The organism is Amycolatopsis melonis (assembly GCF_040064235.1).
GTDB lineage: Bacteria > Actinomycetota > Actinomycetes > Mycobacteriales > Pseudonocardiaceae > Amycolatopsis > Amycolatopsis melonis.
Genome location: NZ_JBDZYD010000002.1, coordinates 519,571 through 633,255, shown reverse-complemented (window position 1 = coordinate 633,255; position 113,685 = coordinate 519,571). Strand labels below are relative to the sequence as shown.

Here is a 113,685-nt window from a genome sequence, read left to right as displayed (position 1 = left end):
GGAGGGCAACGAGTTCTGCGTGTCGGCGGGCGAGCACTGAGCTAGGAGGCGCGGCCTCCGGCCGGGACCGGCCGGAGGGCGTCCGCGTCCGGCGGCACGAGGTCGTCCGGCACGGCGGGCCCGGGTGCGCCGGGCCGCAGCAGACGGCGTGGCAGCAGGGCGAAGGCGGCGAGGACGAGGAACCCGACGATCACGTAGCTCTCCCCGAGGACGTGCGTCCACCAGGGCGCGCCCGGCCTGGCCGGGAACCACACGGGCAGCGGGAACACGGCCATCGCCCCGGCCACCACCAGGGCAGGCACGGCCAGGCGCGGAGCGCGTCCCACGCCCACGACCGCGGCCATCAGGAACGGCGCCAGCCACACCCAGTGGTGCGTCCACGACATCGGCGAGCAGAGGGTGCCGAGCGCGGCCGTCGCCAGCCAGGCGAGGACGTCCTGGCGGGCTCGCCGGAACCGGACGACGGCCACCACGGCGAGCCCCGCGGCGGCGACGGCCAGCACCAGCCAGAGCAGCGACGTGCCGGCCGGCAGGCCCAGGCGCGCGACGAAGCCGCGCAGGGACTGGTTGTCCGGCAGCGCGACGTTGCCGACGCGGCCCGGCTCCCACACCGCGTGGGTCCAGTAGAACGCCGAGTCCCGCGGCGCAATCAGCCAGGCCAGGCCGGTGCAGGCGGCGAAGCCGGCGACGGCGACGAGCGCCGGGCGGACCTGCCTGCCGAGCAGGAAGAACACGACGAAGACGAGCGGGGTCAGCTTGATGCCGGCGGCGAGGCCGACGAGCAGGCCGCGAGGCCACCGCGGGTTGCGATGCAGGCAGTCGACGGCGACCAGCCACAGCAGGAACACGTTCACCTGCCCCCAGTAGAGGGTGCCGATGAGCGGGACGAGTTCCAGCGCGCAGACGGTGCCGACGGCGGCGATCAGCGGCCGGTACGGCAGCGCGGGCCGGAGCCGGGCCAGGACGAGCAGAAGGATGTGGAACATCGCCGCCGCCGTGCCCGCGGTGAACAGGAACGCGCCCAGCGGATACCAGGCGAGCACCAGCCCGAGCGGCAGCAGCGAAAACGGCGGGTAGGTGTAGTAGCCGCCGTGGGCCCCGCCGTACAGCAGGGTGTGGTAGAGGTCCTTGCCCTCCAGCCAGGCGACGACGCCGGCGCGGTAGATCCGGGTGTCGGAAAGCGCGGCGAGACCCGAATCGACGGACAACCCGATCCGGATCGCCATTCCGGCGGCCAGTGCGACCAGCAGCCACGGCGCGGCACGGACGAACAAACGGTTTTCGAACGCGGTCACAGGCCCTCCCGACCAACCGCCGGCATTTCGGCGTGCGGCATCGTGGAAGCCACACGCTCGGCATATCGCCCGACCCGGCCGTCCCGTATCACCTTTTCGGATTTCGACGGGATAATCGGAAATAGCGTGGCGGTTTTCCGGAATTCGTGCCGGGCAGTGCACCGGCCACCCGGATTCGCGGCCTGCGCGACCGGCCTGCCGGGCAGCGGGTAGAAAGGCGGCATGAGCGCTCGCGTACTGCTGCCCTGGACCGACATCGAGGTGCCGGAAGGGCTGGAAGCCGCGTACTACGACGGCGTCGGATCCCCACCTGGCGACCTCGGCGAGGTCGAGTTCTACGTGCTGCCCTACGACCGCGGGCCCGAGCCGCCGAAGCTCATCCGGGAGCTGCCGTCCCTGCGCGTCGTCCAGTCGCTGTCGGCCGGGGTCGAGACGATCGTGCCGCTGCTGCCGGAGGGTGTCCAGCTGGCGAACGGGCGTGGCCTGCACGACCTGAGCGTCGCTGAGCACGCGATGGCGCTGATCCACGCGGCACAACGTGACCTGCCGCGCTGGTTCGCGCAGCAGACGCGGGGCGAGTGGGTGCGCGAGCACACGCGCTCACTCGCCGACAGCCGCGTGCTCCTGGTCGGATACGGCTCGATCGGACAGGCCATCGAGCGTCAGCTCGTGGCCGCCGAGGCGGTGGTGACGAGGGTGGCGAGCCGTCCCCGCCCGGACGAGGGCGTGCACGGCGTCGGCGAGCTGCCCGCCCTGCTGCCGGAGGCCGACATCGTGGTCCTGGTCCTGCCGGACACGCCCGCAACACGCGGCCTCCTCGGCGCGGAAGAGCTGGCGGCGCTTCCCGACGACGCGCTGGTGGTGAACGTCGGCCGCGGCACGGCGATCGACACGGAGGCACTGCTCGCCCAGACCCGCACCGGACGGCTGCGTGCGGGCCTCGACGTGACCGACCCCGAGCCCCTCCCGGCGGATCATCCACTGTGGACGGTCCCGGGGGTGGTCATCACCCCGCACGTCGCGGGCGGGTCGGCGTCGTTCTACCCCCGCGCGAAGAAGCTGGCGGCGGAACAGCTGCGGCGGTACGCGAAGGGTGAGGAGCTGCTCAACCTCGTGGAACGCTGACCGGCGGCGGTCAGGACAGCACGTAGACGTGCCATTCGTCGTCGACGCGGTACCCGCACCGCTCGTAGACACCCAGCGCGCGGTGCGCGTTGTCGACGTCGACGTTCAGGGCCGACCGGTCGAACCCGGCCGCCTTCGCGGCGAGCAGCGTGTGCCCGAGCAGCCCGGCCGCCACCCCACGGCCACGCAGCGCCGCGCGCGTCCCCACCCACGTCGCGTTGTGCTCGCGGACGCCCGTCGCCTCGGCCTCGGAGGCGTAGAAGTGGCTGAGCACGAACGCCATGACCTTGTCGCCGTCCAGGACGAGGAACGACAGGTCCGGCCGGAAGTCCTTCGAGCCGGTGACCAGGTGTCGCCAGGCCTCCGGCTGGTAGACCGTGCTGCCCCAGTGACCGGCGAAGGTGTCGTTGCGCGCGTCGAGCGCCGCGAGGTCGTACTCGAAGTCGAACGGCACCGCTTCGAAGCCGTCCGGCAGCGGCGGCTGCGGCGGCAGGTCGGCGAGGCCGACGCGCATGTTCACCATCGTGCGCCGGTGCGTGTACCCCGCGCCGGCGAGCACCCCGGCCATCCAGCGCTCGTTCTGGTGGAGTCCATGATGCAGTTCACTCGGCGCGCCTGGGAAGGCACGTTCGTGTACTTCGCGGCTCGTCCGCGCGAACCACCCGGTCAGGTGAGCGCCGACGGCGTCGTCGCGGTACGCGGGATCCACGACGGACTGGATCCGGAGCATGTGCACGGGGTTGGCGGCATCACGCCGCCGGATCAGGCCGTAGCCGACGAGCCGGTCACCCGCCCAGGCGCCGACGGTGGCGCGGGCCAGGTCGACGTTGGGTGCTCGGAGCTCTTCGCGGAGGTCGTCCTCACTGAAGTGGTCACCCGTCCGGTCGACTTCCTCGGCTGCCGCGTACAGCCGGGTGAGGGCCGGGACGTCGTCGAGGGTCAGCGGGCGCCAGGTCAGGTCCATCCCGCGAGGCTAGGGCGGGCGGCAGCGGTCCCGCACCCCGATTTACGCTCGGGGCGTGCTGGTGCTCCTCCCCCCTTCCGAAACCAAGGCCGACGGCGGCCGCGGCGGCCCGCTGAACCTCGACGCGCTGTCGTTCCCCGAGCTGAACCCGACGCGCGCGAAGCTCGTGGACGCGCTGGCCGAACTGGCCGCGGACGTCCCGGCCAGCATCGCGGCCCTGGGCATCACCGAGCGGCAGGCCGGGGAGGTCACGCGCAACGCGCAGCTGTGGACGTCACCGACGATGCCGGCTCTGCGCCGCTACACCGGCGTCCTGTACGACGCGCTCGACGTGAAGAGCTTCACGAAGGCGGGCCTGGAGAAGGCACACCGACGCCTGGCGGTGACGTCGTCGCTGTTCGGCGTGGTTTCGGCCACCGACCCGATCCCGGCGTACCGGCTCTCGGGCGGGAACTCGCTGCCTTCGCTGGGGACCGTCCGCGGAATGTGGAAACCGGTCCTCGAGCCGGTGCTGCAGGCGGTCGAGGGCCTGGTCGTGGACCTGCGCTCGGGCACGTACTCGGCATTCGCCAAGCTGCGCCCGGACGCGGTGACGGTCCGCGTGGTGACCGAGAACGCCCGCGGCGAGCGCGTGACGGTCAGCCACTTCAACAAGGCCTACAAGGGCCGCCTGGCCCACGTCCTGGCGGCCACCCGCGCGGAGCCGTCCACAGTGGACCAGCTGGTGAAGGTGATCACGAAGGCGGGCCTGGTGGTCGACCGCACGGGCGAGCACGCACTGGAGCTGGTCACCGAGGGCTGACGGCCCGCTCGAAGAGAGCACCGGAGCTGCCGCCCTCGACGACCCGCACGAGCCGGAAGCCCTGACGCCGGTAGTAGGAGTGCAGCCGGGTGTTCGAGGTCCAGGCATCCAGCCGCAGCGCCCGCTTTCCCCGCCGCGCGGCTTCGCGAGCAGCCTCGTCGAGCACCCAGGCACCAACGCCAAGCCCGGCAAGGCGCCGGTCGACCGCAAGGTGGCTGACGTAGAGCGCGCAGGAGGGATCGTCCCCGGCCGCCCACAGGGATGGGGCGACGTCGCCGAGGGTCATGGTGGCGATCGGAGTCACCACGTCACCCGCGCGCGGGAGCGCATCCTCGCCAAGGGACCCGGCGGCGACCGGAGCCCCCGCCTCACCCGGCACTCCTGAGTTCCGCGGCATCTCCGCGACCCGCAGCGCCCCGGTCGCCAGCCCCGGACGCAGCTCCTCCGCCCGCCACGGCGAACCTGCCCACTGGTCGGTCCCCTGCCGCCCGAGCCAGGCCGCCGCCCCGTCGAGGATCGCCAGGAGCGCCGCCAGGTCGGCCTCTGTCGCCCGGCGCAGCCGGAGACCATCCGGCAAGTCAGCCTTCCCCGCCGCCCCGCGCAGCCGGAGACCATCCGGCAAGCCAGCCTCCTCCATCGCCCGGCGCAGCCGGAGACCATCCGGCAGGTCGGACTCCTCTGTCACCCGGCGTGGGCGGGATCCGCTCAAAACCGGTCCGGGGCGAACGGGCTCAGGTCGAAGCCCGGGTCCTCGCCCAGCGCCAGCGCCGCCACCAGCTTGCCCGCGAACGGCGCGTTCGTCAGCCCGCCCGCGCCGAAGCCCGTCGACACTGCCAGGCCCGGCCGCAGCAGGCCCAGCACCGGCAGGCCGTCCGGCGTTCCGGGGCGGAAGCCGACCCGTGTCTCCGCGAGCGTTGCGTCCGCCAGGCCCGGTGCCACAGTCAGTGCGTTGTCCAGCACCTCGCGCTGTCCCGCCGCCGTGACACGGTAGTCGAAGCCCGCGTCCGCTTCACGGGTCGCGCCCGCCACCACCCGGCCCCCGGCGAACGCCAGCAGGTAGTGACTGCTGTGCGGCAGGACCACCGGCCACGCCGACGTGTCCGTGTCCGACAGGTCGAAGTGGCTGATCTGACCACGGTGCGGCGTCACCGGCAGGTCGATTCCCAGTGGCGCCAGCAGTTCGCGGCTCCATGCGCCCGCCGCAACCACCACGCTGTCGGCTTCCAGCGGACCTTCCGGGCTCGCGACCGTGCCATCGGCACGGAACGCAACCTCCCCTTCGACGAACTGTGCGCCCCGGCGCTCGGCGTCGGACAGCAGCGCGCGGCGCAGCACGTGTCCGTCGACCCGTCCCGCGCCCGCTAGGTGCACCGCGCCGAGCCCGGGCGCCAGTGCCGGGAACAGCTCGCGGGCCTGGGCGGGGTCGAGCCGGCGGACCTCGCCGATCTCGGGCGCGTCCGCGGCCCGCTTCGTCAGCCGCTCCTGGGCTTCCGCCAGCTCGGTCTCGTCGGCCGAGACGATCATCCCGCCGACGACCTCGAAGGACGAGCCCTCCAGCTCCGCCGCGAATTCCCGGTAGTAACGACCGGCGGCCGATGCGAGCGGGTACAGCGCGTCGTTCCAGCGTGACGTCCACGGGCTGACGATCCCGGCGCCTGCCTCGGTCGCCGTCCCCGGGCGGGCCGCGTCCGCCACGATCACCTCCGCGCCGCGGGCCGCCAGGTGCCACGCCGTCGCCGCGCCGCCGATTCCGCTGCCGATCACGAGCACTCGCATGGTTCCCACCCTGCCCGATCGTGCCGCGCCCGGGCCAACGGCATTACGCCTCACGCCGGCCCGGTCGGTCGTATGCTGCGCGCCATGCCGAGCCGTGCCGAGCGGTATTTCGCCCATCTCGACACCTTGACCGGGGCCGACCCCCGGCTGCAGCCCATCCCGTCCACGCACGACGGGCTCGACGACGTCATCGCGTTCGTCTACGCCGACGAGCCCGAACCGCGGTACGTGACCGGCGCGACCTACGGTTTGTCCCTGGCCGACCACCCCGAGTGGCACGGCGTCAAACCGGAGCTGTGGATCAGCGTCCGGTCCGATGACCCGACGTGGGCGCTGGCCATCGGCTATCTCGCCGAGCAGTTGCGGGGCACCTGCCCGTTCGTCTACGGCGACACGATCGACTTCGGGCAGCCGATCGCGCCCGACTCCGCCATGACGGCCTTCGCCGTGTCGGCGCCGGCAGGCCTCGACGCGTACCAGTACACGCTGATCGACGTCGGCGGCGCCCCGATCAGCATCGCCGGCTGCTACCCCGTGCACGACACCGAGCGGAAGTACATCCGTGACCACGGCATCGACGCGTTCTGGCAGCTGGACTGGGACCTCTACGACGTCCACCGCGCGCCGGTGGTCTGAACCTCAGAGCCGGGTGCCGTTCACCGTCAGCCCGACCTCGACGTTGCCGCGCACGGCGTTCGAGTACGGGCAGACCTGGTGCGCGGTCCTGGCCAGTCCGGCCGCCTGCTCACCGGTGACCGACGGCAGGGTGATCCGCAACTCGACCCCGAGCTTGAAGCGGCCGCCGTCGATCGGCAGCAGCGACACCGACGAGGCGATCTCCGCGTCGTCCGCCTTGAGCTTCGCCCGCTGACCGGCGAGCGCGAGCGTCGTGCCGAAGCAGGCCGCATAACCGATCGCGAAGAGCTGCTCGGGGTTGGCGCCCTCGCCGTCGCCACCCAGCTCCTTCGGTTGCCGCAGATCCAGCTCCAGCCGTCCGTCGGCGGTCCGGCCGCGACCGCTCCGCCCGCCGGCGACGTGGGCCTCTGCCGTGTACAGCGCCTGAGTCATCCGTGGTCCTCTCGTTGTCGACTACCTGAATTAGAACTTGGCACTTCAAAAACAGGAAGTCAATGAGATACGGTGCCCGACGACAGCGAGGAGGAAACCCGATGCCCACGTTCGTTCTCGTCCACGGCGCCTGGCACGGCCCGTGGGCCTGGGACCGGCTGGTCCCGCTGCTGCACGCCGCCGGGGCACGGACACTGACCCCGGAGCTAGGCTCGGCCGCAGGCCACGGACTCCACGACGACGCCGGAATCGTCGCCGCCGCCCTCGACAGCGTGGCCGGTGACGAGGTCGTGCTGATCGGCCACAGCTACGCCGGCCTGGTGGTCCGGGAGGCGGCCGACCTGCGGCCCAGCGCCGTCCGCCACGTCGTCCTCATGGACGGCTGGGCGGGCGCCGACGGCACCAGCCTGCTCGACCTCGCTCCCGGCCCGTTCGGGCAGGCCATGCACGCCGCAGCCGCGGACAGCGGGCTGGTCCCCGCCCCACCGCCGTCCGCCTTCGGTGTCGAAAGCACCGGAGACGCGGCCTGGCTGGCACAGCGCCTGCGCCCCCAGCCCCTGCGCACGCTGACCGAGGCCACCCGCCTGAGCGGAGCCGTGGACGAAATACCCGGCACGGCCGTCTGCTGCCGTCCGCAGGCCTATCCGTTCGAGGCGTTCGCCGCCACGGCCGGCTATCGGACGATCACCGTGGACTGCCCACACGACGGGGTGCTCACCCATCCCGCACTCGTCGCCCGCGTCCTGCTGGGAGTTCGAGAACAGGAAGCGCGAAGTCTAAAATGATGAAGTGGAGCAGCGAACGTACAACCAGTACTGCGCGACCGCGCGCACACTCGACCTGGTCGGCGAGCGCTGGACGTTGCTGCTGATCCGCGAGCTGCTGACCGGCCCCAAGCGCTTCGGTGACCTGCAGGCCGCCCTGCGCGGCCTCGGCACCGGGCTGCTGGCCGCCCGGCTGAAGAAGCTCGAAAGCGACGGCCTCACGCACAAGATCACGCTGCCGCCACCGGCCCGGACGCCCGCGTACGCCCTCACCGAAGCCGGCGAGGAGCTCGGCCCGGCCGTCCTGGCGCTGGCGCGCTGGGGCATGAAGTGGGCGATGGGCGAACGCCGCGCCACCGAGACGTTCCACCCCGGCTGGGCCGTGCTCGGCCTGCGAGCGTGCTTCGACGCCGAAGCCGCGGCCGGGCTGCGCGCGGTGTACGAGTTCCGCATCGACGACGAGGTCTTCCATGCCCGCGTGCACGACGGGACGATCGAAACCGTGCACGGCCCGGCACAGCATCCCGACGCGACCATCTCGATCGACGAGGCGACGTTCGTGCGGGTGACCGCACGGGAGCTGAGCCTCGCCGAGGCCATCGAGACCGGTGCCGCGTCGGCGTCCGGCGACAAGACTGTGCTGCGCGCGCTCAACCGCCTGTTCCGCCTGCCGCCGCCGCGCGAACGCTGACCCGGGATCAGCTGCGGTACGCAGCCGCAGCGAGCTGCACGAACGACCGGATCAGCGGGCCGGTGCCCGTCCAGGCGACCACCACCGGGCTCGGCGCCAGGTCGGCGAGCGGCACCACAGCCAGGTCGCCCGGCGGCCGATGTCCGAGGGGCATCAGCCCGACCGTGCCGTTCCAGAGCACGGCCTGCAGGCATTCCTGGACGGCGCGCACCACCGGGCCTTCGCGCGGCTCGCCGCCGTGCCAGTACGCCTGCCACACCGGATCGGTGCCGTCCGGGAAGCGGAACCAGCGTCGTCCGGCCAGGTCCGCGAGCGTGAGGCGGGCACGACCGGCCAGCGGGTCGTCGGCGCGCAGCACTGCACCCACCGGGTCGGCACGCAGGCGGTGGACCGTCAGGCCGGTCTCGTCGAACGGCCCGCGGGTCAGCGCGACGTCGACCAGCCCGGCCCGCAGTCCGCAGGTCGGGTCGGTGAGGTCTGTGTCGCGGACGCGCACTTCGACGCCCGGGTGCTTCCGGCGGTACGCATCGGCGAGGCGTGCCGCGCCCGGGTCGGCGCTGTCTCCGAGGATGCCGACGGTGAGCGTGGACGCACCTGCCGCCGCGGCCACGCGCACGCGCGCCTGGTCGGCATGGTCGAGCAGCGCCCGCGCCTCGGCCAGCAACGTCACCCCGGCCGGGGTGAGCGTGACGCCCGCGGCGGAGCGGACCAGCAGGACTGCTCCGACGTCGGCTTCCAGCTGCTTGATCGCCCGGCTCAGCGGTGGCTGGCTCATGTGCAGCCGCGTGGCGGCGCGGCCGAAGTGGAGTTCCTCGGCGACCGCGACGAAGTACCGCAGCGTGCGCAGCTCCATGACCGGCGACGATATTCGCCCGGTATCGGCGCCACCGAACCGGTCTTGGACACCTTGGCGCGGACGGCTGTGGAATCGGGCCATGACCGTACTGACCGATCCCGCCGTGCAGGTCTCCGGAGCCCGCGAAATCGCGCCCGATCTGCTGGTGATCCCCAACAACCGGGTCGACCTCGTGCCGAACATCGGCGTCGTCGGCGGCACCGACGCCGTCCTGGTCGTCGACACCGGGCTCGGCACCGTCAACGCGGAGCAGGTGCTCGCGTTCGCGACCGAGGTGGCGAAGGGCCGCCGTCTCTACCTGACGACGACGCACTTCCACCCCGAGCACGCGTTCGGCGCGCAGGTGTTCACCGGCGAGGCCACCTACCTGGTCAACCGCGACCAGGCGGCCGACCTCGCCGCCAAGGGGCCGGGCTATCTGGCGATGTTCCGCGGCCTCGGCGAGGTGATCGCCCGTCGTCTCGACGGTGTCCGGCTGCCTGCGCCCGACGTCGTCTACGACGGCGAGTACGTCCTCGACCTCGGCGGCCGGCTCGTCCGGCTGCGTCCCACCGGCCGCGGCCACACGCGCGGCGACCAGGTGGTCGAGGTGCCGGACGCCGGCGTGCTGTTCACCGGCGACCTGGCCGAGACCGGGCAGTTCGCCATCTTCCCGTGGTTCCCGCCGCACGACACCGACGTCTCGGGCGTCGGCTGGCTCACGGTGCTGGACCGCCTGGCCGCCGCCGGGCACCGGGTGGTCGTTCCCGGGCACGGAGAGGTCGGTGGCCGGGCGGTGCTCACCGACGTCCGGGCCTACCTGCGGGAACTGCGGGACGAGACCTGGCGCCGCCGGGACTCGGCGATGGGCGTGGACGAAATCACCGCCGAGGTCCGGTCGCTGCTCGTGGAGCGCCACCCGGAATGGGCCGGACGGGAGTGGATCGAGCCAGGCGTCGCGTGTCTGTGCACCGAACACGACGCCTGACCCGGATCACCCCGAGCCCAGGACGGCCATGGCCGCGTTGTGGCCGGGAATGCCGCTGACACCACCTCCTCTCACGGCTCCCGCGCCACAGAGCAGGACACGTTCGTGTGCCGTCTCCACGCCCCAGCGGCCGGCCTGGGCCGGGTCCCTGGCGAACGGCCAGGCAAGGTCCCGGTGGAAGATGTGCCCCGCCGGCAGACCCAGCTCGGCCTCCAGGTCCAGCGGAGTTTTGGCTTCCACACAGGGTTTTCCGTCCGGTGCGGACAGCAGGCAGCCCTCGATCGGCTCGGCCAGCACGCTGTTCAGCGAAGCCAGCGTCGCGCGCAACGCCGCTTCTCGCGCCTCTTCGTTGCGCCCCTGGAAGAGACGTGCCGGCATGTGCAGGCCGAACAGGGTGAGCGTGTGCGTGCCGGCCGAGCGTTCGGCCGGGCCGAGGATCGACGGATCCGTCAACGAGTGACAGTAGATTTCGCAGGGCGGCAGCGTGGGGATCCTGCCCGCCGCCGCCTCGCGGTACGCCGTCTCCAGTTGCGTGAAACTCTCGTTGACGTGGAAGGTGCCACCGAACGCCTCAGCCGGGTCGACGTCCGGGTCGCGCAGCCTCGGCAGCCGCTTGAGCACCATGTTCACTTTCAGCTGTGCACCTTCCGGGTGTTCCGCCGGTTCTTCGCCCAGCAGCCTCGCGAGCGTCGCCGGCGCGACGTTCGCCAGGACGTGCCCGCCCCGGACGGCGAGTTCGGTGTCGTCACGCCGATACCGCACCTCGCCGTCCGGGTCGACCGAGAGCACTTCCGCACCGGTCATCAGGCGCGCGCCCGCCGCGGCTGCCGTCGCCGCGAGCGAGCGGGTGACCGCGCCCATGCCGCCAACCGGGACGTCCCAGTCGCCGGTGCCGTTGCCGATCACGTGGTAGAGCAGGCACCGGTTCTGCCGCAGGTCCTCGCCGTCCGCCGGGGCGAACGTGCCGATCAGCGCATCGGTGAGCACCACGCCGCGCACCGTGTCGTGGCCGAACCACGACCTGAGCGTTTCGCCGATCGGCCGTTCGAACAGCAGGGACCACGCCTCGGCATCGCCGACGCGCTCGCGGAAGTCCACTTCGGACAGCAGTGGCTCGGTGAGCGTCCCGGACACGCGCCCGGCGACGCGTCCGGTCAGCTCGTAGAACCGCTGCCAGGCCGAGAAATCCGAAGTGGACCCGGTGACCGCCCGGAACGACGACGCCGTCCGGACGGCGTCGTCGGTGTCGACAAGCAGACCGGAGCCGCCCGACGGGGTGTAGGACGACATCCGGCGCCGCCGCAGCTCCACGTCGAGGCCGAGATCGGCCACGATCTTCTTCGGCAGCAGGCTGACCAGATACGAGTAGCGGGAAAGCCGGACGTCCACGCCCTCGAACGCACGGAACGAGACGGCGGCGCCACCGATCTCGTCCCGCCGTTCGAGCACGAGCACCGACCGGCCCGCCCGCGCCAGGTACGCGGCCGCCACCAGGCCGTTGTGCCCGCCGCCGACGATCACCACGTCGTAGCTGTTCATCCGCCGCCCTTCCTCGTTCGGCCTGCCCGTTCATCGTGACCACGGCGGCAGGGCGAATTCAAGGAAACGTCGCGAACGGTCCTTTCGCGCTATTCGCTTGCGCTGCGCGGGATGGGTCCGGCAAGCTGGGCGCGGCCGGCAGGGTGCCGGTGGTGCGAGAACGGGAGGTGCCTGACGTGATGACTGTCCGGGCCCTTTCGCGCCCTCGCCCACCCGCCCCCCGACGCTGACCACGCGCCCGGTGGGGCACCCCTGCCAAGGAGAACCCACCAGTGCGCCAGCACGACTTCGAAGACCTGTTCAGCGACAACTCGTCCCGCCGCGGACCGCGGTACGACGAGGACGCCTACCGGACGGCCCCGCGCCGCCGTGGGCGCCACGACGACGAAACCCGGCCGAACCGCCGTGCGCGGTTCGACGACGAACCCGAACCCGCCCGCCGTGGCCGGCTGACCGAAGGCGAACGCGTCCGCCTCGCGAAACTGCGCGACGACGCCTACACCGAAAACCAGCTGCCCGACGGCGCCGACCGCTGGTCCACCTGGGACGACGCCGAACACGGCCCGCTGCCCCGGCCGGACTGGGTGGTCACCGAGCTCGCCGCGGTCGACACCGACCTCGGCGTGCTCAAGACCGGCAAGGAGGCCGACGTCCACCTGCTGCGGCGCGGCGTGCCCGGCACCCCCGGCACGCTGCTCGCCGCGAAGCGCTACCGCAGCGACGAGCACAAGCTGTTCCACCGCGACGCGGGCTACCTCGAGGGGCGGCGGATGCGCCGTTCCCGCGAGATGCGCGCGATCGAGCACCGCACGGCGTTCGGCCGCAACCTTATCGCCGAACAGTGGGCGGTCGCGGAGTTCGCCGCGCTGAGTCGTTTGTGGACACTCGGCGCGCCGGTGCCGTACCCCGTGCAGCGCAACGGGACCGAGCTGCTGCTCGAGTTCCTCGGTGAGGACGACGGGACCGCCGCGCCCCGGCTGGCCCAGGTCCGTCCGGACCCGGACGAGCTGAAGGACCTGTGGTTCCAGGCCACCGCGGCACTGGAGCTGCTCGCCTCCGAGGGGCTCGCGCACGGCGACCTCTCGGCGTACAACCTGCTCGTGCATCGAGGCAGGCTGATGGTGATCGACCTGCCCCAGGTCGTCGACGTCGTCGCCAACCCCGGCGGCGTCGAGTTCCTGGCGCGGGACGTGCGCAACCTGGCCGGCTGGTTCCACGGCCGCGGCCTCGGTGAGTACGTCACCAGCACCGACGAGCTGCTGGCGGAGCTGGTCTCCGCCGCCGGGCTCACGTAGGAACGGCGCGGCGTCGCGGGTGTGGCACACGCCACGCCTGCGACGCCGCCCACAACCGGTGACCTCGATGCGAAGTCCCGACTCCACCTCGGGTACAGTATGTACAGACCGCAACCGGCGGCGTGGATGAGTTGGTGTCCGTCGCCTCCAAAGCCAACCGAATGGCTCGCGGTGATCCGTAACCCCCAAGCGGCGCGCAGTGTCGGCATGCGAAAGACACGGTGTGCCGGGTCCGTCCCTGTGAACGCCCATCGCACACCATCTTGCCCTGCCTGCGCGCGGGCAGCCCGGGCCTCCTTGTGACGAACCGCGTCCGAGAGGCATCTGTGACAGTCACGTTCAACTCCGGCCACTCCTCGACGTCCGCTCGCGCGGGCCGTCCCGACCGCAAGCCGCGCACCCGCCCGGCCGGCGGGGACATGCTGCGCGACGACGCGGTCGAGACCGTGGTCACCAAGACGTTCGCCCAGCTGGGCCTGCCGGAGCCGCTGCTCCGCGCGCTCGCCGAGGCGGGCATCGACAAGCCCTTCCCGATCCAGTCCGCGACCATCCCGGACGCGCTGGCGGGCCGGGACGTGCTGGGCCGCGCCCAGACCGGCTCCGGCAAGACGCTCGCCTTCGGCCTGGCCATGCTGGCCCGGCTCGACGGCGGCAAGGCCCGCCCGAAGCGCCCCCGCGCGCTGATCCTCGTCCCGACCCGCGAGCTGGCCATGCAGGTCGCCGACTCGCTCACCCCGCTGGCCAAGGCACTCGGCCTGTGGTGCCGCACCGCCGTCGGCGGCATGGCCTTCACCCGGCAGGCGGACGCGCTGTCCCGCGGCGTCGACCTGCTGATCGCCACGCCGGGCCGGCTGTCGGACCACGTCCGCCAGGGCACCGCGCACCTCGGCGACTGCAACTTCGTCGCCCTCGACGAGGCCGACCAGATGGCGGACATGGGCTTCATGCCGCAGGTCCGCGAGATCCTCGACCTGACCCCGCCGGGCGGCCAGCGACTGCTGTTCTCCGCGACGCTCGACGGTGACGTGAACCGGCTGGTCAAGCAGTACCTGACCGACCCGGTGACGCACTCGGTCGCGCCGTCGACCGCGAGCGTCACGACCATGGACCACCACGTGCTCCAGGTCTCGCACCAGGATAAGCAGGACATCATCACGCAGATCGGTGCCCGCGAGGGCCGCACGATCATGTTCGTGCGCACCAAGCACCACGTCGACCGTCTCACCGAGCGGCTGCGCGAGCAGGGCGTGCACGCGGCGGCGCTGCACGGCGGCAAGACGCAGGGACAGCGCAACCGCGTCCTCGCCGACTTCAAGGAAGGCCACACCCCGGTGCTGGTCGCCACGGACGTCGCGGCGCGCGGCATCCACGTCGACGACATCTCGCTGGTGCTGCACGTCGACCCGGCGGCCGACCACAAGGACTACCTGCACCGCGCCGGCCGCACGGCCCGCGCCGGGGCGTCCGGTGTCGTCGTCACGCTGGCGACGAACGACCAGCGCCGGATGGTCCGCCGGCTGACCGACCGCGCCGGCGTGCGCGCCGAGTCGACCACGGTCCGCCCGGGCGACGCCGAGCTGTCCCGCATCACCGGTGCCCGCGAGCCCAGCGGCGAGCCGGTCGTCGAGCGGCGGCGCGAGAACCCGCGTCGCGGCGGCGGCTTCCGCGGTGACCGTGGCTTCGGCGGCTCCGGCCGCGGCGGCGAGCGTGGCGGCTACGGCCGTGGCGGCGACCGCGGCTACGGCGACCGTGAGCGCGGCGGCGACCGGGGTGGTGACCGTGGCGGCTACGGCCAGGGCTCCCGCGAGGGCCGTCCCGGCGGCTTCGGCGGCCGCGGCCGTCAGCCCCGCTCGGGCAACGGCGGTGGCTACGGCCGCCCGAGCCGTGGCCCGCGTCGCGGCTACGACAGCTGAGTTTCCCTTCGGAAGCCCCCGGACCGCCGGTCCGGGGGCTTCCGGCGTTTCCGGGCCCGCTTCACGGTGGCGCGAGCCGCGGATGCGAGACTGCGGGACGTGACTACGCCGCCGACGCCCCTGCCCGATGAGGTTTTCGACTGGCTCGACGCCGAGGCGGAGAAGCGGGCGAACGCCGGGCTCGTGCGGCAGCTGCGGCCGCGTCCCGCCCAGGCCGACGAGCTGGATCTGGCCGGCAACGACTACCTCGGGCTGGCCCGCGACAAGCGCGTCGCCGGGGCCGCGGCGGCCGCCGCCCTGCGCTGGGGCGCCGGGGCGACCGGATCCCGGCTGGTCACCGGATCGACCGAGCTGCACACCGAGCTGGAAATGGAGCTCGCCCGGTTCTGCGGCGCGCAGGCGGCGCTCGTGTTCTCCTCCGGCTTCACCGCCAACCTCGGCGCAGTGACGGCGCTGTCGGGTGCCGAGTCGGCGATCGTCACCGACAAGTACATCCACGCTTCGCTGATCGAGGGTTGCCGCCTGTCGCGGGCCGACGTCGCCGCGGTCGCGCACTCGACGCCGTCGGCGATCAAGCACGCGCTGGCGACCCGCCGCAAGCCGCGGGCGCTGGTGGTGACCGACTCGGTGTTCTCGGTCGACGGCGACCTGGCCCCACTCGGCGAGCTGGCCGGAATCTGCCGTGAGCACGGCGCGGCCCTGGTCGTCGACGACGCCCACGGCTTCGGCGTGCTGGGCGAGGGCGGTCGCGGCGCGGTCCACGCGGCCGGGCTCGCGGGCGCACCCGACGTCGTCACGACGTTGACGCTGTCGAAGTCGCTCGGTGCGCAGGGCGGGGCGGTACTGGGACCGCGTCGCGTCATCAAGCACCTGGTGGACACGGCTCGCAGCTTCATCTTCGACACCGCGCTGGCGCCCGCGAGCGCCGCGGCCGCCTTGGCGGCGTTGCACGCGTTGAAAGAAGAGCCGGGGCTGGCGGAGAAGGTGCTGGAGAACGCGGGCAATCTCGCGATGTCGCTGAAGGCGGCCGGGCTGAAGGCGAGCCTGCCGGACGCCGCGGTGATCTCGGTTCAGGCGCCGTCCGCGGAGACGGCCGTCGCGTGGGCCGCGGCGTGTGCGGAGCAGGGCATCCGCGTCGGGTGCTTCCGGCCGCCGTCGGTGCCGGACGGCATCTCCCGGCTGCGGCTGACGGCGCGCGCCGACCTCACGGAGGCCGACGTGGATCGCGCGGTGAAGGTGATCACCGCGACGGCTCCGCGGGGTGCGATCGCCTGAGCCTTACCCGGCCGGACGACCCGCGTACTCCGGCGGACGGCATGCGTGCCGGGATGGACGACTCGGGCACCCGCGCGTGATCCGAGACGGGACTCGCGTGATCGGACGCGGATCTCGCGTCATCGGGGACGTGACTCGCGTGATTGGGCGCGGGACTCGCGTGATTGGGCGCGGATCTCGCGTGATCCCGGGAGGCATCGCGTGTGATTCGCGAGGCATCACGTGTGACTGGCAGGGCATCACACGTGACTGGGGAGGCATCACGCGTGACTGGAGGGGCATCACGCGGGCTGGCGGGGGTTACGGGCGGCGGCGCATGCGGATGTGGGGGATTCCGTCGTCGTCGGTGTACTCCTCGCCCTCGGGGACGAAGCCGTAGCGGGCGTAGAAGCCCTGGACGTATGTCTGGGCGTCGAGGACGTACTCGCCCGGGATCGTCAGGGCCGCCTCCATCAGGCGGGCCGCCAGGCCCTGGCCGCGGGCGGAGGCCGCCGTCACCACTCGGCCGATGCGACGGATGCCGTCCGGGGCGAGCAGGACGCGCAGGTAGGCCGCGACTCCTCCTTCACCTTCGAACCACAGGTGGCGGGTGTCCGGGCGGAGGTCGCGGCCGTCGATCTCCGGGTATGCGGCCTTCTGTTCCACCACGAACACGTCCACGCGCAGGCGGAGGATGTCGTGCAGCTGGGCGGCCGTCAGCTCGGGGCCGGTCGCGTCGTGCAGGGTCGGCATGGTCCCCTGCTTACCACGGCTCAGGGAAACAGCGTGCGCGTCCTGGCCTGGGACTTGATGTCGTCCGCGTACGCCGACACCCGCGTGTACACGCCCGGCTTGCCCGCCTTGCCGCAGCCGTCGCCGAAGGACACGATCCCGATCAGCGTGTCGCCCACGACGAGGGGGCCGCCGGAGTCGCCCTGGCAAGCGTCGATGCCGCCTTCGCGGTAGCCCGCGCACACCATCGTCTTCTGGTCGTAGACGCTGTAGTCGGACCGGCATTCGCTGTCCGAGACCACCGGGACCTCGGCGCTGCGCAGGTAGTCGGAACGGGCGCCGCCGTCGGCGATGCGGCCCCAGCCGAGCACGGTCGCCTGGGTGCCCTGGGCGTACAGCCCCGCGTCACCGCTGTCGGGCAGCTTCGCCGGACGGTAGTCGAGCTGGCCGCGGACGGTCAGGACCGCGACGTCGTCGCCCTGCGTCGGGTCGCTGTAGCCCTGGCTGATCCAGACCTTCGACACACCAAGGACCTGGCCGTCTTCGGTGCGCTTGTCCTCCCGGCCGGCGACCACGCGGACGTCCTGCTTCGCCACCGCCTTCGCGCAGTGCGCCGCCGTCGCGACCGCCGTGGAGCTGACGATCACCGCGCCGCAGAACTGGTTGCCGCCCGCGTCGGTCAGGAAGACCGCGTACGGGTGGTCGGCGAGCGACGCCTGGTTGCCGCCGACGATCCGCGCCTGGTTGCCGGATCCGGGTTCCGCCGACGCCGTGCCCACCACGACCGGGACGGCCACCGCGGCGACCGCGAGGAGCACGCCACTCGCGAGCAGCAGGGATCGGCGGGACTTCACGGACATGGGTCTCCCCTTTTCGACGCAGCAGAAAGCAGAGCACTCGGCACCCGGGCGACTCCGGTGCGTGAACGAGTGGCGCTGAATACCCTAATCCGAGTGGGCCCGAAACGGTGTCACTGGAACGGGTGGACTCCGCGTTCACCGAACGCTTCTGCCAAGCTGGCCGGATGCGGCGGACAGCGGCGGCAGCGTGGTGGGCGGTCGCCGTCCTTGTCCTGACCTCGTGTTCTCCGGAAGCACCGGGGGTGACTCAGCCTGCGTCTTCGGCTCCCGCGCCGACGACGACCGTCCGGACGACGCCCACGGCGGCCTGGCCGGCTCCGTCGACCGTGCCGAGCGCGCCTGCCGTCACCTGGCAGGTGGGGGCCCGTCCGCTCCCCCGCCGCCCGGACGGCTTCGGCGAGGTCGAGCCGACGCCACCCGAACTGGTGAACCGGGCACTTCCGACCAAAGACTTGCTGCCGCCGCCCGCCGGCGGGCGGTATGCTTGGACCATAAACACAGTGCCCGCCGACGTCTTGGCGCGCAGCACTTGGCAGCCTGCGTGCCCGGTCAAGGTCACGGACCTGCGGTATCTGACGATGTCGTTCTGGGGCTTCGACGGCCGCCCGCACACCGGCGAGATGCTGGTCAACGCGTCCGGCGCCGCGGGGATCAGCCGGGTGTTCGGGCAGCTCTTCGCCGCCCGCTTCCCGATCGAAGAGATGCGGGTGACCAGCCCGGCCGAGCTCACCGCGCCGCCGACCGGCGACGGCAACTCGACCAGCGCGTTCGTCTGCCGCCCGGCGCGTGGGCAGACGACCTGGTCCGCGCACGCGTATGGGCTCGCGGTGGACGTCAACCCGTTCTGCAATCCCTATACGCAGGGCGATCTCGTGCTGCCCGAGCTGGCTTCGGCCTACGTCGACCGCTCGCGCGTGCGGCCCGGCATGGTGCTGGCCGGCGACGCGACCGTGCGCGCGTTCGCGGCGATCGGGTGGAGCTGGGGCGGGTCCTGGCACAGCCCGACCGATCGCATGCACTTCACCGCGACCGGCCACTGACCACCGAACACGACGTCGGGCACACGAGGGAACATCGGCCACGCGGCCCCGGTTGGCTAGGGTGAAGCGACCGGACGACCCCGCGGAGGATGCAGTGCCCCACTACGACCTGGTGATCGTCGGGACGGGATCGGGGAACTCGATCCTCGGCCCGGACTTCGCCGGCATGAAGACGGCGATCGTGGAGAAGGGCACCTTCGGCGGGACTTGCCTGAACGTCGGCTGCATTCCGACGAAGATGTTCGTGTACGCCGCTGACGTCGCGTACACGCCTTCGCACAGCGCGCGCTACGGCGTCGACGAAGAGCTGAAGGGCGTGCGCTGGCGCGACATCCGCGACCGCATCTTCGGCCGGATCGACCCGATCGCCGAAGGCGGCGCCGAATACCGCCGCAGCCACGAGGACAACGCGAACGTCGACGTCTACGAAGGCACCGCGCGCTTCACCGGGCACAAAGAGCTGCGCGTCAGCTTCGCCGACGGACGGCCCGAGGAGGTGCTGACCGCCGACAAGTTCGTGCTCGCCGCGGGCGGGCGTCCGGTCATCCCGGAGATCCCCGGCCTCGACACCGTCGAGTACCACACGTCCGACACGGTGATGCGGCTCGACGAGCTGCCCGGGCGGATCGTCATCCTCGGCGGCGGGTACATCGCGGCCGAGTTCGCGCACGTCTTCGCGTCCTTCGGCGTCGAGGTCACGCTGGTCAACCGGTCCGGGCGGCTGCTGCGGTCCGAGGACGAAGAGGTCAGCGCACGCTTCACCGAGCTGGCCACCGAACGCTTCGACGTCCGCCTCGACCGCAAGACCGTCCGCGCACGCAAGACCGGCACCGGCGTCGCGCTGGACCTCGAAGGGCCGCAGGGCGCCGAGACCGTCGAGGGCGACCTGCTGCTGATCGCCACCGGCCGCCGCCCGAACTCCGACCTGCTCGACGTCGCCGCCACCGGAGTGACCACAATGGACAGTGGGCACGTCGTGGTCGACGACCGGCAGCAGACCGTGGTCGAGGGCATCTACGCACTGGGCGACCTTTCGTCGCCGCACGAGCTGAAGCACGTCGCGAACCACGAAGCCCGCGTGGTGCAGCACAACCTGCTGCACCCGGACGAGCCGGTCACCGCCGACCACCGGTTCGTGCCGCACGCGGTGTTCACCCACCCGCAGGTCGCCTCCGTCGGGCTCACCGAGCAGAAGGCGCGCGAGCTGGGTGTGTCCTATGTGGTCTCGAAGCAGGAGTACGCGGGCATCGCCTACGGCTGGGCGATGGAGGACACCACGGGCTTCGCGAAACTGCTGGCCGATCCGGCGACCGGGCAGCTGCTCGGCGCCCACATCATCGGGCCGCAGGCGTCGTCGGTGATCCAGCCGCTCATCCAGGCGATGAGCTTCGGCCTCGACGCGCGCAGCATGGCGCGCGGCCAGTACTGGATCCACCCGGCGATGCCGGAGCTGATCGAGAACGCGCTGCTGAACCTGCCGCTGGACTGACGCGGGGTCAGACGAACCGCGGGCGGCCGGCCAGCGCGCCGAACACGATCTGGACCGCGAGCAGGCCGAGGAGCATGCCCAGCGGGAGGGTCCAGCCACCCGCGAGGTCGTGCAGCAGGCCGAACAGGAACGGGCCGAGTGCGGCGAACAGATAGCCGAAGCCCTGGGCCATCCCGGACAGGCGGGCGGTGTCCGCGCCGGTACGGGCGCGCAACGCGATCACCGTCAGGGCCAGGGAGAACACGCTCATCCCGAGCCCGACCAGGATGCTCCACAGCAGCGGTGACCACGCCGGGGCCAGCATCAGCCCCGTCGTGCCCGCGACGCCGAACGCGCCGAGCGTCACCGTCCACAGGCCCTGGCCACCGCGGCTGCGCGCGGCCATCGGGGCGATGAACAGGCTGATCGGCACGGCGATCAGCGAGACGAGACCGAAGAGCAGCCCGGCCCGGTCGCGGGACACGCCCGCGTCCATCAGCACCTGCGGGAACCAACCCATCGCCGCGTAGGCGTAGAACGCCTGGAGGCCGAAGAACGCCGTCACGATCCAGGCCAGCCGGTTGCGCAGCAGCGACCGGCCGCCCCGGGCGGCGTCGTCGTGCCGCGGTGCCCGGCCGGTGCCGCGGGCTGCGAGAATCCACGCCAGCAGCGCGACGACGGCCAGCACCGCCCAGCTGCCGAGCGCCGGCCGCCAGCCGCCGAACGCGTCGCCGAGCTGCGGGGTCACCGCCGACCCGAGGGCGCCGCCGCCCTGCAGGGCCGCGGTGTAGACGCCGGTCAGCACGCCGATGCGGGCCGGGAAGGAGTCCTTGATGACGACCGGGATGAGCACGTTGATCAGGGCGATCCCGGCGGTCGCCACTAGGGTCCCGCCGAGCACCACGGCCGGGCCGTCGAGCACGCGCAGCACGAGCCCGGCCGCGAGCGCGCCGAGGGCGAGCGCGATGGCGGCACCCAGGCCCGCGCGGCGGGCGAGCAGCGGCGCGGCCAGCCCCGCACCGGCGAAGCAGAGCGTCGGCAACGTCGTCAGCACGCCCGCCCAGACGCCGGAGGTGCCCAGGTCCGCGCGCATCTCGGCGAGCATCGGGCCGACGCCGGTGATGGCCGGGCGCAGGTTGAGGGCGATGAGCACGACCGCGACCGCGAGCAACGCCCCGGCGGCGACCACCCCGGGCGTCCGCGTCTCCAGGGAGCCGTCCAGTTCGGGTTCACGGTGTTCGACGCGCATGCCCGCTACTATCGCATACGTAGGATGATTGGATGAAGGGATAACCCTGTGCCTCTGGCCACGACCCGGCGGGCCGGCCTCGTCGACCAGGTCATCGAGCAGCTGCGGACCGCGGTCACGCAGGGCGAATGGCCCATCGGCGAGCGCATCCCGACCGAGGCGGAACTCGTCGAGCAGCTCGGCGTCGGGCGCAACACCGTCCGCGAAGCCGTGCGCGCGCTCGCGCACACGGGACTGCTGGAGGTCCGGCAGGGCGACGGCACCTACGTCCGTGCCACCAGTGAGGTCTCCGGTGCGATCCGCCGGCTCTGCGGGTCGGAGCTGCGCGAGGTCCTGCAGGTCCGGCGCACGCTGGAGGTCGAAGGCGCCCGGCTGGCCGCCGCCTCGCGCACCGAGGAGGAGGTCGCCGAGCTGCGGGCGCTGCTCGCGCGCCGGGAGGCCGACCTGCGTGACGGACGCTGGGAGGACTTCGCGCGCACGGACGCCGAGTTCCACCTGACGGTCGTGCGTGCCGGGCACAACGGGCTGCTCACCGAGCTGTACCGCGGGCTGACCGAGGTCATCACGGCCAGCGTCGCGGCGACGTCCAGCATCACGCCTGGCGTGGACTTCGTGCCGGAGATCGGCCACGAAGGCCTGGCCGACGCCATCGCCGACGGTGATCCCGACCGGGCGGCCGCCGAAGCGTGCGGCTTCCTGGACGAGCTGCTGGAGCGCATCGAGCGCGCCTGATGTGGCGCCACTCTGACCCCTAAGGGTGCCATTTCAGGGTTGTCGTGGTGCCACAATGGCGCCATAGTTGTGCCATGGACCTGACGCCCTTCGTGGACGAACTCCGCCGGGAACTCTCGGTCGCCGCCGAGGCAGCGGGCGAGGATGCCGTCGCCCTCGCCGAGCGGCTCACCGCGCCGCTCGATGCGGCGATGCGGCTGATCCTGCTCGACGCGCTCTCCACCGCCGCCGACGAGATCACCCGCGACCTGGCACCCGGCTCGGTCGAGGTGCGTCTGCGTCGGCGGGATGCCGAATTCGCCGTCACGCTGCCCGCCGCGGCCGAGCCGGCGTCCCAGCCCGCGCCGCCCCCGCCGCCCGAGGCCGACGACGGGGCCGTCTCCCGGATCAACCTGCGGCTGCCCGAGCAGCTCAAGCAGCGGGTCGAAGAGGCCGCGAACCAAGACAAGCTGTCGATCAACGCCTGGCTCGTCCGGGCCGCGAACGCCGCGCTGGGCTCCGGCCGCAGCCGGTCCGAGCATCGGCGGTCCGTCTTCGGTGAGAAGTACACCGGCTGGGTCCAGTAACTCTTTCTCTCTCTTTCCTTCACGTCTCCGACCTGCGGAGACGCCATCCGAGCACCCCAGGAGGGCGCAGCCATGCCCGTTTTCCCGACCCCCGAGCCGATCACCGCCGCGATCGACGTCAGCGTCGCCGACGTCCGGATCGTCGCCGGGGACCGCGCCGAAACCACCGTCGAGGTCGCGCCGGCCGACCCGGCCGACACCGAGGACGTCAAGGCCGCCGCCCGCACCCGCGTCGAGTTCTCCGACGGCGAGCTGCTGGTCAAGGGCCCGAAGTACACGACGAAGCTGTTCGGCAAGGGCGGCGCACTGCATGTCACGGTCGAGCTGCCTGCCGGCTCGCGGATCCGGGCCACCGCCGCGATGGGCGACTTCCACATCGGGGGCCGCATCGGCGACAGCCGCATCAAGACGTCGGTCGGCAACATCCACCTCGACGAGGCCGCCCGGCTCGAAGCGAACACCGCCACCGGTGACGTCTTCGCCGAACGCGCCACCGGCCACGCCGAGATCGGCACCGGCTCCGGCGACCTGCGGATCCGCGAGATCGACGGCACCGCCGTGCTGAAGAACTCCAACGGCGAGACCCGCGTCGGCGAGGTGACCGGCGATCTGCGCGTGAACACCGCCAACGGCGACATCCTCGTCGACCGGGCGCACGCCGGCGTGCACGCCAAGACCGCGGCCGGCGACATCCGGCTCGGCGAGGTCATCCGCGACCGGGTCGTCCTCGAGACGGCCGTCGGCGAGATCGAGGTCGGCATCCGCGAAGGCAGTGCCGCCTGGCTCGAGCTCAACTCCCTCACCGGTTCGGTGCGCAACACGCTCACGCCGTCCGACGGGCCGGGCGGCACCACCGAGACGGTCGAGGTCAAAGCCCACACCTACACCGGCGACATCGTCATCCGCCGGGCCTGAAACTCCACACGGAAAAGGGGAAATCCGATGCCGGACGCCATCGTGGCCGAAGGGCTCGTCAAGAAATACGGGAGCGTCACCGCGCTCGACGGGATGGACCTGCGTGTCCCGGAAGGCACCGTGCTCGGGGTGCTCGGGCCGAACGGGGCCGGGAAGACCACCACGGTCCAGATCCTCACGACGCTGCAGAAGCCGGATGCGGGCCGCGCGACGGTCGCCGGGTTCGACGTCGTGCGGGACGCGCACGAGCTGCGGTCGCACATCGGCGCGTCGGGCCAGTACGCCGCCGTCGACCAGGAGCTGACCGGGGCGGAGAACCTCGAGATGGTCGGGCGGCTGTACCACCTGGGCACCAGGCGGGCCAAGGCCCGCGGCCGGGAACTGCTGGCCCGGTTCAGCCTGGAGGAGGCCGCCGACCGCCCGGTGAAGGGCTACTCCGGCGGCATGCGGCGCCGGCTCGACCTGGCCGGTGCGCTCGTGGCCAACCCGCCGGTGCTGTTCCTCGACGAGCCCACGACCGGGCTCGACCCGCGGGCCCGCACCGAGCTGTGGGACGTCATCACCGAGCTGGTCAAGGGCGGCACGACGCTGCTGCTGACCACGCAGTACCTGGAGGAGGCCGACCGGCTGGCCGACAGCATCGCCGTCGTCGATCACGGGCGCGTGATCGCCCGCGGCACCGCCGACGAGCTGAAGGACCTGGTCGGCGGGGAGCGGATCGAGCTGACCGTCGGCACGCACGCCGACGTCGGTGTCGCCCAGCGGGCACTGGCCCGGCTGGCCAGCGGCGAGCCGCAGGCCGAGGCGTTCCGGCTCACCGTGCCCGTGACCCACGGCGCGAAAGCGCTTACCGAAGCGCTGGCGCTGCTCGCCGCGGAAGGCGTCGACGTCCGCGACGTTGGCGTCCGCCGTCCCACCCTCGACGACGTTTTCCTCACCCTCACCGGCCACGAGACGGCCGAGCCCGCGAAGGAGGCCGTGTGATGAACGCGGTGCAGATGGCCGTGAACGACGGCGTGACCGTCGCCAAGCGCAACTCGATCAAGATCGTCCGGTCGCTGGACCTGCTCGGGTCCATCGTGTTCATGCCGGTGATGTTCGTGCTGCTGTTCGGCTACGTGTTCGGCAGCGTGATCGACATTCCCGGGATGTCCTACCGCGAGTTCATGCTGCCGGGGATCTTCACCCTCGCGGTGGCGATGGGCAGCATCGTCACCGGGTACGGGCTCACCGACGACCTGCAGAAGGGCATCATCGACCGGTTCCGCTCGCTGCCGATGTCCCCCGCCGCGGTGCTCATCGGCCGCACCACGGCGGATCTGATCCTCAACGTGACCAGCCTGCTCATCATGGGCCTCGTCGGCCTGCTGGTCGGCTGGCGCATCCACACCGGCGTCTTCGAGGCACTCGGCGGCGTGCTCCTGCTGCTCGCCTTCGCCTACGCGCTGTCGTGGGTGATGGGGACGCTCGGCCTGGCGGTGCGCAAGCCCGAGGTGTTCAACAACGTCTCCAGCGTGGCGATCTTCCCGCTCACGTTCCTGGCCAACACGTTCGTCGACAGCGCACGGCTGCCCACGCCGCTGCGGGTGATCGCCGACTGGAACCCGGTTTCGGCGATCACCCAGGCCGCGCGGGAGCTGTTCGGCAACACGAGCGCGGCGATGCCGGTGCACGACGTCTGGCCGATGCAGCACGCCGTGCTCGCCTCGGTGCTGTGGATCGCGCTGCTGCTGGTGATCTTCGTGCCGCTGTCGGTGCGCTGCTACAAGAAGGCCACCAGCCACTGACTCAGGGCAGCGTGAGGATCTCGCTGCCGTCGGCCGTCACCACGAGGGTGTGCTCGAACTGGGCCGTCCACTTCTTGTCCTTCGTGGTGACGGTCCAGTCGTCGTCCCAGATGTCGTAGTCGATGGTGCCCAGGGTGATCATCGGCTCGATCGTGAAGGTCATGCCCTCCTCGATGATCGTGTCGACGGAGGGCTCTTCGTAGTGCAGGACCGTCGGCGGCGTGTGGAACGCCGGGCCGACGCCGTGGCCGGTGAAGTCGCGGACCACGCCATAGCCGAAGCGCTTGGCGTAGGACTCGATGACCCGGCCGATGACGTTCAGCTGCCGGCCGGGGCGGACCGCCTTGATCGCCCGCATCGTCGCCTCGCGGGTGCGCTCCACCAGCAGGCGGGCCTCCTCCGAGACGTCGCCTGCCAGGAAGGTCGCGTTCGTGTCGCCGTGGACGCCGCCGATGTAGGCGGTGACGTCGATGTTGCAGATGTCGCCGTCCTCGATCACCGTCGAGTCCGGGATGCCGTGGCAGATGACCTCGTTCAGCGAGGTGCAGCACGACTTCGGGAAGCGGCGGTAGCCCAGCGTCGAGGGGTAGGCGTGGTGGTCGAGCAGGAACTCGTGGATCACCTTGTCGATGTCGTCCGTGGTGGCGCCCGGCTTGACCGCCTTGCCGCCCTCCTCCAGCGCCTGGGCCGCGATCTTCCCGGCCACGCGCATCTTCTCGATCACCTCGGGCGTGCGCACGCCGTTGCCGGTGTCCCGTTTCGGTGCCGGCTTGTCCACGTACTCGGGACGGGCGATGGAGCTGGGGACGGCGCGGCGCGGCGTCTGGACGCCGGGAACGAGCGGGGCACGAACGGACATGCCCCCCACCTTACGACGGCGTCCTCAGCCGAGCCCCGCCAGGAACCGGTGCGCGGCCTGCACCGCCGGTTTCGACGACCCGGCCTCGGTCAGCAGCACCGCGAACGCCAGGTCGCCGCGGTAGCCGACGAACCAGCCGTGCGCGCGGGAGCCGTCGCCGAACTGGGCGGTGCCGGTCTTGCCCGCGACGTCGGGAATGTCGCGCAGGCCGGTCGCGGTGCCCGCCGTGACGACCTCGCGCATCATCCCGCGCAGGGCGTCGAGGACCTCCGGCGACGGCGGGTCGCCGACGTTCTTCGTGGTCGCCGGCATGCCCTTGACGATCGACGGCGTCGGCACCTTCCCGGCCTGCACGGTGGCCGCGGCCAGCGCCATGCCGAACGGGCTGACCACCACCGTGCCCTGGCCGAAGCCGTTTTCCGCGCGCTGGACGGCGGAGTCGCTGGCCGGGACGTCGCCGGTGACCGTGGTCAGGCCCGGGACCACGAAGTCGGCGCCGATGCCGAAGGAGCGGGCGGTGTCGGTGAGCGCGGAACCCGGGAGGCCGGCGGCGAGCCGGGCAAAGGTCGTGTTGCAGGACCGCGCGAACGCCGTCTTCAGCGGCACGCGCCCGAGGTCGAACCGGCCTTCGTTCGGCACGACGCGGTTCTCGACGGTCGTGGTGCCGGGGCAGTCGACCGGGCTGCCGGCGTCGACGTCGCCGCCCGCCATGGCCGCCGCCGCGGTGATGATCTTGAACGTCGAGCCGGGCGGGTAGCGGCCGGACAACGCGAGCGAGCCTTCTTCGTCGGCGGCGTCGTTCTGCGCCACGGCCAGGACGTCGCCGGTCGACGGCTGGATCGCGACCAGCGCGGCGGAGGAGGGCTCGGTGGCGAGGGCCTTCTCGGCGGCGGCCTGGATCCGGGAGCTGAGTGTGCTGGTCACCGCGGGCGCCGGGCGCGGCGGCTCGGCCTTCAGCTCGGAGACCTCGCCGCCGGTGACGTCGCGGGTGACGATCCGCCAGCCCGCCGCGCCGGCCAGCTGCTGCTCGACCAGCGCGCGGATGCCCGGCAGCACCTGCCTGCCGGAGCCGCGGGTCACCGGCAGCAACCGTTCCTGGCTGGCGAACCGGACACCGGGCAGGTCGTAGATCACCGGCTTGACCCGCTGGTAGTCCCCGGCGCGCAGGGTGATCACGGGATAGGCGTCGCCGGGCTTGGTCTTGTTCATCCCGTCCAGCACCGCGCGGCCGGTGACCGACGGCTCGTAGCGGTGCAGTGCCTTGGCGAGCGTCCCGGCCACCGAGCTGCGGTCGCCGGCCTTCTCCGGGTCGACGACCACGCCGATGACCGTCTGCGGGCGCAGCAGCGGCACGCCGTCGCGGTCGAGCACCGGCGCGGTCTCGGGCAGCTGGGGCAGCACGCCGAGGGTCTGGCCGACGGCCAGCTGCGGGTGCACGACCGTCGGCTGCCAGTGCACCTGCCAGCCGTTCTCGGCCGCGCGCAGCTGGGCGTCGGCGCGGTAGGACCAGGTGCGATCGTGCGGCAGGTGCCAGGTCAGCCGGTAGCCGGCCGTGACGACGTCGCCGTCCGGCTGCTTGACCTCCTCCTCGTCGATGTCGACCGACTCCGGGTCGAGCACCCCGCGGACCTGCGTCAGGACGGTCTTCGCGGCTTCGGGCGAGTCGGTGTTCGCCGCCGCGGCGGCGACGTCCCCGGACGCGAGGGCGTCGAGGAAGGCGGAGAGGGCGTCCTCGGGACCGTCGCCCGAGCACCCGGCCGTGGTCGCGGCGGCGAGCAGCAGCACCGCGAGCGCACTGCGACGTCGACGTGCACTCATGGCCGGATGATGCCTGGTCACGGCGGTGCCGCGGCCACGCAACACCGTCACGGAAGAGTGGTTAGAACAGCACTGTCGCGTACTGGCCGACCTGCTTGAAGCCGATCTTGCGGTAGGCGGCGAGGGCCGGGGTGTTGAAGGCGTTGACGTAGAGGCTCGCCGTGCGGCCCAGCCCGCGGACGAGGCGGTTCACGACCGCGGCCGTGCCGGCGGTGCCGAGCCCGTCGCCGCGGCGGTCCGGGTGCACCCAGACCCCCTGGATCTGCCCGACGCTCGCCGACATCGCGCCGATCTCGGCCTTGAACACGACCTCGCCGTTTTCGAAGCGGGCGAAGGCGCGCCCGGCCCCGATCAGCTCGGTGACGCGGGCGCGGTAGCTGGCGCCGCCGTCCCCGCTGCGCGGGTCGACGCCGACCTCCTCGATGAACATCGCGACGGCCGCGGGCAGGTACCGCTCCAGCTCGTCCGGCCGCACCGGGCGGACCAGCGGGTCGGCGGGGATCAGCGGCAGCGTGTCCAGGGCCATGAGCGGCTGGTCGTCGCGGATCTCGCGGGCGGGACCCCACTCGTCCTCCAGCTCGGCCCACAGCCCGAGCACCTGCTCGGCCGGGCCGACCAGCGACGAGCACGTGCGCTGACGGCGCAGCGCGCGGTCGGCGAAGGACCGCAGGGCGGGAGCGTTGCCGCGTAGGGGGATGAGGTTGGGCCCGGAAAAGCACAGCCCTTGGAGCCGTCCGGCCCGGACCGGACGGCTGTCGGCAGCCCAGAGTTCGCCGCCGAGCCGCCACGGGTCGAGACCGGCAGCCTCGACCCGGGCGCTGACCATGCAGCTGCCCACCGGGTCGGCGGCGAGCGCGGCACGGACCGCCGGATAGTCCCGATCATCGAGCAGCCGTGCACCTGCAAGCCGCAACACGGCCTCCAGGGTGCCAGATTCCGCGGGTAAACGGAACGCGAGCCCGTCGACACGGTGAGATGGCGGCCAGGACGTGATCCGGTCAGGGGGCGCCGCGGTAGGTGCCGATCGTCCAGGAGTTGCCCTCGGGGTCGCGGAGGCTGAAGGTGTGCGAGCCGTAGTCGGTGTCCGTCAGCTCCGCCGTGACCTCCGCACCCGCGGACTTCACGCGCTCGTGGATCTCGTCCACCTTGTCCGACACCACGTACACCGCGGACGCGCCCGGCTTCATCGCGTCGTGGACGCCGTCCGGCCCGCGGACGCTGCCCAGCATCACCGCGCCGCCCTCCGGCCAGCGCAGCTCCGCGTGCGCGATCAGGTCGCCCTCGGGCACCACCAGGGCTTCGGTGAAGCCCAGGACGTCGACGAGGAAGCGGATCGCCGCCGGGGCGTCGTCGTACCGCAGGGCAGGCCACACGTTCGGTTCAGGAGTCATGCCGGCGAGTCTGGCCCGGCCGCCACCTCCTGGTCTTGGAGGAACGGGAGCTCCTCGGCCATCCACCGCCCCGGCGTGCAGCCCGCCAGCGCCCGCCACTCGTTGGTCAGGTGCGCCTGGTCGTAGAAGCCGCACTCCACCGCCAGCGCCGCCAGGTCGGTGTGACCGCGGCGCAGCAGCCGCGTCGCCCGCTCGAACCGCAGCACCCGCGCCGCCTGCTTCGGCGCCAGCCCCAGCTCCGCGCGGAACCGCTCGCCCAGGTGACGGCGGCTCCAGCCGACCTCCCGCGCGAGGTCGGCGACGCGCACCCGCCCGTCGGCGCCGCGCAGCAGGCGCCACGCCCGTCCCAGCTCGGGTGGCGGCGCCACCGGCTCGACGGCCCGGGCCGCGAGGACGTCGTCCAGCAGCGCGAACCGGTCGTCCCAGCCCGGCAGCTCGCGCAGCCTGTCCGGCAGCGAACCGAGCCCGAATTCGGCGAGGCTCACCACCTCGCCGCTCAGCTCGGCCGCGGTGACGCCGAACAGCGTGCGCACGCCCAGCGGGTCGAGCTCCAGCTGCAGCCCCTCCTGCACGCGGTCCTGCCGGATCAGCACCGCGCGCGTGTGCAGCCCGCCGACCAGCCCCGGCAGGCTGTGCCCGGCCATCCGCACCGGCCCGGCCAGGCTGATGACGAGCGTCACATGCCGTGAGGGCAGGCCGCGGTGCACGGCCAGCGTCACGTCGTCCTGCGCGTAGCCCACATAGCGCGTGACCAGCGGCCGCACCACGGGGTGCGGTGCGCGGACGGCCCAGGTCACGGTCACGAATGCCAGCGTAACCGTCACCACCGACAGTTCCGGGTCTGCTAACACGGGAGGCGTCCCCACCGTGGAAGGAACCCCGAATGACGATCCAGGAGCAGGCGCAGCAGCTGGAGCTGCTCGCCGACCAGGTGCCGACCGGCATCGCGCTCGCCACCAAGAGCGACCTCGAAGACCTGCAGGCCCAGGTGCTCGGCCTGCTCGGGGAGACGTCCACCGCGACCGCGATCCAGGGCGCCATCCAGCTGGCCGCCCAGCAGATCGACGAGGTGGCGGCCGCGCTGGAGAACGTCCGCCTGCAGATCCGCGACGCCGCCCAGCACCACCTGCAGGGCTGAAGACGCGCCGAAGCCCTCCTCACCGGATCCGGCGGATCCGGCGGGGAGGGCTTCGGCGGAGGAACTCAGCCCGCGGTGACGACGGGGCTGCCCTCCCCCATCGACTCGCCCGCCTCTTCGGCGATGCGCATGGCCTCTTCGATGAGCGTCTCGACGATCGCGTGCTCGGGCACGGTCTTGATGACCTCGCCCTTGACGAAGATCTGGCCCTTGCCGTTGCCCGACGCCACGCCGAGGTCGGCCTCGCGGGCCTCGCCCGGGCCGTTGACGACGCAGCCCATCACCGCGACGCGCAGCGGGATCTCCATGCCCTCCAGCCCGGCGGTGACCTGCTCGGCGAGCGTGTAGACGTCCACCTGCGCGCGCCCGCACGACGGGCAGGACACGATCTCCAGCTTGCGCGGCCGCAGGTTCAGCGACTGCAGGATCTGGATGCCGACCTTGACCTCTTCGACCGGCGGCGCGGACAGCGAGACGCGGATCGTGTCGCCGATGCCCTGGCGCAGCAGCGCGCCGAAGGCCACGGCCGACTTGATCGTGCCCTGGAACGCCGGCCCGGCCTCGGTGACGCCCAGATGCAGCGGGTAGTCGCACTGCTCGGCGAGGATCTCGTACGCCCGCACCATGACCACCGGGTCGTTGTGCTTCACGGAGATCTTGATGTCGTGGAAGTCGTGCTCGGCGAACAGCGACGCCTCCCACAGCGCCGACTCGGCCAGCGCCTCCGGCGTCGCCTTGCCGTACTTGTCCATGATCCGCTTGTCGAGCGAACCGGCGTTGACGCCGATCCGGATCGGCGTGCCGTGGTCCTTCGCCGCCTGGGCGATTTCCTTGACCTGGTCGTCGAACTTGCGGATGTTGCCGGGGTTGACGCGCACCGCCGCGCAGCCCGCCTCGATCGCCGCGAAGACGTACTTGGGCTGGAAGTGGATGTCGGCGATCACCGGGATCTGCGACTTCTTCGCGATCGCCGGCAGCGCCTCGGCGTCGTCGGCCGACGGGCACGCGACGCGCACGATGTCGCAGCCCGCCGCGGTCAGCTCGGCGATCTGCTGCAGGGTCGCGTTGACGTCGGAGGTGAGCGTCGTCGTCATCGACTGGACGGAGATCGGGAAGTCGCTGCCGACGCCGACCGAGCCCACCTGGAGCTGGCGGGTCTTGCGGCGCTCGGACAGGACGGGCGGGGGCAGGGCGGGCATACCGAGTGCGACGGTCACGGCTTCCAGGGTACCTACCCCGACCGGGCCACCTTCACCATGTCAACCGTCACGGTGAGCAGCATTACGGCCTGTGCGAGCCGCCACGGAGGGGCCGGAACCCCTCCGTGGCGGGGCGCTACTGCAGCCGGATCGGGTTGACGATGTCGGCCGTCACCGTGAGTAGGGTCACCGCGCCGCCGATGAGCACCAGCACCATCGTGATCCCGGACAGCTTCGTGTAGTCGACCGGACCGCCTGCCGCCTTGCCGCGCAGGCCGCGGATCCAGTCGCGGACGCGCTCGTACCAGACCACCGCGATGTGCCCGCCGTCGAGCGGGAGCAGCGGCAGCAGGTTGAACACGCCGATGAAGAAGTTCAGGCTGGCCAGCAGGAAGAAGAACAGCACCCAGACGCCCTGCTCGACGGCCTCGCCGCCGATCCGGCTCGCGCCGACGACGCTGACCGGGGTGTTCGGGTCGCGCTCACCGCCGAAGATCGCGCTGACCACCGCGGGGATGCGCTCGGGGAACTCGACCAGCCGCTGCGCGGTCTCGGCGAACATCGTGCCGGTGAAGCTGAACGTCGCGCCGACGGCGGCGACCGGGCCGTACTGCGTGGTCATGGCCGGGCGCTGCGGCGAGGCGCCGATCATGCCGACCTCCTTGACGCCGGCGCTGGTCCAGCGCTGCACCTTCGGCACGTCGACGGTGAGGTCGAGCGTCTGGCCGCCGCGCTGCACCCGGAAGGCCGTCGGGCCGCTGGTGGCCTGCACCGCGGCGAGCATCTCCGTCCAGGTCGCGACCGGCTTGCCGCCGACCGAGAGGACCTTGTCCCCCGCCCGCAGGCCGGCCGCCTCCGCGGGGCGGGGCGCACCCGGCGGGCAGCTGGTGTCCTGGGCCTGCGCCTCGGTCGTCGCCGGCCGCGCGCAGGACGTCGAGGCCAGCACCGGCGAGGTGTCGACGGGACCCAGGTTGGGCAGGCCCATGGTCACGGCCATCAGGTAGAGCACCACGAAGCCGAGGATGAAGTGGGTGATCGACCCGGCCGACATCACGACCGTGCGCTTCCAGGTCTTGAACCGCCACATCGCGCGCGGCGCCTCGTCCGGGGTGACCTCGTCGAGCGCGGTCATGCCGGCGATGTCGCAGAACCCGCCGAGCGGGATCCACTTGAGACCGTATTCGGTCTCGCCGCGGCGCCAGGAGAACACCGTGGGCCCGAAGCCCACGAAGTACCGGCGGACCTTCATGCCGAACGCCTTCGCGGTGAGCATGTGGCCGGCCTCGTGCAGTGCGACGGAGACGCAGATCCCCAGCGCGAAGAGCACCACACCGATGATGTAGGCGAGCACCCGCTACTTCCCCTCGATGATCGAACCGGCCCGGGCGCGAGCCCAGCGCTCGGCCGCGAGAACGTCCTCGACGTCGCGTGGTTCGCGACGCCATTCGTCGGCGGCTCCCACCACCTCGGAAACAGTGTCCACTATCGACGTGAAGCTGGTGTTCTGCGCGAGGAAAGCAGCCACCAGCTCCTCGTTGGCGGCGTTGTAGACCGCGGGCAGGCAGCCGCCGGCGGTGCCGCAGTGCCGGGCCAGCTCGACGGCCGGGAAGGCGTCGTCGTCGAGCGGCTCGAAGGTCCAGGTGGCGGCGGTGTCCCAGGTGCAGGCGGGCGCGGCGCCCGGGACCCGGTCGGGCCAGTGCAGCGCGAGCGCGATGGGCAGCCGCATGTCGGGCGGGCTGGCCTGGGCGATCGTCGAGCCGTCGGCGAAGGTCACCATCGAGTGCACGATCGACTGCGGGTGCACGGTGACGTCGATCTTTTCGGGCGCGATGCCGAAGAGGAGGGCGGCCTCGATCAGCTCCAGGCCCTTGTTGACCAGGGTGGCGGAGTTGATCGTGATGAGCGGGCCCATGGACCACGTCGGGTGCGCCATGGCCTGCTCGACGGTGACCCCGGCGAGTTCGGCGCGCTTGCGGCCGCGGAACGGGCCGCCGGAGGCGGTGAGCACGAGCCGGGCGACCTCGCTTTCCTTCCCGGCCCGCAACGCCTGCGCGATGGCGGAGTGCTCGGAGTCGACGGGCACGAGCTGCCCGGGCTTCGCGGCGGCGAGCACCAGCGGGCCCCCGGCGATGAGCGACTCCTTGTTGGCCAGGGCGAGGGTGGCGCCGGTGGCGAGCGCCCTGAGCGTCGGCTCGAGGCCGCGGGAGCCCGGGAGGGCGTTCAGGACGGTGTCGACGGGGACGGCGTCGATCAGTTCGGTGACGGCGTCGGAGCCGGCGAAGAGCCGCGGGAGCTTGAACTCGCCCTGGGCGTAGCCGCGCTTCTGGGCTTCGGCGTACAGCGCGAGCTGCACGTCTTCGGCGGCCGTGGCCTTGGTCACGGCGACGGCCTCGACGCCGTGGGCGAGCGCCTGCGCGGCCAGCGCGGCCGGATCGGCCCCGCCGGCGGCGATCCCGGCGACCCGGAAGAGGTGCGGGTTGCGCGCGGCGACGTCGAGGGCCTGCACGCCGATGGACCCGGTCGAGCCGAGCACGAGAACGCTTCGCGAGGTAGTCATCGCCGGTCATTGTCGCGCGGGGCGTCTCCGGGGCGCACCCGGAGGTCGGGGCGCGGTCGTCGCTGCGCGGGCGCACCCGGAGGTCGGGGCGCGGTCATCGCTGCGCGGAGTCCTGGAGGCGTGGGCCGAGCGCTGTCGTCACCACGCGGGGCGTGTCCGGGGCGCACCCGGAGGTGTGGGATCATCGGCGGGTCCGAGGTTCACGGGGTTTGAGGAGTTCATCGTGGCAGGCAAGGCGGTCGAGAAGAGGCGGCCCGAGGTCGACCCGCGCGACGAGCCGTCCGCGGCCTGGGGCTGGCACGGCTCGTTCCCGAAGGCCACCCGCATCGCCGGCTGGGTCAGCGCGATCATCCTGCTGGTGATGATCAAGGGCAACCACGAGAACAACACCGAGAACGTCTGGCTGGTCGGCCTGTCGGCGTTCCTGGTCCTGCTGCTCGTCCTCGACATCCGCAAGCAGCGCACGGCCTGGCGCAAGTAGTTCGTCATTCGCTAACGTCCCCGGCATGAAGCTGCGCTGGGGTCTGGCCGTGGTCGCTGTCCTGGGTTCGCTGCTGGTTCCCGCGGCCCCCGCCTCGGCCTCGGCGCCGGTGGTCCGGTGCACGTTCACGCCGACCCCGGACAACCCCGCGGCCCGGCCGGTGGTGCGCCCGCTGCCGTTCGCGTCGACTCGCGGGACGGTGGACGTGACGTTCCGGTTCAACTACGGACCCGTGACGGTGCGGCTGAACCGCGCCGGGGCGGCGCCCTGCGCGGTGCACAACATGGTTTCGCTGATCGCCCAGCGGTTCTACGACCGGTCGCAGTGCTGGCGGCTGACGAATTCCGCTCGTCTCGGCGTTCTGCAGTGCGGGGACATCTACGAGGTCGAGAAGGGCGGCCCGGGGTACCGGTTCGACGACGAGGTGACCGGGTCCGAGACGTATCCGCGCGGGACCGTCGCCATGGGGAACCAAGGGCCCGGGACGAACGGGTCGGAGTTCTTCATCGTGCACTCGTTCGCGAACATCTCGCCGAAGTATTCCGTGCTGGGGACGGTGGTCCGGGGGATGTCGGCATTGGACCGGATGGTTGCGGACGGGATCATCCCCACCGATCCGAACGGGCCGCTGGACGGGGCTCCCGCCAAGCCGGTGAAGATCCAGCGGGCATCAGTCAGCTGGTAGGTCACTCGTCCTCGGCGGTCGCCAGCCGCGAAAGACGCAGCAATCCACCAGGGTCGCGCTTTCCCGAGCGAGCCAGCATGAGAACCAGCCTCGCTGGATCAACCTGCCGGCTCGGCAGCCTGCGCGATTCATCGACAACTTCCCCGCCATATACGGTCGCCGCGGCAGCAACCACAATCAATGAAAGAAGCTCATCGAAAGACTCACCACGCCGACCCATCGCCGCCGAAAGCGTCCACCTTCCTGGAATCTCCGCCAACTCCGGCCCCATGATGTCCACCTGAGCAAACACCGAAACCCCCCAGGTAAGACGCCACAATTCACCAATCTTTTCAGGGACAACGATGCGATCGTCGACACCAAGGACCAACTTCATCAGCAATGATGAAGTGCGCGAAACCACAAGCACATCCGGCCGCGAAACGCACCAAGCTTCGTATTCAAGAGACATTTATCATCCTGGAAAAACGACCCATCCATTAGCTGTATTCACGTAAATTTGATCGATTGTACCTTGACGCGGCAGCCAGGCGAGGATGTTGTCGTGAGTCCAAAGGAAGTCGCCTGTGGCATCGACCGTGATGCGGTTACGTTGCGACGCCAGCGTAACTCCGGACCATCCGGTCGCGATCTTCTGGCTGATCCCCCCGTTCTCCCCAGCTTGTGGCCAGCCGTCGCTGGCGGATGACGTCGCCGTTGTCCAGGATCGAGTACATCCGACCATCGGGGCCGGCCAGCGTCCTGCCGCTCCACGTGTTCCCAATCGTCGTCCGACCTGTCCAGGAGGTGGCGCCGGTCTCGGGTTCGTTGTGGCGGTCGAGGTCGAGGTGAGTGTCCGGGAGGGTGTAGAACACGCCCGCGCCGGCCCGGCAGGTGATCGCGTCGGCCGCGGCGGCCACGTTCACACCGGTCGCGCTCACCGCACCAGTGAGCGCGACGGTGAAAGCGCAGCCGAAGACTGCAGATCTCCGGGCGGAGGATCTCAGGCGCATGGATTTCCCCTCATGTCAAAGAAGTGTCGAACAGCACAGATCGATCCGCCCAGAACTGCGTTGACGAGGTCGTTACCCGTTCTTTGACAGTTGCACCATTCGGCCTACTTCTTACGGCGGGAAACGGCACAAACGGCGACGGGCCGGGTGCCACCAACGTGGTGACGCCCGGCCCGACGTCCGGGTCAGCGCTCACGCGAAGGCGACACCAGTTCGCCCGGCCCGCCACCCGACTCGCCCGCGACCGCGGCCAGTTCCTCGCCCACCGATTCGACGCTGCGGGCGTCCTTCGTCAGCAGCGAGGCCACCGCGCCGATCACGCACACCACGATCGCGAAGCCGAACGCCACCGCCAGGCCCGACTGGAACGGGCCCGAGATCAGGTTAGGGAAGAAGCTGCGGCCCGTCAGGAAGGACGCCTGGTCGGGCGGCAACGCCGACAGCTGGCCGCCCAGGAGCTGCTGGATCGGGTTGTAGCCCAGGAATGCCGCGAACAGCACCGCCACCGCCGGCAGGTTCGCGATCTGGGATGCCGAGGCCGCCGGGACGCCGTGGGCGATCAGGCCCTGGCTCATCGTCGAGGGCAGGCTTGCCGACAGGCCCGCGATGATCAGGCTGAAGAAGAAGCCGATCGACAGGACCATCGCCGCGTTCTGGAACGTCGTCATCATGCCCGCGCCGGAGCCGCGGGCGTCCGCCGGGAGGCTGTTCATCACCTCCGCGCGGTTGGGGGAGGCGAACATGCCCATGCCGATTCCGTTGAGCAGCAGGATCGCCGCGAACGCCCAGTACGCGAAGTTCACCGGCAGCAGGATCAGCAGCAGGAACGTCACCGCCGTGATGAACAGGCCGCCCGAGGCCAGCAGGCGGCTGCCGATGCGGTCGGACAGCATGCCCGAGGCCGGCGCCGACACCAGGAAGCCGACCGTCATCGGGAGCATGTAGATGCCCGCCCACAGCGGGGTCTGCTCGAACGTGTAGCCGTGCTGCGGGAGCCAGATGCCCTGCAGCCAGATGATCAGGATGAACTGCAGGCCGCCGCGGCCGAGGGACGCCGTCAGGTTCGCGATGTTGCCCCACGTGAACGAGCGGATCCGGAACAGCGACAGGCGGAACAGCGGGTTGTCGACCTTCGACTCGATCACCACGAACGCGGCCAGCACGGCCAGGCCGCCGATCAGGCACGTCAGTACGAACGGGCTGCCCCAGCCGGTCGGGGACGAGCCGTACGGCTGGATGCCGTAGGTGATGCCGATCAGCACCGCGATGAGGCCCACCGCGAAGGTGATGTTGCCCCACCAGTCCATCTTCGCGTGCTTGCGGACGCCGGTGTCGTGCAGCTTCAGGTACGCCCAGACCGTGCCGATCACGCCGAACGGCACCGACACCAGGAAGATCAGGTTCCAGTCGACCGGGGCGAGCACCCCGCCGACGACCAGGCCGAGGAACGAGCCCGCGATGGCCGCCACGCCGTTCATGCCCAGCGCCAGCCCGCGCTGGTTGGCCGGGAAGGCGTCGGTGAGGATCGCCGAGGAGTTCGCCATCAGGAACGCGCCGCCGACGCCCTGCACGATCCGCCAGCCGATCAGCCACAACGCGGCCGCGTCGCCGTCGAACCACGTGATGGCCAGCATGATCGAGGAAACGGTGAAGACGGCGAAGCCGAGGTTGTACATTCTCGCGCGGCCGTACATGTCGCCGAGCCTGCCGAAACTCACCACCAGCACCGCGGTGACCACGAGGAAGCCCATGATCATCCACAGCAGGTAGCTGGTGTTGGCCGGTTCCAGGGGGTTGATGCCGATGCCCTTGAAGATGTCCGGCAGCGCGATCAGCACGATCGAGGAGTTGATCGTGGCGATCAGCATGCCCAGCGTCGTGTTGGACAGCGCGATCCACTTGTACCGCGGCCCCAGTTCCGCGGTCGAATACGTCCGGCGTTCAGCCACTGTGCAACCCTTCTGCTCGCCAGTCCCTTAGCAAGGCTAAGCAACTTGCTTGCGGATGGCAACCAATGTTCCGGATTGCTTCGGAGAGCGTGATCACAGTCGCTTGACTGTCCTTTGTGGAGTCTTTACTCCGGGGCCCGGGCTCAGGATTCCGGCGGCGACGGCGGCCAGCTCGGTCTCCCGGCGATCCGGACACCTGCCGGGTGGGCCGGGTGCGCTGAAGGGCACCTTCCTGTCATCCGGTGGCTTCAGGCCGGAGTGAACGCGCCGTTCGCGAGAGATCGGGCCTGTGGACAACCCGGCTGCGGGACGCCGGAATTGTCGGTGCCCGCTGGTAACGTTGAAATCGGGGGTCCCCCTCGCGGCCCGGGGGGCGGGAAAGGCCGGGTCAGCGCAGCAGTTTCCCCAGTACGGCGACCCCTTCGGCGATCTCCGTCGCCGTTCTCGCCGCGTAGCCCAGCACCAGGCCCGGGCGGCCCGGGAGCTGGCGGTGCCAGGACAGCGGCTGGACCTTCACGCCCTCCGCCAGTGCGGCCGCCGCCAGCTCCACGTCGTCGACCTCTCCGTCGAACGTGATCGTCAGGTGGAGGCCCGCCGCCGCTCCGTGGACCACCGCCGTCGGCACCCACGCCGACAGGGCGCGGATCATTGCGTCGCGACGGCGGCGATGCCTGGTCCGGACGACTCGGAGCTGGCGCTCCAGCTCGCCGTTCTCCATCAGGCGGGCCAGGACCAGCTGGGCCAGTACCGCGTTGCCGAGGTCGGCGAAGCGCTTGGCCGCCACCAGCTCGTCGCGGAACCGCGGTGGCGCCAGCAGCCAGCCGACGCGCAACGCCGGTGCCAGCAGCTTGGACACGCTGCCCATGTAACACACTTCCGGGAGCATCGAGCGCACCGCGGGCACTGGTGCGCGGTCGTAGCGGTGCTCCGCGTCGTAGTCGTCCTCCAGGACGATGCCGCCGCCCGCCACCCAGCGCATCAGGTCGCGGCGGCGCCCGCCGCCCAGGACCACGCCCGTCGGGAACTGGTGGGCCGGGGTCAGCAGCACCGCCGGTGCCCGCAGTGCAGCGATCTGCGCGCCGTCGTCGTCCACCGGGACCGGCGGCGTCGCCAGGCCGCAGTGGTGCAGGTGCTGGCGGGCACCCAGCGAACCCGGGTCCTCCACCGCGATCTCGGTGACGCCGTGCTGCCGCAGCACCTCCCCCAGCAGCGTCAGCGCCTGCGCGACCCCGGCCACCACGATGATCTCGCCCGGATCCACGCGGATCCCGCGGCTACGGGCCAGCCGGCGTGACACCGCCAGCCGCATCGCCGGCGCCCCGCGCGGGTCGCCGTAGCCGAACTGGGACGGCTCCAGCTCGGCGAGCACCGCGCGTTCGGCCCGCAGCCAGGCCGCGCGCGGGAACGCCGTCAGGTCCGGCACCCCCGGCGTCAGGTCGATCCGGGCCGGGGACGCGCGGATCTCGTCGAAGACCTCAAGCCCTGGTGCCCGGGTGATCACCGCCGACGACGGCCGGGCGGGCGCGGGCTCCGGCGCCGAGACGGGCGCCGCGACCACGACCGTGCCCGCCCGGCCGCGGCCTGCCGCGTGGCCGTCGTCGATCAGCCGCCGGTAGGCCTCGGTCACCACGCCCCGCGACACGCGCAGCTCGGCGGCCAGCACCCGGGACGCGGGCAGCCTGCCGCCGACCGGGAGCCTGCCGTCGGCGATCGCGGCGCGCAGCTGCCCGGCCAGCCAGTCCGCCCGTCCGCCCGGGGGCGCCGCACGGACGTCCAGCTGGAGGAAATCCGACCCTATGGCCCCCTCCGGCGGCGCTGCTTCGGCTCTGTCCATCGGGCCATTGTCGCAGCACGCCGGTCCCGGACGCGGGCCGCGCCGGGCGCGGACTCCCCGGCGTAGCAGGCCAGCGCGCGGTCCCAGTGCTCGCGCGCGGCCCCGGCGTCACCGAGTCCACTGTGGACCTCGCCGAGCCCGTAGTGGGCCCGGCCCTGTTCGGGGCCGCAGCCGGTTTCCTTGGCCACGGCCAGTGCTTCGCGGTGGTACCGCAGCGCGTCCGCGGGAGCGCCGCGGGCGGCGGCGAGCGCGCCCAGGCTGTTGAGCACACGGGATTCCACGCCCCGGTCGCCGCATTCGCGGGCCAGGCCCAGCGCTTCGCCGAGGTGCCGGGCCGCTTCCGCGAATCTCCCCTGTGCCAGCCGGACGTCGCCGAGGTGCTTGAGCGCGACGCTGCGGTTGGTCGGGCTTCCGGTTTCCCGCGCGATTTCCAGCGCCCGTTCGAGGTGTTCCGCGGCTTCGGCGTACCGCCCGCGCGCGTGCTCGACGTCGCCGAGGATGCCCAGCGCGTAGCCCTCGCTCACCCGCACGCCCATCGCGCGGAAGTGCGCCAGGCCTTCGGCCAGGCACTGCGCGGCCTCGTCGTGCCGTCCCTGCGCCGACAGCGCGTCGCCCAGGTTCACCAGCGCGTAGCCCTCGCTGGTGCGGTCGGCGGTTTCGCGAGCCAGCGCCAGCGCCTCCTGCAGGTACCCGGCCGCTTCGCGGTAGCGGCCGATGCCGCGGCAGGAGCAGCCGAGCACGACCAGGACCAGGCCCTCGCTCGTGCGGTCGCCGGATTTCCGGGCCACCGCAAGGGCTTCGGTCGAGTAGGCGATCGCCTCGGCGAACCGGCCCAGCGCCCGGCAGACCAGGCCGAGGGTGTTGAGGACGTGGATCCCGGTCCGGCGGTCGCCGGTCTCGCGGACGAGGACCAGCGCTTCTTCCAGGTACCGCAACGCTTCCCGCGACCGGCCAACGCGCCAGTGGCCCAGCGCGATCAGCGTCAGCGGCTCGGCCTCGGCCGCCCGGTCGCCCGCGTCGTGGGCCAGCGCCGACGCGTGCGTGTGCAGCACCAGCGCCTCTTCGTGGTAGCCGCCGACGTCGAGGTAGTGCCACAGGATCCCGGACAGCAGCCGCAGGTGGTCCGGCCAGCCGTGCCGGGCCGCGTGCGCGGCGACGGCCAGGAGGTTGCGGCGTTCGGCTTCCAGCCACGCCGACGCGTCGGCCACCTTGACCTCCGGCTCCGGCACGCGGGGACGCAGGTGGCGCTCCTGCGGGAGGACGACGTCCATCGCCTGCGCGGCCGAAGAGACGTAGAAGTCGAAGAGCCGCCGCTGCGCCGCGTGACTCTCGCCCGGGTCGGCGGCGGCCAGCTCGGCGGCGTAGACACGCAGCAGGTCGTGCAGCTGGACGCGGTCGCCGCCGGTCTGCTGGGCGAGGTGGACACGCACCAGCGCGCCGGTCAGCCGGTCCGCCTCCGGCAGCGGGACACCGGCGAGCGCGGCGATCGCGGCGGGCGTCAGGTCGCGGCCGGGATGCAGGCCGCAGAGCCGGAACACGCGCGCGGCGCCGGGCGCCAGATGGTGGTAGGACCACGAGAACACGGCACGGACGGCGGTCAGCGGGTCGCCGCCGCCGTCGAGCAGGTCCAGGCGCCGTCGTTCGTCGGCCAGCTCGGCCGCCAGCGCGGCCAGCCGCTCCCCCGGACGGCTCAGCGCCAGCTCGGCGACCAGCCGCAGCGCCAGCGGCAGCCGGGCCGCGTACCCGATCAACGCGCCGGTGGCATCGGGCTCGGCGTCGGCGCGCGGGCCGAGCAGCGTCCGCAGCAGGTCGCGGGCTTCGTCCTCGGTCAGCAGGTCGACGGCGATCCGGCGGGCGCCGTGCCGGGCGACCAGCCCCGGCAGCGCGTCCCGGCTGGTCACCAGCACCACGCAGGACGGCGAGCCGGGCAGCAGCGGGCGGACCTGCGCCACCGATCCCGCGTTGTCGAGCACCAGCAGCATCCGCCGTCCGGTGAGCGTGGTGCGGAACTTCGCGGCCCGCTCGTCCGGCTCGGCCGGGATGTCGGCCCCGGCGACGCCGAGGGCGCGCAGGAACCCCGACAGCGCGTCGCCCGGCTCCACCGGCCGGACCGTGCCGTAGCCGTGGAGGTCGAGGTAGAGCTGGCCGTCGGGGAACTCGCCCGCCGCACGCTGGGCCCAGCGCACCGCGAGCGCGGTCTTGCCGACGCCGCCGGTTCCGGACAGGACGGCGATGCGCGCGCCGGTGTCGCCGTCTTCGCGGCGCAGCAGGGCGTCCAGCCCGGCCAGCTGGGGGCCGCGGCCCCGGAAGCCGGAGACGTCCGCGGGCAGCTGGGCGGGCACCCGCGGCGGCGGTTCCGGGACGCCGAAGTCCTGCCGCAGCACCTGGCGGTGGGCCGCACGCAGCTCCGGCCCCGGTTCGATGCCCAGCTCCCCGGCCAGCCGGCGGCGCACCTCGGCGTAGGCGTCCAGCGCGGCGGCCTGGCGCCCGGACGCCGCGAGCGCCAGCATCAGCCGGGCGTGCGCCGACTCGTTGAGCGGCTCCTCCGCGGTCAGCTCGCGCAGCCGGACCGCCGCCTCCGCGGGCTCCGCGACCTCGGCGTAGGCCAGGACGGCCTGGGCGCGCTGCATCGCCAGCGCCAGCCGGGCGGGGTGCTGCCGGAGCCGTCCGAGGTCGGCGAGCGCGGGGCCCCGCCACAGGCCGAGGGCCTCCCGGTGGGCGTCGCGGGCCAGGAGCGCCTCGAACTCCAGCAGGTCGAGCCCGGTTTCGTCGACGCAGAGCCGGTAACCGCCCGGGTCGGTGACGATCGGCTCGGCGGGGCGCAGCGCCCGCCGCAGCCGCGCCACGTAGGTGTGGAGCAGCTCCAGGCACGACGGCGGCGGCTCGTCCCAGATGACGTCGACGAGGTCCTCGCGCCGGACGGTCCGGTTCGGCTGCAGGGCCAGCAACGCCAGCAGCAGGCGCTGCTTGCCTGCGCCGATCCCGACCGGCTCACCGCCGCGCGTCACCGTCAGCGGGCCGAGCACGCCGATCCGCACCGGCTCGGGCGGCGCTTCGGCCAGCGCGTCCCGCAGGCGGCGCTCGGTCTCCGGGCGGGGCCGCCGGACGCTGCCCAGCTCGGCGTTGCGCACCGCGCGCAGGCTCAGCCCGGCGCGGGCGGCGAGCTGGGCCTGGGTGAGCCCGGCGAGCACGCGCCGCTCGCGCAGCCATCCGGCGAACGACGGGCCTTCGTCCACAGGCGTCCTCCGCGGCCTCCCGGATCGAACGTACCCCTCCAGCATCGCCAAACGTGCCTCTCCGGCTGTACCACCGAACGGCCGGGATGTCCGTTTCCGCAGGTACCGAGGGTGACGTCGGGGCGGGAGCGCAGTACAGGCCTGCGTCCACCGCGGTTTCCTAGGCTTTCGGGTGTCCGGTGGTGGCGAGGGGTCGCGGAGGCAGCCGTCGCCTGGGGTACGACGGCTGCACCCGGACGTTCAGACGCCGAACCGCTTCAGCAGCGCCCGCACGGCGGCCGGGTCCTCGACGTGGGCGTTGTGCCCGAGGCCGGGGAGCGTGACCGCGTCCGGGTCGAGTGCGCGCAGCTGCTCCGGGCGGCTCATCGGATCGGTCTCCCCCGCCGCGAGCACGACCGGGCACTTCGCCGCGGCCAGCAGCGCGGGCATGTCGGGCGCGCCGACGCCGAACGCGGGCGGGTCCATCGCCAGCCGCCAGCCCGCCTCGGTCTCGCGCAGCCCGGCCGGGTCCGCGGGCGCGATCCCGAGCAGCCCGGAGACCTTCAGGTAGGCCTGCTCGGCGTCCTCCCGCGTCTCGAACACCCGCGGCGGCTTCGCCGCGAACGACGCGGCGCGGCCGAGGTCGTCCTGGCTCCACTCGACCTTCACCCCGATCGCCAGCACCCCGGCGACCTCGACGTCGTACCGGCCGGACGCCAGTTCCAGCGCGAGCACCCCGCCGAGCGAGTGCCCGGCGACGACCAGCGGCCCGGTGCCGGGCAGTGCCCGCGCGACCGCCGCGGTGAGGGTGGCGAAGCTGTAGTGCGGCAGCGGCGACGACAGGCCGTGGCCGGGCAGGTCGGGCACCAGGACGCGCCGCTCGAGCAGGGGCGAGAAGTGGGCCCACACGGCGCCGGTCGCGCCCAGGCCGTGCAGGAGGAGGACGGCCGGTTCGCCCTGGCCGCCGGTGCGCATGTTCAGCGAGTCCATCCCGGCAGCCTCCCTTATTGTCGGTGGGCCCGGCTAGGGTCGGTTTCGTGGGGATCACCGATCCGGACACCTACGTGCGGGGTGTCCCGTACGAAGAGCTGGCCCGGCTGCGGCACACGGCGCCGGTCGCGCGCGTCGACGACTTCTGGGCCGTCCTGCGGCACGCCGACGTGCGGCGGGTGCTGCGCGATCCGGCGACCTTCTCCTCGCAGCTGGGCGGCACGCAGATCCGCGACGCGGCGGACCTGGCCTACGTGCGCCGGATGATGCTCAACATGGACCCGCCGGAGCACGGCAGGCTCCGCGGGCTGCTCACCAAGGCCTTCACCCCGCGCGCCGTCGCGAAGCTGACCACGCAGATCGAGCGCTGGGCGCGGGAACTCGTCGCCGCCGTCGCCGGCCGGGGCGAGTGCGACTTCGCCGCGGTGGCCGCCGATCTGCCGCTGCGCACCCTCTCGGCGGTGTTCGGGGTGCCGGACCAGGACCGGCGGCTGATGTACGACTGGAGCAACCGGGTGATCGGCTACCAGGACGCCGACTACGCCGTCAGCGCCACCGTCTCCGCGGCCGACGTCACCGATCTCGCGCGGGCGGCACTCGCCGTCCGGCCGTCACCGGGACCGGACGGCTCGATGCCGGATCCGCGGACACGCGCGGGAATGCCGGACCTCTACGCGTACGCGAACGCACTCGGCGACTACAAGCGTTCGCATCCGGGCGAGGACGTGATGAGCAACCTGATGCGGCACGTCGGCGACGACGGCGGCCGCGTCTCGCTCGCCGAGTTCGAGAACCTGTTCTGGCTGTTTTCCGTGGCGGGCAACGAAACCCTGCGCAACGGCCTGCCCGGCGGGATGCTCGCGCTGCTGACCCACCCGGACCAGTACCGGCGGCTGCGGGAGGACCGGTCGCTGCTGCCGTCCGCGGTCGAGGAGATGCTCCGCTGGTGGACGCCGGTGATGCACTTCCGCCGGACGGCCACTGTGGACACCCGTCTGTCCGATGTGGACATCCGGGCCGGGGACAAGGTCGTCGTCTGGTTCTCCTCGGCCAACCGCGACCCGGCGGTGTTCGCCGATCCGGACGTCTTCGACATCGGACGCACGCCCAACGACCACCTGACCTTCGGCCACGGCCCGCACTTCTGCCTCGGCGCGCACCTCGCGCGCGTCCAGATGCGGGCGATGTTCGCCGCGGTCCTCGACCTGCTCGGCGAAGCCGAACTCGCCGGGGAACCGGTGCGGCTGCGGTCGAACTTCCAGAACGGCCTCAAGGCGCTGCCGATCCGGTGGGCCCGCTGATGGAGATCCGGGAGCTGCGGGCGTTCGTCGCGGTCGTCGAGGCCGGGGCGATGTCGAAGGCGGCGCGGCAGCTGCACGTGAGCCAGCCGGCGCTGTCGCAGACGATCACCGCGCTGGAACGGCGGCTGGGCGTGCAGCTGCTGGTCCGCACGAGCACCGGCGTGCAGGCGACCGACGCGGGGACGACGCTGCTGGGCGAAGCGCGGGCGGTGCTGGCGCGCCACGACCAGGCGCTCGCCGTCATGGCCCGGCACACCGAGTCCGGCGTCCTGCGCGTCGGTGTCCCGCTGGAACTGCCGCCGCAGCTGCTGCCGTCGGCGCTCGCGCGGCTGGACGGCACGCGGGTGCAGGCCCGGCACCTCTCGTCGGTGGCGCAGGTGGCCGCGCTGCGGGCGGGCGAGCTGGACGTCGGGCTGGTCCGCGAGCGCCCGGCCGGGCCCGGCCTCGACGCGGCGCTGGTGGTCACCGAGAACGTCGGCGTGCTGCTGGCCGCGGACGTGGCGGACAAGCTGGGTTCCCCGGTCCGGCTGGAGGAGCTGGCCGGGCTGGAGTGGTTCGCGTTCCCGCGCGCGGGCAGCCCGGCCTGGTACGACGAGCTGGCGGCGATCCTGCGCAGCCACGGCCTCGACGTCGGCCCCGAAGTGCCGGAGGAGCAGCGGCTGATCGTCGAGCTGAAGATCCCGGCGGTCAGCGCGGGCGGGGCCTTCGCGTTCGCCCCGCCCGAGTGGCCGTACCCGATGCCGGACACCGTCCGGTGGGTACCGCTGGCGGGCAACCCGATCGTGCGGCGGACCTGGGCGGTGTGGCCGGCGACGTCACGCCGCCGCGACGTCGCCGCGTTCGTCGCCGCGCTGGAGGAGTATCGGCGGGACGAATCACGGGCATAAGCAGTGCCGAACGCCCGGCCGGAAGCCCGCCGAGCCGCTGCGCCTTGCACCCGGTGACCGGGGAAGCACCCCGGCAAGGGATCGGGAGTTGAGCGATGAGTGCAGAACTGTCCGGGTCGACGGCGCTGGTGACCGGCGGGACGAGCGGCATCGGCCGCGCGACGGCGGCCGCGCTGGCCGGGCTCGGCGCGCACGTGGTGCTGTCCGGCCGGGACGCCGTCCGCGGCGCCGAGGCCGTCGAGCGCATCCGAGCGGCGGGCGGCAAGGCCGACTTCCTCGCGGCGGACCTGAAGGACGCGGCGTCGGCGCGGGCCCTCGCGGCCCGGGCCCGCGAAGCAGGCGGGCCGATCGACGTGCTGGTGAACAACGCGGGGATCTTCCCGACCGGGCCGACGGAGTCCTTTGCCGAAGCGGACTTCGACGCGATCTTCACGACGAACGTGAAGGTGCCGTTCTTCCTGGTGGCCGAGCTGGCCCCGGAGATGGCCCGCCGCGGCCACGGCGCGATCGTCAACGTGTCCACGATCGTCGCGAAGATCGGCATGCCGGGCATGGCCGCCTATGGCGCGTCGAAGGCCGCGATCGAGCTGCTGACGAAGGCGTGGGCGGCGGAGTTCGGGCCGTCGGGAGTCCGGGTCAACGCGGTCAGCCCCGGCCCGACCCGCACGGAGGGCACGGCGGTCTTCGGCGACGGCCTGGACGAGCTGGCCGCGGCGGCCCCGGCGGGCCGCGTGGGCACGCCGGAGGAGATCGCGGCGGCAATCGCGTTCCTGGCTGCCGGTGACGCGAGCTTCGTCCACGGCGCGGTGCTGCCGGTGGACGGCGGCCGCGCGGCGGTGTGAGCCGGCGATGAGCTGAAAGGCGCTTTCGGCTCACCTGGTGCGGCGAACGGGACTTTCGTCGCGTCAGACGCCAGGAAAGCGCCTTTCAGCACGCGCCGGCCACCACGGCACCACCGCCGACGTGCGGCGCTGGTAGTCCGCGTACTCCGGGTACCGCGCCTTGCTGATGCTCTCGGTGAACCGGGTCGACCCCACGAACAGCAGCGTCAGCAGGACCGCGCCCGCGACCGTCCACTGCAGACCGCCCGCGACGACGCCGAACGCCGCCACCGCCCACCACTGCGCCTGCTCGAAGAAGAAGTTCGGGTGGCGGGAATAGCGGAACAGGCCCGTCTGCAGGAACCGCGTCGGTGCCCGGCCCGCGTGCTTCTCGCGGTGGAACTCCCACTGCTGCTGGTCGGCGATCGTCTCGCCGGCCAGGAACGCCAGGAACACCACCGCGACGACGACGTCCGCCACGCCGAAGCCGCCGCGATGGTCCAGTGCGGTGAGCGCGGGCAGCGAGATCAGCAGCAGGATCACGTTCTGGTACAGCGCAATGAAGAAGAAGTTGAACACCTGGAACTGCCACGGCGCCATCCGCTCGCGCAGCACCGCCCACCGGTAGTCCTCCCCGCCGGGTGCGTAACCACCCTTCCGGGCGAAATTGAACGTCAGCCGGGCGCCCCACAGCGCGACCAGCGCGAACATCACGTCGAGCCGGGCGTCGGCGAACCCCGCGGCGCCGGCGAAGATCCCCAGGTAGACCACCGGAACGATCGACCAGATCCGGTCCACCCAGGAGTACTCCCTGGTCAGCACCGAGGCCAGCCACGTGCCGATGGTGACCCCGGCGAAGACGTACAGGCACACCCGCAGCGCGTCCATGCCCTCACTCTAGGACCTAGGATCGGCGCCGTGCCGTATTCGTTCCTCAGCCACCTCGACTGCTCGCGGACCGGCGAGCGGCTCGACGCCGACGTCGTCCAGGGCCTCTCCCCCGCCGGGGCGCCGCTGCTCGCGCGGTACGACCTCGACGGTGTCCGGGAAGCCGTGACGCCGAAGGAGATCGCCGGCCGGGAGCCGACGCTGTGGCGCTATCACGAGGTGCTGCCGGTGCGCTCGCCCGAGCACGTCGTGAGCCTCGGCGAAGGCATGACGCCGCTGCTGCGGTTGCCGCGCTACGGGCGCGAGCTGGGGCTGTCCCGGCTGTGGATGAAGGACGAAAGCCTGGTCCCGACCGGCACGTTCAAGGCACGCGGGGCCGCGGTCGGCGTCTCGCGGGCGGCCGAGCTGGGCGTGCGCGGGATCGCGATGCCCACGAACGGCAACGCCGGCGCCGCGTGGGCGCTGTACGCGGCCCGCGCGGGGCTGAGCAGCCTGATCGCCATGCCCGATGACGCGCCGCCGATCACCCTGCGCGAGTGCGTTGCCGCCGGGGCCGAGGTGTACCGGGTGGACGGTCTCATCGGCGACGCGGGCAAGCTCGTGGCCGCGGCGGTGCGGCGGCGCGAAGGCGTCCAGGACGTCTCGACGCTGAAGGAGCCGTATCGCATCGAGGGCAAGAAGACGATGGGATACGAGATCGCCGAGCAGTTCGGCTGGCGGCTGCCCGACGTCATCCTCTACCCGACCGGCGGCGGTGTCGGCATCATCGGCATCCACAAGGCCCTGCGGGAAATGCGGGAACTGGGCTGGATTTCCGGGCCGCTGCCGAAGCTGGTGGCGGTGCAGGCCACCGGGTGCGCGCCGATCGTCACGGCGTTCCTGCGCGGCGAACGGGAGAGCACGCCGTTCCCGGACGCGCGGACGGCCGCCTTCGGCATCACCGTGCCCAAGGCGCTCGGCGACTTCCTCGTGCTCGACGCCGTGTACGACACCGGCGGCACCGCGGTCGCCGTCACCGACGACGAACTGCTGACCGCGCAACGGGAACTCGCCGAGCGCGAAGGCACCTTCGTCTGCCCGGAGGGCGGAGCGTGCTTCGCCGCGTTGCGGCACCTTCGCGAGTCCGGCTGGCTCGACGGCGGCGAAGACGTCGTCGTGCTCAACACCGGCGCCGGGATCAAGTACCCGGAGACCGTGCCGCTGGACGTCCAGCTGCTCGCGAAGACCGACGCGATTCCGGGCTAGAGGACCGAGCGCACCGTTTCCGGGTCGCGGGCGACGACCGTCGTGCCGTCGTCGGCGGTGATGATCGGCCGCTGGATGAGCTTGGGGTGCTCGGCCAGCGCGGCGATCCAGCGGGACCGGTCCGCGGGCGTGCGGCCCCACGACTTGAGGTCCAGCTCCTTCGCGACCGGCTCGCCGGTGCGCGCGATGTCCCACGGTTCGAGGCCGAGGCGGTCGAGCACGGCTTCCAGCTCCGCCGTCGTCGGCGGGTCCTCGAGGTAGCGGCGGACGGTGTACTCCGCGCCCGCTTCGTCCAGCATCGACACCGCGGACCGGCACTTCGAGCACGCCGGGTTGACCCAGATCTCCACGGGCGGGAGCTTACCGCCCTGGTTTTGGAGCACGTGTTCTGTTACTGTCGCCGCCATGCCCCGCCCCCGCGTCCACGACCTCGGCAGGCTGCTCGACGTCGCCGAGCGGCTCGTCGCCGAGTCCGGCGCGGGGAACGTCACCGTCCGCGCCCTGGCCGCGGCCGCTGGTGTCCCGAACGGCACGATCTACCACGCGTTCGGCTCGCTCAACGCGCTGCTGGCCCGGGTCTGGCTGCGTGCGGCGACGGCGTTCCTCGACCTGCAGACCGCGCTCGTGGACGCGGCGCCGACGCCGGTGGAGGCCGTCGTCGCGGCGGCAGGCGCGCCGGCGGTGTTCGCCGACCGGCAGCCCGACGCGGCGCGGATGCTGCTCACCGTCAAGCAGGACCGGTTCTTCGGGCCCGAACTGCCCGGCGAGCTGGCGGACGCGCTGCACGCGCTCGACAAACGCCTGGTCCAGCTGCTCGTCCGGCTGGCCCGGATGCTCTGGGACCGCGGCGACGGACTGGCCGTGGAGGTCGTCACGACGTGCGTCGTCGACCTGCCGACGGCGTTCTTCCGCCGCGACCTCACCGACCCACTGGTGCGGAACCGGCTGGCCGCCGCGGTGCGGGCCGTGCTGACCGTGCCTCCTCGAGAAAAGGACCGACCGTGACCGACCCCGTTTCCGTGCTGGACCTCGGCGACGACGAAAACCGCTTCTCCCCGGACTGGCTGCAGCGCGTCCATTCCTTTTTGGACGGTGTCGAGGGCCCGCTGGTGACCACCGGCGGCGGGAAGTTCTACTCGAACGGTCTCGACCTGGACTGGCTGACCGCGCACGGCGACCAGGCCACGCAGTACGTGACGGACGTCCAGGAGCTGTTCGCGCGCGTGCTGACGCTGCCGGTGCCGACGGTCGCGGCGATCAACGGCCACGCGTTCGGCGCGGGCGCGATGCTGGCGATGGCACACGACTTCCGCGTGATGCGCGCCGACCGCGGCTACTTCTGCTTCCCCGAGGCGGACATCAACATCCCGTTCACCCCGGGCATGGCGGCCCTGATCCAGGCCAAGCTGACCCCGGCGGCGGCGGTCGCGTCGATGACGACGGGCCACCGCTTCGGCGGCACGGAAGCCCTCGAAACCGGGCTGGTGGACGAGATCGCGGCCGAGGGCGAGGTGGTCAAGGTGGCTAGCGAGCGGGTCCGGGCGCTGGCGGGGAAGGACCGCGGCACCCTGGGCGCGATCAAGGCGACGATGTTCGCTCCGGCCGTCGCGGCTTTGCGGGCGAGCTAGCCGCCGCGGGATCCGGTGGCCGAAGGGCACCTTCCTTGCGTCACGTGCACTGAAGGTGCCCTTCAGCGCACGCCGGCCGGTGGATCCTGGTTGAACGCCACCTTGGCGCGCAGGCCGCCGAGCCGATGCCGGCATCCGCGGCTTGTGATCCACGGGCTGGGCCTCCGGCCCCCGGTTTCCAGCTTACCGGCGGGCACCGACAGTTCCGGGGCGAAAGCCGGGGCCGTGGTTCGTGAAGGCCCCCTTGCCGAAGTTCCTCAAGGTGGCCTTCACGCACTTTCGCACTCGGTGAGGCGGCGGCGCAGGTGGACGCGCTCCGGTTCCGTTCCGGCGAGGGCCAGGGCTTGGCGGTACGCCGCGGCCGCTTCGGCCGCACGGCCGAGGCGGGACAGCAGCGTGGCCCGGGCCGCCGGGTAGGGGCTGTACTCGCGGAGGCGGGGCTCTGCGGCCAGGCCGTCCAGGAGGGCCAAGCCCGCCTCCGGGCCGTCGCGCATGGCCACCGCCACCGCGTGGTTCAGCTCCACCACCGGGGACGGGGCCAGCCCGCGCAGCACGTCGTACAGCGCGACGATCTGCGGCCAGTCCGTCCCCGCCACGTCCGGGGCCTCGTCGTGCAGGGCCGCGATCGCCGCCTGGACTCCGTACAGGCCCGGTGGGCCGCCCGTCAACGCCGCCACCACCAGGGCCGCGCCCTCCTCGATCAGCGCGCGGTCCCAGCGGCCGCGGTCCTGGTCGTCGAGCAGGACCAGCTCGCCGTCCGGGCCCGTGCGCGCGTTGCGGCGGGCGTGGATCAGCAGCATCAGCGCCAGGAGCCCGGCCACCTCGCGCTCGGCAGGCAGCAGGCGGCGCAGGATGCGGGCCAGCCGGATCGCCTCCTCCGCCAGGTCGAGCCGCTGCAGGTCCGGGCCGGAGCTGGCCGCGTAGCCCTCGGTGAAGATCGAGTACACGACCTGCAGCACGGCCGGCAGCCGGCCGGGCAGCTCGGCGGTATCCGGCACCCGGAACGGGATGCGCAGCGCGCGGATGCGGTTCTTCGCCCGCACGATCCGCTTGCCCATCGTCGCGCTCGGCACCAGGAACGCGCGCGCCACCTCGGCCGTGGTGAGACCGGCCAGGCAGCGCAACGTCAGTGCCGTCCGGTCCTCGGCGGGCAACGCCGGATGCGCGCACGTGAAGAACAGCTGGAGCCGCTCGTCCGGCAGGTCGCCGCCGGGGCTGGGCGGCGGGGCGGGCGCGCGCTCGGCCTCGACCTGCAGCACCGCGAGCCGGGCCGCGTAGGCCTGGTCGCGGCGCAGCCGGTCGACGGCCTTGCGGCGGGCTGTCGTCATCAGCCAGGCGCCCGGCTTCGGCGGCACGCCCTCGGCCGGCCAGTGCACCAGCGCCGCTTCGATCGCCTCCGACGTCACCTCTTCGGCCAGGTCGAGGTCGCCGAAGCGGCGGACGAGCGCCGCCAGCAGCAGCCCGCGCTCCTCCCGGAACACCGCCTCGACCGCCCGCCCGATCACCGCGGTCAGCCCGGGTAGTCGGCGAGCGGGCGCACCACGATCGACCCGCCGTCCCGGGCGCCCGGGCAGCGCGCCGCCCAGTCGAGCGCGACGTCGAGATCCGGCACGTCGACGACGAAGTAGCCGCCGAGCACCTCCCGGGTTTCGGCGAACGGCCCGTCGGTGACGACCCGCTCGCCGTGCTCGCCGACCCGGACCGTGGTGGCCGCGGTGACGTCGGCGAGCGGGTTCCCGTGCAGGTGGACGCCCGCCTCCTTGATCTCCTTGTAGAACAGCTCCCAGCCTTCCGGCGTGCAGCCGCCGGCGACTTCGCCGCCCGCGGTCAGGCTCGCGTTGATCAGCATCAGGTACTTCACGGGATCCTCCAGTGGCTTGGTTGCCGTACGCCACCACCACGAACGGCGACCGGCCCCTTGGACACACCTTCGCAGAAAACTTCAGGATCGCGTGACGGCTCCGCTGTCCAGCACCGTCACCAGCTCCCCGTCACCGGTGAAGGACGCGCTCACGACGTCGTCGCGCGTTTCCAGGACCCGGCCGCCCGCGTCCAGCAGCTCGAACCGCGCCGCTCCCGAAAGCGCGAACCGGGGCGAGCGCGGGTCCGCAGCCACGAACATCTCGCTGTCGAAGTCCCGGGCCCACAACGGTTTCCCGGCGCGGTCGACGGCCCGCATCGCCGTGTGCCGGGCGCCTTCTCCGCGGACCGTGTGCTCCACCAGCACCGCTCCGGCCGCGCCGAACACGCACTCCGGCGCGCCGGGCAGGTCCGTGGCCAGGACGGACGGCGGCCCGTCGCGGCCGACCAGTGCCGCGGCCTCGCCGAGGACCAGGGCGGTCCGGCCGTCCGGGCTCAGGCAGGCGTCCTCGCCCGGCCGGTCCGCTCGCGTGCCCGGCCGCCAGCCGGTGCCGTCGCGGTCGAACCACCGCACCCCCGGCGACACCGTCACCGCGCTGGTGCCCGCGGCGTTCTCCACCCAGCCTGCCGACGGCTCCGGGGCCGCGCCGGTGACCCGGACCGCGTTCTCCTCCCCCAGCACCAGATGGTCGTCGTGGGCCGAGAGCACGCGGCCCGCCACGTCGAAGCGCTCCAGCTTGCCGTTCGTGACACGAGAAGCCGGGCCGCCGCCGGAGAACACGGCGTCCGGGCAGTGGCGCAGGCAGACGACGGCCGCCGGGTCCCCCAGCTCGGCGCCGAAGCGCCACACCTGCCTGCCCGACCGGTCGACGCCGCGGTAGCTGCCGTCGGCCAGGTCGTAGACGACGGCGCCGTCGCCGTCCACAGCCACCAGCGCCGCTTCGGCACGTGCGGGCGGCGGGCTTGCGCCGCACCCGGCGAGCAGCACGGCCGCGGCCGTCAGGCCGAGCACCCGTTTCCGGTGCATTGCCGATCCCCTTTCCCCACGGGTGGGGCCCGGAATCCGGGCCCCACCCCACCCCCGGTCAGAAAGAGGCCGTGTGGCCGCTGCAGTGCGGGTCCGCGCCCTTCACGTCGATCGCGAACTTGAATTCGACGTACGACTTCTCCGAGCGCTTCATGTCCCAGCCGCTGACGTTCTTCGAGCCGTTCGCCTTGGCGTTGTCGCCGGAGATCCAGGTGTGCTTGATGGTGTCGTGGCCGAGCGTCTTGTCGTACTTCGCGCGCGCCTCGACGTTGTTCTTGTTCCCCACCTTCTTGGCCCCGCCGAGCTGCCAGCTCAGCTTGGTGATCCAGTCCTTGCCCGACGCCGTCTTGTAGGTCGCCGAGTAGTTGGCGGTGCTGCCCTTGCTGCTGCAGGAACCGGTGACGTCGGCGGCGGACGCGGTACCGGCGGAAACCGCCATGAGCGTCAGCCCCACCGCGGACGCCGCGACGGCTCCGGCGACCCGCTTGCCCGTGGTCGTGATCATTGTTTCCCCTTTTCCCGTGGATTCTCCGGTTACTTCCCGGATACGGAAAAACTACCGGGGGAAAACGCCGCGGTCGTCTGCCGCACACCGGATTTCCGGGTACCCCCACGCGGGTAGCGGAAGCACGGGGTCAACCACGGGAGCAGTTTTCCGTCACGACTGTGACGTGCCGACCAGACCTGTCTCGTAGGCGACGACGACCGCCTGTGCCCGGCTGTTCAGGTCGAGTTTCGCCATCACCCGCGAAAGGTGCGTCTTGACCGTGCCCTCGCTGATCATCAGGCTGCGCGCGATGTCGCCGTTGGTGATGCCGGTGGCCACCAGGCTCAGCACCTCGCGCTCGCGCGTGGTCAGCGGTTCGAGCCGTTCCTCCTGGTCGGCGGGCAGCGACGGCGGCCGGTAGCGGCCGACGAACGCGTCGATGAGCCGCCGCGTCACCGTCGGCGCGAACAGCATGTCGCCCGCCGCCACCGAGCGGATCGCGGCGAGCAGGCTGGCCGGCTGGGCCTCCTTGAGCAGGAATCCCGAGGCACCGGCCTGCAGGGCTTCGTAGACGTACTCGTCGAGGTCGAACGTGGTGAGGATGAGGATCTTCGGCGCCGGGTCGAGCCCGCTGCCGAGGATCCGGCGGGTCGCGGTGACACCGTCGACGCCGGGCATCCGGATGTCCATGAGGATCACCTCGGGCCGCGTTTCGCGGGCGCGGTCGACGGCTTCGGCGCCGTCGCCCGCCTCGCCGACGACCTCGCACCCGGGACTGGCCGCGAGCAGCGCGGTGAGCCCGGCGCGCACGAGCGGCTGGTCGTCGACGACGAGAACGGTGGTCATGACCTGCTCCCCTGCAATCGTGACCTGCGGACTCAAGCCGTGGGCAGCACCAGTTCGACGGCGAATCCCCCGTCCGGCCGGGGACCTGCGGTCACGTGCCCGCCGTAGAGCTTGGCGCGCTCCTGCATGCCCAGTAAACCGTAGCCGGACGTGCCCCGGGGCGGGGTCGCTTTCCTTGCGGGCACGTCGTTCTCGACCCGCGCGACGATCCGCGCCGGTTCCCGGCGGACGGTGACCGTCGTGCGGCACACCCCGGCGTGGTTCACCACGTTGGTCAGTGCTTCCTGCACCACCCGGTAGGCGGTGAGCTGCAGTGCCGAGGGCAGGTCGCCGAACGGCCCGGTCGCCGACAGTTCGACCTCGACGCCGAGCGCGCGGATCCGTTCGGCCAGCTCCGGCAGCTGCGCGAGACCGGGCGCCGCGGTGAACTCGACGTCGCCTTCGGGACCGGCCGCCGCGGGCAGGCGCAGCAGGTTGAGCACCCGGCGCATGTCGTCGAGGGTTTCCCGGCTGACGTCGCCGACGGTCTGCACCGCGGCCCGCGCCGTCGCGGGGTCGCTGTCGAAGACGTACCCGGCCAGTCCCGCCTGCATCGAAATCACGGACATGTGATGCGCGATGACGTCGTGCAGTTCCCTCGCGATGCGCAGCCGTTCCTGGACCATCGCGCGTTCGAGCCGGTGCTCGTGCTCGCGCCGCAGCTCTTCGGCCGCCTCGGCCAGCTGCCGGTTGCGCTCGGCCAGCTGCCGCGACAGCCCGCCGAGCACGATGGCGACCCCGCAGATGACGACCGTCTGCGCGACCGCGCCCACCGGCGGGATACCCAGCGCCGCGGCGCCCGCGTAGAGGACGGGACCGGCCACCACGACGGCCGCGAGGCTGATGCGCACCGTCGTCATGGCCGCGACGCTGTAGAGCGCGAGCACCGGGCCCCACAGGTGCAGGCCCGGCAGGTGACCGCGGGCGAGGTAGACCAGGTAGGCGGCCGAGGTCAGCACCAGGACGAGCACCGGCGCCGTCCGGCGGGCGGCCAGCGGCAGGCAGACCGCGGCGGTGAGCAGGTAGGCCCAGCCGTCGAACCAGCGCCACGGCTGTTCGCGGAACCCGCCGCCGACCAGGCTCATCATGGCGAAGATCAGCACGGCGACCCCGGCGTCGACGGCCCACCTCGGGACCCGGCGCGTCACGAGCCTGCGGGCGCCTTCCACGGTCCGAGCCTAACCAGCCGGCGGGCCGGGGGCGTCATACCGGAGGAGTGCCCGCGCCTGCTCCCACGGTTGACCCCGCGGTCACCGGAAGGCGTCCGCGTGCGCGGCCGCCCACTCGGCGAACGTGCGCGCCGGCCGTCCGGTCACCTCGGCCACGGTGGGGTACACCGTCGCCTCGTCCAGCGTCCCGCCGACGTAGAAGTCCCAGAAGGCCTCGACGTACTCGCGCGGCATGCTCGCTTCCAGCTCGGCGCGTGTCTCTTCGTTCGTCAGTTCCACGCAGCGCAGGTCGCGCCCGAGCACGCGAGCCAGGACGGCGACCTGCTCGGCGGGCCGCAGCGCGACCGGCCCGGTCAGGTCGTGGACGCGGCCTTCGTGCCCGCCGCCGAGGGCGTGCACGGCCACCGCCGCGATGTCGGCCGGGTCGACGCACGCGACCGGGACACCGGCGAACTGGACGCGCACCGTGTCGCCTTCGCGCAGCTGCGGCAGCCAGCGCAGGGCGTTGGACATGAACGCGCGCGGCCGCAGGAACGTCCAGTCCAGCCCGGACTCGCGCACCGCGCGCTCGGCGAGCGTCATGTACCGCGAGACCGCGTTGTCCAGGTTCTCCAGCGCGGCCGAACCCCCGGACAGCAGCACGATCCGCTGCACCCCCGCCTCGCGCGCCCGCGCGAGCATGCCGGGCATGTCGTTGTAGCCGGACAGGAGGAAGACGCCTTCGACGCCCTTGAGTGCGTCGCCGAGGCCGGCGGGATCGTTGAGATCGCCGACGGCGGCCTCGGCACCCTCGGGCAGGGCGGCGTCCGGACGGCGCACCAGCGCCCGCACCGGACGGCCCGCTTCCGCCAGCGCCGCAACGACTTCCGCGCCCACATTGCCGGTGGCGCCGGTGACCAGATACATCGCTCTACCCCCAGAGTCGTGTCCGGCCAGCGTAGCGCCACCGGCGCCGGGGTCAGCCCTGCGGCAGCTCGTCGAACTCGACGACCTGCCGGATCTCGACCTCGATCTCCATGTCGAACAGCTCGACGTACCGCTTGGCGAACTCGACGGCCTCCGCGCGGTCGGCGGCGTTGATCAGCGCGAACCCGCCGATGACCTCCTTGGCCTCGGCGAACGGCCCGTCGGTCACGCGGATCGCGGCGCCGCGCGGCTTGCGGACCAGCGCGCCCTTGTCCGTCTTGTGCACGCCCTCCGCCGTGATGAGGATGCCCTTCTCCGCCGACTCCTGGATGAACGCGCCCATCTCGGCGGCGAACTCCGGAGTGGGGTTCCACGCCTGCGGGTCCTGCTCGTCGACCCGGTGCATCATGAGGAAACGCATGGCTTTCTCCCTGTTCTCCAGGCCGGGGTCCGGTGTGTTCCCGGACGCGGTGACCGGCCTTCACCCCCGCGTCGATCGGCCGCACGCGGCGCTCGACATTTCGTCCCGGCATTTTTCCGGGGAGAGTACTGTGACGTGGCTCACCCCTTGGAGAAAGGTGTCGGATGTCTGTTCTGCTCGCGATCGGGACGCGCAAGGGACTGTGGCTGGCGACCAGCGACGACCGGACGACCTGGGAGGTGACCGGCCCGCACCACGCGATGACCGACGTGTACGCGGTCGGCATCGACACGCGCCGCGCGACGCCGCGGCTGCTGGCCGGCGTGCAGAGCGAGCACTTCGGGCCGAGCGTGGCGGTCAGCGACGACCTGGGCGCGACCTGGACCGAGCCCGACCACGCGCCGATCGCGTTCCCGGCGGACACCGGCGAGTCCCTGGCCAGGGCCTGGCAGCTCGTGCCCGGCCCGGCGAGCGAGCCGGACGTCGTCTACGCCGGCACCGAGCCGTCGGCGCTGTTCCGCTCCACCGACGGCGGCCGCACCTACGAGCTCGTGCGCGGCCTGTGGGACCACCCGCACCGCGAGCACTGGACGCCCGGGGGCGGCGGCAAGGCCATCCACACCGTCCTGCCGCACCCGGACGATCCGGCGAAGATCACCGTGGCGATGTCCACCGGCGGCGTCTACCGCACCGAGGACGGCGGGGACACGTGGGCGCCGAGCAACACCGGCATCCGCGCGGTCCACGTGCCCGACCCCTACCCCGAGTACGGCCACTGCGTGCACAAGGTCGCCCGGCACGCGAGCGAGCCGGACCGCCTCTACGCCCAGGTCCACCACGGCGTCTACCGCAGCGACGACGCGGGCGCGACCTGGCAGTCGATCGCCGACGGCCTGCCCAGCGACTTCGGCTTCCCGATGGTCGTCCACCCGCACCGGCCCGGGGTGATCTACACGTTCCCGCTGGTCGCCGACGTCATGCGGTTCCCGCCCGAGGGCCGGTGCCGGGTGTACCGCAGCGAGGACGCCGGCAAGTCGTGGGAGGCGCTGGGCCAGGGCCTGCCGGACGGGTACTGGGCCGGGGTGATGCGTGACGCGATGTGCACCGACGACGCCGACCCGGCCGGGGTGTACTTCGGCTCGCGGACCGGTGACGTCTACGCCAGCCGCGACGACGGCGACAGCTGGCAGCTCGTCGCGGCACACCTGCCCGACGTGCTCAGCGTCCGCGCGGCGACGGTGTGACCATGCGGATCACGGTGCTGCTGCCCGGCCCGCTGCGGGAGAAGGCGGGCGGCGAGTCCCGCGTGGAGGTCGAGGTCGCCGAGCCCGCCACGCTCGGCGCGGTGCTCGACGTGCTCGCCGACCGCTACCCGGCGCTGGAGCGGCGGCTGCGGGACGAGCAGGCGGGACTGCGCCGGTACGTCAACTTCTACGTCGACGGCGAGGAGTGCCGACGGCTCGACGGCGCCGCGACGGTCCTGCGCGACGCCGCCGAAGTGCACGTCATCCCGTCGGTCGCGGGAGGCTGAGTTCGGCCGACAGCGCCGCCGCGCGCCGGGCCGTCGCCGCGGCCCGGCGCCCGGTGCCGAGCAGGGCCAGGGCGAACAGGCCGGCCCCGAGCGCCGCGACCAGCCACCACACCCCCTGAGCCGTGCCCGCGAGCGCGACCCCCAGTGTCGTGCCGGTCTGCCGTCCGGAGGACGCCACCGAGGCGGCCACCCCGGCCATCGACGACGGCATCCCGGAGACGGCGGTGTTGGTGATCGGCGGGTTGACCGTGCCGAGGAAGACGCCGAACAGCACGAAGGTGGCGAGCACCAGCGGCAGCGGCGTCGCCGGGCCGAGCCACGCCGCCGCGGTGCCGCCCGCCGCCAGCGCGGTCCCGGCGACGACCAGCGGCCACCGCGGGCCGCGCGTGCCGACCAGCCGCCCGGTCCACGGGGACAGCACGAGCACCAGCACCCCGACCGGCAGCAGGCACAGCCCGGCGGCCTGCGCCGTCAGGCCCCGGGTCTCCTGCAGGTACTGGGTGGCGGTGAACAGGAAGATCCCGAACCCGCACAGCGCCACCAGCGCCATGAGGATCGCGGAGCTGAACGCGATGCTGCGGAACAGGCGCAGTTCGAGCAGCGGGTCGGCGCGGCGCGGCTCGTAGGCGGCCAGGCCCGCCACGCCGAGCGCGGCCACGGCGAACAGGGCGAGGATCGGCGGCGACGTCCAGCCCAGCGACCGTGCCTCGATGAGGGCGTAGACGACGCTGCCGAGCACCACCAGCACGAGGACCTGCCCGACCGGGTCGAACCGGCGGGCCCGCGGCGCGCGGGACTCGGGCACGACCAGCGTGGTGGCGACGAGCGCGAGGACGACGACCGGGACGTTGACCCAGAAGACGGCACGCCAGCCGAAGCCGTCGACGAGCGCGCCGCCGAGGATCGGCCCGAGTGCCAGTGCCAGTCCGGACATCGAGCCGAACACCCCGATGGCGCGGGCGCGTTCGGCGGGCACGGGGAAGGTGGTGGCGACGATGGCCATCGCGACCGGGTTGAGCATGGTGCCGCCGATCGCCTGCACCGCACGGGCGGCGACCAGCCAGCCGATGTCCGGCGCCAGGCTGCACAGCAGCGAACCGAGGCCGAAGACCGCCAGGCCGCACTGGAAGACGCGCTTGCGCCCGACGCGGTCGGCGGTGGCACCGGCGAGCACGAGGAACCCGGCCAGCACGAGCGTGTAGGCGTCGACCGTCCACTGCAGACCGGAGACGGAGGCGCCGAGATCACGGCGGATGGCGGGCAGGGCGACGGTGACGATGGAGATGTCCATCACCACGACGACGATGCTGGCGCAGCAGGTCGCGAGCACGAGCCCGGGCCGCGCCGGAGGCGGAACGTTCATGGGATCGACGCTAGGATTTAGAGCGTGCTCGAAGTCAAACCGCCGATTCCCCCGGAGGGGCTGACGATCGCGGACGCGGCCCGCCGCACCGGCGTCAGCGCCCACACGCTGCGCTACTACGAGCGGGCGGGCCTGGTGGTGACACAGGTGGATCGCACGTCCGGCGGCCGTCGCCGCTACCGGCAGCTGGACCTGGACTGGATCCGGATCTGCACGAAGCTGCGGGCGACGGGCATGCCGATCAAGACGATCCGCCGTTACGCCGATCTGGTGTCGGCCGGGCGCGGCAACGAGCAGGAACGGCTGGCGCTGCTGGAGGAACACCGTGCGGAAGTGTTGGCGAAGCTGGCCGAGCTGCAGGAGAACCTGGCCCTGATCGACCGCAAGATCGGCGTGTACCGCGGCCGCCTGGAAGCCGGTGACGCGGACGATCTGTGGGCGCCGGCGCGGCCCTGATCAGGGTCCGGTGTCGGACCGCACCTTCGGCCGTCCGGTGTCGAAGAACGCCCTGACCTCGCGGGCCTCGCCGTCGGGCAGCCACCGGGCCGAGTACGCCGTGCCGTACCAGTCGATTTCGCCGGAGGCCAGCTCGGCGGTGGTGTCGTAGTCGTCCGGGTCGGCGCGGTCGCTGTAGTACCAGGTGCCGTCGTCGCCGCTGCGCAGGAACTCCAGCAGGGACGCCGGGCCGACGAACAGGTAGCCGCAGGCACGGCCGCCCCGGTGCAGCGCGGCGACGCGCCCGGCGAACTCCGACTTGCCCGTCCGGTGCTCGTCGCCGGTGTCGAAGAAGCGGTCCAGGTACTTCTCCGGCGGCAGTTCGCTCTCGCGCAGCAGCGAGAACACCTCGCTGCCCGGTGTGAGTTCCTTCTCCCCGATCGCATAGGCCTGGGCGAGCCCGAGATAGGTGACGCCGGTGTTTTCCGCGTATTCCTGCGCTTCCGCTTCGGCCAGCGCAATGGCGTTGTCGAGGCCGGCGGCACGCCACAGCGTGATCCGTTCCTCGTACGGCTGCCCGGCGGAACCGGCCCACCGGAAGACACAGCGCACCGCGTACCACTCGTCCGCCACCGGTGCAGGCTACTGCGCGGAAGCGGCCTGCGGTTCGCGGCGGCGTGCGCTCACGGCGGCCGGCGCGATGAGCGCGGCCAGCAGCCCGACCACGACGAACGACACCGACAGCGACGTCGCCTGCGCGATGCCGCCGACCAGCGGCGGCCCGGCGAGGAACCCGCCGTAGGCGATGGTCGAGACGAACGCGACCTCGCGTTCCCCGCCGCCGTGCCCGGCCGACCCGGCCAGGCTCAGCGCCACCGGGAACGACGTCGACAGGCCCGCCCCGGCGAGCACGAAACCGGCCAGCGCCACGCCCGCCGACGGGACCAGGGCAGCCAGGGCCAGCCCAGTCCCCGCGACCAAGGCGCCAGTGACCAGCAGCCGGATCGCCCCGAACCGCCGCTGCGCCCACGATCCGCCGAACCGGCTCACGGCCATGGCGAGCGAGAACGCCGTGTACGCCAGCGCCGCGACGCCCTCGCCCGCGCCGTGCCGGGTCACCAGCAGCAGCGCCGACCAGTCCGCGCTCGCCCCTTCGGCGATCGCCGCGAACACGACGATCCCGCCCAGCAGCCACAGCACCGGCTGTTTCACCAGCGCGACGCGGGGACGTTCCGGCCGGTCGGCCGGGGCGGCACCGGCGGGAACGCCACGGCACACGGCCAGCAGGACCACCGTCGCCACGGCGGCGACCACCGCGAGGTGGCGCGACGGCGGCCAGTGGTGCCCGGCAGCCAGGCCGGCCGCCGCCGAACCGGCGAAACCGCCCACGCTGTACCCGGCGTGCAGCAGCGACAGCAGCGGCCTGCCCGCGCGGCGCTCGACGGCCACGCCGCCGACGTTCATCGCCACTTCCATCGTCCCGAGCGAGAGGCCGAGCCCGAACAGCAGCACCCCCAGCGCGAGCACCGAACCCGCGAGTCCGAGCAGCGGCAGGATGGCGCACGACACCAGCGTCGAGGTCACGACGACGGCGCGGGCACCGAACCGTTCCGCGAGCCGCCCGGCCAGCGGCGCGACGAGGAGCATGCCCGCGGTCATGGCCAGCAGCGCCAGGCCGAGCACGCCCGGCCCGGCCGCCACCCGGGCGGCCAGCGCGGGCACGCGCGGCGTCCAGGAGCCGTTGAGGGCACCGTTCGCCGCGAAGACCACGAACATCGCGACCGAGCCAGGAGCGGGTGTGCGCCGTCGTCCGAACACCCGGGCATCGTGGCAGCGAAACGATTTCGCGGGCCGGGATTTCCGAAAACGACGGACGGCGAATCCCGTTTCCACGGAACAATCCGCACCCCCGCGGGAACGGCGGTTACGGTGATCCGGTGGATCAACGAACGGATTCCGCAGAATGCGCAGAACCGGATCCGGTGCTCGACGCCGTCGTCGTGCCGGCGTGGCGCTCGGTGGCCGGCCTGACCCCGGCGATCCGGCTGGCCCAGGATCTCGGCACCCGGCTCGTGCTGCTGTGCAGCGGCAGAGTGAGGGCGGCCGAAGCCCGCACGGCGGCCACGGGTCTCACTGTCGCCGCGATCGACATTCCGCCGGGATACCGGAATCCGCTGCTCGATTTCGCGACCTCGAAACACCCCGCCGTGGCCGACGCGCAATTCACCGACGTCCGCGTGAAACGCAATCTGGGACTGCTGATCGCCCGGATGAGCGGCTGGTCGCGCATTCTTTTCCTCGACGACGACCACCTGCTCGGCCCGGCACAGGCGCGGGCCGCGGGCGCGGCCCTGCGCACCCACCGCGTCGCGGCGTTCCGCGCCGAGGAGTTCCCGGACCGGTCGGTGGTCCGGCACGCCGAGCAGCTGGCGGGCGGCACCCCGGCGATCTCCCCGAGCATCGGCACCGCGGCCGTGCGCCTCGACGCCGGGACGACGTTCTTCCCCGAGGTCTACAACGAAGACTGGCTGTTCCTCTACGACAGCGCGGCTCCCGGGCCCGCCGACGCGGGCACCGTCCGCCAGCTCCCCTACGACCCGTTCGCCCGGCCCGCCCGTGCCGCCGCCGAGGAGTTCGGCGACGTCCTCGCCGAGGGCCTCGTCCGGTTCCGCGAGGCCGGGCTGCACGCGACCGAAGCGTCGGAAGCCGACTGGACCGCCGTCGTACGGGAGCGCGGTGACCTGCTCGGCGACCTCGCCCGGCGGCTGCGCGCCCGTGACCACGCCAAACCCGCGCTGCGCGCACTCGAAGCGGCGGCAGACCGGCTGTCCCGCACGACCGGCGAACAGCTGGCGTCCTACGTGACCCTCTGGCGTGAAGACGTCGAACGGTGGCGTGAGCGGCTCGACGCGGTCGGCGGCTCGCTGCCGGTGGCGTCCGCGCTCCGCTTCCTGGGCCTGCACGAGCAGGCGGTCCTCTCCGCCGCCGAGCCGCCGGCGGTGGCCACCGGGTGACACCGGCAGCGGAAACCGCCGCCCGGCGGTTATTCTCGGACCGGGAGCGGGGAGCGGGAATGGACGACCGGCAGCAGGCGCAGGAGGGGATCGACCTCGATCGCCCGAACGCCGCACGCGTGTACGACTACCTCATCGGCGGCGAGCTGAACTACGCGATCGACCGCGAGTTCGCGCGGAAGATCCTGGCACTGCGGCCGGAGTCGCGGAAGCTGGCGCTGATGAACCGGCGCTGGCTGCGCCGGGCGGTCCGGTTCGGCGCCGAGCAGGGCATCCGCCAGTTCCTCGACATCGGCTCCGGCATGCCCACCGTCGGGCACGTGCACGAGGTCGTCCAAGCGATCGACCCGGCGTGCCGGGTCGTCTACGTCGACATCGAGCCGATCGCCGTCGCGCACAGCAAGATCGTGCTGCAGGACAACGAGAACGCGGGCATGGTGCACGGCGACGGCGAGCATCCCCGCGAAATCCTGGAGCACCCGACGACGACGCGGCTGCTGGACCTGAGCGAGCCGGTGATGGTCGTGATGGCCGCGTTCGTGCACTTCATCCCGGACGCCCGCGACCCCGCCGGGATGATCGCCACCTATCGCCGGGCGATGGCGCCCGGCAGTTACCTCGCGCTGTCGTCCGGCACGTTCGAGGGGCAGGGCGAAGAGGTGCGCCGCGCGGCCGAGCTGTACAAGCAGAGCGGCACGGACGTCTTCCCGCGGTCCCGCGCGGAGCTGCAGGCCCTGCTGACCGGCTTCGAGCTGGTCCCGCCGGGCATCGTGTACACGCCGGAGTGGCGGCCGGACGACCCCGCCGACGTCGGCCCGCACCCGGAGCAGTCGAGCCAGCTGGCGCTGGTGGCCCGCAAGCCGTCCTGATCACCAGGCCGCCCGGCGTTCGGCGGCGCGGGAGACGACGGCGGCGGCGAACGCCGCGACACCCAGCGCGACGCCGATCCACACCGGGGCGACGAGCCCGAGCCCGCCGTCGATCGCCAGGCCGCCGAGCCAGGCCGACAGCGCGATGCCGGTCTGGAACGCCGACGCGTTCACCGAAGACGCGAGCGAGGGCGCTTCACTGGCCACCTCCACCGCGCGGGTCTGGAACACGGGAACCATCGCGAACCCGGCGGCACCCAGCACGAACACCATGACCACGGCCGTGACCGGCTGGTGCACCGCGAAGGCGAACACGACCAGCGCGGCGACCGCGGCGGCGATCGTGCCGTAGAGGGCGGGCCCGAGCGCCCGGTCGGCGAGCCGCCCGCCGAGCAGGTTGCCGCCGGTCAGCCCGGCACCGAACAGCACCAGCAGCCATGGCACCGCCGAAGCGCCGAAGCCGGCCACCCGCGTCAGGATCGGCTCCAGGAAGGTGATGGCAGCGTAGGCGGCACCCCAGCCGAGCATCGTCGTGACCAGCACCAGCCAGACCTGCGGGCGGCGGAAGACGGCCAGCTCGCCGCGGAGCCCGCCGCCGGTGTCGTCCGGCCGCGCCGGCACGAAGGCGGCGATCGCGGCGAGCGCGACCCCGCCGAGGATGGCGATGGCCCAGAACGCCGAGCGCCAGCCGAGCTGCAGGCCCAGCGCCGTCCCGAACGGCACGCCGACGACGTTCGACACGGTCAGCCCGGTCATCATGAGCGCGATGGCCCGCGACCGCCGTTCCGGCGCGACGAGGCTCGCGGCGATGACCGGGCCGATGCCCATGAACGCGCCGTGGCACAGGGCCGAGACCACCCGCCCGGCCATGAGCAGGCCGTACCCGGGCGCGAGGGCGGCGAGGACGTTCCCGGCGATGAAGAGGCTCATGAGCACGACGAGCATGGTCTTGCGCGACAGCCGCGCCCCGGCGGCGGTCATCACGGGCGCGCCGACGGCCACGGCGGCGGCGTAGCCGGTGACCAGCAGCCCGGCCGTGGGCAGGGAGACGCCGAGGTCGTGGCCGAGGGGGCCGAGCAGCCCGACGACGACGAACTCGGTCAGCCCGATCCCGAAGGCGCCGAGTGCGAGCGCGCCGAGAGCGAGTGCGCGACGCCGTGGCGGGTACTCGGTGACGGGCACGCGGGGGCTCCTTCCGGCGGGGGCATGATGATCTCCACGCTACTGAGATCCGCGGCAGGGGGTCGTCTACCGTAGGGGCCGGCGCTGGACGAAGCACGTCGAACGGCAGGATGACTGGTGAGGGAACGCGAGCTACGGCGCCGCTGCAGGCGGCTACTGAACGAGCTGGGCATCCGGCCGCCGCTCGACGTCAGTGACCTGTGCCGCAGTGTCGGGGACCTGCGCGGCCGCCCGATCCGGCTGCTCGCGCACCGGATTCCGGTGCCGGGCCCGTTCGGGGCCTGGATCGCGACCGCCCAGGCCGACTACATCGTGTACCAGCGCGACACGAGCAAGGCCCACCAGCGCCACATCATCCTGCACGAGCTGGGCCACATGCTGGCAGGCCACCAGGGCACGGTGGAGGACGACAGCCTGCTCGCCCAGCTGACCCCCGACGTGGCCCCGGCGTCGGTCCGGCAGACCCTGCTGCGGACGTCCTACGACAGCGACCACGAGCGCGAAGCCGAGACGGTCGCGACGATCATCCTGGAGTGGGCGTCGGTGCTGGACCGCGTCGCGCCGAAGGCCTCGGACGAGGACACGGCGCAGCGCATCGAGGCGGCGCTGAGCGAGCGGCTGGGGTGGCTGTGAACAGCAAGATCGCGCTCATCGTGATCCAGGGCCTCGTCCTTTTCCCGGCCCTGGTGTGGAAGACCTACCAGGCCACCCGCGCGCCGAAGGACGTGGCCCGCTGGATGGTGACGGCCTGCCTGGCCTGTTTCGCGGCGGCGTACCCGCTCGGCCTCCTGGCGGGTGACGTGAACCAGCCGGATCCGGGGCTGATCGTCCCGCTGCTGTTCCAGCACATCTTCCTGTGCGGACTCGTGTATTCCCTGGCCTGCTTCTTCCTGTTTTCGGCCCTCCCGGCGGCCCGAGCCCGCCGCCGGGCCCGCCTGGAGGCAGTGCCCCTGGCGGCGGCGATCCTGGTGATGGCGGCGGTCACGGTGCTGATGCCCGACGTCCCGCCATCGGCGTACCCCCGCACCGGAGTCTCGATCTTCTACCTCGCGGCGGACCTGTACCTGACGTACGGCATCGCGAGCGCCTGCGTTTTCGCCTGGCGCTACGCCGGCGGCGCGGCCCCTCGCCTGGCCCGTGGCCTGCTGGTGGCCTCGGTGGGTTTCGCGTTCGGCGCGGTCGGCGGAGCAACGCTGATCGCGGTGATCCTGGTCCACTGGGCAGGCGCGGCGATTCCGTGGTTGCTGGTGCAGGCCACGGTGTTCCTGGTGTTCCCGAGCGCGATCCTGCTGGTGGTCGGCCTGTCGTACCCGGGCGTCGCGACCCGCGTGGACGCGACCCGCGTGTGGTGGCAGCACCTGCGCGCGTACCACCGTTTGGGTCCACTGTGGACAAGGCTGCACGAGGCATTCCCGGAGGACGCGCTGACCCGCACGCCGTTGAGCGGATGGCGGGACAGGTTGAGCGTGCTGGGCGTGCACCGCCGTTACTACCGGAGGGTCATCGAGTGCCGGGACGGGCTGGTCCGGATCAGCCCGTACCTGGCCCAGGTGAAGCAGGGGTCACTGGCGGAACGCCTCACCGAAGCACTGAGCGCCCACGCCCGGCGGGAACCGGTACCGGAGGAAGGGATGCCGGTAGCCCTCCCGGAGGGCGGCAGCCTCGACGACGACGTGCGGGAACTGGTGGCGCTTTCGGAGTCGCTGAAGCCGGTTACCGCTTGATCTGTGCCGTTCTCAGCGCGAGCCACTCAGTCGCCAGAGGCACGAATCGACAGCAGACGCCGTTCGGCCGCAGCCCTGATTCGCTTCGTGGCCCCCGTCGCACTCAGGGCTTCGAGAATGGCCTCATCCCGAGCCGAATCGGCGGCCCGCAGTTGCAGCCAGGTCGACCAACTCCGAGTATCGAACTCCTCTTCGCCGGACGTCGCGCTTGTCTTTGTGATGGTTTCCCATATCGACAGCTCACGAGCCCGTGTCGCCGCATATTCGCGGGACTTCCCGGCAGGAAGCGCCGCAACATAGTCCGGTCTCTGCGAAGCCGGCACGACTTCCATGACCTTCAAGACCACAGAGGAAGCAATCGAGATATCCGGCTCGGACCTGACCAGCTCCAGCAACGCTGGCCACTCGTCGGGAATTTCGATCGCCCGGGCGTATATCTCCCAGCGAGCGTGACCACTTTCAAGGTCAGCACCGCCGCCACCCAGCCTTTCGGCCATGAATCTCAACCTTTACCTAAATGAGCAGGAAACCACAATAATTCACCTTGTGAATTTAACCGACGTGCAACCATGCTCTTACGATTAACCCTTCAGGTTGAGCGGTTTCATTCTGGTCGACCTGGATATCGTCGCATTTGATCCCGCCCCGATGAGCGCCATCGTGGACCGAAGCGGGCAGTTGCGTACAAACGCCTAGAAATGTGCACGAGCGCACAGTACATGCGCAGGCTTCAATGCTTGAGTCGCGGTAGCGCCGGCGTCGAGGCGGTGGACGGCCTCGGCGATCGTGGCGCAGTATCCAAAAAAGCCTGAACTTAGTCACCAGCTCGAAGCCAGCCTGCTTCGACCAATGACGAGAACGGGTTCCCGGACCCGACGGGGCACCGGCCCGGTACCACCCGCCCACGCCCGCCCAGTCTTGGTGAGATCACCTCATTGAAGCCGATTAGCGATCGACCTGTGCCATTCTATCAATTCACGGCTTCAACAGAGTTCCAAATCCAATATTACTCAAGCATCGCAGAGAAGTCAGCTACCAACCTTCTATTGCTACATCCACGCCAGGGGCGATCGACGGCGGGCACATCTCCTCGTTCACCAGCTTCCGCGCCAGCCGGGCAAACCTCACTACCATATGACCAATGATCGACAATTAACAAAGCCCCACTTATACGAATTCTAACACTATGGAAAACTCATCCATCACAGCAATGAGAGAATCCAAGAAGTCTGCGTCGAGAACTTGCCGAGAAGTATCGAAATCACGCCACACGATCTTCGACAACGAAGCTCCGCCAAGATTAGATCGAATACAGTCGACAAGCGCGTCAAGATTTGACCCAAAATACCCCCCCGGCCCATTTACCGCCTCACCTAGAGCACAAAAGAAAGACGCCTTGGTCAGCACTACTTTTCCGGCCAGATAAACAACACTCCGATCCGCCTCAGTTGCGACATGCAAACGCTCGCCGAAAAACCAAGAGTTCTGCGCAACATGAAGCCATGCAGAATGGTAGCTTGCCGGCCAATGCGCCCACTCATTACTCTTTAATTCAGCAGATGCCCAGCGACGCCACACCGCCACTGCATCACGACACTCACATCGACCATCGAATTGCCGGAACACAACACTGTCAAGTACCGGGCCCGACGACGAGTTCATCGCTCTGTCAGAAATTGCCCGGCCAACCCAATATTCACCAATCTTTGTTCGCTTCCGGTCAATAATGTGAAGCGTTGCTTCTTCAACCTTGACGCGTCCCGACTGAAACTCGGTAACACCGCGAAAAACAACGTCGGGATATCGACCCGCCGAGACCCCGAAAAAGCCATCGATCTCTCGCGCGCTCAGAATTAACAGTCCAGAACTCTCGTCGAACAGGGAAAACATTACGAAGTCAACCTCGGGCACCTCGAATTTTCCAGTGTATGCAGTCATTAATTCCAGTCACCACAGATCAGCACGTAAGCCGAACATTAACGAGATTATTTCCATCCCCAACCAGGGAAGTGGGGCGCACCGAAGCGCTGGATCTTCTGATAGTGTGTCGCAGTCCATCCATAAACTTTAACTCCATTAGGTAGCGTCTTTTCGAGAATTCTTTCGGTGTTAGGCCTTCCTGGAACACGGTACTCCTTCGATCCAGTCCACCAAGGATATTCCTGACCACTATAGATGTCATGCGAGGTGAGCCGTCCTGCCTTGACATCATCATAGGCTTCCGCGATCTTGTGGTTCATTCCAAGAGGGAGCGCATCCGACAGTTTTCCAGCCTGACAGGGGTCATTGTTGTGCACCAGGACAGGAATCTTTGAGGCCAACACGTAGTAGGCGTGCAGGCCGCCGACGCTCAGGTCGTATGTGGCGTCACCGGCGTCGTGGTGATCGACCCCTCCGATCGTGGCTTCGCGGCCGAGAGCCTGAACCTGGTCACCAGCCCGAAGCTGGCCTGCTTCGACCCAATGATGAGAACGAGTTTCCCAGATCTGGTGGTGCTCGGTCGTGCGGATCGGCTCCTGGCTGCCGTCCAGAAGAAGGTCTACCCGATCGTGATCGTCCTGGGTGACGTGTACTGCGGTCACCTTGTGGTGCTCGACCGCCTTGGCATCGGGACTCGTGTTGGCGATCTCATCACCGACCTTGATCTCCGAGATGGGCTTCGCCGTCCCGTCGGCCATCAAGACCCGCGTGTCGCCGGTGAAGCTGTGCGGTACCGCGCACGCCGTGCGGGCCAGATCCGCCAGACCGTCTTCACCCCGGGCCGCGTCATCGACGACACCCACGAAGCGCGCGGCGCGTCCCAGCTTCTCGGAAGCCGCCAACGCTTCGACGGCTTTGCCTGCCTTGAGGTACGGCGCCACCGTCAACGCAGCGCCCAGACAGGCACCCCACGTCGGGTCACTGCTGCAGTCGACGATGTCGGGGATGCCGGTCATCTGCCAGCCGAGCTCCAGGATCTCCTGGATTGTCATACCCTCATTGTGGAACTCGCGGTAGATCGCCGCGGCGCGCTCCCGCGTCGGCGGCTTACTGCCCTTTCTCGTCACGTCCTGGTTTTTCGCCAGACAATACCGGCTCCAGTTGCAAGCCCAGATCGAGGACGACCGGTACTGTCCGTAATAGCGGTCGTCACTGGCATTGCCCGTGCTCGCCGTGTAGCCGTAGTTGGCACATGCCCGGCGGTCCTCGGCATTCTTGCAGGTGTCGAGCATCGGTTCGAGTCCGGTCGGATCCGGGTTCGCCAGCGGGTTGTCGAACCCGTAGGTATAGGCATTGAGGTGAGCCGGATTGCCGGGTTCCAGCAGCGGGTCCGGCGTTGTGAAGCTGCCGATGGCGGGGTCGTACTCGCGGGCTCCCAAGTGCGTGAGCCCGGTCGGGTTCTGGTAACCGCCGAGGAAGCCGTGGTTGTCCACCCACGGCCCCGTCGGCGTGCCGCGCGGGACACCATAGGGATCCTGGAATCGCTTGTGTACCGTCAGGTCGGCGGCATCAACGCTGGCATACGCCGTCCCCTGCTCGTCAGTCAGCAGCCAGGATACCCCGGTGGCCGCCGTACGCTCGGCGATCGGATGGCCGTTGTAGCTGTAGTAGCGAGTGCCGGTGGCGAAGCTGCCACCCGCCGGCACGCGCAGCTCGAGGTCGCCGACGGTGAGGGTGACTCCGGACGGGTCCCGGGCGATGAGCCGGTTGCCGTCAGCGTCGTAGACATAGGTGCTGGTTTTGCCGTCGGCCTCGGTCACCGAAGCGAGCTTGCCTTCAGCGTCGTAGGAAAACGTCTGACCGGCCGTACCGGAACCACGGGTCTTCGTACGTCCGTCGTCGTAGTAGGTGTTGCTGGTCGTGCCCGCCGAGCTGGTCACAGTCTGTGCAGCGTGCGGCCGCGGGTTGCCCGGGGCCGGGTAGGTGGTGGTCGTTGTCGCATCGCCACCGGTCGTGTGCTGGACCTGTCTGATCCGGTTGCCATTGAGGTCGTAGTCCCACGACGTCCAGTACTGCGCTGCACCGCCGAGTCCGCTGACCACCGGGTCGGGTGCGCAGTCCCCCGCCTTCGGCGTCCATGCCCCGGTGAGCCGCTGCAGCCGGTCGTACTGGAAACACTGCACGTCGGCAGTGCCGTCCTGCGGTGTGTCGGCGAGCCTGGTCAGGTTGTCGTCGGGCCGGTAGGTGTACGTCCGGTTCGTGATGTCGTGTCCGGTGGTCGTGGCACGCTGGGCCAGCGTGGTGGCGAGCCTGCCGGTGCCGTTCTCGTAGGTGTTGGTCACCGCCACCTGGTAAGGGCTGGTGGGATCCTGGAAGTCGGTGCGCAGGACTTGTGCCTGCGGGTTGTACTGGGTGTTCGACACCAGATGGAGCGGGGAGCCGCCGACGACCGCGGTGTTCAGCATGGTCGCTTGACCGAGCGTGCCGTAGTCGTGGTGGATGGTCTCGGCGGGAAGACCGCCCTTGGCCGGGCTCGTCGTGTCGGTCACCGCGCCACTCAGCGCGTCATAGGTGGTATTGAAGGTGTAGGTGCCGCCAAGGCCGGTCTCGAAAGCGGGGATCGTGTAACGGAGGCCGGTGACGCGACCGGCAGCGTCGTAACCGGTGACGGCAGTCGAGTAAGCGCGGCCCGCGACGTAGCGCGTGGAGCCGGCCGGCTGACCGGCCAGCACCGTGTCGTAGGTCCATTCGGCGAGCTTGGTGCCGGTGACGGCACCTTGGTATTCGCCGGTTTTGCGGCCGATGTTGTCGTAGCTGTACGCGAGAGTCCGGTTCTGGGCGTCCGTGGTCGTGGCCAGCCGGTCGACGTCGTCGTAGGAGTAGCTCGTCTTCCCGGTATCCGGATCAGTGGTGACGGTCTTGCGTCCACGCAGGTCGTAGCTCGCGGACCAGACGTTCTTGCCGGTGGAGTCGGTCACCGTGGCGAGCTGGCCGCCCGGTGTATAGGTGTAGGCGGTGACGTCACCCGGGTCGTTCGGACCGGTGTGGTCGCGGTCGTGGAACTGGACGGTCCGGACGTTCTGCCCCAGGCCGTTGGTCACCGCCGCGGTCGCGATGCCTCCCGCGGGCGGAATCGTCACGGCGCGGTCGCCGTCGTATCGGGTCGTCGTGCGCCACTGCTCGGCACCGTTGAGCACGAACGCCGAACCGGTCGTCCGGCCGGCACTGTCGTAGGTGGTGAACGTGGAGTTGGGCACGGCGTTGTGCTGAACGACCTGCAGCGTTGCCGAAGGGCCCGACGCGCCGTTCCAGTAGTTGTTGTGCGTGATGTAGAGGCGACCTTGGGAGTCGAAGAGGGTGTCAGTGATCGTCCTGCCGCCCTGCGTGTAGGGCGTCGGCGTCTGTGTCTGAACAGTTCTGCCCAGTCCGTCGACAAGAGCGTAGCTGGTGGTGTACGAACCGTTGGCCAGCAGCGTCTTGGTCGCGATCGAGCTGACCTTCCCGGTGTCCGCCGTGACCGAGTATTCGTAGAGCGTCGACGCAGGCTGGTTTTGCGCCCTGCTGTGCCCAGGACTCCAGACCGCGGTCAGTCTGGCCAGCGGATCGTAAGCAGCGTCCGTGCGAAGGCCGCTGTTGTCCGTCTCGGCGAGAATTGCTCCGCTCACCGGATCGAGTTCCTTGGTCGAGGTGAACGTCCTCTGGTCAGTGGTGCTGACCTGAGGTGTGGTCGTGGCGATCCTCGTAACGGGGCCACCGGTTTTCGGTGTGTACACCGTGCGCGTCGGGAGGTTGCGGTGATCGGCCACCGTCACGCTACGGCCGTACTCGTCGAACGTCGCCATGTGCGCCGGGCTCTGGAACTGCTCGGCTCCGCCGGACGGCCAGCTGTCGAGGACGTCGGTCTGGCTGACATCTCCGACTGTCGGCGGCGTTCCGTACGGCGTCGAGTCGAAGGAGTTCTTGGTGTCGGAGACGATGTTCGCGCTTGTCACCGGCGCATCACAAGTACCAGCAAATGTCCTGGACCGTTGGACCGCGTTCAGCAACCAGATGTCGCGATTTGCCAGGTACGTGGTGGTCGTGCAAGTCACCTGATCCGGTACGGGAGTGTCCTCGACGACGACGCCTGCGTTCTCCGTGGCGATCTCGAGCCCGTAGTCACCGAACGTGGTCTTTTTCCGACCAACCCTCCATTGCTGTGTCGCGTCGATCCAGGTACGGGTCCGCTGTACGGCTGTGCCGGTGTAGAACGACTGGAATCCGTTGCCGTCCGTGGCGGTGGCTTCCTTGCTCCGCCATGGATCGTTGATCTTCTCCTCGATGACCTTGCCGTCGAGGTAGGTGAGCTCCTCACGGACGAATCCGGCGTACTGGTCGAGATCGGTGACGCTCTCTCCCCAGTAGCTCGGCACGGAGACACCCTCCATACCCCGCAGGTACCGAGTTTCGGTGACAGTGCGGGGACCGGACGGATCGCCGGAGGCCGCACCTTTGGTCGTTTTGACGTCGCCGTAACCCCGGAACTGCGACCACGTCCGATAGTTCGGGTTGACCAGCGGGTTGTCGTCGTGGTGCCAGGCTGCGCCACCAAAGTAGTCATAATGGGTGACGATCGCCTGGGACAATGGTGTGTTTCCGTCTTCCTTGACTTCGACAACCGGGAACTTGTTGAACCAGTCGCGGATCGGGTCGGTCGCCCCGCCGGGAGTCCAGAAAGTGGGGTAACAGGCGAGCTTGTTGTCCTCAGGCGAAGCGGGCATCTTGACGCCGACAACGCACTCGGGCTCGGCGTAAGTGACGCTTGTGACTCCACCGGTCGAACTGGTGACCGAGTCGATCCGCTGCCGGGTCAAGGCCGTGTAGCCGGTCGTGGTGTCGACGCGGTTGGCCTTTGGGACACCGTGGAATCGCGTGGACGGCAGCGAGATCGGCGGACGAGTACTCGACGTGTTGGCCAGGCCCGTCTCGGTGATCGAATCGAGCCAGAGGGCCGGGCTGCCGCCACTCCCGGGAGTAGGATAGGACTGGCCGAGCGCCCAGGACATGACTGGTTTCCATCCGCCTGCACCGTCGGCGACCTGCGCTGTGATGGTCGTATAGCGCTTGCGGCTGAAGAAGGTCGGAGATGCGTTCAGGCATTTGATGCCGGTGGCACAAATGCGGTCGAAAGGAACGTCCGGCCAGCGTGTGGCGGTGTCCTTCGTCAACTGGGCCGGGTCGCAGGTGAAGGTGCTGGTGGGCAGGCACCGTTCCGAGGTACCGAAGACCACTCGCGCCGGTGCGGTCGAATACACATTGGCGACGCGAGTGTTGAAGCCGTACTCGACGCGCGAGAGATAGCCGCCCCGGACGTACGAGCTCGGAGAGCCGGTGTTCCCATTGACCGCATAGGCGTTGTTCTCGACGTCGTAGTAGAAGGCAGTGGCATTGCCGTGGGTGTCGATCGCGTAGTCGAGGTTCCAACGCCACGCCGTGTTTGCGCACAACGAGTCGGCAAAGGCCGTGTGATAGCACGGCTCTCCGCTGTTGTTGCCGTAGACAGGTTCGGTCCATGTGGAGCGGGTTTCCGGATTGCCCTGCTGCCAGCCGGGAAGGTGATTCAGACCAAAGAAGTACTGTGTTCCGTCGAGGGTGGTGAGCTTCCACGCCTCACCACCCTGCGCACCATTCGCGGCGTTGGTGAGCTTCTCGATCTTCGCGCCCTTGTCGATCTTGGTGTGCCAGCTTTCAGGGTGGTCCTTATCGTGCACCAGCATGTCGTTGGCCCCGCCGAACGACAGGGTCGCATTGTCCGAGAACCAGCAGAGATCACCGTTCAGCTTGTTCTGACCGTTGTTCCCTCCCAGGTCGTCCGCGCAAGACTTGTATGACCGCTCGATGAATCCGCCACCGGACAGAGCCCAACCGTCCCCGATCGGCGACGCCTGGTTGTTCGTCGCGGAGGTCAATCCGTCCACGGCGTCCGAGGAGTAGTCCAGGCTCAACACCGGCCCGGTGCCGCTCGGACCTGCCGGCGTCTTGATGGGATAGGAATAGGTGAAAGCTCCGGTGGATCCGCCGGAGCTCCACGAGCCGGCGGGCTTGAGATCGGTCGCCTTGAAATCCCCGCCGTCCCCTTTGTCGCCGGCTTCGGCCGCGACCACGGCCGACGTCTCAGCCGTCGCGAAGGCCACCTGTCCGGTGACGTGACCACTCTTCGAGTCGTTGTGTGAAGACAACGGCGTTTTCTGCCGGCACTGGGGCACGTCCGGAGTGGTGAGGACGCACGCCGGATATCGGACCAACCGAAGCCGGCCACGGTAGTCACCACCGTAGGCGGAGGCGAACGATCTGTAGTCGACGTCGAAGTCGAGCGGGCCTCCTGTGTCGCCGCGCAACTTGGACAGCCGGACGAGCATTCCCTGGACGCCGGCTCGGTCCGCATCAGCCTTCGCGAGGACTTCCACCCGGACCGATCCCGCAGCGTGCGCCACCGGGGCACCCGTTGCCGTATCGCGTCCTCCGCGCGCGATCGTCACCGGAGGTGCCGCCGCTGCCTTGCCTACCGATGCGTCCGCGGCCACGGGAGGAAGTTCGACATCCGCGCTCGCGGCCGCAGGCCACGACACCGACGGCGTCGGTGCGGTCGCCGTCGTGGCCGGTTGCGATCTGAGACCGCCGGGCTGGACGTCGACCGACCTCGTTTCCTGCAAGGGGGGAAGATCCCAGCCCAGGCCATGCCAGCCGGCTGCGGCTGCCGGGACCGCGGTCGCCTGCTGGCCGGCACCCAGCAGCACGACGACGACTGCCCCTGCTACGACTCTGACGCGTCTGCTCGCCCTCGAGTGTGTGCGCATTACCTGTCCTGCCCTAGGAAGATTCGAAGTGATCGCGGTGAGTCAGCTCTGGAAGAGCAGCCGGGGATCGTCGTTTACCGAGTCGTTCCGTGCGTCGACGATGCTGCGCAATCCGGAGTACACGCGCACGCCTGCCAGACCGCCGTACCACGTATCGCTGCGCTGTCCCGTCCATACCCCGTGGCCAAGCAGGAGACCACCGACGGAATCCCGGGCCACTATCCCACCGCCATCGGGCGTGTTCACCGCAAGCTTCTGTTTTGTGCCGTTGACATAGAGCGCCATGTAGCCGGTCGCGGCGTCATAGGTGGCCACCAGATGGGTCCACGTGTTGTCGGCCGCGTCGGCATCGCTCAACATGATGCGGCTGTCATTGCCGGTCGCGGACGGCGACAGCAGGAAACTCCACCTGCCGTGCTGGACGCCCGCGCCGTCGGCCCACGGCCGGTAGCCGAGGAGCAGTGGCGAGAACTGGGAATCGGACGTGCTGACGACGGCACGGGGTGACGGGTCGACCGGCCCGTTGACAGACGCATCGGAGGCGGTCCAGGTGTGCTTGACCCATGCCTCGACCGTGAACGACTTGTCGGTCCGCCAGGTGGCGGGTTTGGTGGCCGTGATTTCGCCACCGTTGACGGTGAACTGCGCCGCACAACCAGCCGGCATTCCTGCACCTTCGGTTTCGGTCACGAGCGACACCCCGCCGGTCGCTGTGGCCGCGGTCTGCGTGACAGATTCGAAGTAGCGCAGCCCGTTCATCGACGCTATCTGATCGTCCGTCAGTTTCGCGGACCAGATGCGCCCCTGATCGAGCACGCCCTTGAACGGATTCTTGCCGCCGGCTTCGGCTCCGAGCAGCAGCGGCCCGTTTGCTGTCCAGGCCGCGGGAACGCTGACATCCGCCTCGTGCAGGCCGTTCACCGACAAGCGGATACGCAACGTCGGCCGGTCGAACGACGCTGTGAGCAACGTCCACTCACCGGCTCGCGGCGCGGACATGCCGGTCGCCCAGGTCCAACCGGCGGTGACTTCGTCGGCCTGCGCCATGCCGAACGCCCAGCGATTTGCGGCTTTGTCGTAGCGCAGGACGAAGTTCGCTGCATTGCTGCCGGCTTGGGAAAAAACGGTGTAACCGGTGTTGAGGTCTGCGGGATTGACCCAGACGGACACCGTGAACGAGTCCGCGGTGTTCACCACAGGGCCACCGGTGGCGCCATAACCACTCGTGCCGTCGAGCTGCAGGCCTCCACCACCGTGACCAGGCACCCAGGCGTATCCACCGGTGAGGGTGATCGCATGGCTGTACCCCGTGCTGTCCGCAGCGACGTTCCCGCTGGTCTGTCCCAACGTCCACGCCGCACGAAGGGAGGACACCCGTGAATTACCGGCGATCAGCTCCGGTCCGCATCCTTCGGCAAGGCCGTAGTTCGCCAGCAGGACCGAGACGCCGGCGAGATCGTGCACGTCCTGCAATGACAGAGTTCGCTGCCAGACCTGAACATCATCGAGCCGGCCGTGGAAGAAGTCGGCGCGGGCACCGGCCCACTTCGCCGCACCCAGCACGGTCGGACCGTTCGTGGTCCAGGGCTGGGCGATGACCGTGCTTTGCTTGGCACCGTCGACATACAGCGTCGCAGTCCGGGTCGAGGCGTCGTAAGTCGCGGTAAGTTGTGTCCACACTCCCACTTGCGGTGGCCTCAGGGAGACAGCACGTGCGTCGCCAGGCGCGGCCTGATCGCCTGTTGTGATCCGAAGCGCCCAAGCGTTGCGTTCCTTGTTGTACTGAAGCATGAAAGGCGCGGATTGGGTTCCGTCTTGGCTGACGACAGTCTGCGAATGCGTCGTATCGGTGAGCTTCGCCCATGCCGCCACTGAGAACGACTTCGACGGATCGATCACGCGATCACTGGTCTGGACGTAACCGCTGGTGCCGTCGAGGTCGATCGCGCCCTTCACTCCCTCGCCGTAGCCACCGGTGTCGGGGTGCGTCCAGCTGTTGCCGTGGTTATAGCCCGGCTGCCGGGTCACTCCGCCGGACGCGGTCGCCGTGTGGGCAGGCAGAGTCGCGTTTCCCGGCGTGGAGGACGCGGTGTCGGTCAGTGTCGTGCCGGAGGATTCGTCCGCGCCCCACGCTGCGAGCAGGTTCGTGCCCGGCGTCAGCGGCTGGACGTGGTAGGAGCAGGACGGGCCGTCCAGTTTGGGATTGGAGTCCGGCAGCACCACGCACGTCGCGTTCGGGCTGGGTGTACCGGCCTTGTTGACCGACTTCACCTTGATCAGATTTTGGTTGCCGCTCAGCGCGACGGTCTTCAGGCTTGCCGTAGCGACCATCCTGCCGTTCGCGTCGGTACCCTGTACCGCAGCCGCGGTCGGCGACCCTTGAGGCTGCGGCTCCGAGCCGTCCGTGGTGTAGATGAAGTGGTCGATGTCGTAAAGCCCTTCAGTCGCCATCGACGCCCACACGCTGAAGTCGACCGCGTCACCCTGGACCTTCGGATCGGTCGAAGACGCCATCGCCACGCTCGGCGGTAACGGAATCTTCGTGTCCACCGTGAATTCGCAGTTGCCGACCCAGCTCGACCAGAGCTCGCCGTCGGTGACCTGCATCGACCAGTTGTAGATCCCATCCTCGTTGACCCATCCAGCGGGCAACGCGGCCAGCTGGGCGGTCGCCTGCTGATTCGGCCCCGCAGTTCCCACTGATACCAGGTTTGCACCATTGTCGTGGGTGTAGACATTGTGGCCGAGCGCTCCGAAGGCCACCGCGAACTTCGCCTTCACCGTGCCACCGTCCGGATCGGACACACGGCCGGCGATCTGAGGCGTCTTCGTGTAGACCCACGGACGATTCGCCCCCGAAGTGCATGGCAAAAGACCGTTCTGCATCGACAGGCTCGCCGGCGGATTCGGGTAGGAGTCGTAGTTCACCTGGAAGTAGGGGTTCAGGTCGAACCGCCGCCAGGCAGCCACCCCATCGCCTTCGTTGGCGGCTGCGAGCACGAACCACGTGTTCGCCCAACGATTCGCGGCGGCGTCCTTGGCCGCTCTCGTCGCATCGAACTGGCCGATCACGTTCCCGGCGTCGTTGCAGTTCGCGACGTTCATCGTCGAAACCTGGTACACCCAGCCTGGCTGCGCTGCCCAGGTGGTGTCGGGGTTCGCGGGATTCGACAGCCACAAACCGGTCGGCTGCGGCGAACAGCTGTAGCTGTGCTGGATCGTGGTGTTCAACGTGGCGCTGTGCACGACGGTGCCTGCGCTGTCGTAGTTCTCGTAGCCTGCTTTGAGATTCGACAGGTCTCCGGTCGACGCGTTCCAGTTCTTTGCGCCCGGATAACCGGACTGGACCACCACGTGCGACTGGATTCCGCACGAGGTGCACCAGTTGTCGGGGTCCAGGGAAACCGGGTACCGCGTAGCCGGATCGGCCAGGAACGCCTGGTCCGGACTGATCGTCACTTCGTCGTGCGCCAAGGCGACATCCATTACCGCCTCACGACGGCCACCACCCTCGCCGAGCTGCTGTTCCGCAGGCGAACCGGCACCACTCGAATCCCACATGCGAGACGCGTCACCAGCGAAAACCACCTCTCCTGCAGCGTCCCTGACCTCGAGGCCGTCGGTCGGAGCGCTCTGTGCCGGAGTACCGCGGCCTTCCCCTTCGACGACCGAAACCGTCGTGTTCCTGGTGTGCAGTCCGAACGAGATTGCGCGTAGCCGCGGATTCTTTGCCGCTTCGGGCGACTTGATGATCAGGTTCTCGGTGTATCCCTGAGGCGCGGCCTTCACCGTGAGGTCTACGCCGGGCAGCACCTCCGCGTACACGGCGGTGTCACCATCCAGCGTAGGCGCCGGGAGATCATTGGCCCACTTCAGCCCGACTTCCTTGCCGCCCTGACCTTCTTGGACGATGGGCAAGTTCGCCGATCCGGAGCCCCCCGGATTGAGCGCCACGTCGACCGTGACCGCCTTCGGTCCGATCGACCCATCCGCCCGGCGTACCAGTGTCGTGTCCACCGGAACCCACTCGCCGGCCTGCTTCACTCTGACCGGATGGACGTACTGCGTCATCGTCCACGAACCGTCCGGATTGGCTAAGGTCTGCGATGTCTCGGTGGTCTCCGAACTCACCTCGACCGGCTTGCCGCCTTCGCGAGCGTAAGCAGCGGCCGTGACTTCGTCCGGAGCCGAGTCGGGGACTGATGTTGCAGCTTGAGCGGGCGCTACTGTCACCGCAGTTCCCGCGACCACCGCCGCGCAGAGCAAAAGAGCGCACCAAGGCACGCCAACGAAACGCACGAGATTCCCCCTCGCCAAGAGCAACCAGCACACAGCCGGGCCCCCGACGACCCGTGATCACACTGCCAAATCCGCTGACGATGCGAAATAGACCATCAGGCGTACATATCGCCGCAAATCGTTAACCAAAAACGCCAACCTGGGACTAATGGAACAAATCAGACATCTCGTGTCGATCGGCGACGGCCTGCAGCTGCGAGGGTCAGCCGCGGTCGAAGGCTGTCGCGTAGACCGGTGCCAATCTTGTCGCCAGGGCCTTCACTGCGTTCACGTTGTCGTCCCAGGCACCTGCGAAGGTGATCGCTGTGGCTCGGTTGGCGTGCCCGAGGATCAGAACGCAGTGAACCAGGCTGCCGGCGCGAAGGTTCGCACAGAACCCCGCCTGCGGGTCGGTCAGTCCTGGAACCGAAAAGTCTCCGATGATCGACAGCTGTTGATGTTCGAACGTCACCTTCCGGCACGAGGTCGCCTGCTTCACACTGGCGACCACATCTGCTCCGGTCAGTCCCGCGTATTCACCCACCAGCTGGTGGACGTCGCCCTTTCCGCCGCCGGGCACGTAGGTGACACCCTGCGCCGCCTTCTGCGCCGAGGAATCCGAAGGCAGGCCACCGCACGCCTCGATGAGATGGAACGGCGTGGTCGAACCGATCACGTACGTGACCGGCTGCCGTGCGACGGACATACCCGCCTTGGTCACTTCGTCATCGGTCGGCAAATAGGTTGTGACGTCCTTCACGACGGGCGGCGCAGTCGTTGCCGTTGTCGATGTGGGCGTCTGCGAGGCGGACGGGCTTCCGGGAGCCGTAGCGGTCTCGGTACCGGCGCAGCCGGCGAGGAGTACCGCCAGGCAGGCAGCTACGGCGATCTTGGACATGTTCTCCCCCTGGTCGCCAGCTTGATCGTCCACTGGCGAACAGGCGTTACCGACGGCGGCGCCAACGTCAGCGGTTGAGCCAGGGAGCGAGCAGTTTCTCCAGATCGGCATCCGACAGCGCCCGCGGACCTTGCTGGCATTCGTGCCAGCGGGCCGCCGTTGTGGCCGCGTGGTAGTCCACCTCGAACGCTCGCATCAGCACGTACAGGAACGTTGCCGAGCTGAATCGGTCGCCCAGCAGGTCGCGTGCCGTGCGGGCGATCTCCACCGCGCTGCGGCCCGCGGTGTCCGTCGACTTGAGTTCGTCAGCCGCCGGGTCGAGGAGGCTAGGGGCAGCAATCAACGCACTTTCTCCATCATCGAAACGAACAACTCAGCCTTCGGCAGCCAGCTGGCCGCACGCCGCCGCGATTTCCTGGCCACGGGTGTCCCGGACCGTGCAGGCGACTCCGCCCGCGTTCACCAGCCGGACGAACTCGCGCTCCACCGGCTTCGGCGAGGCGTCCCACTTGCTGCCCGGCGTCGGGTTCAACGGGATCACGTTCACGTGGACCAGCTGGCCCAGGTGCTGCCGCAGGCGGCGGGCCAGCAGCTCCGCCCGCCACGGCTGGTCGTTGATGTCCCGGATCAGCGCGTACTCGATCGACACCCGGCGCCCAGACGTGTCCGCGTAGTAGCGCGCCGCCGAGAGAACCTCGTCGACCGACCAGCGGTTGTTGACCGGGACCAGCGTGTCGCGCAGCTCGTCGTCCGGCGTGTGCAGCGACACCGCCAGCCGGACCTGCATCTTCTCGTCCGCCAGCTTCCGGATCGCCGGGGCAAGCCCCACCGTCGACACCGTCACCGACCGCTGGCCGATCCCCAGCCCCGACGGTGCCGGCTCGGTGATCCGCCGGACCGCCGCCACCACGCGCTTGTAGTTCGCCAGCGGCTCGCCCATGCCCATGAAGACGATGTTCGACAGCCGGCCGGGGCCGCCCGGCATCGTGCCGTCGCGCATCACCGCGGCCGCCGAGCGGACCTGGTCCACGATCTCCGCCGTCGACAGGTTGCGGTCGAGGCCGCCCTGGCCCGTCGCGCAGAACGGGCACGCCATGCCGCAGCCCGCCTGGCTCGAGATGCACAGCGTCGCGCGGTCCGGGTAGCGCATCAGGACGCTCTCCAGCAGCGTGCCGTCGTGGGCGCGCCACAGCGTCTTGCGCGTCGCGCCACCGTCGGCCGCCAGGGCACGGACCTCGGTGAGCAGCGGCGGCATCAGCGCGGAGACCAGGCGGTCGCGCGAAGCCGCCGGGATGTCGGTCATCTCGGCCGGGTCCACCGTCAGGCGGGAGAAGTAGTGGTTCGACAGCTGCTTCGCGCGGAAGGGCTTCTCCCCCAGCTCGGCCACCGCCTCCGCCCGCTCGGCCGGCGAAAGGTCGGCGAGGTGGCGCGGCGGCAGGCCGCGCTTGGGCGCATCGAACACGAGGGGGAGGGCAGTCATAGCTCACCCAGTGTCCCACGCCCCCGCCGGCCGCACCCCGGCCACCCGTCCCCGGTGTACTCCAGGTCACCGGGGACGCCGCTGTGTACGTTCCGTGTGGCGGGACGCCCCAAGATCACCTTCCTCCCCGATCGAGGGAGATTTTCTTGCTGTACGAAAGGTCTGTTCATGCGTCACGCCCTGATCCCCGCCCTGGCGACCGGCCTGCTCCTCGCCGTCACCGGCTGCTCCGCCACCTCGGCACCGGCTCCGGCCTCGGCAGGCACCGCCGACGCCAAGCCGGTGGAAAAGACCGCCGACAAGCCGGCCGTCAAGCCGATCGGCAAGACCATCACCGTCAAAGACGACGAGGATGCCGCCGACATCACGCTCGTCTCCGTCGGCACGGTCCAGGAGGGCACGACGCCCGGCGTCAAGGCCAAGAGCGGCAGCTTCGCCGTCTTCGACCTGAAGATCGTCGGCAAGAAGGGCGAGTTCAGCTCGAACGGCCTCTACGTCTGGATGAAGACGCCGGACGGCAAGACGGTCAAGGGCACCGACGGCACGGCACCCCTGACGACCGCCGACCCGGACCTGCCACTGAAGGACCTCGGCCCCGGCGACACGGCGAGCGGCAAGGTGCTGCTCGACGCCCAGCTGGTGCCGGGCGCGAAGATGATCTGGACCGACGCCCTGGACAAGCCGCTCGCCGAGTGGGAACTCTAGGCCGTCACGTCCAGCGCCGCCCGGATGATCGCGTCGGTGTCGATGCCGTGGTGGCGGTAGACGTCCTCGATCGATCCCGACTGGCCGAAGCCGGTGACGCCCAGCGCGACCGACGGGACCCGGTTGATCCCGGCCAGGAACGCCAGCGTGTGCGGGTGCCCGTCGAGGACCGTGACCAGCGGTTTCGCCCGTGCCGCCGGGAAGACCTGGTCGAGGATCCACGACTCGGCGCCGCCCCGCCCGGCACGGGCCTGCACCGCTTCGAACAGCAGGCCGGGGCTGGTCACGCAGACGACGTCGGCTTCGACGCCGACCTGGGCCAGCCGGTCGGCCGCCGCCAGGGTGTCCGGCACCAGCGCGCCCATCGCCGCCAGGGTGACGGCGGGGGCAGCCGCGCGCCGCAGCAGGTACGCGCCCGCCACGACCTGGCGGCGACGGCGTTCGCGCGCCGCCTGGTCGGTGGGCACCGCCGCGAGCGTCTGGTCGACCGGCCGTGTCGAGAGCCGGAAGTACGACGACGTCCCGCCCGGCTTGCCCAGGCGGGCCAGCGCGGCCAGCAGCGTCCACTCGGTGTCGATCGCGAACGCGGGTTCGTAGCTGACGCAGCCGGGCTGCTCGATGCCGATCGACGGCGTGGTGATCGACTGGTGCGCGCCGCCTTCCGGGGCGAGCGTGACCCCGGACGGCGTGCCGATCAGGATCGACTGCCCGCCCGCGTAGATGCCGAACGACCACGGCTCCAGCGCGCGCTCGACGAACGGGTCGTACATCACGCCGATCGGCAGCAGCGGCTCGCCCCAGCGGCTCCAGGTGGCACCCAGCTCGCCGAGCAGGCCGACCAGGTTCGTCTCGGCGATGCCCAGCTCGACGTGCTGGCCGGTCGGCTTCTCCCGCCAGTGCATGATCGTCTCGGGGTCGTCTTCGAACCAGTCGCGGCGCTCGGTCGCCGACCAGACGCCGACCTTGTTGACCCAGCCGCCGAGGTTCGTCGTCGAGCTGACGTCGGGGCTGACCGTCACGACGCGCTTCGCCGCTTCGGGCGCTTCGCGCGTCAGGTCGAGCAGGACGCGTCCCAGCGCAGCCTGCGTTGTCGCGGTCCCGGACGGCGTACGCCCGATGTCGACCGGCAGCTTCACCGAAGGCAGCGAAGGCACTTCGGGACGGCGGAGGCGCGAAGCAGCTTCGCGGCACAACGCGGCTTCGCGAGAGCCGTCCGCGAAGCGCTGCCACGGCGTCGAAAGGTCGGTACCGAGCGAAGCCGCGAGTTCTTCCATCTGCGCGACGGTCAGCAGCGACGAGTGGTTCTGCGGGTGTCCCTGCGTCGGCAGGCCGCGGCCCTTGACGGTGTAGCAGAAGATCACCGTGGGCCGGTCGTCCGAAATGGCCGCGAAGACCTCGTCGAGCGAGCCGAGGTCGTGGCCGCCGAGGTTGCGGATGGCGGCGAGCAGCGTCTCGTCGTCCAGCGACGCCACCAGCGCGGCCAGCGCCGCGTTGCCCGCGGGCAGCCGGTCGCGCACCTGCGCTGCGTCGCAGCGCAGCAGGCGCTGGTACTCGGGGTTCGGCATCGCGTCGATGCGGGCACGCAGCTCGGCGCCGCCGGGCCGGGTGAACAGCTCCTCCAGCAGGCGCCCGTACTTCAGCGTCAGCACCTGCCAGCCGGCCGCGGCGAACATGCCCTGCAGCCGCCCGGCGGCGATGTTCGGGACGACGCGGTCGAGCGACTGGCGGTTGAGGTCGACGATCCAGACGATCTCGCCGAGTTCGGCGACGGCCGGGTCGAGGATGGCCTCCCAGACCGCGCCCTCGTCCAGCTCGGCGTCGCCGACCAGCGAGTACTGCCGCCCGGTCCCGGCCTCGGCGCCGCGCGTGGTCAGGTAGCGGCGCGCCAGCGCGCCCCAGATCGGGGCGGTCGCGCCGATGCCGACCGAGCCGGTCGAGTAGTCCACCGGGTCGGGGTCCTTGGCGCGGCTCGGGTAGCTCTGCAGGCCGCCGAACTCGCGCAGCGTCGGCAGGTAGGCCTCGTCCAGCTCGCCGAGCAGGTAGTTGATCGCGTGGAGCACCGGCGACGCGTGCGGCTTCACCGAGACGCGGTCCTCGGGACGCAGGTGCCGGAACCACAGCGAAGTCATGATCGACACCAGTGACGCGCACGAGGCCTGGTGCCCGCCGACCTTGAGCCCGGACGGGTTGGGCCGGACCCGGTTGGCCTGGTGCACGATCGCGGTGGCGAGCCACAGCACCCGCTTTTCGATTTCGGCGAGGGTGCCCGTCGCCGGAACGGTCGCGGAGGCCTGGGTCATCGTCGACACCTTTCGTGCAGGAAGCGCCGACCAGCACAGCAGGAGTGGACGCATCGCACAACCGATACCGCGGAAAGTGAGCAGAATGCCCACCGAATTCGGACGGCTCAGCTCTCCGGGTGCGCAGAATGCCGCGCTGCGGCCCCCGGGGTTCAGCCCAGGTGCTTCCGGAGGTCGTCGAGGACCTTCATCGCCCCGATCGGGCCCAGACCGAGGAACCACACCTCGTCGGCCACCGGGATCGCGTGCCCGGCCTTGACCGCGCTCAGCCCGGCCCACAGCCCGCTGCTCGTGACGGCCTTCTCGTCGGGGCTCGGGCCCGCGCCGTAGCTGGAGTAGAAGATCCAGTCGGCGTCGGCCTGGTCGATGCGTTCCTTGGAGATCTGCGTGGCCAGCTCGTTGATGTCCTGGTTCGCCGGCCGCGCGAGGCCGGTGTCCTTGAGGATCACGCCGATGAAGGACAGGTTGCCGTAGAGGCGGATGTTGCCGGACAGGAACCGCAGCAGCGAGATCTTCGGCGCGCCCTTGACCGCGGCCTTCACCTCGTTCGCGCGCTTCTGGTAGTCGTTGAGCAGCCCGACGGCCTTCGTCTCCTCGCCGAGCGCGGCGCCCACCAGCAGCAGGTTCTCCTTCCACGGGAACCCCGGCCGGATGCTGAACACCGTCGGCGCGATCTTCGACAGCTGCGGGTAGAGGTCCTTCGCGCGCAGCTTGCTGCCGACGATCAGGTCCGGGGTCAGCGCCGCGATCGCCTCGAGGTTGAGGTTGTTGATCTCCCCGACCGTCGTGATGCCCTGGACGCGGCCGGCCAGGTAGGACGGCACGCCACTCTGCCCGGCGGTGGTGGCCATGCCGACCGGGGTGACGCCGAGGGCGAGGACGTCGTCGAGTTCACCGCTGTCGAGCACGACGACCCGCGTGGGTTTCTTGTCGAGCTTCGTCTTGCCCAGCGCGTGGGTCACCGTGCGCGGGAAGACCCCGGGGCCGGCGTCGGCGCCGAGCTTGGCCGTTTCGGTGTCCGCGGTGGAGAACAGGCGTCCGCCGGTGGCGACTTCCTGGTCGCCGACGCCGGAGCTGCTCGGCTTCTCGGGCTGGCCGCAGGCGGCGAGGAGCGTGACCGACGCCAGGACGGCGGTCAAAGATGTCCACTTAGGACGCATCGGGTTTTCCTTTCGAGACGGCCCGCCGACGGCCGATCGGGACGACCAGGGGCGTGGCGGAGACCGGGTCTTCGATGACGTGGCAGGGCAGGCCGAAGACGTCGGCGACGAGACCGGCGGTGAGGATGTCGGCGGGCGCGCCCTCGGCGGCGATCCGGCCGTCCTTCATCGCGATCAGGTGATCGCCGTAGCGGGCGGCCAGGTTGAGGTCGTGCAGGACGATGACGATCGTCCGGCCGTCCTCGGCGTTCAGCTCGGCGAGCAGGTCGAGGACCTCGACCTGGTGGGCGATGTCGAGGTACGTCGTGGGCTCGTCGAGCAGCAGCAACGGCGTCCGCTGGGCCAGCGCCATGGCGATCCAGACGCGCTGACGCTGCCCGCCGGACAGCTCGTCGACCGGGCGGTCGGCGAGGTCGACGGTGTCGGTCGCGACCATCGCCTTGGCGACGGCGTCGTCGTCCTCGGCGCTCCAGCGGCGGAACATCCCCTGGTGCGGGTAGCGGCCGCGGCCGACGAGGTCGGCGACGGTGATGCCCTCGGGCGCGGACGGCGACTGCGGCAGCAGCCCGAGCACGGTCGCGACGTCCTTGCTGCGCATCGTCGTGATGGCCTTGCCGTCGAGGTAGACCGCGCCGGCCGTGGGCGTGAGCAGCCGGGCGAGGCCGCGCAGGAGCGTCGACTTCCCGCAGGCGTTGGTCCCGACGATCATGGTCACCTTGCCCTCGGGGATCCGGACCGACAGGTCCTTCACCACGCGGACCGGTCCGTAGCCGAGGTCGAGGTTCTCGGTGTGCAGTGTCACGGCGTTCCTCTCACACGCGTCCGGCGCGGTTGGCCGTCGCGAGCAGCCACAGCAGGTACGGCGCGCCCACGGCACCGGTGACGACGCCGACGGGCAGCTGCCTGCCGAGCAGGTGCTGGGCGGCGAAGTCGCCGAGCAGCACCACAAGTGCCCCGGTCAGGGCCGCGGGGACGAGACCCGCGCGGGCGCCGCCGACGAGCCGGGTCGCGATCGGGTTGGCCACGAAGGCGACGAACGCGACCGGCCCCGCGGCGGCCGTCGCGAACGCCGCCAGCGCGACGGCGAGCAGCAGCAGGGCCAGCCGGCTGCGTTCGACACGCACCCCGAGCCCGGCCGCGGTGTCATCGCCCAGCTGAAGCCCGGTGAGCACGCGGCCGGCCAGCAGCGCCGCGGGCAGCAGCACGGCGAGCGCGGCGGCCAGCGGGGCGGCGTGGTCCCAGCCGCGGCCGTTGAGGTTGCCGGTCAGCCACACCAGGGCCTGCTGCGCGAGGGTGACGTCGGCCCAGGTCATGAGGTACGAGACGACGCTGGTCAGCACCGCGCCGACGCCCACGCCGACGAGCACCAGCCGGTAGCCGTGAACGCCGCCGCGACGGGACAGGAGGTAGATCGTGGCGCCGGTGAGCAGCGCGCCGCCCAGCGCCGCGACGGAGACCACCGCGCCCGCAGCTCCGAAGAGGATGATCGCGACGACCGCCGCCGCGCTCGCGCCCTGCGTCACGCCGATGACGTCCGGGCTGGCCAGCGGATTGCGCAGCAGCCGCTGGAAGAGCGCGCCGGACGTCCCGAAGGCGACGCCGACGAGGACGCCGGTGACCGCTCTCGGCAGCCGCAGTTCCGTCACGACGTAGGCGGCGCGGCCGGTGCCGTTCCCGAAGAGCAGGCCGGGCAGATCGCCGAGCGGGACGGAGAAGTCGCCCACCGCCAGGGAAACCGCGAAGACGGCCACGATCGCGAGCACGAGCACCACCGAGACGGCACGGGCCCGGCCGACGCCGCGGCGGCGTGCGGCCGCGACCACCTCGATGGCGCTCACACCGCCACGACCTTCCGGCGGCGCACCAGGAACACGAACACGGGCGCGCCGACGAGCGCGGTGATGATCCCGACCTGCACTTCCGCCGGGCGGGCGACCACGCGCCCGACGACGTCGGAGACGAGCAGCAGCAGCGGCGCCAGCAACGCGGAGTACGGAAGCAGCCAGCGGTGGTCCGGGCCGGTGAGCAGGCGGGCCGCGTGCGGGACGGTCAGCCCGACGAACGCGATCGGCCCGGCGATCGCCGTCGCCGAACCACACAGGACGACCACGGCGAGCGCGCACACCGCCCGCGCCAGCGGGACGTTCTGGCCGAGCGAGCGGGCGACGTCTTCGCCGAGGGCCAGTGCGTTGAGCAGCCGTGCGGCGACCAGCGCGAGCACGGCACCGGCGAGCACGAACGGCACGGCCTGGGTGATCGTCGCGGCGTCCCGGCCGGTCAGCGAGCCGACCTGCCAGAACCGGTACTGGTCGAACGTCGTCTGGTCGGTGAGCAGCAGCGCGCTCGTCACCGAGGCCAGCGCCGCCGTCACCGCGGCTCCGGCGAGGGCGAGCTTCACCGGCGTCGCCCCGGCGCGGCCGAGCGAGCTGACGCCGTAGACGACGGCCCCGGCGGCCGCGGCGCCCGCGAAACCGAACCAGACGTAGCCGCCGACACTCGCGACACCGAACGTCCCGATGCCGACGACGACGAAGAGCGCGGCACCCGCGTTGACGCCGAGCAGGCCCGGATCGGCCAGCGGGTTGCGGGTCGCGCCCTGGATGATCGCGCCGGACAGGCCGAGCGCGACGCCGGCGAGCACCCCGGCCAGCGTGCGCGGCAGCCGGAGTTCGCGGACGACCAGGTGGTCGGGGTTGCCCGGCGCGAAGCGGAAGAGCGCGTCCAGCACGGTCGACGGCGCGAGACCGCGGGTGCCGACGGCGATGCTGAGCACCACGGCGGCGGCCAGGGCCGCGGCGAGGACCAGCAGCCCGGCCGTCAGCGAGAGCGAGCGGGTCCGCACTGGTCGTTACCTTTGCTAACAGGTGATTAGGCATGCCTAATCTAGGTCCCCCGATCTTGACGGCTCAAGTTCCGTGAGCGGCATCACCGGCAGCGGGTTGCCAGCCGACAGTTTCCGATATATCGTGAACGTGTCGCAACAGTTCGAAGAAAGGACAACGACATGCGTAGGCATCGACACCCCTTCGCCCACGAGCACGGGCGCACTTCTTTCGGCCCCTTCGGTGGTTTCGGCGAGTTCCCTCCGGGCTTCGGCCCCGGTGGACGCGGTCGCGGCCACGGTCCGGGCCGTCGCGGTCACGGCGGACGGCGCAGCCGCCGCGGTGACGTCCGCGCCGCGATCCTGGCGCTGCTCGCCGAGCAGCCCCGGCACGGCTACGAGATCATCCGCGAGATCGGCGAACGCTCCGGCGGGTTCTGGCGGCCCAGCCCCGGCTCGGTCTACCCGACGCTGCAGCTGCTGGCCGACGAAGGCCTGGTCCTCAGCAAGGACGAGCACGGCAAGAAGCTGTTCGAGCTGACCGACGCCGGCCGCGCCGCCGCCCAGGAGCAGGACAGCACCCCGCCGTGGGAGCAGATCGCCCAGGACGTCGACCCGGTCGAGGTCGGGCTCGTCAAGGCGGGCAAGAACCTGGCCGCGGCCGTCGTCCAGGTCATGCGGGCGGGCACGGAGAGCCAGCAGGCCCGCGCGGCCGAGGTGCTCAACGACGCCCGGCGCGCGCTCTACGGAATCCTGGGCGAGGACGAAGACGAGTCCTCGGCACCGGAAGAGGCCGCCGAGTGACCTGGCAGGACGAGGCCGGTGGGCTTGACCCGCGCGTGGACGCGGTAGCCCACCGGCAACGTCAGGTCCTGTACCCGATTCCCGTTACGCTGCAAGGACTCCGCGATCGCCTGTTCGGCAACCGGTTTGCTGAACTCGATCTTCAGGACCGCTTCGAGGTCCGCCGCGGTCTCGAACCGCCATTCGGTCGCGACGCGGCGGCAGGAGAACCCGGCGCGGGCGAAGAACCGCTCCACCGCCGCCGCGTCGTAGTGCGGTAGGTCGGCGCGCATCCAGCGGCCGTAGGGCTCGCTCGTCACGTCGAGATCGACGATCAGGAGCACGCCGCCCGGGCGCAGCACCCGCTCGGCCTCGGCCAGCCCCGGCTCGCACCCGGGCCCGAAGAAGTACGCCGTCCGCGCGTGCACGACGTCGACACTCGCGCTGCGGACGGGCAGCCGCTGAGCGCGTCCCATCTTGACGTCCACGTTCGACAGACCTTCGACGCGCTTCAGCGCGCTTCGCACCAGCGGCTGGTGCGGTTCGACCCCGAGCACGGAACGCGCGTCGCGGGCGAAGTACGGCAGATGGAACCCGTCGCCGCAGCCGACGTCGAGCACGTCGCGGCCGGCCCAGTCGCCCTCTTCACGCAGGACGCGCCAGATCTCGCCGCCGCTGTCCTGCGCCCGGTTCTCCAGCTCGTAGTCGGCCTGGTAGTACCAGATGTTCGGGCTGGGCACGACCTCCGTGCGCCGCAACCACCGCACCTGCGCTGCTCCTTCCGGGTTCTCGGCGCCGGAAGTGATCTTCCGGCGCCAGAATCTTGGCGGAAAACTCACGGATCACGCCTAGAATCCGGTGGGTATCGGGAGGAGCACCCATGGCATTCGGCCCGTCCAGTACCCCGTCCCCGGTCCCGGCCGGAATTCCGTGCTGGATCGAGCTGGCCTGCCGCGAGCAGGCCGTCGCGGAGAGATTCTACGGGGCGCTCTTCGGCTGGACGTACACCACTCAGCGGGATCCGGCGACCTCCGACGGCCGGTACGCCATCGCGACACTCGGCACCGTCCCGGTCGGCGGCCTCTACCGCGCCGCACAGGGCGCGCCGCTGGGCTGGATGCCGCACCTGTCCGTGCCGCACACCGCGAGCGCGGCCGAATGGGTGGAGCACCTCGGCGGCCGGATCACCCTGGGCCCGATGGCGATCCCGGACCGCGGCACGATCATGCACGCCTTCGACGCGTGCGGCGCGCCGGTGGTGTTCTGGGAGGTGCCGCCGGACTGGGAGTTCGTCACCGGCATCCCCAACACCTTCAGCGGCGCGGACCTCAACACCCACGACGGCGTCGCGGCGGATCACTTCTACACCAAGCTGTTCACCTACTCGAGCCATCAGATCGGCGACGGCGAATCGCTGGACTACGTCGAATGGCTCATCGAGCACGAGCCGGTGCTGTACCGGTACGTGATGGGCTCGGAGTACAGCCTCGACACCCCGCCGCACTGGCTGGTGTACTTCGACATCGACCCGGCCCGCGGCGTCGACGCGGTCGCGGGCGAGGCGATCATGCACGGCGGGACCGTCGTGATCCAGCCGTACGACACGCCGTTCGGCCGGATGTCGATCCTCGCCGACCCGGAAGGGGCGGTCTTCGCGGTGATCGACCACTCCCGCGTCTCGCAGGACTGGGGCCGCGCGGAGGTCGACGACCCCTACGACGACTAGACCGGCACGAACGCCGAAAGCAGCAGCCAGGACACGACCGCCGAAGGCAGCAGCGAGTCGAGGCGGTCCATGATCCCGCCGTGCCCGGGCAGCAGCGTGCCCATGTCCTTGACGCCGAGGTCGCGCTTGATCAGCGACTCGACGAGGTCGCCGAGGGTCGCGGTGAGCACGATCGCCGCGCCGAAGATGACGCCCTGCCAGGCGTGCCCGTCCAGCATCAGGCTGACCGTCAGCGCCCCGGCGACGATCCCGGCGACCATTGACCCGGCGAAGCCTTCCCAGCTCTTCTTCGGGCTGATGGTCGGGGCCATCGGGTGCTTGCCCCCGAGCACCCCGGCGATGTAGCCGCCGGTGTCCGAGGCGACAACACCGATGAGGAAGGTGAGGACCCGCCCGACGCCGTCCGGCGGCGGGACGAGCATGGCCGCGAAGGCGGCGAACAGCGGCAGATAAGCGGCGGCGAACGTCGACGCGCTGATGTCGCGCAGGTAGCCCTTCGCGCCGCCGGGCAGCCGCCACAGCAGGGAGGCGAGCACGGTGAGGACGAACGCGGTGAGCGCGCCCTCCCGGCCGAACGGCCAGGCCAGCCAGATCATCGCCTGCCCGCCGACGATCACCGGGATCACCGCGACCCGGATGCCGGCGACCCGGCGCAGCACCCCGGCGAACTCGAAGGTGCCGACCGCGATCGCGATCGCGATGATCCCGATGAACAGATAGCGGACGGTGAGCAGGGAAACGATGATCGCGGCGCCCAGCAGGAGCGCGACCCCGATCGCCGCGGGCAGGTTGCGGCCCGCCTTGGAGGCCTTCTTGACGGCCTCCGGCGCACCTGTTTCCGCGGTCGCCGGAACCCCGCCGGTGCCCGGGGTCTCGGGCACCGCCGCCGATGCCGGCGCGGCTGCCCCGGCCGGCTCCGGCGTCCCGGGCACGGCCTCCGGGTGTTCTGTCCCGGTGGCGTCCACCCGGTCCTCGCGTTCCTCGCTCACCTGTGCCATCAGACCTCGAGCAGCTCGGCTTCCTTGTGCTTGACCAGCTCGTCGACCTTGTGCACGTAGGTGTCGGTCAGGTTCTGCAGTTCCTTCTCCGCACGCGCGACCTCGTCCTCGCCCGCCTCGCCGTCCTTGGCGATGCGGTCGAGCTCGTCCTTGGCCTTGCGGCGGACACTGCGGATCGAGACGCGGGCGTCCTCGCCCTTGCCCTTGGCGACCTTCACCATCTCCTTGCGCCGCTCCTCGGTGAGCTGCGGGATGACGATGCGGATGACCTGGCCGTCGTTGCTCGGGTTGACCCCGAGGTCGGATTCCCGGATCGCCTTCTCGATCGCGCCGAGCTGCGACTGGTCGTACGGCTTGATGAGCGCCATGCGGGCTTCCGGCACGTTCACGCTGGCCAGCTGGTTCAGCGGGGTCGGCGAGCCGTAGTACTCGACGACGATCCGCGAGAACATCGCCGACGAAGCCCGGCCGGTGCGAACCGACTGCAGCTCGTCCTTGGCGACGGACACCGCTTTTTCCATCTTCTCCTCGGCATCGAGGAGGGTCTCGTCGATCACGGTCACTCCCGTTGTTGTGATGGGTGGCGCTTGCTGATCCCAGCAGGTCTAGGCCGGCACCCCGTCGGCGGGGGTGCTGACCAACGTGCCGATTCTTTCACCACTCACCGCGCGGGCGATGTTCCCCTCGGTGAGCAGGTTGAACACGATGATCGGCATGTTGTTGTCCATGCAGAGGCTGAACGCCGTCGCGTCGGCGACCTTGAGGTCCCGCTCCAGCACCTCGCGGTGGGTGATCTCGCGGAACATCTCGGCGGTGGGGTCGCTCTTCGGGTCCGCGGTGTAGACGCCGTCGACGGCCTTGGCCATCAGCACGGCCTCGCAGCCCAGCTCGAGCGCCCGCTGCGCGGCCGCGGTGTCGGTGGAGAAGTACGGCATGCCGACCCCGGCGCCGAAGATCACCACGCGGCCCTTCTCCAGGTGCCGCTCGGCGCGGCGCGGGATGTACGGCTCGGCGACCTGACCCATCGTGATGGCGGTCTGCACCCGGGTGGGCAGGCCCTCCTTCTCCAGGAAGTCCTGCAGCGCCAGGCAGTTCATCACGGTGCCGAGCATCGCCATGTAGTCGGCGCGGTCGCGGTCCATGCCGCGCTGCGAGAGTTCGGCGCCCCGGAAGTAGTTGCCGCCGCCGATCACGACGGCGACCTGGACGCCGGTGCGGGCGACGTCGGCGATCTGCTGCGCGACCGAGTGGACGACATCCGGATCGACGCCGATCGAACCACCGCCGAACATTTCGCCGCCCAGTTTCAGCAGCACCCGCCGGTAGCCACCTTCGACCCGGTCACCCATCTATGTCGCCTCCTACGCCCCTCGACCGTTTTTTGTCATATCCAGACCTGACAGTGCCCCGTCCCCGATGGACGGAGACGGGGCACTGGTGAAACCTACGCCCGGACCTGGCCTCAGGCCTGGCCGACCTCGAAGCGGGCGAACTTGGTCAGCGTGACGCCGGCCTCGTCGAGCAGGGCCTTGACGGTCTTCTTGTTGTCCTTGACCGACGGCTGCTCGAGCAGGACGTTGTCCTTGTAGTAGGCGTTGACCTTGCCCTCGACGATCTTCGGCAGCGCCTGCTCCGGCTTGCCTTCCTCGCGGGCGGTCTGCTCGGCGATGCGGCGCTCGTTCTCGACGATCTCGGCCGGCACCTCGTCGCGGGTCAGGTACTTCGCGCGCAGCGCGGCGACCTGCATGGCGGCGCCACGGGCGGCCTCCACGTCGTCACCGGTGAACTCGACGAGCACGCCGACGGCCGGCGGCAGGTCGGAACCGCGGCGGTGCAGGTAGGTCGCGGTCTGGCCCTCGAAGGAGACCACGCGGCGCAGCTCGAGCTTCTCGCCGATGCGGGCGGAGAGCTCCTGGACGACCTCGTTGACGGTCTTGCCCTCGAGCTCGGCACCCTTGAGCGCCTCGACGTCGCTGGTCTTGAGGGTCTTCGCGACCTCGACGATCTTCGCGGCGAGCGCCTGGAAGTCGGCGTTCTTCGCGACGAAGTCGGTCTCGGAGTCGAGCTCGATGAGGACGCCGCCGTCCCCGGTGACCAGGCCCTCGGCGGTGGCGCGCTCGGCGCGCTTGCCGACGTCCTTGGCGCCCTTGATGCGGAGGAACTCGACGGCCTTCTCGAAGTCGCCGTCGTTCTCCTCCAGCGCCTTCTTGCAGTCCATCATGCCGGCGCCGGTCATCTCGCGCAGGCGCTTCACGTCAGCGGCGGTGTAGTTCGCCATTGTGGTGGATCCGTCCTTTGCAGGAAATCTGTGGGTTGCTACGCCGGTGGGGGCGGCCCCCGGGGGCGGCCCCGCCCGCGGGGGGGGGTGGAGTGGGGGGGGGGGGCGCGGGGGGGCGGCCGGCCGGGGGGGCCCGCCCCCACGGGCGGTGGGGCATCAGGAGGAGGCGGTCGCCTGCTCGGTGGCGGCCTCGGTCGCGGCTTCCGCCTCGGTCGCGTCGGCGGCGGCGGTCTCGGAGCCGGCGAGCAGCTCCTTCTCCCACTCGGCCAGCGGCTCGTCGGAGGCGACGCCCGGCTCCGGCTTCGCGTCGGCGGAAGCACCGTTGCGGCTGGAGCGGGCCATCAGGCCGGCGGCCGCGGCCTCGGCGACGACCTTGGTCAGCAGCGCGGCCGAGCGGATCGCGTCGTCGTTGCCCGGGATCGGGTAGTCGACCTCGTCCGGGTCGCAGTTGGTGTCCAGGATCGCGACGACCGGGATGTTCAGCTTCCGAGCCTCGCCGACGGCGATGTGCTCCTTCTTCGTGTCGACGATCCACACCGCGCTCGGCACCTTGGCCATGTCGCGGATACCGCCGAGGGTCTTCTCGAGCTTTTCCTTCTCGCGCGTCAGCGTCAGGATCTCGCGCTTGGTGAGGCCGGCGAAGCCGCCGGTCTGCTCCTGGGCTTCGAGCTCCTTGAGGCGCAGGAGGCGCTTGTGCACGGTCTGGAAGTTGGTCAGCATGCCGCCGAGCCAGCGCTGGTTGACGTAGGGCATGCCCACGCGCGCGGCCTCGTTGGCGATGGCTTCCTGAGCCTGCTTCTTGGTGCCGACGAACATGATGGTGCCGCCGTGCGCGACGGTTTCCTTGATGAACTCGTACGCACGGTCGATGTAGGTCAGCGTCTGCTGCAGGTCGATGATGTAGATGCCGTTGCGCTCGGTGAAGATGTAGCGCTTCATCTTCGGGTTCCACCGGCGGGTCTGGTGCCCGAAGTGCACGCCGCTGTCGAGCAGCTGCTTCATGGTGACGACGGCCATTGCCGGAATCACACCTCTTCTGTGTAGTGCGCGCCGCGCTGGTGGCGGAGCGCTGCTCGGTTTGTCGCTCGCGGCCGGGTGGCCGTTCGCCCTGGTGCCCGTGCCGGTGCCCGGACCCCGGGGTGGTGAAGAACCCCAGGGACCGCCGGACCCCGTGCGACTCGCCCGTGCTTGGAGACCGGGGAACGCGCACGTGCACGCGAAGTCAGCCCGCTGACGCGGACCGCGCAGAAGATTCTACCCCCTGCCACCGACCCCGCCCCCACCGGCGGCCGCTCCGAGCCGAAGTTGTCCACATCGCCTCGAGTTGTCCACAGATTTGCCCACGGCCCCCCACGAGGCGGCTGGGTGTCCCAGGCTGGGGAGATGGAGTCGATCAAGCGTTTCCGGCGCTGGGCGCCGAGGTGGTTCGTGATGGTGATTGCCCTGGTCAGCGGGGTGTTCGTGAGTGTGGGAGGGGTGGTTGCGGGGGTGGAGAGCGGGCTGTCCGCGGAGGCTGGGGAGGGGATGCCTGCCGGATGGGCTGGGAGTCTGGGGCCGCCGGCGGGTGCAGGGCCGGGGCGAACGTCACCACCGGAGTGGGATGGGGCGACAACGGCACGGTCAGATGCGGCGCGGTCCATTGCGCTGACGGCCGACGAGCCGGGGTCGACATGGTCGGCGAGCGAACCGTGGCCACCCGAGCCGTCGGCTCATGCACCGGGGCCCACCTGGCCGCAGGATCCGCCGTGGCCGCCACTCCGCTCGTCTGCAGACGGGCCGTGGCCCCTTTTCCCCTCCGCCCGTGCGCAACCGCCGACCTTGCTCGGCGCTACTCCGCTGTGGCCGCCCTCGTCCGGCCCTGCGTCCGTCTCGCGGAGCGCGCGGCAAGCTCGGATGGCGTGGCCGCTTTCACCCGATCCGGTGGTGACCAAGTACTTCGACGCTCCCGAAACGCCCTTCGGTGCCGGGCATCGCGGGGTCGATCTGGCCGCCGTGCCCGGGCAGGATGTGCTGGCCGCCGAGACCGGTGTCGTCGTCTTTGCCGGGGCCGTGGCCGGGCGGCCCGTTGTCTCCGTCGACCACGACGGTGGGCTGCGCACCACCTACGAGCCCGTTGCGGCGAAAGTGTCCGTGGGCGCGCAGGTCTACCGGGGCCAGGTGCTCGGGATCGTCCTCGCCGGGCATCCCGGCTGTCCGGTGGCCGCCTGCCTGCACTGGGGCGTGCGGCGGGGCGAAGAGTACGTCGATCCCCTCGCCCTCGTCGGCGAGGTGGGCGAATACCGGCTCAAGCCGTGGGGAGGTGATCGCTGATCAGCTGCCGGACTGCTCGACCAGCTTGGCGCGCAGCCGCATCACCGCGCGGGTGTGCAGCTGGCTGACCCGCGATTCCGTGACACCGAGGACCTTCCCGATCTCGGCGAGGGTCAGGCTCTCGAAGTAGTAGAGGCTGACGACGATCTTGTCGCGCTCGGTCAGCTGCGCGATCGCCTGCGCGAGCTGGCGGCGGTTGTCCTGGTCGACGAGCACCGCGACCGGGTCGACGGCGCCGTCGTCGGGCAGCGTGTCGACCAGTGAGCCGCTGTCCTTGCCCGCGGCCACCAGGTCCTCCAGCGCGACGACGCTGGTGAGCTGCAGCTGGCCGTAGAAGTCGCGCAGCTCGTCGAGGCCGATGCCGAGCTCGGCGGCGAGCTCCGCGTCGGTCGGCGTGCGGTGCAGGCGGGCGCCGAGCCGCTCCAGCGCGCGCTCGGCCTCCTTGGCCTTGCTGCGGACGGCGCGCGGCACCCAGTCCTGGGACCGCAGGTCGTCGAGGATCGCGCCCCGGATGCGTTGCATCGCGTACGTCTCGAAGCGCAGCCCGCGCTCGGGGTCGAACTTCTCGATCGCGTCGACGAGCCCGAAGATGCCCGACTGCACGAGGTCGCCGACGTCGACGTGGGTGGGCAGGCCGGTGCCGACCCGGCCCGCGACGTACTTGACCAGCGGGGCGTAGTGCAGCACGAGCCGATCGCGTGACGCCTGATCGGGGCTGTCGGCGAACTGCTGCCACAGCGCCGCGATCCCGGCGTCGACGTCGATGCCGGCCCGGGTGTCCGCGGGCGCGGCAGCGTCACCGTGAGTGCTCACTCCGGTGGCTTCGGTCACGTGCGGCCCTGCGGTCATTGCACAGTCGTTCTCGGCATGCTGCTCAGTGTCGTCTCCGTGCTCGTGCGGATGCGCGTGCGCCGCCGGACCTGCTGGCGACGACCCCGGCGAGCCTTCCCCGGCCCCCTCAGGCCCGCGGGTGCGCTCGGTCATGGATCGCTTTCAACCGGTCGACGGTCACATGAGTGTAGAGCTGCGTCGTGGCAAGCGTAGCGTGACCAAGCAGTTCCTGAACGCTCCTGAGGTCGGCGCCGCCTTCGAGCAGATGCGTCGCGGCCGAATGCCGCAGGCCGTGCGGCCCCATGTCGGCCGCTCCGGGCACTGCCGAAACGGCGTCGTGGACCACGCGCCGCACCGTCCGCGGATCGACGCGTTTGCCCCGGACACCGAGGAAAAGTGCGGATTCGGTGCCGTCACCTCCGGATTCGGCGACGATCTTCGGGCGTCCCTCCTCGATCCAGTCGGTCAGTGCTTCCGCCGCCGGCACGCCGAACGGGACGACCCGCTCCTTGCCGCCCTTGCCGAGCACCGTCACGACACGACGGGAGAAATCGGCCCCGCCGACGTCCAGCCCGCACAGCTCGGACACCCGGATGCCGGTGGCGTAGAGCAGCTCGACCATCGCGCGATCACGCAGCGCGACCGGATCGCGCTGCGCCGCTCCGGCCGCCGACGCCTGCATGACGTCCTCCGCCTGCGCGACCCGCAGCACCCCGGGCAGGGGGCGGTGCGCCCGCGGGGCGCTCAGCCGGCCGCCCGGATCCCTCGGGATGAGCCCCGTGCGGAGTGCCCAGGAGGTGAACGTCCGGGCCGAAGCGACCCGCCGGGCCAGCGTCGTCCGGCTCGCCCCGGCGGACTGCTGCGCCGCGAGCCACGCACGCAGCCGCGCGAGGTCGAGCTCGGCGACCTCTGCCCCGCCGTCGACGACGAACCCGAGCAGCGACACCGCGTCACCGACATACGCGCGGACGGTGTGCGTGGACAGTCCCCGCTCGAACCCGAGGTGCCGTTCGTACCCGGCGACGACGGCCTGGACGGGCTCGGGCAGCGAAGCCCGGAGCGCGCGCAGATCGGGACGGCGGGCCCGGCCGGAGCGTGGTGACGGCATGGATGTCACGCTGCGCGAACAACCGCCGCCGGTCAAGGATCGCCACGCGGGCCCACCGGACCGGCCGAACACCATCGACGATTTCGCCGGGATTTCGTGATGTTCACGCGCTTTCCTTCCGTCGTCGCCAACCTGCCTCGCCGCGGACGGCGAATCCGTCGATTTCCAACGCCGGCAGCAGCGCCCGCACCTTCCGCAGCGGGAGGCCGGATTCGGCCGCGATCTCGGCGTCGGACCGGTCGGCGCGCACGGCCAGTGCCTCGTAGGCCCGCAGCGCCTCGGCACCCAGCCGGTCCGTCGGCCGCTTCGGCCGGGCGGGGTCCTCGGCGATGCCGAAGCGGCCGACGGTCTCGAGCACCTCGTCGACTGTCGAGACCAGCGTCGCCCGGGCGTCACGGATCAGCTGGTGGCAGCCGACGGACATCCCGGACGAGACCGGCCCAGGCAGCGCCATGACCACCTTGCCGAGGGCGCCGGCGGTGCTCGCGGTGTTGCGGGCCCCGCTGCGCCGTCCCGCTTCGACCACCAGCGTGCCCTCGGTGAGGGCGGCGATGAGCCGGTTGCGGACGAGGAACCGGTGCCGGGCCGGCGGGGTGCCCGGCGGGTATTCGCTGACGACCGCACCACCGGAACGGACGATCCGGTTCAGCAGGCCGACGTGCCCGGCCGGGTAGCCGGCGTCGACAGCGCAGCCCAGCACCGCGACGGTCACGCCGTCGGCCGCGAGGGCACCGCGGTGTGCCGCGCCGTCGATGCCGTAGGCCGCACCCGAGAACACCGGCACGTTCCGGCCGGCCAGCCCGTAGGCGAACTCGGCGGCGTGGTGCTCGCCGTATTCGGTGGCCGCACGCGCACCGACGACGGCGACGGCGCGATCGGCGGCGGTGCCGAGCGTGACCTCGCCGGAGACCCACAACGCCAGCGGAGGGACGGCCTCGGCCACCCCGCGCCGGGCCGCCTGCTCCAGGGCCAGCAGTGGCCAGGCGGGCCATTCGTCGTCCTCGGGCACGACCAGCCGGGCGCCCGCCTCGGCGGCCCGGGCGAAGTCCTGACTGACCAGGTCGTACTCCCGCCGGGCTTCGGTGACTTTCAGGACCTCAGGCGGACAGTCGCCGCAACGCACCCGCCCGGCGGCGTCGATTGGCCCGTGCTCGGCCACGAAGGCGACCAGGGCGGGCGCCGGAGGTTCGGCCACGCGCAGCAGGTAGGCCCGCGCCCGCCGCAGCTCGTCGGCGCTCATGCCGCCACCCGCTCACGGAAGGCGAGAGCGGCGCCGACCTGTTCGGCACCGGGACGGGGTTCACCGTCCAGGTCGGCCAGTGTCCACGCGATACGCAGGCAGCGATCGGCGCCGCGGCCACTCAGGACGCCCCGCTCCAGTGCCCGGTCCAGCAGCACCGTGGCATCCGCGGGCAGCCCGAACTGGCGGCGCAACGCCGGGCCGGGCACTTCCGAGTTCGAGCGCCAGCCGTGCTCCTGCCAGCGCCGCGTGGCCCGTTCGCGGGCTTCGAGAACGCGGGCACGCACGGTTTCGGTCCGCTCCGCCGTTCCCGTGTCGTGTGCGCTGAGCGCGCTCAACGGGCGCAGGCGGACCCGAAGGTCGACGCGGTCCAGCAGCGGACCCGAAAGCCTGCCGAGATAGCGGCGGCGGGCCGTCGGCGAGCACACGCAGTCGGCGTCCTTCGGTGGGGCGCACGGACAGGGATTGGTGGCCAGGACGAGCTGGAACCGTGCGGGGTAGGTGATCGAGCCCTTGACCCTGGCGATGCGTACCTCGCCTTCTTCGAGCACCGTCCGCAGTGACTCGAGACGCTGGCCGCCGAACTCGCAGACCTCGTCGAGGAACAGGACACCGCGGTGGGCACGGCTGATCGCCCCCGGGGAGGCGAGCCCGCTGCCACCGCCGATCAGGGCCGCGATCGAGATCGAGTGGTGCGGGGCGACGAACGGCGGAACCGTGACCAGCGGTGAGGACTTCGACAGCGAGCCGTCGACGGAGTGCACTGCCGTGACCTCAAGGGATTCCTCGGGAGACAGGCTTGGCAGCAGGCCGGGCAGCCGGCGGGCGAGCATGGTCTTGCCGACGCCGGGTGGCCCGGTGAACAGCAGGTGGTGCCCGCCGGCGGCCGCGACTTCCAGGGCCCAGCGCGCTTCCGGCTGGCCGACGACGTCGGCGAGGTCGGGCACCGGTGGTGTGGTGGCGGGCTCCGGTGGTTTCGGGGCCACGAGGGCGGCTTCGTTCTTCAGCCACGCCAGGAGATCGCGCAGGTGCGGGGCACCGGCGACGTCGATGCCGTTGACCAGCGCCGCCTCGACGAGCGAGTCCGCGGGAACGACGGCTCGTGCGTAGCCGGCCGTGCGGGCCGCGAGGAGGCCGGGCAGGATCCCGCGGACGGGACGGACACGGCCGTCGAGGGCGAGTTCGCCGAGCAGGACCGTGCCGATCAGCCGCGTCGCCGGGACCGCGCCGGTCGCGGCGAGCACCGCGGCGGCGATGCCGAGGTCGTAGGCCGAGCCGACCTTCGGCAGGTTCGCCGGGGACAGGCCGAGGGTCACCTTTCCCTCCGGCCAGGGCTGGCCGGAATTGCGGACGGCGGAGCGGACGCGGTCCTTGGCCTCGCGCAGCCCCGCGTCGGGCAGGCCGACGAGGGTGACGCGGCTGAGGCCGCCGCCGAGATCGGCCTCGATTTCGATCACCCGGCCGTCGATGCCGAGCAACGCCACCGACCATGCCTTTGCGATGGGCATCAGAACGCCGCCTCGATGTGCTGCAGCTGCGGGGGCTTTCCGGGCTCCGCGAGGATCGTCACGACGTCGTAGCGGACGGGGCACCAGCCGATGCGGAACTCGCGCAGCCAGCGCTGGGCGGCGCGGCGGACCCGGCCGGCTTTCTCCTCCGTCACCGTCTCGGATGGCAGGCCGAACTCGGTGCTCGTGCGGGTTTTCACCTCGCAGAAGACCACGCCGGTGCGGTCGGTGAAGACCAGGTCCAGCTCGCCTTCGCGGCAGCGCCAGTTGCGGGCCAGCAGGACCAGCCCGCGTTCCTGCAGGTACCGGAGAGCCATGTCCTCGCCCCACGCGCCCAGGTCGCGGCGGTGTCTGGCGAGCTGGTCGGTGACCGTCATCGTGTTCGCCCCCTCGTCGGTGCGCGCCGGTCACCGGGGCGGTCCCGGCGGTCACGGTGCGTGTGCCTTCGACGATGCCAGGCCCGGGAGAGGGCAAGCCAGAGCCGGATCGCGGACCTGTGGACAACCGGGGGTATGTGGACAACCTGTCCCCGGGCAGCCGGATTCCTACCGAAATTGTCGGTGGGGTGTGCTAGGCGGCGAGAGGGTGGAATGGGTGCGCCGGCCCATCCTGGCGGGTGGGCCGGCGCGGAAGGCTGGTCAGCCGGAGAAGGGGCCGTCCTCGGGGAGGCGGAGGTCGGGCTTGTCCAGCTCCTCCACGTTGACGTCCTTGAACGTGATGACCCGGACGTGCTTGACGAAGCGGGCCGGGCGGTACATGTCCCAGACCCACGCGTCGGACATGCGGACCTCGAAGTACACCTCGCCGCCGCCGTCGCGGACCTGGACGTCCACCGCGTTCGCCAGGTAGAAGCGACGCTCGGTCTCCACCACGTACGAGAACTGGCCGACGATGTCGCGGTACTCGCGGTACAGCGAGAGCTCCATCTCGGTCTCGTACTTCTCGAGATCCTCTGCGCTCATGAAATCCGCGCCCCTCCTCGGGATCGTGCTGCTGCTCCGCCGGCGGAGCGTTCATTGTGACCCACACCCGCGACCGGGGCATGCAGCGGCAGGCTGAGTTGTGGCTCGAGTGCCTCGTCGAGGACCGCGGCCAGGTTTGCGGCCGCGCCGGCCTCCATGGCCTTCTCCAGCGCCGCGTACGTCAGCAGCACCGGACGCGTGGGCCGCAGGCCGCGCTTGACCGCCACCGTCGCCACGTTCGTGTACGACCAGCGGTGGACGTCGCTCGGGCCGTGCTCGCGCAGCGCCGCCAGGTGGTCGGACGTGCTGTAGCCCTTGTGCACGTCGAAGCCGTAGTGCGGGAGATCTTCGTGGTAACCCGCCATGATGCGGTCCCGCGTCACCTTCGCCAGCACCGACGCCGCCGCGATGCAGGCCACCGAACGGTCGCCCTTGATCACCGCCGCGTTCGGGGCCGTCAGGCCCGGGACCCGGAATCCGTCGGTGAGGATGTACCCCGGCTGCACGCGCAACGCCGCCGCGGCGCGGCGCATGCCCTCCAGGTTCATCACCCGGATGCCGTAGCGGTCGACCTCGGCCGTGGGGATGACGATCACCGAGTAGTCGACGGCCCGGGCGAGGACCAGGTCGTAGACCCGGTCGCGCGCCTTGGCCGTCATCAGCTTGGAGTCCGTCAGCTCCGGCAGCTTCGCCGCGTCGGTCTGCTTCAGCACGCAGGCCGCGACCACCAGCGGGCCGGCGCAGGCACCGGCCCCGGCTTCGTCCACACCCGCGACCGGGCCGAGGCCACGGCGGTCGAGCGCGCCCTGCAGACCCCAGAAGAGGTCGCCGCGCACCACGGCCCGCGGGGGCCGGATCGGCTCGGCCGCGGTGAGGGGAACGGGAAGAGTCAAGGCTTGTTCACCCGTCTGCCGGCACGGATCGGGGTGTGGTCAGCGTTTCCGGCGCAGTCCGGACTTCAGCTTGCGCCCGAGGAACAGCGCCGGCCAGGCCGCCGCGATCCCGGCGCCGAGCGGGAGCCCGCTCTGCCAGGCCGGGGCGCTCAGCGCCGCCGGCTGGGCCGAGGCCTGCGGGTTGTGGTCGGTGATCCCGCCCCACCGGCTTGGCGGCAGGACGATGATCCGCGCCTTGCCGATGATGTTGTCCACGGGGACCACGCCGTTCACGCCGCCGCCGCCCTGGAACCGGGAGTCGTCGGAGTTGTTGCGGTTGTCGCCCATGACCCACACCGTCCCGGCGGGGACCTTGACCGGGGTGAACGGCTTCTCCGCCTGGTCGGCGGTCTCCCAGTGGACGTACGGCTCGTCGAGCGCCTTGCCGTCCACGACGACCCGGCCCTGCGTGTCGCAGCACTGGACCGTCTGGCCGCCGACCGCGATCACGCGCTTGACGAAGTCCCGCTCGTCCGGCGGGGCGAACCCGACCAGCGAGCCGAGGCCCTGGAGGGCGCGGACGACGAAGTTGCTCGACTCCGGCTCCGAGACCTCGTTGTTGACCCAGGCCGGCGGGCCCTTGAAGACGATCACGTCACCCGGGGAGGGCTCGGTGAAGTCGTAGGTCACCCGGTCGACGAGAATCCGGTCGCCGTGGCAGCCCGGACACCCGTGCAGGGTGGCCTCCATCGATCCCGAGGGGATCATGAAGACCTTCGCGAGGAATGTCTGGATCAGGATCGTGAGCACCAGGGCGATCACGAGCAGGATCGGCAGTTCCTTCCAGAACGACCGTTTCTTGGCGGGCTTGGCTCGCCGCCGGTGGGATCCCCCGCGCTCCTCGGAGCGGGACAGCCGCGGCTTGTCCTCCTCGGAGCGGTCGGGGTCATCCTCGGGAGCGTTCTGGGACACGGGTTCGGCCACGTCGTCAGGCTACCGGTAACCGGGTTGTGACTCAGTTAGCCGAAGCCGTCTCGCGGTTCTCGCGACGCTCCTTGATCTTGGCGGCCTTGCCGCGGAGGTCGCGCAGGTAGTACAGCTTCGCCCGGCGGACGTCACCGCGCTTGAAGACCTCGATCGAGGCGATGTTCGGCGAGTGCACCGGGAAGGTGCGCTCGACGCCGACGCCGAACGAAACCTTGCGCACGGTGAAGGTCTCCCGGATGCCCCCGCCCTGACGGCGGATGACCACGCCCTGGAAGACCTGGTTGCGCTCGCGGTTGCCCTCGATGACGCGGACACTCACCTTGAGCGTGTCGCCCGGCCGGAAGTCCGGGATGTCGGAACGCAGCGACTGCTTGTCCAGCGCGTCCAGGGTGTTCATCGGTGGTCCGTCCTCGTCTTCGTATGGCTTGCGTACAGATCCCGGGCGCGCAACGGTGCCGCTGCGGGCGACCCGGGGGGCTGATGGCGGGCTCGTGGACGAGGAGGTCCACTCACGCCAACCTGTCAAGTATTACAGACCGGGTTCCGGCGGAAGCACCGGCCCCTGCGCCTGCTCGGGGGCCAAGCCCTCCAGGACCCCGAGATCATGCTTGTCGAGACTACCTTCCGGCAGCCGCGCCAGGAGATCGGGGCGGCGCCGCGCGGTGCGCTCCAGGGCCTGGTCACGCCGCCAGCGGTCGATCAGGGCGTGGTTGCCCGACCGCAGCACCTCCGGCACCGCCAGGTCACGCCACACTTCCGGGCGGGTGTAGCTGGGCCCTTCGAGCAGGCCGTCGGAGAAGGAGTCCTCGGCGGCCGACCGCGCGTTGCCGAGCACGCCCGGCAGCAGCCGGACGACGGCCTCGACGATGACCAGCACCGCCGCCTCGCCGCCGACCAGGACGTAGTCGCCGATCGACACCTCGTCGACCGGCATCCGGCGGGCCGCGTCGTCGACGACCCGCTGGTCGATGCCCTCGTACCGGCCGCAGGCGAACACGAGGTGCTTCTCCTCGGCGTACGCGTGGGCCAGCTCCTGGGTGAACGGCCGCCCGGCGGGCGTCGGGACGACCAGCCGCGTTTCCGGCCCGCAGACGTCGTCCAGGGCCGGGCCCCAGATCTGCGGTTTCATGACCATGCCGGGGCCGCCGCCGTACGGGGCGTCGTCGACCGCGCGGTGGACGTCGTGGGTCCAGTCGCGCAGGTCGTGCACGCCGACCTCGATCAGGCCGCGGTCGATCGCCCGGCCCAGCAGCGCGGCGCGCAGCGGGTCGAGGTACTCGGGGAAGATCGTGACGACGTCGATCCGCATGTCAGGCGTCCAGGAGCCCTTCCGGCGGGTCGAGCACGACCCGGCCGCCCGCGACGTCCACCGTGGGGACGATTGCGCGGACGAACGGCACGAGCGCCGAACGGCCGTCGACGTCCAGTTCCAGGAGCTCGCCGCCCGGTGAGTGGACGACCTCGATCACCTTGCCGACGATCGTGCCGTCGGTCAGCTCGGCTCGCAGGCCCGCCAGCTCGTGGTCGTAGAACTCGTCGGGGTCCGATGTCGGCGGCAGGGTGGCCGTGTCGGCCAGGAGCAGCGCGCCCCTCAGTGTCTCCGCGACGTCGCGGGTGGGGACTTGCTCGAAACGCACCAGCAGCCGCCCGCTGTGTTCGCGGGCGGCTGCGATGGTGAGTTCCCTCTTGCTGCCGTCGCGCAGCTTCGCCGTGACGGCCGCGCCCGCCTTGAAGCGCTCTTCCGGCGAGTCCGTGCGCACGTCCACCGCGAGTTCACCGCGGATGCCGTGCGCCTTCGCGATGCGGCCGACTACGACGTCCATCCTGACCGTGCTTCCGAAACGAGGTTCAGCGATCGGTGTCGACGACGTCCACCCGGACGCCGCGGCCACCGATGCCACCCATGACGGTGCGCAGGGCGGTCGCCGTGCGACCACCCCGGCCGATCACCTTGCCGAGGTCGTCGGGGTGCACGTGCACCTCGAGCGTGCGGCCACGGCGGGTGGTCAGCAGCTCGACCCGGACCTCGTCCGGGTTGTCGACGATCCCGCGCACCAGGTGCTCGAGGGAGTCCGCGAGGAAACTCACTCGGACTTCTCGCCCTCAGCGGCCTCCGCCTTCTCGGCCTCGGCCTTCTTCGGGGCGGACTTCTTCTTCGGCGTGGTGGCCTCGGTGGTGGGCTCCTCGCCCGCCGCGGCCAGCGCCGCGTTGAACAGGTCCTGCTTGGACGGCTTCGGCTCGGCCACCTTCAGGGTGCCCTCGGCGCCCGGCAGGCCCTTGAACTTCTGCCAGTCACCGGTGATCTCCAGCAGGCGCTGGACCGGCTCGGTCGGCTGCGCGCCGACACCCAGCCAGTACTGGGCGCGCTCGGAGACGACCTCGATCAGGCTCGGCTCTTCCTTCGGGTGGTACTTGCCGATCGTCTCGATGGCCTTGCCGTCCCGGCGGGTGCGCGCGTCGGCGACGATGATGCGGTAGTACGGCGCACGGATCTTGCCGAGGCGCTGCAGCTTGATCTTGACGGCCACGGGTGTGGGTTCTCCTCGAGTCTCTCTGGTGCTGGGCTGGGCGCACGCGGGCCGAGTGGGGACACGGACGCGGGCACCCGGAGGTCAGGAGCTTTCGCACGGTGAGAGGGTCCGGCGGAAGCAGGCAGTGACCCATTCTGCCAGACGGCACCCGCGGCCCCGGAAAGAGGCTCAGAAAGAGGCCACCCCGAGCGCGCCGAGCAGGATGGCCAGCGCCGGGAGGAAGTTGTTGACCTGGTGGGCGACGATACTGCCCGGCAGCCGTCCGGTGACCAGCCGGACCAGGCCGATCGGGACCGCGATGACCAGCAGCAACGTCGTCCGCAGCGGCTCGAGGTGGCTGGCCGCGAACACCGCCGTGGACAGCAGGAACGCCCCCACCCGGCCCCAGCGCTCGCTGCGCCACTGCAGCTGCTCGGCGGCGCCCCAGAGCAGGCCGCGGTAGATGATCTCTTCGCAGATCGGGCCGAGCAGCCACAGGTAGACGAACATCACCACGGCCGCCGGGACCGACATCGTGCGGTTCTCGACCAGCGCGCTGATCGCCGACGTCGCGTTGGAGTCGCCGACCAGCTGGGTCCACAGGTAGGCGCCCAGCGTCGTGAAGACCAGCCCGACGCAGCCGTACCGGAACCCGGTGCGGACGTCGGCCCAGCGCCACTCGATCCGCAGGTCGAGGACCGGGCCGTTGCCGCGCACGTACGTGATCAGGACGGCGACGCCGGCGGCGATCATGGTGGGCAGCATCGTGCCGAGCAGCACGACGCGGATCGGCAGCGGGCCCGGGCCGGTGTCGCCGACCAGCACGGACACGAAGGCCGCGGACGCCAGCAGGACCGCTTCGACGAGCAGGAACGCGCCGAAGCCCCACCGGTGCCGCGGCAGGGGCGGCAGGAACGCGGTCGCGGCGGGCTCCTCGGGTTCGGGCAGCGGCGTGGCGTCGGCAGCCGGGTCCCGAGGCTGGGAAGTGGTCACGCCTTGCCCCTCCGCGCGCTCGGTCGGCTCGTGATCCGAGCCTAGCCGCCGCGCTGTGATCGCACAGTATCCGCCCGGCTACTGTCCATCGATCTTCGTAATGGTCAGTGCGCCACGAAGAGCAGGACCGCCGGCGGCAGGTTGTTGGCCGCGTGGGCGATCACCCCCGCGCTCACCCGGCCGGACAGGTGCCGGGCGAGCCCGATCGCGATGCCCTGGCCGAACAGCGCGAGCGTGCGGGTCGGTTCGCCGTGCAGCTGGGCGAAGACCAGCGACGTGAGCACGAGCACCACCCACGGCGGGATCCGGTGCAGCGACAGCGCGTTCCACAGCGTGCCGCGGACCAGCAGCTCCTCGGTGACCGGGGCGCCGGCGATGACGATCACCGCGGCGAGGACCAGCCACACCGTGTCGCCGTCGTAGGTGTCGGCGAGGTCGGTCAGCGGGCTGTCGGAGACGTCGTCGGCGCCGTAGACCGCGATCAGCATCAGGTTCAGCAGGTAGCCGACGACCAGCGCGAGCACGCCGCAGGCGAGGCCGATCCGGACGTCGCGCCAGGTCGGCTTCAGCCCGAAGTCCGCGCGCAGCCCGCCGCCCCAGCGCCACGAGCCCGCCGCCGGGCCGAGGCCGAGCAGCAGGTTCGGCACGAACGCCAGCAGCAGGAGCGGGCCGACGTCGCGCAGCTCGAGGGGGTCGAACTCGCCGACGTTGCGGTTGACCGCCGCGGCGATGACGAAGTTGGCCAGGTAGTAGCCGGCGATGCCCGCGAAGAACGCCACGAAACACCAGTGCGCCCCCAGCACGCGCCGTGCGCCGTCGTCGTCCGTCACGTCCCCAACGCTAAAGTGCCGACCCCGCAAGGAAAACAGCGGGGGTCTAGGCGTACACGACGCCGCCGAGCACGATGTGCGACGGGTGCCGCAGCACGCCGAGGTCCTCGCGCGGGTCGGCCGGGTAGACGAGCAGGTCGGCGGGCGCGCCGTCGGCGATGCCGGGGTGCCCGAGCCAGTCGCGGGCCGCCCAGGACGCGCTCGCGAGGGCCTGCTCGCGGCTCATGCCCGCGCGGTGCAGGGCCTCGATCTCGTCGACGAGCCTGCCGTGCTCGACCATGCCGCCCGCGTCGCTGCCCGCGAAGACGCGGACGCCGGCTTCGATGGCCGAAGCGACCGTCTCGCCGACTCCGGCGTGCAACGCGCGCATGTGCGCCGCGTACGTGGGGTACTTGCCCGCTTTGTCGGCGATGCCCGGGAAGTTCTCGATGTTGATCAGCGTCGGGACGAGCGCGACGTCGTTGCGGGCCAGTTCGGCCAGCTGGCCGTCGCTCAGGCCCGTGCCGTGCTCCAGGCAGTCGATGCCGGACGCGATCAGCCCGGGCAGCGCGGCTTCGCCGAACACGTGCGCGGTGACGCGGGCGCCGTGGTCGTGCGCCACCTTGACGGCTTCGGCGAGGACGTCGTCCGGCCACAGCGGTGCGAGGTCGCCGGCGCCACGGTCGATCCAGTCGCCGACGAGCTTGACCCAGCCGTCGCCGTCGCGGGCCTGTTCGGCGACGGCGTCCGGCAGCTGCGCCGGGTCCTCCAGTTCGAGGCCGAGGCCCGGGATGTACCGCTTGGGCAGGGCCAGGTGCCGTCCCGCGCGGATGATCGTCGGGAGGTCGGCGCGGCGCTGCAGCGGCCGGACGTCGATGGGCAGGCCGCAGTCGCGGATGAGCAGCGTGCCCGCGTCGCGGTCGGCCGCGGCCTGCGAAGCCGCTTCTTCGAGCGACACGGGACCGCCGACGCCGATGCCGGGGTGGCAGTGCGCGTCGACCAGGCCGGGGACGAGGAAGACGTCCCGGCCCAGCGTCTCGGCGTCCGGCACCGGCTCGAACGAGATCCGGCCGCCGGTGATCCACAGCTCCCCCGGCTCGCCGCCGGGCAGGATCACCCCGGCGGCGTGCAGTGCCGTGCTCAATTGTCCTTGGGGTTCTTCGGCAGCTTGAACTTCGACGGGTCGAAGCCCGGGACGTCGTTCATGCCGCCCAGCTGCGACAGGTCGGGCATCCCGCCCGGCATGCCACCACCCGGGGGCAGCATCGGCATGCCACCGGGGAAGCCGCCGCGGACCTTGGGCGGCGTCGGGCCGCGCCCGCCCTTCTTGCCCTTCTTGCCCTTGCGCTTGGAGCCGCCCCCGCCGCCGAAGCCGAACCGGCCTGCCATCTGGGCCATCATCTTGCGGGCCTCGAAGAACCGGTTGACCAGGTCGTTGACCTCGCGGACGGTGACGCCCGAGCCGTTGGCGATGCGCAGCCGCCGCGAGCCGTTGATGATCTTCGGGTCCTCGCGCTCGGCCGGGGTCATGCCGCGGATGATCGCCTGCAGCTTGTCCAGGTGCTTGTCGTCGACCTGGGCCAGCTGGTCCTTCATCTGGCCGGCACCGGGCAGCATGCCGAGCAGGTTGCCGATCGGGCCCATCTTGCGGACCGCCAGCATCTGCTCGAGGAAGTCCTCCAGGGTGAGCTGGCCGCTCGACAGCTTCGCCGCCGCCTTCTCGGCCTGCTGCTGGTCGAAGGCCTGCTCGGCCTGCTCGATCAGGGTGAGCACGTCACCCATGCCGAGGATGCGCGAGGCCATCCGGTCCGGGTGGAAGGTGTCGAAGTCCTCGAGCTTCTCGCCGTTGGAGGCGAAGAGGATCGGCTGGCCGGTGACCTCGCGGACGCTCAGCGCGGCACCACCGCGGGCGTCGCCGTCGAGCTTGGTGAGCACGACGCCGGTGAAGCCGACGCCGTCGCGGAACGCCTCCGCCGTGGTCACGGCGTCCTGGCCGATCATCGCGTCGACGACGAACAGGACCTCGTCCGGCTCGACCGCGTCGCGGATGTCGGCGGCCTGCTTCATCAGCTCTTCGTCGACACCGAGGCGGCCCGCGGTGTCGACCACGACGACGTCGTGCTGCGCGTGCTTCGCCTCGGCGATGGCGCGGCGGGCGACGTCGACCGGGTCGCCGACGCCGTTGCCCGGCTCGGGCGCGAACGTGACGACGCCGGCGCGCTCGCCGACGACCTGCAGCTGCGTGACGGCGTTCGGGCGCTGGAGGTCGCAGGCGACCAGCATCGGCGCGTGGCCCTGCTTCTTCAGCCACAGCGCGAGCTTGCCCGCGAGCGTCGTCTTACCGGCACCCTGCAGACCCGCGAGCATGATCACGGTCGGCGGTGTCTTGGCCAGGTTGAGCCGGCGCGTCTCGCCGCCGAGGATCCCGACGAGCTCCTCGTTGACGATCTTGACGACCTGCTGCGCGGGGTTGAGCGCCTGGGACACCTCGGCGCCCTTGGCCCGCTCCTTGATCCTCGCGATGAAGGTCTTGACCACGCCGAGGGCGACGTCGGCCTCCAGCAGCGCGATGCGGATCTCGCGCGCGGTGGCGTCGATGTCGGCGTCGGACAGCCTGCCCTTGCGCGTGAGCGTCTGCAGGGCGGCGGTGAGCCGATCGGAGAGGGTGTCGAACACGGGTGTGCACGCTCCAGCTGGGTCGATGGTGGCGCGCCGGACGCGGCCGGCCTTGTCGAGGGTAGTCGCTCCGGCTCCCGCTCTCCGCGGGCACGCACACATGCTACGCGTAGGCGTATTACCGCTTCGGCGCTTTCCGGAAAAAGACTGGAGATGTGCCGGAGAGTTGGTAAACATACGTGTATGACTGCCGTGCCCGTCCTCCGCGAACCGGCCACCGACGCCGACGAGCCGGTCCCGCTGCGGCGGATCGCCGGGCTGTTCCGCCCGCACCGCGGGCCGATGAC

General features: G+C 71.0%; 111 protein-coding genes (2 of these 111 cut by a window edge). 38 read left to right on the top strand and 73 right to left on the bottom strand.

Annotation, left to right across the window (positions count from 1 at the left end; genetic code table 11):
• Positions 1-40, top strand: partial view of a VOC family protein gene (locus ABJI51_RS07500; RefSeq protein ID WP_348948579.1) — the final stretch only. The gene continues 314 nt to the left of window position 1, outside the view; only the last 40 of its 354 coding nucleotides appear in the window; the start codon falls outside the window, past its left edge; the stop codon is at positions 38-40.
• 1 nt (position 41) lies between these two features.
• Here ABJI51_RS07500 and ABJI51_RS07495 read toward each other — a convergent pair whose 3' ends face one another.
• Entirely contained in the window at positions 42-1,295 is a 1,254-nt protein-coding gene (locus tag ABJI51_RS07495; RefSeq protein ID WP_348948577.1) for a glycosyltransferase 87 family protein, read from the bottom strand.
• Between the two features lie 222 nt (positions 1,296-1,517).
• Between ABJI51_RS07495 and ABJI51_RS07490 the strand changes: the two genes are divergently transcribed.
• The gene (locus ABJI51_RS07490) at positions 1,518-2,420 is read left to right on the top strand and encodes a 2-hydroxyacid dehydrogenase (protein WP_348948576.1); all 903 of its coding nucleotides are present in this window, start codon (positions 1,518-1,520) and stop codon (positions 2,418-2,420) included.
• A gap of 10 nt (positions 2,421-2,430) precedes the next feature.
• Here ABJI51_RS07490 and ABJI51_RS07485 read toward each other — a convergent pair whose 3' ends face one another.
• The gene (locus ABJI51_RS07485; RefSeq protein WP_348948574.1) at positions 2,431-3,384 is read right to left on the bottom strand and encodes a GNAT family N-acetyltransferase; all 954 of its coding nucleotides are present in this window, start codon (positions 3,382-3,384) and stop codon (positions 2,431-2,433) included.
• A 55-nt stretch (positions 3,385-3,439) separates the two neighbouring features.
• Here ABJI51_RS07485 and yaaA point away from each other — a divergent pair, with 55 nt between their 5' ends.
• Positions 3,440-4,186 carry a peroxide stress protein YaaA gene (yaaA, locus tag ABJI51_RS07480; protein ID WP_348948572.1) on the top strand — a complete coding sequence of 249 codons (747 nt, stop codon included), beginning with the start codon at positions 3,440-3,442 and terminating at the stop codon, positions 4,184-4,186.
• Here the strand turns inward: yaaA and ABJI51_RS07475 are convergent.
• Both ABJI51_RS07475 and ABJI51_RS07470 read right to left on the bottom strand, forming a co-directional pair.
• Positions 4,173-4,763 (bottom strand): GNAT family N-acetyltransferase, encoded by a 591-nt coding sequence (locus tag ABJI51_RS07475; protein ID WP_348948571.1) that lies wholly within the window; start codon positions 4,761-4,763, stop codon positions 4,173-4,175. The two genes, yaaA and ABJI51_RS07475, sit on opposite strands and share 14 nt — an antisense overlap.
• 128 nt (positions 4,764-4,891) lie before the next feature.
• Positions 4,892-5,962 (bottom strand): NAD(P)/FAD-dependent oxidoreductase, encoded by a 1,071-nt coding sequence (locus tag ABJI51_RS07470; RefSeq protein WP_348948569.1) that lies wholly within the window; start codon positions 5,960-5,962, stop codon positions 4,892-4,894.
• A gap of 84 nt (positions 5,963-6,046) precedes the next feature.
• Between ABJI51_RS07470 and ABJI51_RS07465 the strand changes: the two genes are divergently transcribed.
• The gene (locus ABJI51_RS07465; RefSeq protein WP_348948567.1) at positions 6,047-6,598 is read left to right on the top strand and encodes a suppressor of fused domain protein; all 552 of its coding nucleotides are present in this window, start codon (positions 6,047-6,049) and stop codon (positions 6,596-6,598) included.
• Between the two features lie 3 nt (positions 6,599-6,601).
• Here ABJI51_RS07465 and ABJI51_RS07460 read toward each other — a convergent pair whose 3' ends face one another.
• Positions 6,602-7,030 (bottom strand): organic hydroperoxide resistance protein, encoded by a 429-nt coding sequence (locus ABJI51_RS07460; RefSeq protein WP_348948565.1) that lies wholly within the window; start codon positions 7,028-7,030, stop codon positions 6,602-6,604.
• 101 nt (positions 7,031-7,131) lie between these two features.
• On the opposite strand from ABJI51_RS07460, the gene ABJI51_RS07455 reads away from it, so the two are divergent.
• Together ABJI51_RS07455 and ABJI51_RS07450 are read left to right on the top strand one after the other, a co-directional pair.
• Positions 7,132-7,815, top strand: coding sequence for an alpha/beta fold hydrolase (locus ABJI51_RS07455; protein ID WP_348948563.1), 684 nt, complete (start codon positions 7,132-7,134; stop codon positions 7,813-7,815).
• Between the two features lie 4 nt (positions 7,816-7,819).
• Positions 7,820-8,485, top strand: coding sequence for a winged helix-turn-helix transcriptional regulator (locus ABJI51_RS07450; protein WP_348948561.1), 666 nt, complete (start codon positions 7,820-7,822; stop codon positions 8,483-8,485).
• Between the two features lie 7 nt (positions 8,486-8,492).
• On the opposite strand, the gene ABJI51_RS07445 is transcribed toward ABJI51_RS07450, so the two are convergent.
• Complete coding sequence (locus tag ABJI51_RS07445; RefSeq protein ID WP_348948560.1) at positions 8,493-9,338, bottom strand: LysR family transcriptional regulator; 846 nt, start codon at positions 9,336-9,338, stop codon at positions 8,493-8,495.
• An 82-nt stretch (positions 9,339-9,420) separates the two neighbouring features.
• Here ABJI51_RS07445 and ABJI51_RS07440 point away from each other — a divergent pair, with 82 nt between their 5' ends.
• Complete coding sequence (locus ABJI51_RS07440) at positions 9,421-10,308, top strand: MBL fold metallo-hydrolase (RefSeq protein WP_348948559.1); 888 nt, start codon at positions 9,421-9,423, stop codon at positions 10,306-10,308.
• Between the two features lie 6 nt (positions 10,309-10,314).
• Here ABJI51_RS07440 and ABJI51_RS07435 read toward each other — a convergent pair whose 3' ends face one another.
• Positions 10,315-11,847, bottom strand: coding sequence for a phytoene desaturase family protein (locus tag ABJI51_RS07435; RefSeq protein WP_348948557.1), 1,533 nt, complete (start codon positions 11,845-11,847; stop codon positions 10,315-10,317).
• Positions 11,848-12,119: 272 nt separating this feature from the next.
• Between ABJI51_RS07435 and ABJI51_RS07430 the strand changes: the two genes are divergently transcribed.
• The 3 genes from ABJI51_RS07430 to ABJI51_RS07420 all read left to right on the top strand — a co-directional run bounded on the left by ABJI51_RS07430 (position 12,120) and on the right by ABJI51_RS07420 (position 16,330).
• Complete coding sequence (locus ABJI51_RS07430; RefSeq protein ID WP_348948555.1) at positions 12,120-13,142, top strand: serine protein kinase RIO; 1,023 nt, start codon at positions 12,120-12,122, stop codon at positions 13,140-13,142.
• A gap of 326 nt (positions 13,143-13,468) precedes the next feature.
• Entirely contained in the window at positions 13,469-15,055 is a 1,587-nt protein-coding gene (locus ABJI51_RS07425) for a DEAD/DEAH box helicase (protein WP_348948553.1), read from the top strand.
• 99 nt (positions 15,056-15,154) lie between these two features.
• The gene (locus ABJI51_RS07420; protein ID WP_348948552.1) at positions 15,155-16,330 is read left to right on the top strand and encodes an 8-amino-7-oxononanoate synthase; all 1,176 of its coding nucleotides are present in this window, start codon (positions 15,155-15,157) and stop codon (positions 16,328-16,330) included.
• A 300-nt stretch (positions 16,331-16,630) separates the two neighbouring features.
• Here the strand turns inward: ABJI51_RS07420 and ABJI51_RS07415 are convergent, their stop codons facing one another.
• Positions 16,631-17,062: a GNAT family N-acetyltransferase gene (locus ABJI51_RS07415; RefSeq protein WP_348948550.1), complete on the bottom strand. Its 432-nt coding sequence runs from the start codon at positions 17,060-17,062 to the stop codon at positions 16,631-16,633.
• 20 nt (positions 17,063-17,082) lie between these two features.
• The gene (locus ABJI51_RS07410) at positions 17,083-17,901 is read right to left on the bottom strand and encodes a S1 family peptidase (protein ID WP_348948548.1); all 819 of its coding nucleotides are present in this window, start codon (positions 17,899-17,901) and stop codon (positions 17,083-17,085) included.
• Positions 17,902-18,065: 164 nt separating this feature from the next.
• Here ABJI51_RS07410 and ABJI51_RS07405 point away from each other — a divergent pair, with 164 nt between their 5' ends.
• Positions 18,066-18,941 carry a M15 family metallopeptidase gene (locus ABJI51_RS07405; protein WP_431605581.1) on the top strand — a complete coding sequence of 292 codons (876 nt, stop codon included), beginning with the start codon at positions 18,066-18,068 and terminating at the stop codon, positions 18,939-18,941.
• Between the two features lie 94 nt (positions 18,942-19,035).
• Complete coding sequence (locus tag ABJI51_RS07400) at positions 19,036-20,430, top strand: mycothione reductase (protein ID WP_348948545.1); 1,395 nt, start codon at positions 19,036-19,038, stop codon at positions 20,428-20,430.
• 7 nt (positions 20,431-20,437) lie between these two features.
• Here ABJI51_RS07400 and ABJI51_RS07395 read toward each other — a convergent pair whose 3' ends face one another.
• On the bottom strand, positions 20,438-21,658 hold the full coding sequence (locus ABJI51_RS07395) for a CynX/NimT family MFS transporter (protein ID WP_348948543.1): 1,221 nt from the start codon (positions 21,656-21,658) through the stop codon (positions 20,438-20,440).
• A 48-nt stretch (positions 21,659-21,706) separates the two neighbouring features.
• On the opposite strand from ABJI51_RS07395, the gene ABJI51_RS07390 reads away from it, so the two are divergent.
• From ABJI51_RS07390 to ABJI51_RS07370, 5 genes are all read left to right on the top strand, one after another.
• Positions 21,707-22,390, top strand: coding sequence for a FadR/GntR family transcriptional regulator (locus ABJI51_RS07390; RefSeq protein WP_348948541.1), 684 nt, complete (start codon positions 21,707-21,709; stop codon positions 22,388-22,390).
• A 74-nt stretch (positions 22,391-22,464) separates the two neighbouring features.
• On the top strand, positions 22,465-22,956 hold the full coding sequence (locus ABJI51_RS07385; protein ID WP_348948539.1) for a toxin-antitoxin system HicB family antitoxin: 492 nt from the start codon (positions 22,465-22,467) through the stop codon (positions 22,954-22,956).
• 72 nt (positions 22,957-23,028) lie between these two features.
• Entirely contained in the window at positions 23,029-23,871 is an 843-nt protein-coding gene (locus ABJI51_RS07380) for a DUF4097 family beta strand repeat-containing protein (RefSeq protein ID WP_348948537.1), read from the top strand.
• A gap of 27 nt (positions 23,872-23,898) precedes the next feature.
• Positions 23,899-24,855: an ATP-binding cassette domain-containing protein gene (locus ABJI51_RS07375; RefSeq protein ID WP_348948536.1), complete on the top strand. Its 957-nt coding sequence runs from the start codon at positions 23,899-23,901 to the stop codon at positions 24,853-24,855.
• The gene (locus ABJI51_RS07370; RefSeq protein ID WP_348948535.1) at positions 24,855-25,658 is read left to right on the top strand and encodes an ABC transporter permease; all 804 of its coding nucleotides are present in this window, start codon (positions 24,855-24,857) and stop codon (positions 25,656-25,658) included. The genes ABJI51_RS07375 and ABJI51_RS07370 overlap by 1 nt, the downstream gene beginning before the upstream one ends.
• Before the next feature lies 1 nt (position 25,659).
• Here the strand turns inward: ABJI51_RS07370 and map are convergent, their stop codons facing one another.
• The 5 genes from map to ABJI51_RS07345 form a co-directional block, all read right to left on the bottom strand.
• The gene (gene map / locus ABJI51_RS07365) at positions 25,660-26,517 is read right to left on the bottom strand and encodes a type I methionyl aminopeptidase (RefSeq protein ID WP_348948533.1); all 858 of its coding nucleotides are present in this window, start codon (positions 26,515-26,517) and stop codon (positions 25,660-25,662) included.
• A 24-nt stretch (positions 26,518-26,541) separates the two neighbouring features.
• A complete protein-coding gene (locus ABJI51_RS07360; protein ID WP_348948531.1) occupies positions 26,542-28,335 on the bottom strand; it encodes a penicillin-binding transpeptidase domain-containing protein in 1,794 nt (597 codons plus the stop codon).
• 61 nt (positions 28,336-28,396) lie between these two features.
• Complete coding sequence (locus ABJI51_RS07355) at positions 28,397-29,251, bottom strand: GNAT family N-acetyltransferase (protein WP_348948529.1); 855 nt, start codon at positions 29,249-29,251, stop codon at positions 28,397-28,399.
• Between the two features lie 82 nt (positions 29,252-29,333).
• Entirely contained in the window at positions 29,334-29,726 is a 393-nt protein-coding gene (locus ABJI51_RS07350; protein WP_348948527.1) for a VOC family protein, read from the bottom strand.
• A complete protein-coding gene (locus ABJI51_RS07345) occupies positions 29,723-30,529 on the bottom strand; it encodes a helix-turn-helix domain-containing protein (protein ID WP_348948525.1) in 807 nt (268 codons plus the stop codon). The genes ABJI51_RS07350 and ABJI51_RS07345 overlap by 4 nt, the downstream gene beginning before the upstream one ends.
• A gap of 80 nt (positions 30,530-30,609) precedes the next feature.
• Between ABJI51_RS07345 and ABJI51_RS07340 the strand changes: the two genes are divergently transcribed.
• Entirely contained in the window at positions 30,610-30,864 is a 255-nt protein-coding gene (locus ABJI51_RS07340; protein WP_072480890.1) for a hypothetical protein, read from the top strand.
• A 65-nt stretch (positions 30,865-30,929) separates the two neighbouring features.
• On the opposite strand, the gene ispG is transcribed toward ABJI51_RS07340, so the two are convergent.
• The 3 genes from ispG to dxr form a co-directional block, all read right to left on the bottom strand.
• Positions 30,930-32,081 (bottom strand): flavodoxin-dependent (E)-4-hydroxy-3-methylbut-2-enyl-diphosphate synthase, encoded by a 1,152-nt coding sequence (ispG, locus tag ABJI51_RS07335; protein ID WP_348948524.1) that lies wholly within the window; start codon positions 32,079-32,081, stop codon positions 30,930-30,932.
• A 118-nt stretch (positions 32,082-32,199) separates the two neighbouring features.
• The gene (locus ABJI51_RS07330; RefSeq protein WP_348948522.1) at positions 32,200-33,414 is read right to left on the bottom strand and encodes a M50 family metallopeptidase; all 1,215 of its coding nucleotides are present in this window, start codon (positions 33,412-33,414) and stop codon (positions 32,200-32,202) included.
• Positions 33,415-33,417: 3 nt separating this feature from the next.
• The gene (dxr, locus tag ABJI51_RS07325; RefSeq protein WP_348948520.1) at positions 33,418-34,620 is read right to left on the bottom strand and encodes a 1-deoxy-D-xylulose-5-phosphate reductoisomerase; all 1,203 of its coding nucleotides are present in this window, start codon (positions 34,618-34,620) and stop codon (positions 33,418-33,420) included.
• 223 nt (positions 34,621-34,843) lie between these two features.
• On the opposite strand from dxr, the gene ABJI51_RS07320 reads away from it, so the two are divergent.
• Both ABJI51_RS07320 and ABJI51_RS07315 read left to right on the top strand, forming a co-directional pair.
• Positions 34,844-35,101: a DUF2631 domain-containing protein gene (locus ABJI51_RS07320; RefSeq protein ID WP_091306924.1), complete on the top strand. Its 258-nt coding sequence runs from the start codon at positions 34,844-34,846 to the stop codon at positions 35,099-35,101.
• Between the two features lie 25 nt (positions 35,102-35,126).
• Entirely contained in the window at positions 35,127-35,786 is a 660-nt protein-coding gene (locus ABJI51_RS07315) for a peptidylprolyl isomerase (protein WP_348948519.1), read from the top strand.
• Between the two features lies 1 nt (position 35,787).
• Here the strand turns inward: ABJI51_RS07315 and ABJI51_RS07310 are convergent, their stop codons facing one another.
• From ABJI51_RS07310 to ABJI51_RS07285, 6 genes are all read right to left on the bottom strand, one after another.
• Positions 35,788-36,237: a hypothetical protein gene (locus ABJI51_RS07310; protein ID WP_348948517.1), complete on the bottom strand. Its 450-nt coding sequence runs from the start codon at positions 36,235-36,237 to the stop codon at positions 35,788-35,790.
• Between the two features lie 136 nt (positions 36,238-36,373).
• Positions 36,374-36,706, bottom strand: coding sequence for a hypothetical protein (locus tag ABJI51_RS07305; RefSeq protein WP_348948515.1), 333 nt, complete (start codon positions 36,704-36,706; stop codon positions 36,374-36,376).
• 257 nt (positions 36,707-36,963) lie between these two features.
• Positions 36,964-38,727: an MFS transporter gene (locus tag ABJI51_RS07300; RefSeq protein ID WP_348948513.1), complete on the bottom strand. Its 1,764-nt coding sequence runs from the start codon at positions 38,725-38,727 to the stop codon at positions 36,964-36,966.
• A gap of 388 nt (positions 38,728-39,115) precedes the next feature.
• Complete coding sequence (pdxR, locus tag ABJI51_RS07295; RefSeq protein WP_348948512.1) at positions 39,116-40,561, bottom strand: MocR-like pyridoxine biosynthesis transcription factor PdxR; 1,446 nt, start codon at positions 40,559-40,561, stop codon at positions 39,116-39,118.
• On the bottom strand, positions 40,522-43,797 hold the full coding sequence (locus tag ABJI51_RS07290) for a tetratricopeptide repeat protein (protein ID WP_348948511.1): 3,276 nt from the start codon (positions 43,795-43,797) through the stop codon (positions 40,522-40,524). The genes pdxR and ABJI51_RS07290 overlap by 40 nt, the downstream gene beginning before the upstream one ends.
• Positions 43,798-44,037: 240 nt before the next feature.
• On the bottom strand, positions 44,038-44,766 hold the full coding sequence (locus ABJI51_RS07285; protein ID WP_348948509.1) for an alpha/beta fold hydrolase: 729 nt from the start codon (positions 44,764-44,766) through the stop codon (positions 44,038-44,040).
• A 47-nt stretch (positions 44,767-44,813) separates the two neighbouring features.
• Between ABJI51_RS07285 and ABJI51_RS07280 the strand changes: the two genes are divergently transcribed.
• The 3 genes from ABJI51_RS07280 (at position 44,814) to ABJI51_RS07270 (ending at position 47,796) form a co-directional block, all read left to right on the top strand.
• Positions 44,814-46,067, top strand: coding sequence for a cytochrome P450 (locus ABJI51_RS07280; protein ID WP_348948507.1), 1,254 nt, complete (start codon positions 44,814-44,816; stop codon positions 46,065-46,067).
• Positions 46,067-46,954, top strand: coding sequence for a LysR family transcriptional regulator (locus ABJI51_RS07275; RefSeq protein WP_348948506.1), 888 nt, complete (start codon positions 46,067-46,069; stop codon positions 46,952-46,954). Before ABJI51_RS07280 ends, ABJI51_RS07275 begins: the two co-directional genes overlap by 1 nt.
• Before the next feature lie 95 nt (positions 46,955-47,049).
• Positions 47,050-47,796 carry an SDR family NAD(P)-dependent oxidoreductase gene (locus tag ABJI51_RS07270; RefSeq protein WP_348948504.1) on the top strand — a complete coding sequence of 249 codons (747 nt, stop codon included), beginning with the start codon at positions 47,050-47,052 and terminating at the stop codon, positions 47,794-47,796.
• Positions 47,797-47,859: 63 nt separating this feature from the next.
• Here ABJI51_RS07270 and ABJI51_RS07265 read toward each other — a convergent pair whose 3' ends face one another.
• The gene (locus tag ABJI51_RS07265; RefSeq protein ID WP_348948502.1) at positions 47,860-48,663 is read right to left on the bottom strand and encodes a DUF1295 domain-containing protein; all 804 of its coding nucleotides are present in this window, start codon (positions 48,661-48,663) and stop codon (positions 47,860-47,862) included.
• 30 nt (positions 48,664-48,693) lie between these two features.
• Here ABJI51_RS07265 and ABJI51_RS07260 point away from each other — a divergent pair, with 30 nt between their 5' ends.
• On the top strand, positions 48,694-49,908 hold the full coding sequence (locus ABJI51_RS07260; protein ID WP_348948500.1) for a threonine synthase: 1,215 nt from the start codon (positions 48,694-48,696) through the stop codon (positions 49,906-49,908).
• Here ABJI51_RS07260 and ABJI51_RS07255 read toward each other — a convergent pair.
• Positions 49,905-50,258 carry an arsenate reductase family protein gene (locus ABJI51_RS07255; RefSeq protein WP_348948498.1) on the bottom strand — a complete coding sequence of 118 codons (354 nt, stop codon included), beginning with the start codon at positions 50,256-50,258 and terminating at the stop codon, positions 49,905-49,907. The two genes, ABJI51_RS07260 and ABJI51_RS07255, sit on opposite strands and share 4 nt — an antisense overlap.
• A gap of 55 nt (positions 50,259-50,313) precedes the next feature.
• Between ABJI51_RS07255 and ABJI51_RS07250 the strand changes: the two genes are divergently transcribed.
• Both ABJI51_RS07250 and ABJI51_RS07245 read left to right on the top strand, forming a co-directional pair.
• The gene (locus tag ABJI51_RS07250; protein WP_348948496.1) at positions 50,314-50,913 is read left to right on the top strand and encodes a TetR/AcrR family transcriptional regulator; all 600 of its coding nucleotides are present in this window, start codon (positions 50,314-50,316) and stop codon (positions 50,911-50,913) included.
• Entirely contained in the window at positions 50,910-51,536 is a 627-nt protein-coding gene (locus tag ABJI51_RS07245) for an enoyl-CoA hydratase/isomerase family protein (protein ID WP_348948494.1), read from the top strand. Before ABJI51_RS07250 ends, ABJI51_RS07245 begins: the two co-directional genes overlap by 4 nt.
• 269 nt (positions 51,537-51,805) lie before the next feature.
• Here the strand turns inward: ABJI51_RS07245 and ABJI51_RS07240 are convergent, their stop codons facing one another.
• The 8 genes from ABJI51_RS07240 to ABJI51_RS07205 all read right to left on the bottom strand — a co-directional run bounded on the left by ABJI51_RS07240 (position 51,806) and on the right by ABJI51_RS07205 (position 58,291).
• On the bottom strand, positions 51,806-53,041 hold the full coding sequence (locus ABJI51_RS07240) for an RNA polymerase sigma factor (RefSeq protein WP_348948492.1): 1,236 nt from the start codon (positions 53,039-53,041) through the stop codon (positions 51,806-51,808).
• A gap of 5 nt (positions 53,042-53,046) precedes the next feature.
• The gene (locus ABJI51_RS07235; protein ID WP_348948490.1) at positions 53,047-53,397 is read right to left on the bottom strand and encodes a YciI family protein; all 351 of its coding nucleotides are present in this window, start codon (positions 53,395-53,397) and stop codon (positions 53,047-53,049) included.
• An 81-nt stretch (positions 53,398-53,478) separates the two neighbouring features.
• Complete coding sequence (locus tag ABJI51_RS07230; protein WP_348948488.1) at positions 53,479-54,423, bottom strand: hypothetical protein; 945 nt, start codon at positions 54,421-54,423, stop codon at positions 53,479-53,481.
• A 58-nt stretch (positions 54,424-54,481) separates the two neighbouring features.
• Positions 54,482-54,928 carry a hypothetical protein gene (locus ABJI51_RS07225; RefSeq protein WP_348948486.1) on the bottom strand — a complete coding sequence of 149 codons (447 nt, stop codon included), beginning with the start codon at positions 54,926-54,928 and terminating at the stop codon, positions 54,482-54,484.
• 153 nt (positions 54,929-55,081) lie between these two features.
• The gene (locus tag ABJI51_RS07220) at positions 55,082-55,756 is read right to left on the bottom strand and encodes a response regulator (RefSeq protein WP_348948484.1); all 675 of its coding nucleotides are present in this window, start codon (positions 55,754-55,756) and stop codon (positions 55,082-55,084) included.
• A 32-nt stretch (positions 55,757-55,788) separates the two neighbouring features.
• Positions 55,789-56,964: a sensor histidine kinase gene (locus ABJI51_RS07215; RefSeq protein ID WP_348948483.1), complete on the bottom strand. Its 1,176-nt coding sequence runs from the start codon at positions 56,962-56,964 to the stop codon at positions 55,789-55,791.
• Positions 56,965-57,045: 81 nt separating this feature from the next.
• The gene (locus ABJI51_RS07210) at positions 57,046-57,870 is read right to left on the bottom strand and encodes an NAD(P)H-binding protein (protein ID WP_348948481.1); all 825 of its coding nucleotides are present in this window, start codon (positions 57,868-57,870) and stop codon (positions 57,046-57,048) included.
• Positions 57,871-57,922: 52 nt separating this feature from the next.
• Positions 57,923-58,291: a YciI family protein gene (locus tag ABJI51_RS07205; RefSeq protein ID WP_348948479.1), complete on the bottom strand. Its 369-nt coding sequence runs from the start codon at positions 58,289-58,291 to the stop codon at positions 57,923-57,925.
• A gap of 164 nt (positions 58,292-58,455) precedes the next feature.
• On the opposite strand from ABJI51_RS07205, the gene ABJI51_RS07200 reads away from it, so the two are divergent.
• Complete coding sequence (locus ABJI51_RS07200; protein ID WP_348948477.1) at positions 58,456-59,535, top strand: WD40/YVTN/BNR-like repeat-containing protein; 1,080 nt, start codon at positions 58,456-58,458, stop codon at positions 59,533-59,535.
• A 2-nt stretch (positions 59,536-59,537) separates the two neighbouring features.
• Entirely contained in the window at positions 59,538-59,822 is a 285-nt protein-coding gene (locus ABJI51_RS07195; protein ID WP_348948476.1) for a ubiquitin-like small modifier protein 1, read from the top strand.
• Here the strand turns inward: ABJI51_RS07195 and ABJI51_RS07190 are convergent.
• Complete coding sequence (locus ABJI51_RS07190; protein WP_348948474.1) at positions 59,797-61,185, bottom strand: MFS transporter; 1,389 nt, start codon at positions 61,183-61,185, stop codon at positions 59,797-59,799. The genes ABJI51_RS07195 and ABJI51_RS07190 overlap by 26 nt on opposite strands.
• Before the next feature lie 24 nt (positions 61,186-61,209).
• On the opposite strand from ABJI51_RS07190, the gene ABJI51_RS07185 reads away from it, so the two are divergent.
• Positions 61,210-61,641: a MerR family transcriptional regulator gene (locus ABJI51_RS07185; protein ID WP_348948472.1), complete on the top strand. Its 432-nt coding sequence runs from the start codon at positions 61,210-61,212 to the stop codon at positions 61,639-61,641.
• Here the strand turns inward: ABJI51_RS07185 and ABJI51_RS07180 are convergent, their stop codons facing one another.
• Together ABJI51_RS07180 and ABJI51_RS07175 are read right to left on the bottom strand one after the other, a co-directional pair.
• Positions 61,642-62,253: a hypothetical protein gene (locus tag ABJI51_RS07180; RefSeq protein WP_348948470.1), complete on the bottom strand. Its 612-nt coding sequence runs from the start codon at positions 62,251-62,253 to the stop codon at positions 61,642-61,644.
• Positions 62,254-62,262: 9 nt separating this feature from the next.
• Positions 62,263-63,396 carry an MFS transporter gene (locus ABJI51_RS07175; protein ID WP_348948721.1) on the bottom strand — a complete coding sequence of 378 codons (1,134 nt, stop codon included), beginning with the start codon at positions 63,394-63,396 and terminating at the stop codon, positions 62,263-62,265.
• A gap of 161 nt (positions 63,397-63,557) precedes the next feature.
• Between ABJI51_RS07175 and ABJI51_RS07170 the strand changes: the two genes are divergently transcribed.
• Positions 63,558-64,634: a hypothetical protein gene (locus ABJI51_RS07170; protein WP_348948469.1), complete on the top strand. Its 1,077-nt coding sequence runs from the start codon at positions 63,558-63,560 to the stop codon at positions 64,632-64,634.
• Positions 64,635-64,693: 59 nt separating this feature from the next.
• Positions 64,694-65,503 (top strand): SAM-dependent methyltransferase, encoded by an 810-nt coding sequence (locus ABJI51_RS07165; protein WP_348948467.1) that lies wholly within the window; start codon positions 64,694-64,696, stop codon positions 65,501-65,503.
• On the opposite strand, the gene ABJI51_RS07160 is transcribed toward ABJI51_RS07165, so the two are convergent.
• Positions 65,504-66,685, bottom strand: coding sequence for an MFS transporter (locus tag ABJI51_RS07160; RefSeq protein ID WP_348948465.1), 1,182 nt, complete (start codon positions 66,683-66,685; stop codon positions 65,504-65,506). It abuts the gene before it with no gap.
• Between the two features lie 117 nt (positions 66,686-66,802).
• On the opposite strand from ABJI51_RS07160, the gene ABJI51_RS07155 reads away from it, so the two are divergent.
• Both ABJI51_RS07155 and ABJI51_RS07150 read left to right on the top strand, forming a co-directional pair.
• Positions 66,803-67,318: a hypothetical protein gene (locus tag ABJI51_RS07155; RefSeq protein WP_348948463.1), complete on the top strand. Its 516-nt coding sequence runs from the start codon at positions 66,803-66,805 to the stop codon at positions 67,316-67,318.
• Positions 67,309-68,409 (top strand): MAB_1171c family putative transporter, encoded by a 1,101-nt coding sequence (locus ABJI51_RS07150; RefSeq protein WP_348948461.1) that lies wholly within the window; start codon positions 67,309-67,311, stop codon positions 68,407-68,409. Before ABJI51_RS07155 ends, ABJI51_RS07150 begins: the two co-directional genes overlap by 10 nt.
• A gap of 26 nt (positions 68,410-68,435) precedes the next feature.
• Here ABJI51_RS07150 and ABJI51_RS07145 read toward each other — a convergent pair whose 3' ends face one another.
• The 7 genes from ABJI51_RS07145 to rlmN form a co-directional block, all read right to left on the bottom strand.
• Complete coding sequence (locus ABJI51_RS07145; protein WP_348948459.1) at positions 68,436-68,906, bottom strand: hypothetical protein; 471 nt, start codon at positions 68,904-68,906, stop codon at positions 68,436-68,438.
• Positions 68,907-69,576: 670 nt separating this feature from the next.
• Positions 69,577-70,347 (bottom strand): barstar family protein, encoded by a 771-nt coding sequence (locus tag ABJI51_RS07140; protein ID WP_348948457.1) that lies wholly within the window; start codon positions 70,345-70,347, stop codon positions 69,577-69,579.
• A 47-nt stretch (positions 70,348-70,394) separates the two neighbouring features.
• Positions 70,395-77,105, bottom strand: a complete 6,711-nt coding sequence (locus tag ABJI51_RS07135; protein ID WP_348948455.1) for an RHS repeat-associated core domain-containing protein — start codon at positions 77,103-77,105, stop codon at positions 70,395-70,397.
• A gap of 102 nt (positions 77,106-77,207) precedes the next feature.
• Positions 77,208-81,464 carry a LamG domain-containing protein gene (locus ABJI51_RS07130; RefSeq protein ID WP_348948453.1) on the bottom strand — a complete coding sequence of 1,419 codons (4,257 nt, stop codon included), beginning with the start codon at positions 81,462-81,464 and terminating at the stop codon, positions 77,208-77,210.
• Positions 81,465-81,666: 202 nt separating this feature from the next.
• Entirely contained in the window at positions 81,667-82,341 is a 675-nt protein-coding gene (locus ABJI51_RS07125) for a hypothetical protein (protein ID WP_348948451.1), read from the bottom strand.
• Positions 82,342-82,408: 67 nt separating this feature from the next.
• Positions 82,409-82,684, bottom strand: coding sequence for a hypothetical protein (locus ABJI51_RS07120; RefSeq protein ID WP_348948450.1), 276 nt, complete (start codon positions 82,682-82,684; stop codon positions 82,409-82,411).
• Positions 82,685-82,714: 30 nt separating this feature from the next.
• A complete protein-coding gene (gene rlmN, locus ABJI51_RS07115) occupies positions 82,715-83,821 on the bottom strand; it encodes a dual-specificity RNA methyltransferase RlmN (protein ID WP_348948448.1) in 1,107 nt (368 codons plus the stop codon).
• 168 nt (positions 83,822-83,989) lie between these two features.
• Here rlmN and ABJI51_RS07110 point away from each other — a divergent pair, with 168 nt between their 5' ends.
• The gene (locus ABJI51_RS07110) at positions 83,990-84,526 is read left to right on the top strand and encodes a hypothetical protein (RefSeq protein ID WP_348948446.1); all 537 of its coding nucleotides are present in this window, start codon (positions 83,990-83,992) and stop codon (positions 84,524-84,526) included.
• Here the strand turns inward: ABJI51_RS07110 and ABJI51_RS07105 are convergent.
• The 5 genes from ABJI51_RS07105 to ABJI51_RS07085 form a co-directional block, all read right to left on the bottom strand.
• Positions 84,523-86,826, bottom strand: coding sequence for a transketolase-like TK C-terminal-containing protein (locus ABJI51_RS07105; protein WP_348948444.1), 2,304 nt, complete (start codon positions 86,824-86,826; stop codon positions 84,523-84,525). The genes ABJI51_RS07110 and ABJI51_RS07105 overlap by 4 nt on opposite strands.
• A 152-nt stretch (positions 86,827-86,978) precedes the next feature.
• On the bottom strand, positions 86,979-87,986 hold the full coding sequence (locus ABJI51_RS07100) for an ABC transporter substrate-binding protein (protein WP_348948442.1): 1,008 nt from the start codon (positions 87,984-87,986) through the stop codon (positions 86,979-86,981).
• Positions 87,976-88,788, bottom strand: coding sequence for an ABC transporter ATP-binding protein (locus ABJI51_RS07095; RefSeq protein WP_348948440.1), 813 nt, complete (start codon positions 88,786-88,788; stop codon positions 87,976-87,978). Before ABJI51_RS07095 ends, ABJI51_RS07100 begins: the two co-directional genes overlap by 11 nt.
• A gap of 10 nt (positions 88,789-88,798) precedes the next feature.
• A complete protein-coding gene (locus ABJI51_RS07090) occupies positions 88,799-89,824 on the bottom strand; it encodes a FecCD family ABC transporter permease (protein WP_348948438.1) in 1,026 nt (341 codons plus the stop codon).
• Positions 89,821-90,828: a FecCD family ABC transporter permease gene (locus tag ABJI51_RS07085; RefSeq protein ID WP_348948436.1), complete on the bottom strand. Its 1,008-nt coding sequence runs from the start codon at positions 90,826-90,828 to the stop codon at positions 89,821-89,823. Before ABJI51_RS07085 ends, ABJI51_RS07090 begins: the two co-directional genes overlap by 4 nt.
• Positions 90,829-90,990: 162 nt before the next feature.
• Between ABJI51_RS07085 and ABJI51_RS07080 the strand changes: the two genes are divergently transcribed.
• Entirely contained in the window at positions 90,991-91,611 is a 621-nt protein-coding gene (locus tag ABJI51_RS07080; RefSeq protein ID WP_348948434.1) for a PadR family transcriptional regulator, read from the top strand.
• Here the strand turns inward: ABJI51_RS07080 and ABJI51_RS07075 are convergent.
• On the bottom strand, positions 91,551-92,357 hold the full coding sequence (locus tag ABJI51_RS07075) for a class I SAM-dependent methyltransferase (protein ID WP_348948433.1): 807 nt from the start codon (positions 92,355-92,357) through the stop codon (positions 91,551-91,553). The genes ABJI51_RS07080 and ABJI51_RS07075 overlap by 61 nt on opposite strands.
• Before the next feature lie 113 nt (positions 92,358-92,470).
• On the opposite strand from ABJI51_RS07075, the gene ABJI51_RS07070 reads away from it, so the two are divergent.
• A complete protein-coding gene (locus ABJI51_RS07070) occupies positions 92,471-93,316 on the top strand; it encodes a VOC family protein (protein WP_348948432.1) in 846 nt (281 codons plus the stop codon).
• Here ABJI51_RS07070 and ABJI51_RS07065 read toward each other — a convergent pair.
• The 5 genes from ABJI51_RS07065 to rpsB form a co-directional block, all read right to left on the bottom strand.
• Positions 93,313-94,314 carry a phosphatidate cytidylyltransferase gene (locus ABJI51_RS07065; RefSeq protein ID WP_348948430.1) on the bottom strand — a complete coding sequence of 334 codons (1,002 nt, stop codon included), beginning with the start codon at positions 94,312-94,314 and terminating at the stop codon, positions 93,313-93,315. The genes ABJI51_RS07070 and ABJI51_RS07065 overlap by 4 nt on opposite strands.
• Positions 94,314-94,871, bottom strand: a complete 558-nt coding sequence (frr, locus tag ABJI51_RS07060; RefSeq protein WP_348948428.1) for a ribosome recycling factor — start codon at positions 94,869-94,871, stop codon at positions 94,314-94,316. Before frr ends, ABJI51_RS07065 begins: the two co-directional genes overlap by 1 nt.
• Positions 94,872-94,919: 48 nt before the next feature.
• Positions 94,920-95,663, bottom strand: a complete 744-nt coding sequence (gene pyrH, locus ABJI51_RS07055; RefSeq protein WP_072480944.1) for a UMP kinase — start codon at positions 95,661-95,663, stop codon at positions 94,920-94,922.
• A gap of 113 nt (positions 95,664-95,776) precedes the next feature.
• Entirely contained in the window at positions 95,777-96,592 is an 816-nt protein-coding gene (gene tsf / locus ABJI51_RS07050) for a translation elongation factor Ts (RefSeq protein WP_348948425.1), read from the bottom strand.
• 156 nt (positions 96,593-96,748) lie between these two features.
• A complete protein-coding gene (gene rpsB / locus ABJI51_RS07045; protein ID WP_348948423.1) occupies positions 96,749-97,609 on the bottom strand; it encodes a 30S ribosomal protein S2 in 861 nt (286 codons plus the stop codon).
• Between the two features lie 819 nt (positions 97,610-98,428).
• Between rpsB and ABJI51_RS07040 the strand changes: the two genes are divergently transcribed.
• Positions 98,429-98,902, top strand: coding sequence for a M23 family metallopeptidase (locus ABJI51_RS07040; RefSeq protein ID WP_348948719.1), 474 nt, complete (start codon positions 98,429-98,431; stop codon positions 98,900-98,902).
• Here the strand turns inward: ABJI51_RS07040 and ABJI51_RS07035 are convergent, their stop codons facing one another.
• The 17 genes from ABJI51_RS07035 to ffh all read right to left on the bottom strand — a co-directional run bounded on the left by ABJI51_RS07035 (position 98,903) and on the right by ffh (position 113,398).
• Positions 98,903-99,751, bottom strand: coding sequence for a FliA/WhiG family RNA polymerase sigma factor (locus ABJI51_RS07035; RefSeq protein WP_348948421.1), 849 nt, complete (start codon positions 99,749-99,751; stop codon positions 98,903-98,905). It abuts the gene before it with no gap.
• A gap of 109 nt (positions 99,752-99,860) precedes the next feature.
• The gene (locus tag ABJI51_RS07030; protein WP_348948419.1) at positions 99,861-100,841 is read right to left on the bottom strand and encodes a tyrosine recombinase XerC; all 981 of its coding nucleotides are present in this window, start codon (positions 100,839-100,841) and stop codon (positions 99,861-99,863) included.
• Between the two features lie 103 nt (positions 100,842-100,944).
• Positions 100,945-102,081 (bottom strand): DNA-processing protein DprA, encoded by a 1,137-nt coding sequence (dprA, locus tag ABJI51_RS07025; protein WP_348948417.1) that lies wholly within the window; start codon positions 102,079-102,081, stop codon positions 100,945-100,947.
• Positions 102,078-103,589: a YifB family Mg chelatase-like AAA ATPase gene (locus tag ABJI51_RS07020; protein WP_348948415.1), complete on the bottom strand. Its 1,512-nt coding sequence runs from the start codon at positions 103,587-103,589 to the stop codon at positions 102,078-102,080. Before ABJI51_RS07020 ends, dprA begins: the two co-directional genes overlap by 4 nt.
• Positions 103,589-103,966: a YraN family protein gene (locus tag ABJI51_RS07015; protein WP_348948413.1), complete on the bottom strand. Its 378-nt coding sequence runs from the start codon at positions 103,964-103,966 to the stop codon at positions 103,589-103,591. Before ABJI51_RS07015 ends, ABJI51_RS07020 begins: the two co-directional genes overlap by 1 nt.
• A gap of 261 nt (positions 103,967-104,227) precedes the next feature.
• Positions 104,228-104,551: a DUF2469 domain-containing protein gene (locus ABJI51_RS07010; protein WP_003096226.1), complete on the bottom strand. Its 324-nt coding sequence runs from the start codon at positions 104,549-104,551 to the stop codon at positions 104,228-104,230.
• Positions 104,548-105,390, bottom strand: coding sequence for a ribonuclease HII (locus ABJI51_RS07005; RefSeq protein WP_348948718.1), 843 nt, complete (start codon positions 105,388-105,390; stop codon positions 104,548-104,550). The genes ABJI51_RS07010 and ABJI51_RS07005 overlap by 4 nt, the downstream gene beginning before the upstream one ends.
• A gap of 93 nt (positions 105,391-105,483) precedes the next feature.
• Positions 105,484-106,407, bottom strand: coding sequence for a signal peptidase I (gene lepB, locus ABJI51_RS07000; RefSeq protein ID WP_348948411.1), 924 nt, complete (start codon positions 106,405-106,407; stop codon positions 105,484-105,486).
• 31 nt (positions 106,408-106,438) lie between these two features.
• Positions 106,439-106,807, bottom strand: a complete 369-nt coding sequence (gene rplS / locus ABJI51_RS06995) for a 50S ribosomal protein L19 (protein WP_072480952.1) — start codon at positions 106,805-106,807, stop codon at positions 106,439-106,441.
• Between the two features lie 132 nt (positions 106,808-106,939).
• Positions 106,940-107,719, bottom strand: a complete 780-nt coding sequence (gene trmD / locus ABJI51_RS06990) for a tRNA (guanosine(37)-N1)-methyltransferase TrmD (RefSeq protein ID WP_348948409.1) — start codon at positions 107,717-107,719, stop codon at positions 106,940-106,942.
• A 1-nt stretch (position 107,720) separates the two neighbouring features.
• Positions 107,721-108,233, bottom strand: a complete 513-nt coding sequence (gene rimM / locus ABJI51_RS06985) for a ribosome maturation factor RimM (RefSeq protein ID WP_348948407.1) — start codon at positions 108,231-108,233, stop codon at positions 107,721-107,723.
• Positions 108,234-108,258: 25 nt separating this feature from the next.
• Positions 108,259-108,498, bottom strand: a complete 240-nt coding sequence (locus tag ABJI51_RS06980; protein ID WP_003103110.1) for an RNA-binding protein — start codon at positions 108,496-108,498, stop codon at positions 108,259-108,261.
• Entirely contained in the window at positions 108,495-108,938 is a 444-nt protein-coding gene (gene rpsP / locus ABJI51_RS06975; RefSeq protein ID WP_191310269.1) for a 30S ribosomal protein S16, read from the bottom strand. The genes ABJI51_RS06980 and rpsP overlap by 4 nt, the downstream gene beginning before the upstream one ends.
• 171 nt (positions 108,939-109,109) lie before the next feature.
• The gene (locus ABJI51_RS06970; RefSeq protein WP_348948403.1) at positions 109,110-109,913 is read right to left on the bottom strand and encodes a CPBP family intramembrane glutamic endopeptidase; all 804 of its coding nucleotides are present in this window, start codon (positions 109,911-109,913) and stop codon (positions 109,110-109,112) included.
• Positions 109,914-110,017: 104 nt separating this feature from the next.
• Positions 110,018-110,743 carry a CPBP family intramembrane glutamic endopeptidase gene (locus ABJI51_RS06965; protein ID WP_348948402.1) on the bottom strand — a complete coding sequence of 242 codons (726 nt, stop codon included), beginning with the start codon at positions 110,741-110,743 and terminating at the stop codon, positions 110,018-110,020.
• 46 nt (positions 110,744-110,789) lie between these two features.
• Positions 110,790-111,866 carry an amidohydrolase family protein gene (locus ABJI51_RS06960; RefSeq protein WP_348948400.1) on the bottom strand — a complete coding sequence of 359 codons (1,077 nt, stop codon included), beginning with the start codon at positions 111,864-111,866 and terminating at the stop codon, positions 110,790-110,792.
• Positions 111,863-113,398 (bottom strand): signal recognition particle protein, encoded by a 1,536-nt coding sequence (gene ffh, locus ABJI51_RS06955; RefSeq protein ID WP_348948398.1) that lies wholly within the window; start codon positions 113,396-113,398, stop codon positions 111,863-111,865. The genes ABJI51_RS06960 and ffh overlap by 4 nt, the downstream gene beginning before the upstream one ends.
• Positions 113,399-113,581: 183 nt before the next feature.
• Here ffh and ABJI51_RS06950 point away from each other — a divergent pair, with 183 nt between their 5' ends.
• Positions 113,582-113,685, top strand: partial view of an ABC transporter ATP-binding protein gene (locus ABJI51_RS06950; protein WP_348948396.1) — the beginning only. It continues 1,675 nt past the right edge of the window; the window shows 104 of its 1,779 coding nt (coding positions 1-104); it begins with the start codon at positions 113,582-113,584; its stop codon lies beyond the right edge, outside the window.

Bases quoted from the DNA above. Each gene is read 5' to 3' on its own strand.
- ABJI51_RS07195 (WP_348948476.1), top strand. From the start codon at position 59,538: ATGCGGATCACGGTGCTGCTGCCCGGCCCGCTGCGGGAGAAGGCGGGC.
- ABJI51_RS07445 (WP_348948560.1), bottom strand. From the start codon at position 9,338: ATGGAGCTGCGCACGCTGCGGTACTTCGTCGCGGTCGCCGAGGAACTC.
- ABJI51_RS07140 (WP_348948457.1), bottom strand. From the start codon at position 70,347: ATGACTGCATACACTGGAAAATTCGAGGTGCCCGAGGTTGACTTCGTA.
- ABJI51_RS07310 (WP_348948517.1), bottom strand. From the start codon at position 36,237: ATGTCTCTTGAATACGAAGCTTGGTGCGTTTCGCGGCCGGATGTGCTT.
- dprA (WP_348948417.1), bottom strand. From the start codon at position 102,081: ATGAGCGCCGACGAGCTGCGGCGGGCGCGGGCCTACCTGCTGCGCGTG.
- ABJI51_RS07410 (WP_348948548.1), bottom strand. From the start codon at position 17,901: ATGTCCGTGAAGTCCCGCCGATCCCTGCTGCTCGCGAGTGGCGTGCTC.
- ABJI51_RS07415 (WP_348948550.1), bottom strand. From the start codon at position 17,062: ATGCCGACCCTGCACGACGCGACCGGCCCCGAGCTGACGGCCGCCCAG.
- ABJI51_RS07490 (WP_348948576.1), top strand. From the start codon at position 1,518: ATGAGCGCTCGCGTACTGCTGCCCTGGACCGACATCGAGGTGCCGGAA.
- ABJI51_RS07275 (WP_348948506.1), top strand. From the start codon at position 46,067: ATGGAGATCCGGGAGCTGCGGGCGTTCGTCGCGGTCGTCGAGGCCGGG.
- ABJI51_RS07065 (WP_348948430.1), bottom strand. From the start codon at position 94,314: ATGGCACAGGTGAGCGAGGAACGCGAGGACCGGGTGGACGCCACCGGG.
- ABJI51_RS07385 (WP_348948539.1), top strand. From the start codon at position 22,465: ATGGACCTGACGCCCTTCGTGGACGAACTCCGCCGGGAACTCTCGGTC.
- dxr (WP_348948520.1), bottom strand. From the start codon at position 34,620: ATGACTACCTCGCGAAGCGTTCTCGTGCTCGGCTCGACCGGGTCCATC.
- ABJI51_RS07030 (WP_348948419.1), bottom strand. From the start codon at position 100,841: ATGCCGTCACCACGCTCCGGCCGGGCCCGCCGTCCCGATCTGCGCGCG.
- ABJI51_RS07435 (WP_348948557.1), bottom strand. From the start codon at position 11,847: ATGAACAGCTACGACGTGGTGATCGTCGGCGGCGGGCACAACGGCCTG.
- ABJI51_RS07470 (WP_348948569.1), bottom strand. From the start codon at position 5,962: ATGCGAGTGCTCGTGATCGGCAGCGGAATCGGCGGCGCGGCGACGGCG.
- ABJI51_RS07225 (WP_348948486.1), bottom strand. From the start codon at position 54,928: ATGATCACGACCACGGGCAAGCGGGTCGCCGGAGCCGTCGCGGCGTCC.
- ABJI51_RS07205 (WP_348948479.1), bottom strand. From the start codon at position 58,291: ATGCGTTTCCTCATGATGCACCGGGTCGACGAGCAGGACCCGCAGGCG.
- pdxR (WP_348948512.1), bottom strand. From the start codon at position 40,561: ATGGACAGAGCCGAAGCAGCGCCGCCGGAGGGGGCCATAGGGTCGGAT.
- ABJI51_RS07440 (WP_348948559.1), top strand. From the start codon at position 9,421: ATGACCGTACTGACCGATCCCGCCGTGCAGGTCTCCGGAGCCCGCGAA.
- ABJI51_RS07460 (WP_348948565.1), bottom strand. From the start codon at position 7,030: ATGACTCAGGCGCTGTACACGGCAGAGGCCCACGTCGCCGGCGGGCGG.
- ABJI51_RS07380 (WP_348948537.1), top strand. From the start codon at position 23,029: ATGCCCGTTTTCCCGACCCCCGAGCCGATCACCGCCGCGATCGACGTC.
- ABJI51_RS07210 (WP_348948481.1), bottom strand. From the start codon at position 57,870: ATGTATCTGGTCACCGGCGCCACCGGCAATGTGGGCGCGGAAGTCGTT.
- tsf (WP_348948425.1), bottom strand. From the start codon at position 96,592: ATGGCGAACTACACCGCCGCTGACGTGAAGCGCCTGCGCGAGATGACC.
- ABJI51_RS07340 (WP_072480890.1), top strand. From the start codon at position 30,610: ATGACGATCCAGGAGCAGGCGCAGCAGCTGGAGCTGCTCGCCGACCAG.
- ABJI51_RS07190 (WP_348948474.1), bottom strand. From the start codon at position 61,185: ATGAACGTTCCGCCTCCGGCGCGGCCCGGGCTCGTGCTCGCGACCTGC.
- ABJI51_RS07125 (WP_348948451.1), bottom strand. From the start codon at position 82,341: ATGTCCAAGATCGCCGTAGCTGCCTGCCTGGCGGTACTCCTCGCCGGC.
- ABJI51_RS07035 (WP_348948421.1), bottom strand. From the start codon at position 99,751: ATGACCGCAGGGCCGCACGTGACCGAAGCCACCGGAGTGAGCACTCAC.
- ABJI51_RS07165 (WP_348948467.1), top strand. From the start codon at position 64,694: ATGGACGACCGGCAGCAGGCGCAGGAGGGGATCGACCTCGATCGCCCG.
- ABJI51_RS07405 (WP_431605581.1), top strand. From the start codon at position 18,066: ATGCGGCGGACAGCGGCGGCAGCGTGGTGGGCGGTCGCCGTCCTTGTC.
- ABJI51_RS07230 (WP_348948488.1), bottom strand. From the start codon at position 54,423: ATGCACCGGAAACGGGTGCTCGGCCTGACGGCCGCGGCCGTGCTGCTC.
- ABJI51_RS07105 (WP_348948444.1), bottom strand. From the start codon at position 86,826: ATGACCCAGGCCTCCGCGACCGTTCCGGCGACGGGCACCCTCGCCGAA.
- ABJI51_RS07100 (WP_348948442.1), bottom strand. From the start codon at position 87,986: ATGCGTCCTAAGTGGACATCTTTGACCGCCGTCCTGGCGTCGGTCACG.
- ABJI51_RS07220 (WP_348948484.1), bottom strand. From the start codon at position 55,756: ATGACCACCGTTCTCGTCGTCGACGACCAGCCGCTCGTGCGCGCCGGG.
- ABJI51_RS07485 (WP_348948574.1), bottom strand. From the start codon at position 3,384: ATGGACCTGACCTGGCGCCCGCTGACCCTCGACGACGTCCCGGCCCTC.
- ABJI51_RS07020 (WP_348948415.1), bottom strand. From the start codon at position 103,589: ATGCCCATCGCAAAGGCATGGTCGGTGGCGTTGCTCGGCATCGACGGC.
- ABJI51_RS07265 (WP_348948502.1), bottom strand. From the start codon at position 48,663: ATGGACGCGCTGCGGGTGTGCCTGTACGTCTTCGCCGGGGTCACCATC.
- ABJI51_RS07395 (WP_348948543.1), bottom strand. From the start codon at position 21,658: ATGCGCGTCGAACACCGTGAACCCGAACTGGACGGCTCCCTGGAGACG.
- ABJI51_RS07370 (WP_348948535.1), top strand. From the start codon at position 24,855: ATGAACGCGGTGCAGATGGCCGTGAACGACGGCGTGACCGTCGCCAAG.
- rlmN (WP_348948448.1), bottom strand. From the start codon at position 83,821: ATGACTGCCCTCCCCCTCGTGTTCGATGCGCCCAAGCGCGGCCTGCCG.
- ABJI51_RS07110 (WP_348948446.1), top strand. From the start codon at position 83,990: ATGCGTCACGCCCTGATCCCCGCCCTGGCGACCGGCCTGCTCCTCGCC.
- ABJI51_RS07200 (WP_348948477.1), top strand. From the start codon at position 58,456: ATGTCTGTTCTGCTCGCGATCGGGACGCGCAAGGGACTGTGGCTGGCG.
- map (WP_348948533.1), bottom strand. From the start codon at position 26,517: ATGTCCGTTCGTGCCCCGCTCGTTCCCGGCGTCCAGACGCCGCGCCGC.
- ABJI51_RS07070 (WP_348948432.1), top strand. From the start codon at position 92,471: ATGGCATTCGGCCCGTCCAGTACCCCGTCCCCGGTCCCGGCCGGAATT.
- ABJI51_RS07250 (WP_348948496.1), top strand. From the start codon at position 50,314: ATGCCCCGCCCCCGCGTCCACGACCTCGGCAGGCTGCTCGACGTCGCC.
- rpsB (WP_348948423.1), bottom strand. From the start codon at position 97,609: ATGGCCGTCGTCACCATGAAGCAGCTGCTCGACAGCGGCGTGCACTTC.
- ABJI51_RS07285 (WP_348948509.1), bottom strand. From the start codon at position 44,766: ATGGACTCGCTGAACATGCGCACCGGCGGCCAGGGCGAACCGGCCGTC.
- ABJI51_RS07015 (WP_348948413.1), bottom strand. From the start codon at position 103,966: ATGACGGTCACCGACCAGCTCGCCAGACACCGCCGCGACCTGGGCGCG.
- pyrH (WP_072480944.1), bottom strand. From the start codon at position 95,663: ATGGGTGACCGGGTCGAAGGTGGCTACCGGCGGGTGCTGCTGAAACTG.
- ABJI51_RS07360 (WP_348948531.1), bottom strand. From the start codon at position 28,335: ATGAGTGCACGTCGACGTCGCAGTGCGCTCGCGGTGCTGCTGCTCGCC.
- ABJI51_RS07010 (WP_003096226.1), bottom strand. From the start codon at position 104,551: ATGAGCGCAGAGGATCTCGAGAAGTACGAGACCGAGATGGAGCTCTCG.
- ABJI51_RS07350 (WP_348948527.1), bottom strand. From the start codon at position 29,726: ATGACTCCTGAACCGAACGTGTGGCCTGCCCTGCGGTACGACGACGCC.
- ABJI51_RS07455 (WP_348948563.1), top strand. From the start codon at position 7,132: ATGCCCACGTTCGTTCTCGTCCACGGCGCCTGGCACGGCCCGTGGGCC.
- trmD (WP_348948409.1), bottom strand. From the start codon at position 107,719: ATGCGGATCGACGTCGTCACGATCTTCCCCGAGTACCTCGACCCGCTG.
- ABJI51_RS07465 (WP_348948567.1), top strand. From the start codon at position 6,047: ATGCCGAGCCGTGCCGAGCGGTATTTCGCCCATCTCGACACCTTGACC.
- rimM (WP_348948407.1), bottom strand. From the start codon at position 108,233: ATGGACGTCGTAGTCGGCCGCATCGCGAAGGCGCACGGCATCCGCGGT.
- ABJI51_RS07315 (WP_348948519.1), top strand. From the start codon at position 35,127: ATGAAGCTGCGCTGGGGTCTGGCCGTGGTCGCTGTCCTGGGTTCGCTG.
- ABJI51_RS07270 (WP_348948504.1), top strand. From the start codon at position 47,050: ATGAGTGCAGAACTGTCCGGGTCGACGGCGCTGGTGACCGGCGGGACG.
- ABJI51_RS07145 (WP_348948459.1), bottom strand. From the start codon at position 68,906: ATGGCCGAAAGGCTGGGTGGCGGCGGTGCTGACCTTGAAAGTGGTCAC.
- ABJI51_RS07175 (WP_348948721.1), bottom strand. From the start codon at position 63,396: ATGTTCGTGGTCTTCGCGGCGAACGGTGCCCTCAACGGCTCCTGGACG.
- ABJI51_RS07375 (WP_348948536.1), top strand. From the start codon at position 23,899: ATGCCGGACGCCATCGTGGCCGAAGGGCTCGTCAAGAAATACGGGAGC.
- rplS (WP_072480952.1), bottom strand. From the start codon at position 106,807: ATGAACACCCTGGACGCGCTGGACAAGCAGTCGCTGCGTTCCGACATC.
- ABJI51_RS07080 (WP_348948434.1), top strand. From the start codon at position 90,991: ATGCGTAGGCATCGACACCCCTTCGCCCACGAGCACGGGCGCACTTCT.